This window comes from Roseateles sp. GW835-FHT13E02 (assembly GCF_058794035.1).
On sequence record NZ_JBXAGJ010000008.1, the window covers coordinates 111,731 to 225,149 of the forward strand.

Annotated in this window: 97 protein-coding genes and 2 pseudogenes (2 of these 99 cut by a window edge); 49 read left to right on the forward strand and 50 right to left on the reverse strand. The window is 63.6% G+C overall.

Annotated features, from left to right (window positions below):
- From gspD to gspG, 9 genes are all read right to left on the reverse strand, one after another.
- Nucleotides 1–2,016, reverse strand: the 5' portion of a protein-coding gene (gene gspD / locus AC1Q6P_RS09900; protein WP_492663754.1) for a type II secretion system secretin GspD. It extends 252 nt beyond the left edge of the window; the window shows 2,016 of its 2,268 coding nt (coding positions 1–2,016); it begins with the start codon at nucleotides 2,014–2,016; the stop codon falls past the left edge of the window.
- A gap of 2 nt (nucleotides 2,017–2,018) precedes the next feature.
- Nucleotides 2,019–2,951, reverse strand: coding sequence for a type II secretion system protein N (locus AC1Q6P_RS09905; protein ID WP_492663755.1), 933 nt, complete (start codon nucleotides 2,949–2,951; stop codon nucleotides 2,019–2,021).
- Nucleotides 2,948–3,463 carry a type II secretion system protein M gene (locus AC1Q6P_RS09910; RefSeq protein ID WP_102766139.1) on the reverse strand — a complete coding sequence of 172 codons (516 nt, stop codon included), beginning with the start codon at nucleotides 3,461–3,463 and terminating at the stop codon, nucleotides 2,948–2,950. Before AC1Q6P_RS09910 ends, AC1Q6P_RS09905 begins: the two co-directional genes overlap by 4 nt.
- The gene (gene gspL, locus AC1Q6P_RS09915; RefSeq protein ID WP_492663756.1) at nucleotides 3,460–4,794 is read right to left on the reverse strand and encodes a type II secretion system protein GspL; all 1,335 of its coding nucleotides are present in this window, start codon (nucleotides 4,792–4,794) and stop codon (nucleotides 3,460–3,462) included. Before gspL ends, AC1Q6P_RS09910 begins: the two co-directional genes overlap by 4 nt.
- A 163-nt stretch (nucleotides 4,795–4,957) precedes the next feature.
- Entirely contained in the window at nucleotides 4,958–5,959 is a 1,002-nt protein-coding gene (gene gspK / locus AC1Q6P_RS09920) for a type II secretion system minor pseudopilin GspK (protein WP_492663757.1), read from the reverse strand.
- Entirely contained in the window at nucleotides 5,956–6,681 is a 726-nt protein-coding gene (locus AC1Q6P_RS09925; protein WP_492663758.1) for a type II secretion system protein GspJ, read from the reverse strand. Before AC1Q6P_RS09925 ends, gspK begins: the two co-directional genes overlap by 4 nt.
- Complete coding sequence (gspI, locus tag AC1Q6P_RS09930) at nucleotides 6,681–7,067, reverse strand: type II secretion system minor pseudopilin GspI (RefSeq protein WP_171827692.1); 387 nt, start codon at nucleotides 7,065–7,067, stop codon at nucleotides 6,681–6,683. Before gspI ends, AC1Q6P_RS09925 begins: the two co-directional genes overlap by 1 nt.
- Nucleotides 7,064–7,510, reverse strand: a complete 447-nt coding sequence (locus AC1Q6P_RS09935) for a pilus assembly FimT family protein (protein ID WP_243392659.1) — start codon at nucleotides 7,508–7,510, stop codon at nucleotides 7,064–7,066. Before AC1Q6P_RS09935 ends, gspI begins: the two co-directional genes overlap by 4 nt.
- A 10-nt stretch (nucleotides 7,511–7,520) precedes the next feature.
- A complete protein-coding gene (gspG, locus tag AC1Q6P_RS09940) occupies nucleotides 7,521–7,952 on the reverse strand; it encodes a type II secretion system major pseudopilin GspG (protein WP_492663759.1) in 432 nt (143 codons plus the stop codon).
- Between the two features lie 92 nt (nucleotides 7,953–8,044).
- Here gspG and AC1Q6P_RS09945 point away from each other — a divergent pair, with 92 nt between their 5' ends.
- Nucleotides 8,045–8,656 (forward strand): hypothetical protein, encoded by a 612-nt coding sequence (locus AC1Q6P_RS09945; protein WP_492663760.1) that lies wholly within the window; start codon nucleotides 8,045–8,047, stop codon nucleotides 8,654–8,656.
- A 24-nt stretch (nucleotides 8,657–8,680) separates the two neighbouring features.
- Here the strand turns inward: AC1Q6P_RS09945 and AC1Q6P_RS09950 are convergent, their stop codons facing one another.
- Complete coding sequence (locus tag AC1Q6P_RS09950; RefSeq protein ID WP_102766147.1) at nucleotides 8,681–9,784, reverse strand: nicotinate-nucleotide--dimethylbenzimidazole phosphoribosyltransferase; 1,104 nt, start codon at nucleotides 9,782–9,784, stop codon at nucleotides 8,681–8,683.
- 126 nt (nucleotides 9,785–9,910) lie between these two features.
- A complete protein-coding gene (ilvA, locus tag AC1Q6P_RS09955) occupies nucleotides 9,911–11,440 on the reverse strand; it encodes a threonine ammonia-lyase, biosynthetic (RefSeq protein WP_394341017.1) in 1,530 nt (509 codons plus the stop codon).
- A gap of 454 nt (nucleotides 11,441–11,894) precedes the next feature.
- Between ilvA and AC1Q6P_RS09960 the strand changes: the two genes are divergently transcribed.
- A complete protein-coding gene (locus tag AC1Q6P_RS09960; RefSeq protein WP_102766149.1) occupies nucleotides 11,895–12,317 on the forward strand; it encodes an OsmC family protein in 423 nt (140 codons plus the stop codon).
- 93 nt (nucleotides 12,318–12,410) lie between these two features.
- Here AC1Q6P_RS09960 and coq7 read toward each other — a convergent pair whose 3' ends face one another.
- On the reverse strand, nucleotides 12,411–13,028 hold the full coding sequence (gene coq7, locus AC1Q6P_RS09965; RefSeq protein ID WP_492663813.1) for a 2-polyprenyl-3-methyl-6-methoxy-1,4-benzoquinone monooxygenase: 618 nt from the start codon (nucleotides 13,026–13,028) through the stop codon (nucleotides 12,411–12,413).
- A 404-nt stretch (nucleotides 13,029–13,432) separates the two neighbouring features.
- Between coq7 and AC1Q6P_RS09970 the strand changes: the two genes are divergently transcribed.
- The 7 genes from AC1Q6P_RS09970 to AC1Q6P_RS10000 all read left to right on the forward strand — a co-directional run bounded on the left by AC1Q6P_RS09970 (nucleotide 13,433) and on the right by AC1Q6P_RS10000 (nucleotide 20,873).
- Complete coding sequence (locus AC1Q6P_RS09970; RefSeq protein WP_492663761.1) at nucleotides 13,433–14,437, forward strand: porin; 1,005 nt, start codon at nucleotides 13,433–13,435, stop codon at nucleotides 14,435–14,437.
- A 203-nt stretch (nucleotides 14,438–14,640) separates the two neighbouring features.
- Nucleotides 14,641–15,726: a porin gene (locus AC1Q6P_RS09975; RefSeq protein WP_492703165.1), complete on the forward strand. Its 1,086-nt coding sequence runs from the start codon at nucleotides 14,641–14,643 to the stop codon at nucleotides 15,724–15,726.
- A gap of 238 nt (nucleotides 15,727–15,964) precedes the next feature.
- Nucleotides 15,965–16,621, forward strand: coding sequence for a DUF3047 domain-containing protein (locus AC1Q6P_RS09980; RefSeq protein ID WP_492663763.1), 657 nt, complete (start codon nucleotides 15,965–15,967; stop codon nucleotides 16,619–16,621).
- Between the two features lie 279 nt (nucleotides 16,622–16,900).
- Complete coding sequence (locus AC1Q6P_RS09985) at nucleotides 16,901–17,878, forward strand: ABC transporter permease (RefSeq protein WP_102766153.1); 978 nt, start codon at nucleotides 16,901–16,903, stop codon at nucleotides 17,876–17,878.
- Between the two features lie 51 nt (nucleotides 17,879–17,929).
- Entirely contained in the window at nucleotides 17,930–18,874 is a 945-nt protein-coding gene (locus tag AC1Q6P_RS09990; protein WP_171827684.1) for an ABC transporter permease, read from the forward strand.
- 20 nt (nucleotides 18,875–18,894) lie between these two features.
- Nucleotides 18,895–19,881: an ABC transporter ATP-binding protein gene (locus AC1Q6P_RS09995; RefSeq protein WP_492663764.1), complete on the forward strand. Its 987-nt coding sequence runs from the start codon at nucleotides 18,895–18,897 to the stop codon at nucleotides 19,879–19,881.
- Nucleotides 19,878–20,873, forward strand: coding sequence for an ABC transporter ATP-binding protein (locus AC1Q6P_RS10000; RefSeq protein WP_492663765.1), 996 nt, complete (start codon nucleotides 19,878–19,880; stop codon nucleotides 20,871–20,873). Before AC1Q6P_RS09995 ends, AC1Q6P_RS10000 begins: the two co-directional genes overlap by 4 nt.
- Before the next feature lie 43 nt (nucleotides 20,874–20,916).
- Here the strand turns inward: AC1Q6P_RS10000 and lptM are convergent, their stop codons facing one another.
- Nucleotides 20,917–21,171, reverse strand: coding sequence for an LPS translocon maturation chaperone LptM (gene lptM, locus AC1Q6P_RS10005; RefSeq protein WP_492663766.1), 255 nt, complete (start codon nucleotides 21,169–21,171; stop codon nucleotides 20,917–20,919).
- Between the two features lie 51 nt (nucleotides 21,172–21,222).
- Between lptM and cyaY the strand changes: the two genes are divergently transcribed.
- The gene (gene cyaY / locus AC1Q6P_RS10010; protein ID WP_492663767.1) at nucleotides 21,223–21,609 is read left to right on the forward strand and encodes an iron donor protein CyaY; all 387 of its coding nucleotides are present in this window, start codon (nucleotides 21,223–21,225) and stop codon (nucleotides 21,607–21,609) included.
- 41 nt (nucleotides 21,610–21,650) lie between these two features.
- Here the strand turns inward: cyaY and AC1Q6P_RS10015 are convergent, their stop codons facing one another.
- Nucleotides 21,651–23,972, reverse strand: coding sequence for a penicillin-binding protein 1A (locus AC1Q6P_RS10015; RefSeq protein ID WP_492663768.1), 2,322 nt, complete (start codon nucleotides 23,970–23,972; stop codon nucleotides 21,651–21,653).
- A gap of 454 nt (nucleotides 23,973–24,426) precedes the next feature.
- Here AC1Q6P_RS10015 and AC1Q6P_RS10020 point away from each other — a divergent pair, with 454 nt between their 5' ends.
- The 12 genes from AC1Q6P_RS10020 (at nucleotide 24,427) to AC1Q6P_RS10075 (ending at nucleotide 42,528) form a co-directional block, all read left to right on the forward strand.
- Nucleotides 24,427–25,506 carry a pilus assembly protein PilM gene (locus AC1Q6P_RS10020; protein ID WP_102766160.1) on the forward strand — a complete coding sequence of 360 codons (1,080 nt, stop codon included), beginning with the start codon at nucleotides 24,427–24,429 and terminating at the stop codon, nucleotides 25,504–25,506.
- Complete coding sequence (locus AC1Q6P_RS10025; RefSeq protein WP_492663769.1) at nucleotides 25,503–26,117, forward strand: PilN domain-containing protein; 615 nt, start codon at nucleotides 25,503–25,505, stop codon at nucleotides 26,115–26,117. Before AC1Q6P_RS10020 ends, AC1Q6P_RS10025 begins: the two co-directional genes overlap by 4 nt.
- 11 nt (nucleotides 26,118–26,128) lie before the next feature.
- Nucleotides 26,129–26,830: a type IV pilus inner membrane component PilO gene (locus tag AC1Q6P_RS10030; RefSeq protein WP_492663770.1), complete on the forward strand. Its 702-nt coding sequence runs from the start codon at nucleotides 26,129–26,131 to the stop codon at nucleotides 26,828–26,830.
- Nucleotides 26,827–27,378, forward strand: coding sequence for a pilus assembly protein PilP (locus tag AC1Q6P_RS10035; RefSeq protein WP_223696754.1), 552 nt, complete (start codon nucleotides 26,827–26,829; stop codon nucleotides 27,376–27,378). Before AC1Q6P_RS10030 ends, AC1Q6P_RS10035 begins: the two co-directional genes overlap by 4 nt.
- A gap of 23 nt (nucleotides 27,379–27,401) precedes the next feature.
- Entirely contained in the window at nucleotides 27,402–29,591 is a 2,190-nt protein-coding gene (locus AC1Q6P_RS10040; protein WP_223696753.1) for a type IV pilus secretin PilQ, read from the forward strand.
- An 81-nt stretch (nucleotides 29,592–29,672) separates the two neighbouring features.
- Nucleotides 29,673–32,096, forward strand: coding sequence for an Ig-like domain-containing protein (locus AC1Q6P_RS10045; RefSeq protein ID WP_492663771.1), 2,424 nt, complete (start codon nucleotides 29,673–29,675; stop codon nucleotides 32,094–32,096).
- Nucleotides 32,097–32,112: 16 nt separating this feature from the next.
- Nucleotides 32,113–32,694: a shikimate kinase gene (locus AC1Q6P_RS10050; protein WP_171827677.1), complete on the forward strand. Its 582-nt coding sequence runs from the start codon at nucleotides 32,113–32,115 to the stop codon at nucleotides 32,692–32,694.
- Between the two features lie 77 nt (nucleotides 32,695–32,771).
- A complete protein-coding gene (gene aroB, locus AC1Q6P_RS10055; protein ID WP_492663772.1) occupies nucleotides 32,772–33,914 on the forward strand; it encodes a 3-dehydroquinate synthase in 1,143 nt (380 codons plus the stop codon).
- Nucleotides 33,915–34,017: 103 nt separating this feature from the next.
- Nucleotides 34,018–35,190: a deoxyguanosinetriphosphate triphosphohydrolase gene (locus AC1Q6P_RS10060; protein WP_492663773.1), complete on the forward strand. Its 1,173-nt coding sequence runs from the start codon at nucleotides 34,018–34,020 to the stop codon at nucleotides 35,188–35,190.
- A 111-nt stretch (nucleotides 35,191–35,301) separates the two neighbouring features.
- Nucleotides 35,302–36,018 carry an REP-associated tyrosine transposase gene (locus AC1Q6P_RS10065; RefSeq protein WP_492663774.1) on the forward strand — a complete coding sequence of 239 codons (717 nt, stop codon included), beginning with the start codon at nucleotides 35,302–35,304 and terminating at the stop codon, nucleotides 36,016–36,018.
- A 154-nt stretch (nucleotides 36,019–36,172) separates the two neighbouring features.
- Nucleotides 36,173–40,930: a glutamate synthase-related protein gene (locus AC1Q6P_RS10070; protein ID WP_492663775.1), complete on the forward strand. Its 4,758-nt coding sequence runs from the start codon at nucleotides 36,173–36,175 to the stop codon at nucleotides 40,928–40,930.
- A 131-nt stretch (nucleotides 40,931–41,061) separates the two neighbouring features.
- Entirely contained in the window at nucleotides 41,062–42,528 is a 1,467-nt protein-coding gene (locus tag AC1Q6P_RS10075; protein ID WP_492663776.1) for a glutamate synthase subunit beta, read from the forward strand.
- On the opposite strand, the gene AC1Q6P_RS10080 is transcribed toward AC1Q6P_RS10075, so the two are convergent.
- The 7 genes from AC1Q6P_RS10080 to AC1Q6P_RS10110 form a co-directional block, all read right to left on the reverse strand.
- Nucleotides 42,517–43,149: a hypothetical protein gene (locus AC1Q6P_RS10080; RefSeq protein ID WP_492663777.1), complete on the reverse strand. Its 633-nt coding sequence runs from the start codon at nucleotides 43,147–43,149 to the stop codon at nucleotides 42,517–42,519. The two genes, AC1Q6P_RS10075 and AC1Q6P_RS10080, sit on opposite strands and share 12 nt — an antisense overlap.
- 175 nt (nucleotides 43,150–43,324) lie before the next feature.
- Complete coding sequence (locus AC1Q6P_RS10085; protein WP_492663778.1) at nucleotides 43,325–47,614, reverse strand: pilus assembly protein; 4,290 nt, start codon at nucleotides 47,612–47,614, stop codon at nucleotides 43,325–43,327.
- Nucleotides 47,615–47,667: 53 nt separating this feature from the next.
- On the reverse strand, nucleotides 47,668–48,312 hold the full coding sequence (locus AC1Q6P_RS10090) for a pilus assembly PilX N-terminal domain-containing protein (protein ID WP_263299982.1): 645 nt from the start codon (nucleotides 48,310–48,312) through the stop codon (nucleotides 47,668–47,670).
- Nucleotides 48,306–49,355 carry a PilW family protein gene (locus tag AC1Q6P_RS10095; protein ID WP_492663779.1) on the reverse strand — a complete coding sequence of 350 codons (1,050 nt, stop codon included), beginning with the start codon at nucleotides 49,353–49,355 and terminating at the stop codon, nucleotides 48,306–48,308. The genes AC1Q6P_RS10090 and AC1Q6P_RS10095 overlap by 7 nt, the downstream gene beginning before the upstream one ends.
- An 11-nt stretch (nucleotides 49,356–49,366) precedes the next feature.
- Nucleotides 49,367–49,813, reverse strand: coding sequence for a PilV family protein (locus AC1Q6P_RS10100; protein WP_171827667.1), 447 nt, complete (start codon nucleotides 49,811–49,813; stop codon nucleotides 49,367–49,369).
- An 88-nt stretch (nucleotides 49,814–49,901) separates the two neighbouring features.
- Nucleotides 49,902–50,534 (reverse strand): GspH/FimT family pseudopilin, encoded by a 633-nt coding sequence (locus tag AC1Q6P_RS10105; RefSeq protein ID WP_171827666.1) that lies wholly within the window; start codon nucleotides 50,532–50,534, stop codon nucleotides 49,902–49,904.
- On the reverse strand, nucleotides 50,528–50,977 hold the full coding sequence (locus tag AC1Q6P_RS10110; RefSeq protein ID WP_102766178.1) for a type IV pilin protein: 450 nt from the start codon (nucleotides 50,975–50,977) through the stop codon (nucleotides 50,528–50,530). Before AC1Q6P_RS10110 ends, AC1Q6P_RS10105 begins: the two co-directional genes overlap by 7 nt.
- A gap of 207 nt (nucleotides 50,978–51,184) precedes the next feature.
- Between AC1Q6P_RS10110 and AC1Q6P_RS10115 the strand changes: the two genes are divergently transcribed.
- The 6 genes from AC1Q6P_RS10115 (at nucleotide 51,185) to AC1Q6P_RS10140 (ending at nucleotide 55,187) form a co-directional block, all read left to right on the forward strand.
- Nucleotides 51,185–52,024 (forward strand): ABC transporter ATP-binding protein, encoded by an 840-nt coding sequence (locus AC1Q6P_RS10115; RefSeq protein ID WP_492663780.1) that lies wholly within the window; start codon nucleotides 51,185–51,187, stop codon nucleotides 52,022–52,024.
- Nucleotides 52,021–52,812, forward strand: a complete 792-nt coding sequence (gene mlaE / locus AC1Q6P_RS10120; RefSeq protein WP_223696752.1) for a lipid asymmetry maintenance ABC transporter permease subunit MlaE — start codon at nucleotides 52,021–52,023, stop codon at nucleotides 52,810–52,812. The genes AC1Q6P_RS10115 and mlaE overlap by 4 nt, the downstream gene beginning before the upstream one ends.
- Nucleotides 52,813–52,828: 16 nt before the next feature.
- On the forward strand, nucleotides 52,829–53,314 hold the full coding sequence (gene mlaD / locus AC1Q6P_RS10125) for an outer membrane lipid asymmetry maintenance protein MlaD (protein WP_102766180.1): 486 nt from the start codon (nucleotides 52,829–52,831) through the stop codon (nucleotides 53,312–53,314).
- 8 nt (nucleotides 53,315–53,322) lie between these two features.
- Nucleotides 53,323–54,081, forward strand: coding sequence for an MlaA family lipoprotein (locus AC1Q6P_RS10130; RefSeq protein ID WP_243392663.1), 759 nt, complete (start codon nucleotides 53,323–53,325; stop codon nucleotides 54,079–54,081).
- Nucleotides 54,082–54,195: 114 nt separating this feature from the next.
- Nucleotides 54,196–54,846 (forward strand): MlaC/ttg2D family ABC transporter substrate-binding protein, encoded by a 651-nt coding sequence (locus tag AC1Q6P_RS10135; RefSeq protein ID WP_271010382.1) that lies wholly within the window; start codon nucleotides 54,196–54,198, stop codon nucleotides 54,844–54,846.
- A gap of 11 nt (nucleotides 54,847–54,857) precedes the next feature.
- Nucleotides 54,858–55,187 carry an STAS domain-containing protein gene (locus tag AC1Q6P_RS10140; protein ID WP_171827662.1) on the forward strand — a complete coding sequence of 110 codons (330 nt, stop codon included), beginning with the start codon at nucleotides 54,858–54,860 and terminating at the stop codon, nucleotides 55,185–55,187.
- Nucleotides 55,188–55,232: 45 nt separating this feature from the next.
- Here AC1Q6P_RS10140 and AC1Q6P_RS10145 read toward each other — a convergent pair whose 3' ends face one another.
- Both AC1Q6P_RS10145 and zwf read right to left on the reverse strand, forming a co-directional pair.
- Nucleotides 55,233–56,093 carry a MurR/RpiR family transcriptional regulator gene (locus AC1Q6P_RS10145; RefSeq protein ID WP_102766586.1) on the reverse strand — a complete coding sequence of 287 codons (861 nt, stop codon included), beginning with the start codon at nucleotides 56,091–56,093 and terminating at the stop codon, nucleotides 55,233–55,235.
- Nucleotides 56,094–56,095: 2 nt separating this feature from the next.
- The gene (gene zwf / locus AC1Q6P_RS10150) at nucleotides 56,096–57,541 is read right to left on the reverse strand and encodes a glucose-6-phosphate dehydrogenase (protein WP_492663781.1); all 1,446 of its coding nucleotides are present in this window, start codon (nucleotides 57,539–57,541) and stop codon (nucleotides 56,096–56,098) included.
- A gap of 228 nt (nucleotides 57,542–57,769) precedes the next feature.
- Here zwf and tal point away from each other — a divergent pair, with 228 nt between their 5' ends.
- The 3 genes from tal to AC1Q6P_RS10165 are packed head-to-tail and all read left to right on the forward strand — an operon-like array spanning nucleotide 57,770 to nucleotide 61,000.
- Nucleotides 57,770–58,714, forward strand: coding sequence for a transaldolase (tal, locus tag AC1Q6P_RS10155; RefSeq protein ID WP_102766184.1), 945 nt, complete (start codon nucleotides 57,770–57,772; stop codon nucleotides 58,712–58,714).
- Between the two features lie 2 nt (nucleotides 58,715–58,716).
- Nucleotides 58,717–60,354, forward strand: coding sequence for a glucose-6-phosphate isomerase (gene pgi, locus AC1Q6P_RS10160; RefSeq protein ID WP_492663782.1), 1,638 nt, complete (start codon nucleotides 58,717–58,719; stop codon nucleotides 60,352–60,354).
- A gap of 4 nt (nucleotides 60,355–60,358) precedes the next feature.
- Entirely contained in the window at nucleotides 60,359–61,000 is a 642-nt protein-coding gene (locus AC1Q6P_RS10165) for an HAD family hydrolase (RefSeq protein WP_492663783.1), read from the forward strand.
- Here the strand turns inward: AC1Q6P_RS10165 and AC1Q6P_RS10170 are convergent.
- The 9 genes from AC1Q6P_RS10170 to AC1Q6P_RS10210 all read right to left on the reverse strand — a co-directional run bounded on the left by AC1Q6P_RS10170 (nucleotide 60,986) and on the right by AC1Q6P_RS10210 (nucleotide 71,570).
- Complete coding sequence (locus tag AC1Q6P_RS10170; RefSeq protein ID WP_171827658.1) at nucleotides 60,986–61,177, reverse strand: DNA gyrase inhibitor YacG; 192 nt, start codon at nucleotides 61,175–61,177, stop codon at nucleotides 60,986–60,988. The genes AC1Q6P_RS10165 and AC1Q6P_RS10170 overlap by 15 nt on opposite strands.
- Before the next feature lie 40 nt (nucleotides 61,178–61,217).
- On the reverse strand, nucleotides 61,218–61,973 hold the full coding sequence (zapD, locus tag AC1Q6P_RS10175) for a cell division protein ZapD (RefSeq protein ID WP_102766589.1): 756 nt from the start codon (nucleotides 61,971–61,973) through the stop codon (nucleotides 61,218–61,220).
- 115 nt (nucleotides 61,974–62,088) lie between these two features.
- Nucleotides 62,089–62,709, reverse strand: a complete 621-nt coding sequence (gene coaE / locus AC1Q6P_RS10180; protein WP_492663814.1) for a dephospho-CoA kinase — start codon at nucleotides 62,707–62,709, stop codon at nucleotides 62,089–62,091.
- Complete coding sequence (locus tag AC1Q6P_RS10185; RefSeq protein ID WP_492663784.1) at nucleotides 62,700–63,632, reverse strand: prepilin peptidase; 933 nt, start codon at nucleotides 63,630–63,632, stop codon at nucleotides 62,700–62,702. Before AC1Q6P_RS10185 ends, coaE begins: the two co-directional genes overlap by 10 nt.
- A 12-nt stretch (nucleotides 63,633–63,644) precedes the next feature.
- Entirely contained in the window at nucleotides 63,645–64,865 is a 1,221-nt protein-coding gene (locus AC1Q6P_RS10190) for a type II secretion system F family protein (RefSeq protein ID WP_492663785.1), read from the reverse strand.
- A 56-nt stretch (nucleotides 64,866–64,921) separates the two neighbouring features.
- Nucleotides 64,922–66,589 (reverse strand): type IV-A pilus assembly ATPase PilB, encoded by a 1,668-nt coding sequence (gene pilB, locus AC1Q6P_RS10195; RefSeq protein WP_102766590.1) that lies wholly within the window; start codon nucleotides 66,587–66,589, stop codon nucleotides 64,922–64,924.
- 422 nt (nucleotides 66,590–67,011) lie between these two features.
- On the reverse strand, nucleotides 67,012–69,240 hold the full coding sequence (locus AC1Q6P_RS10200) for a PAS domain-containing sensor histidine kinase (protein WP_492663786.1): 2,229 nt from the start codon (nucleotides 69,238–69,240) through the stop codon (nucleotides 67,012–67,014).
- Between the two features lie 97 nt (nucleotides 69,241–69,337).
- The gene (locus AC1Q6P_RS10205; protein ID WP_492663787.1) at nucleotides 69,338–70,207 is read right to left on the reverse strand and encodes a phosphate/phosphite/phosphonate ABC transporter substrate-binding protein; all 870 of its coding nucleotides are present in this window, start codon (nucleotides 70,205–70,207) and stop codon (nucleotides 69,338–69,340) included.
- A gap of 34 nt (nucleotides 70,208–70,241) precedes the next feature.
- Nucleotides 70,242–71,570 (reverse strand): methyl-accepting chemotaxis protein, encoded by a 1,329-nt coding sequence (locus AC1Q6P_RS10210; RefSeq protein ID WP_492663788.1) that lies wholly within the window; start codon nucleotides 71,568–71,570, stop codon nucleotides 70,242–70,244.
- Nucleotides 71,571–71,963: 393 nt separating this feature from the next.
- Between AC1Q6P_RS10210 and AC1Q6P_RS10215 the strand changes: the two genes are divergently transcribed.
- Nucleotides 71,964–72,329: a response regulator transcription factor gene (locus AC1Q6P_RS10215; protein WP_271010372.1), complete on the forward strand. Its 366-nt coding sequence runs from the start codon at nucleotides 71,964–71,966 to the stop codon at nucleotides 72,327–72,329.
- Between the two features lie 135 nt (nucleotides 72,330–72,464).
- On the opposite strand, the gene AC1Q6P_RS10220 is transcribed toward AC1Q6P_RS10215, so the two are convergent.
- From AC1Q6P_RS10220 to AC1Q6P_RS10280, 13 genes and pseudogenes are all read right to left on the reverse strand, one after another.
- A complete protein-coding gene (locus AC1Q6P_RS10220) occupies nucleotides 72,465–73,625 on the reverse strand; it encodes a protein-glutamate methylesterase/protein-glutamine glutaminase (RefSeq protein ID WP_171827653.1) in 1,161 nt (386 codons plus the stop codon).
- Complete coding sequence (locus AC1Q6P_RS10225) at nucleotides 73,622–74,239, reverse strand: chemotaxis protein CheD (RefSeq protein WP_492703168.1); 618 nt, start codon at nucleotides 74,237–74,239, stop codon at nucleotides 73,622–73,624. Before AC1Q6P_RS10225 ends, AC1Q6P_RS10220 begins: the two co-directional genes overlap by 4 nt.
- Nucleotides 74,169–74,981 carry a CheR family methyltransferase gene (locus tag AC1Q6P_RS10230; RefSeq protein WP_492663789.1) on the reverse strand — a complete coding sequence of 271 codons (813 nt, stop codon included), beginning with the start codon at nucleotides 74,979–74,981 and terminating at the stop codon, nucleotides 74,169–74,171. The genes AC1Q6P_RS10225 and AC1Q6P_RS10230 overlap by 71 nt, the downstream gene beginning before the upstream one ends.
- A gap of 28 nt (nucleotides 74,982–75,009) precedes the next feature.
- Nucleotides 75,010–75,555: a chemotaxis protein CheW gene (locus AC1Q6P_RS10235; protein ID WP_102766197.1), complete on the reverse strand. Its 546-nt coding sequence runs from the start codon at nucleotides 75,553–75,555 to the stop codon at nucleotides 75,010–75,012.
- Nucleotides 75,556–75,831: 276 nt separating this feature from the next.
- Nucleotides 75,832–76,518, reverse strand: a pseudogene (locus tag AC1Q6P_RS10240) (methyl-accepting chemotaxis protein); the annotation flags it as partial.
- 759 nt (nucleotides 76,519–77,277) lie between these two features.
- Nucleotides 77,278–78,261 (reverse strand): annotated as a pseudogene (locus AC1Q6P_RS10245) (PAS domain-containing protein); the annotation flags it as partial.
- Between the two features lie 65 nt (nucleotides 78,262–78,326).
- Nucleotides 78,327–80,792, reverse strand: a complete 2,466-nt coding sequence (locus AC1Q6P_RS10250) for a methyl-accepting chemotaxis protein (RefSeq protein WP_492663790.1) — start codon at nucleotides 80,790–80,792, stop codon at nucleotides 78,327–78,329.
- A 54-nt stretch (nucleotides 80,793–80,846) separates the two neighbouring features.
- Nucleotides 80,847–83,513, reverse strand: a complete 2,667-nt coding sequence (locus AC1Q6P_RS10255) for a methyl-accepting chemotaxis protein (RefSeq protein WP_492663791.1) — start codon at nucleotides 83,511–83,513, stop codon at nucleotides 80,847–80,849.
- A gap of 251 nt (nucleotides 83,514–83,764) precedes the next feature.
- The gene (locus AC1Q6P_RS10260) at nucleotides 83,765–86,044 is read right to left on the reverse strand and encodes a chemotaxis protein CheA (RefSeq protein ID WP_492663792.1); all 2,280 of its coding nucleotides are present in this window, start codon (nucleotides 86,042–86,044) and stop codon (nucleotides 83,765–83,767) included.
- 19 nt (nucleotides 86,045–86,063) lie between these two features.
- A complete protein-coding gene (locus AC1Q6P_RS10265) occupies nucleotides 86,064–86,432 on the reverse strand; it encodes an STAS domain-containing protein (protein ID WP_492663793.1) in 369 nt (122 codons plus the stop codon).
- 65 nt (nucleotides 86,433–86,497) lie between these two features.
- The gene (locus tag AC1Q6P_RS10270; RefSeq protein ID WP_102766202.1) at nucleotides 86,498–86,863 is read right to left on the reverse strand and encodes a response regulator; all 366 of its coding nucleotides are present in this window, start codon (nucleotides 86,861–86,863) and stop codon (nucleotides 86,498–86,500) included.
- A gap of 51 nt (nucleotides 86,864–86,914) precedes the next feature.
- Entirely contained in the window at nucleotides 86,915–87,649 is a 735-nt protein-coding gene (locus tag AC1Q6P_RS10275; RefSeq protein ID WP_492663794.1) for a hypothetical protein, read from the reverse strand.
- Nucleotides 87,650–87,969: 320 nt separating this feature from the next.
- Nucleotides 87,970–88,452 carry an outer membrane lipoprotein gene (locus AC1Q6P_RS10280; RefSeq protein WP_102766204.1) on the reverse strand — a complete coding sequence of 161 codons (483 nt, stop codon included), beginning with the start codon at nucleotides 88,450–88,452 and terminating at the stop codon, nucleotides 87,970–87,972.
- Nucleotides 88,453–88,863: 411 nt separating this feature from the next.
- Here AC1Q6P_RS10280 and imuA point away from each other — a divergent pair, with 411 nt between their 5' ends.
- From imuA to AC1Q6P_RS10295, 3 genes are read left to right on the forward strand one after another with little or no spacing between them, the layout of a single operon-like run.
- Complete coding sequence (gene imuA / locus AC1Q6P_RS10285) at nucleotides 88,864–89,592, forward strand: translesion DNA synthesis-associated protein ImuA (RefSeq protein ID WP_171827646.1); 729 nt, start codon at nucleotides 88,864–88,866, stop codon at nucleotides 89,590–89,592.
- Nucleotides 89,567–90,841: a Y-family DNA polymerase gene (locus AC1Q6P_RS10290; protein ID WP_223696745.1), complete on the forward strand. Its 1,275-nt coding sequence runs from the start codon at nucleotides 89,567–89,569 to the stop codon at nucleotides 90,839–90,841. The genes imuA and AC1Q6P_RS10290 overlap by 26 nt, the downstream gene beginning before the upstream one ends.
- 9 nt (nucleotides 90,842–90,850) lie before the next feature.
- Nucleotides 90,851–93,967 (forward strand): error-prone DNA polymerase, encoded by a 3,117-nt coding sequence (locus tag AC1Q6P_RS10295; protein ID WP_271010367.1) that lies wholly within the window; start codon nucleotides 90,851–90,853, stop codon nucleotides 93,965–93,967.
- A 98-nt stretch (nucleotides 93,968–94,065) separates the two neighbouring features.
- On the opposite strand, the gene AC1Q6P_RS10300 is transcribed toward AC1Q6P_RS10295, so the two are convergent.
- Nucleotides 94,066–94,635, reverse strand: coding sequence for an HNH endonuclease (locus AC1Q6P_RS10300; protein ID WP_271010366.1), 570 nt, complete (start codon nucleotides 94,633–94,635; stop codon nucleotides 94,066–94,068).
- Between the two features lie 386 nt (nucleotides 94,636–95,021).
- On the opposite strand from AC1Q6P_RS10300, the gene AC1Q6P_RS10305 reads away from it, so the two are divergent.
- The 8 genes from AC1Q6P_RS10305 to AC1Q6P_RS10340 all read left to right on the forward strand — a co-directional run bounded on the left by AC1Q6P_RS10305 (nucleotide 95,022) and on the right by AC1Q6P_RS10340 (nucleotide 103,878).
- The gene (locus AC1Q6P_RS10305; protein ID WP_102766205.1) at nucleotides 95,022–95,771 is read left to right on the forward strand and encodes a TetR/AcrR family transcriptional regulator; all 750 of its coding nucleotides are present in this window, start codon (nucleotides 95,022–95,024) and stop codon (nucleotides 95,769–95,771) included.
- 41 nt (nucleotides 95,772–95,812) lie between these two features.
- Nucleotides 95,813–97,603 carry an acyl-CoA dehydrogenase C-terminal domain-containing protein gene (locus AC1Q6P_RS10310; protein WP_171827643.1) on the forward strand — a complete coding sequence of 597 codons (1,791 nt, stop codon included), beginning with the start codon at nucleotides 95,813–95,815 and terminating at the stop codon, nucleotides 97,601–97,603.
- A gap of 72 nt (nucleotides 97,604–97,675) precedes the next feature.
- Nucleotides 97,676–98,110 (forward strand): DUF2147 domain-containing protein, encoded by a 435-nt coding sequence (locus tag AC1Q6P_RS10315; RefSeq protein ID WP_492663795.1) that lies wholly within the window; start codon nucleotides 97,676–97,678, stop codon nucleotides 98,108–98,110.
- A gap of 132 nt (nucleotides 98,111–98,242) precedes the next feature.
- Complete coding sequence (locus tag AC1Q6P_RS10320) at nucleotides 98,243–100,639, forward strand: 3-hydroxyacyl-CoA dehydrogenase/enoyl-CoA hydratase family protein (protein ID WP_492663796.1); 2,397 nt, start codon at nucleotides 98,243–98,245, stop codon at nucleotides 100,637–100,639.
- Between the two features lie 136 nt (nucleotides 100,640–100,775).
- Nucleotides 100,776–101,276: a DUF4442 domain-containing protein gene (locus tag AC1Q6P_RS10325; RefSeq protein ID WP_492663797.1), complete on the forward strand. Its 501-nt coding sequence runs from the start codon at nucleotides 100,776–100,778 to the stop codon at nucleotides 101,274–101,276.
- Nucleotides 101,277–101,293: 17 nt separating this feature from the next.
- Nucleotides 101,294–102,508: an acetyl-CoA C-acyltransferase gene (locus tag AC1Q6P_RS10330; protein ID WP_171827639.1), complete on the forward strand. Its 1,215-nt coding sequence runs from the start codon at nucleotides 101,294–101,296 to the stop codon at nucleotides 102,506–102,508.
- Nucleotides 102,508–103,053 carry a DUF1569 domain-containing protein gene (locus tag AC1Q6P_RS10335; RefSeq protein WP_492663798.1) on the forward strand — a complete coding sequence of 182 codons (546 nt, stop codon included), beginning with the start codon at nucleotides 102,508–102,510 and terminating at the stop codon, nucleotides 103,051–103,053. Before AC1Q6P_RS10330 ends, AC1Q6P_RS10335 begins: the two co-directional genes overlap by 1 nt.
- Nucleotides 103,054–103,113: 60 nt before the next feature.
- The gene (locus AC1Q6P_RS10340) at nucleotides 103,114–103,878 is read left to right on the forward strand and encodes an enoyl-CoA hydratase (protein ID WP_102766211.1); all 765 of its coding nucleotides are present in this window, start codon (nucleotides 103,114–103,116) and stop codon (nucleotides 103,876–103,878) included.
- A gap of 17 nt (nucleotides 103,879–103,895) precedes the next feature.
- On the opposite strand, the gene AC1Q6P_RS10345 is transcribed toward AC1Q6P_RS10340, so the two are convergent.
- Both AC1Q6P_RS10345 and AC1Q6P_RS10350 read right to left on the reverse strand, forming a co-directional pair.
- Complete coding sequence (locus AC1Q6P_RS10345) at nucleotides 103,896–105,038, reverse strand: NAD(P)/FAD-dependent oxidoreductase (protein WP_492663799.1); 1,143 nt, start codon at nucleotides 105,036–105,038, stop codon at nucleotides 103,896–103,898.
- 25 nt (nucleotides 105,039–105,063) lie between these two features.
- On the reverse strand, nucleotides 105,064–105,504 hold the full coding sequence (locus AC1Q6P_RS10350; protein WP_492663800.1) for an acyl-CoA thioesterase: 441 nt from the start codon (nucleotides 105,502–105,504) through the stop codon (nucleotides 105,064–105,066).
- A gap of 210 nt (nucleotides 105,505–105,714) precedes the next feature.
- On the opposite strand from AC1Q6P_RS10350, the gene AC1Q6P_RS10355 reads away from it, so the two are divergent.
- Nucleotides 105,715–107,538 (forward strand): ABCB family ABC transporter ATP-binding protein/permease, encoded by a 1,824-nt coding sequence (locus tag AC1Q6P_RS10355; protein ID WP_492663801.1) that lies wholly within the window; start codon nucleotides 105,715–105,717, stop codon nucleotides 107,536–107,538.
- A 105-nt stretch (nucleotides 107,539–107,643) separates the two neighbouring features.
- Here the strand turns inward: AC1Q6P_RS10355 and AC1Q6P_RS10360 are convergent, their stop codons facing one another.
- Complete coding sequence (locus AC1Q6P_RS10360) at nucleotides 107,644–108,363, reverse strand: PEP-CTERM sorting domain-containing protein (protein WP_492663802.1); 720 nt, start codon at nucleotides 108,361–108,363, stop codon at nucleotides 107,644–107,646.
- Between the two features lie 242 nt (nucleotides 108,364–108,605).
- Between AC1Q6P_RS10360 and AC1Q6P_RS10365 the strand changes: the two genes are divergently transcribed.
- The 5 genes from AC1Q6P_RS10365 to AC1Q6P_RS10385 all read left to right on the forward strand — a co-directional run bounded on the left by AC1Q6P_RS10365 (nucleotide 108,606) and on the right by AC1Q6P_RS10385 (nucleotide 113,055).
- Nucleotides 108,606–109,532: a LysR family transcriptional regulator gene (locus AC1Q6P_RS10365; protein ID WP_102766594.1), complete on the forward strand. Its 927-nt coding sequence runs from the start codon at nucleotides 108,606–108,608 to the stop codon at nucleotides 109,530–109,532.
- 246 nt (nucleotides 109,533–109,778) lie between these two features.
- Nucleotides 109,779–110,681, forward strand: coding sequence for an amino acid ABC transporter substrate-binding protein (locus tag AC1Q6P_RS10370; protein ID WP_492663803.1), 903 nt, complete (start codon nucleotides 109,779–109,781; stop codon nucleotides 110,679–110,681).
- Between the two features lie 169 nt (nucleotides 110,682–110,850).
- Nucleotides 110,851–111,540, forward strand: coding sequence for an amino acid ABC transporter permease (locus AC1Q6P_RS10375; protein WP_171827785.1), 690 nt, complete (start codon nucleotides 110,851–110,853; stop codon nucleotides 111,538–111,540).
- Nucleotides 111,537–112,202, forward strand: coding sequence for an amino acid ABC transporter permease (locus AC1Q6P_RS10380; protein ID WP_171827631.1), 666 nt, complete (start codon nucleotides 111,537–111,539; stop codon nucleotides 112,200–112,202). The genes AC1Q6P_RS10375 and AC1Q6P_RS10380 overlap by 4 nt, the downstream gene beginning before the upstream one ends.
- A gap of 118 nt (nucleotides 112,203–112,320) precedes the next feature.
- Nucleotides 112,321–113,055, forward strand: coding sequence for an amino acid ABC transporter ATP-binding protein (locus AC1Q6P_RS10385; protein ID WP_171827630.1), 735 nt, complete (start codon nucleotides 112,321–112,323; stop codon nucleotides 113,053–113,055).
- Between the two features lie 185 nt (nucleotides 113,056–113,240).
- Here AC1Q6P_RS10385 and AC1Q6P_RS10390 read toward each other — a convergent pair whose 3' ends face one another.
- Nucleotides 113,241–113,419, reverse strand: the 3' end of a protein-coding gene (locus AC1Q6P_RS10390; protein ID WP_492663804.1) for a DUF4394 domain-containing protein. The gene runs 724 nt beyond the window's last position; the window shows 179 of its 903 coding nt (coding positions 725–903); the start codon falls outside the window, past its right edge; the stop codon is at nucleotides 113,241–113,243.

A 113,419-nucleotide genomic window follows, 5' to 3' on the forward strand; every position in this document is an offset into this window, starting at 1 on the left:
CTTGACGCGGCTGCGGCCGGTGTTCTTGAACAGATTGCCAATCAGGGGGATGCTGCCCAGGCCGGGCACGCGGCCCTCGCTGTCGGCGAACTCGTCCTTCAGCAGGCCACCCAGAACCAGGATCTGACCATCGTCCACCGAGACCGTGGTTTCAATCGAGCTCTTCTCGGTCGAGGGGCCGCTGGTGTCGGCCTTGGTGGTCGGGTCCACCGAGGAGTTTTCCTGGTAGACCGTCATGCGCACCGTGCCGCCCTCGCCAATCTGGCTGCGGATGCGCAAGGTGATGCCCACGTCCTTGCGGTCGTAGGTCTGGAAGGGGTTGACCGCGCCGGTGCTGCTGCCGCTGCCGGTGTTGGTGTAGGAGCCGGTCACGAAGGGTACCGAGCGGCCGACCACGATCTTGGCTTCCTCGTTGTCCAGGGCCACCAGATTCGGCGTCGACAGCACATTGGCGCCGGCCTCGGCTTCCAGGAAGTTGGCGATGGCGCCCAGGGTGTAGCGTTCGCCGAACTTCTTCAGCACGCCGACGTTGAGGCCGGTGGGCACATCCTTGACCACGCTGGCGATGGCATTGGTGCCACCGAAGAGGGCGGCCGTGCCCTGGATGATGTTGCCCGGGCCGCTGCCGAAGTTGGTGCCGGCGCCGGTGATGTTGCTGTCGCCCTTGTTGCCGAACAGGTTCTGCCACTGCACGCCGAAGTTGCCGCTCTTGCTGGCGTCGACCTTGACGATCAGGGTCTCGACATAGACCTGAGCACGGCGGCCGTCGAGCTGGTCGATGACCTGACGGATCTGGCGGTAGAGCGGATCGGGTGCGGTGATGATCAGCGCATTGGTGGACGGGTCGGCCTGCACAAAGCCGCCGGTCGAGGGGCCGGCCGAGGCGCTGACCGGCGTGGTGGCCGCAGCCGACGCGGTGTTGCCGCTGCTGTTGCCCATGCCAGCCTGCTGCGCACCGCTGAGGTTGCCAGCGCCCAGGCCACCGGCGCCACCGAGGCCGCTCAAGCCACCGCTGGCGCCGCTGCTGCCGCTGGCATTGCCGCTCGCTCCGCCGCCATTGGCTGCAAAGGCGGCGCGCAGCACGGTGGCCAGCTTGGTGGCATCGGCATTTTTCAGGTAGACGACGCGGATATTGCCGGCCGGGTTGTTGTCCAGCGAGGGCTGATCCAGCTTGGCGATGATGCCCTTGGTGTAGGCCAGGCGGGCCGGGTTGGCAGCGCGCACGATCAGGGCATTGCTGCGCGGGTCCACCACCACATTGACGTTGCCGCTGCCGCCCTGTCCCGGGGCGCCGGCGGCAGCATTGCCGCCCTCGGTCAGACGCAGCACCAGGGGCGCCAGATCGGCGGCCACGGCATGCTTGAGCGGCACCAGCTCGATGTCGGTGGCGCCGGCCGTGTCCATGGCCGCAATGATGCGGCCCAGGCGCTGCAGGTTGTCGGCGTAGTCGGTGATGACCAGGCTGTTGTTGCCCGGGTTGGCATTGATGGTGTTGTTGGGGCTGATCAGCGGGCGCAGCACCGCCACCAGGTTGTTGGCGTTCTCGAAGTTGAGGCGGTAGACCTGGGTCAGGATCTGGTCGCCGCGCTCCTTGCTGCTGTCCACGGCCACCGAGCCGGCTTGCAGCTTGGCATCGGCCTCGGGCACCACCTTCCACAGCCCGGCGCTTTCCACCACGGTGAAGCCCAGGCCGCGCAGTGCGGCCAGGTAGTTGAGGTAGGCCTCGCGCGGCGTCACCGGCTGCTCGCTGTAGACCGTGATCTGGCCCTTGACGCGCGGGTCGATGATGAACTGGCGGTTCATCATCACGCCCATGGCCCGGGTCACGGCCTCGATGTCGGCGTTGACGAAGTTCAGGGTCACCGGCGTCGGCGCCTTGACGGCCGGGCCGCTGCCGCGCGGCTTCTGGGTCGCTGCGGGGCTCAGGGTCGGTGTGCTCAGCAGGGCCAGGGTCAGAAGGGAGACGCCAGCTTGCCGTCCCCGGGACGCGATGCGCGCTCGCTTGTCGTCGTTCATGCTCATCCGATCGAAAAGACGGACCGTGCGCCTTGGCGCCGGCCGATGATGTTCAGGAGGTTGTTCAGTGCCGCTTCGCGGCCCGGGGCGGCGGTCGCCTCCAGGGTGAAGCGCGGCTTGCCGGCCGTCAGCGTGCCCTGGCCGTTCAGCATCAGCGCGCCTTCCAGCGTGCTCAAGCTCATCTGGCTGGTGCCGCCGCCGGTTTCACCGGACGCCACCGGCTGGGCGCTGAGCGAAAAGCGGTAGCTGCCCAGCGGCGCCAGGGTCGAGACGCGGGAGGACAGGTTCAGCAGATCCAGGTCCAGCTGGCCGAACTGGCGCCAGCGCCCGCTCACCCATTCCAGGCGCAGATCGCGTGCGCTCAGGCGCAGCGAGCCGCCCAGCTGCAAGGTGTTCCAGGGCGTGCCCAGGCCCGAGAGCAGGCCGGCCGGCAGGCGCGCCAGCCAGTCGCCGCCGCTGGCCACGGCCAGCTCGAAGCGGCCCCAACCCGGGCGCAGCAGCAGCTGCAGCTCGCCGTTGAGACAGCAGTCCTGGCGCGCATTCAGGGCCAGGCCCAGGCCTTTGAAGCCCATGGTCCAGCGCAGGCGGCCGGGCAGGATGGCGGCGTCGCGGCTGCCCGCGCCACCGCTGAGCACCAGCACGCCGCTGCCGTTCCAGATGCTGCCGCGGCTGTCGGTGATCAGCACATGGTCGTTGCTCGCCGCGGCCAGGCCGCGCGCCAACCAGCTGGCCGGCGCGAAGGCCACCAGGGCCAGGCTGGCGCCGAGCAGGGCGCCGGCCATGCTCCAGCGCCGGGGCAGGCCTTGGCGGCTGCGCTTGTTCTGCAAGTCCTGGCTGGGGCTGTCCTGCCAGTGGCTCAGCGGGCCGCTGGCGGAAGCGCCCTCGCTGTTCGCAGCGCTGGCCTTGTTGCGGCCGAATTTCAGCGAAAGGCTCATGGCGCCGAGCCTCCTTGCAGGCTCAGCACGATGCTGCCGTTGAAGCCCTGCGGGCCGCGTTGCAGCTTGGCCTCCAGCGGCCGGGCGCGGGCGGCGCTGCGCGCCTCACCGAGCCAGGCTTGCAGGGCTTCGCTGCTGACACCGTTGAGCATCAGCACGGCGCGGTCGCCGTTGATCTGCAGGCGGGCGGCCGGGCCCAGGTGCTCGCTGGCGGCTTGCAAGGCTTGTGTGGCCTGGGCGGCGGGCACGGCCGGGGCAGCGCGCAGCTCTTGCGCTTCCTGGGCCAGGGCTTGCATCTCCTGCAGCTGGCGCTCCAGGCTCTCGGCCTGGGCCGGCGCCTGGCTGAGGGTGCGCCAGGCGGGCTGCACCGCCACAAACCAGAGCAGGGCCAGGCCCAGCAGCAGGGCGATCAGCTGCGCGGCATGGCGCTCGCGCTCGCCCATCTGCTGCCACTGCGCCTGGGCCTGGGCTTGCAGGCCGGCGAGGGCGGAGGGTTTCTTGTCGAAGCTCATGTCTTGGGCCCGGGCACGGCCTGGGTGGAGAGGGCGTTGCGAACCGCCGCCGGGTTGCTGGGAGCATCGGCAGGCAGGCGGCTCAGGGTCAGCTGGCCTTCACCGCTTTCCAGCTGCCAGCCTTCGCTGCGCAGCTGGCTGCGGAATTGCTGGATCTGGGCCTCGCTCCAGCCAGCGCTGGACAGCTGCAGGCGGCCGGCTTCAAAGCTCAGGCTGTCCAGCGGGCCGCGGTCTTGCGGCCAGGCGGTCGCGGCGGCGGCCAGCAGGGTTTCGAAATCCTTGTCGCCGCTGCGGCCGGCCAGGGCGCGCAGGCCGTCGATCTCCCGCTGCATCTGCGCCGGCGCGTCGAGTACCGCGCGCACATGCGGGAAGGTCTGGGTCAGGGTCTGGGTGATGGCGGCGCGCCGGGCCTTGAGCTGGGCGTTCTGCTGCCAGGCCACCAGGTTCAGGCCCAGCAGCTGCACGGCCACCAGGCCGGCCAGGCCGATGCGCACCGGCCGCCACTGACGCCGCATCAGGCCGCGCGAGAACTGGCGCAGGGCACGGATGCCGCGGGTGCGCGGCGCCAGCTCGAACTGGCGCAGGTTCCAGGGGCAGTCGATCACGGCCAGGGCGCGTTGCGCCGGGCTCAGCGGGGTGACGGCCGTGCCCAGCCAATGCTCGGCGGCGGCGGCCACCTCGGGCGCGGCGCTCCACTGCGAGCTTTGCACCAGGGTGGCGGGGAAGAGCTGGCGCGACAGGCTGCCTTCCAGCGGCAGATTGGTCACGCCCTCGGGGTGGCTCCAGCGCAGGGCCACGGGGCTGAACTCCTGGCCGGTGCTGTAGAAATGGCCGCGCGGCGGGCTGTCGGGCCAGCTCAGCGGGCAGATGCGGTCGACCACGATCTGTGCCGCGTCCAGAACGGCCAGTTGTTGCTGCAACCAGGCGCGCGAGCACACGGCCACCCAGGCGAGGTCACCGCCCTGGGCGTCGGCCTCGATGGCGAAATGCAGGCTCTCGGCCTCGTCCAGCAGGCTTTCTTCCAGCAGGCCGGCCAGGGCGCTGCGCATCTGCCGGCCGGCGCGCGGCAGGGTGACGCGCTGCCAGGAGACATCCGATTCGGCCGGGATGGCGATCACGGTGTCGGCATGGGGCAGCTGTGCCGCCGGCAGGCTGCCTTGTTCGCTGAGCTCGCGGCCATCGCTGCTGAGCACATAGTCGAAGTCGCGGCCGGCGGCGCTGGCGCCATGGCCGAGGGTGGCCGCGCGGCCCAAACCGTCCACGGTCGTGGCCGGGCGGCCTTGGGCATGCAAGCGGCTGCGCGGGGGCAGAAACAGGAGCAGGGTACTCATGGAGTCAGGGTGGCCTGGCGCATTCTAGGTGGCGTATTTTGCGGGATCATGTGGAATCAATCAGTTAGCGCTTATCTCTATAAAACCTGAGGTTCTGAGGCTTGCGTCTATCGGGCCAGGAATGCGGGCTTTGACAGATTCCAAGCGCGGTGTTTGGGCGCCTTCAGGAGCGGCGGCCCGGCTGTGTGGCGGCCGAGGTCACCTGGTTGACGCGCTGCCGCTCGACCACCAGCATGTCCAGATTGCGCCGCTGCACCAGGGCGCGTTCCTCCAGCACCCGCTCGTCCAGGCGCAGCCGGCCCTTGACCAGAAAGTAGGACGACTTCACATCGACCCGCTCCGAGCTCAGCGTGACGGTGCCGGGGAAGAAGCTGCTGGCGTCCTGCACCTTCTTCAGCGGCTGGTTCTGGCGGCTGCGCACCAGGCGCTCGGCCGAGGCCAGGTCCATGCCGTCGAACAGGGCGGCGATCACCTCGCGCGGCGCGGTGTTCAGATTGACCGGGGTGTTCTGGGGCAGCAGGGTCAGCACCGGGCGCAGGCGCTCGATGGTTTCCGGCGTCAGGCCGAACCAGGCCAGCTGCTCGAGGTTGCGCGGTGGCAGCGGCGGGTTCTTGCTGTCGGCGCTGGCGGTCTTGCTGGCATCCTTGTTGCTCGCATCGGCCGCCAGTCGCAGTTTGCGAATCAGGGTCTGCGCGGTGCCGGGCGGGGCGCCGACGTTGTCGCACAAGCGTTCCAGCACGCGTTGCTCCTGCGCCGGCACCTCCGTGCCACCGAGCAGGTGGCGCAGGTTGTACTGGGCCTGGGCATCGTGCAGGCTGCCGGACAGAAAGGCCTCGGGGCCGCTGTCTTCGGCATTGTTGGCATCGGCCGCGAGGAAGGTGGACAGGCGGGCTTCGGCCAGGGGCACGGCCCAGACCTCGCCCAGGTGGTCAACCGGCTCGTTGAGGTTGGCGCGTGCATCCTCGCGCAGGATCAGGCGGGCCCAGTCGAGTACGCCTTGCAGAATCCAGGCCGATTGCGCGCGTGCGCGCTCGGCCGCCTCGATCTGCACCGCGCGGTACTGGCGCCAGACCATGGCCGAGGCCAGGCTGGCCACCAGGGTCACGATCAACATGGCGGTCAGCAAGGCGGCACCGCCTTGCCGTGTCGTGCGGGGGCGACTCATGACTGCGGCCCCAGGATGATTTGCCGGGTCAGCTTGCCGTTGAAGCCGCTGTCGGGCGCGAAGTCCAGCACCATGCGCACGCCGCTGGGCAGAATTTGTCGTTTGGGGCCGCTGTCGTCCTTGTTGGCCCCGTCACCCTTTCCGTCAGCTTTGCCCTCGCCCTTGCCATTGCCGTTCCCCGATGCCGGCGGGGCGATGGGGGGCGCAGCTTCGCTGCTGAAGTCATCGCTGGACTGGGCATTGCTCCAGCCATTGCCGCGGTAGAAATACAGCTGCCAGCCGCCGACGCCTTCCAGGGTGCGCAACTGGCCGCGGTCTTGCGGCTGCAGGCGTGCGCTGCGCTCGAAGCTGTCGCCCAGCTCGGTGCTGCTCTGCACCACCGGGCCTTCCCAGCGCAGCAGGCGGCCCTCGCGCAAGCTCCACACCACCACCTGCATGCCCAGGGGCTGCTGGCGGGTCATGCGCAGGGCGGCGCCATCGAAGGTCAGGGCCGGGGCAGCGCCGCTGTCCTGTACGGCGCGCAGATCGGCCTCCCACTGTGCCATCACGGTTTGCAGGCGGGCACTGTGGTCGAGATGGGCTTGGGCGATTTCGCGGCTTTTGAGCAGGCCGTTGATGCCGCTCCAGGCCATCACCGACATCAGGCTCATGATCAGAAGTGCGACCATGACCTCGATGAGGGTGAAGCCGCGTCCGCTCAGGCTTGGCGTCAGGCGCGGCATCAGAAGCGCCCCATGATGGTGGAGATGGTCAGCAGGTTGTGCTCGCCATCGGCGCTGACCAGGGCATCGACGCGCCGGAAGTTGGGGTTGGGCGTAGGCCGCACGACCAGGCGGCCGCGGTAGCTCTGGCCGAACTGTTCGCAAGCAAACTCGCTGTCGCCGATGCCGGGGAATTGCTTGCCCAGGCGCAGCTCGGTCAGCTGGTTCTCGGCACACCACTGGGCGGCGCTCATCTCGCGCAGTCGGCTGGCGTTGTCGGTCAGCGCGCCGGCAGCTTTGACGCCCGCTGCCAGGGTGATGGCGACGATGACCAGGGCCACCATCACCTCGATCAGGGTGAAGCCGGCGTTGCGGCCGAATTGGCTACGCTGGAGGCGCTGCTTCATGGCGCTGGCGCTGGGCTGACGGTGAAGGGCGCCAGGCCGTCGGTGCTCAGCAGCAGACGTTTGGAGCCCAGGGTCAGCAGCAACTGCTGCGGCCCGATCATGGGCTCAGGGCCCAGGCGCACGCTGCGGGCATTGGCGATCTGCACCGCCACGCCTTCGCCCAGCCAGCGGCGCGGCAGCTGGATGGTGGGGGGCAGGCCGGCGAAGCGGAAATGGTCGCGGGCGTCCTGCTGCAAGGGCGCCCATTGCACGTCGATGCCGGCAGTGCGGCTTTCGGCCCGCGCGGTTTCAAACAGGGCGACCAGGCGCTCGGCTTCGCGCTCGAGCTGGGCCTCGGCCGGGTCGCGCACGGCCATGCTGACGGCGGCCGAGGCGATGGCCACCATGGCCACCACCACCAGCAACTCGATCAGCGTGAAGCCGTGCTGCAGCCGGGTGCGCAACGAGGGCTGCTTATTGCCAGGAGCCGATGTCGGCATCATTGCCTTCGCCACCCGTGCGGCCGTCGGCGCCGAAGCTGTAGATGTCGATCTCGTTCTTCACGCCGGGGTTGGCGTACTGGTAGGGGTTCTTCCAGGGATCGAGCGGCAGCTTGTCGATGTAGGGCTTCCAGTTGGCCGGCGGCGTGCCGGTGGTGGGCTTGCGCACCAGGGATTCCAGGCCTTGCTCGCCGCTGGGGTAGCGACCGTTGTCGATCTTGTAGAGCTTGAGTTGCTGCATCAGATCGTTGATGGTGGCGCGGGCGGCCGTGACCTTGGCTTCATGCAGGCGGTCCATCACATTGGGCACGATCAGGGCACCCATCAGCCCGATGATGAGGAACACGACCATGATCTCGATCAGGGTGAAGCCCCGGGCGAGGCGGCGAGAGTTCGTTGTATTCATGTGTGAACGTGACGGGCTGCGTGGTGAAGAGAAGGGTTAGCACCGGGGCGCGGGGCCTCGGCTCGTTAAAGCGCTTGAATCATAATCGCCTCATGCTTGCACGAATGATGGCTTTTCTGGTCTGGGGTTTGCTGGCTTGCGCCGCGGTCTATTGGCTGATCCAGCTGATGGCAAAACCCTTGTCGGCGCCGGCGCACGCTCTGGCGGTGGTCGAGCAGCGCAGCGCTGGTGCGGACCTGACCCGTTTGCTTGGTGCCGCGCCGGTGGCGGCGGCCGAAGCGCCGCCGGTGGCCGAGAGCCGCTTCAGCCTGCTCGGCGTGGTGGCACCGAAGAGCCTGCAAGCCAGCCAGGCCGGTGAGGGCGTGGCCCTGATCGCCGTGGACGGTGTGCCGCGCACGGTGCGCATCGGTGCGGTGCTGGAGGGTGAATTGCGCTTGCTCGCAGTCGACGCGCGCTCGGCCCAGCTGGGGCAGGGAGGGGCGGTCACCTTGACCTTGAATCTCGCCCCGCCTCTGCCGGCTGCCACCGGCAGCCTGCCAACCGCCCAGGTGTCGCCCACCGTCATCGGGGGGCAGCCACATGTCCTGGGCGAGAACAGCCAGCCCGGTCAGCCGCCTTACCGACCGACACCGCCTCCGCCGGGCTCTCCGCAGCCATTGCAGCAGCACAATGGCGTGGACGCGAACGGTCTGCCGACGCGCTGAGCGCCGGCCACTGGCCGTTTCACATCATGCGCTGAGGCGCGGATCGCCGCCGCTGTCGCGGTAGACACCGCCGCTCAAGGAATCGACGCCGCTGCCGGTGTTTGGCGGGCGCGCTTCGGCCAGATCGTGCAGATCGGTCAGCAAGGCCGCCGCGGCGCGGATCATGGGCCAAGCCAGGGTGGCGCCGGTGCCATCGGCGCTGTCCATGCCCAGCTCGAGCAGGGCCGAGGCATGGAAGGTGGCCAAGGCTTCGTCCAGGCCGCGGTGCACATGGCTGCGGCAGAACACGGCGTAATCGGTCACCGGTGCGGCGATGCGCGCGGCCAGTTTGAGCGCGGCGCAGGCGGTGATGCCGTCGACGATGATCAGGTGGCGCTTGGACGCGGCCACCAGCATGGCGCCCATCATCACCGCCAGCTCGAAGCCGCCGAAGGCCGCCAGCACCTCCATCGGATCGCTGACCTCGCGGTGCCGCGCCTGCGCGGCATGCAGCACGCCGAGGATGTGGTTGAGCTCGTCCTGGCGCATGTCGGGGCCGGAGACCACGAACTCGCGCACGGGCAGGTCCATCAGCCGCGACAGCACCAGGGCGGCGCTTTCCGCCGAGCCCTGGCCCATGCTGGCGCAGGCCAGCACATTGCCGGGCAGGTTGTCTGAGATCTCCATGCCCACGCGCACGCCAGCATGGGCTTGCTCCAGCGTCATGGCCGGGCCGGTGCGGGTGTTGCGGGTGCCGTGGGCGATCTTGCGTGCCATCAGCCGGGCGTGCGGCGGCAGCGATTCGGCAATGCCGCAGTCGACCACGGCCAGTTGCAGGCCCTGCAGGCGGGCGAACACCGAAACCGGCAGGCGGTTCTGCAGGGCCAGCTGTGCTTGCTCCCGGGTGCTGCGGCCCCATTGCTGGCCGATGCGGTCCACCACCAGGCCATGGTCGGCGGCGAACAAGGCCAGCACCGGGTCACGGAAACGCGGGGTCAGGGAGTTCTGCACCAGGCCCAAGCGCACCGCCAAAGGTTCCAGCTCGCCCAGGCCGCCGGCAATGGCGGCATGCCGGTCGACGCGGTCGCGCAAGGCCTTTTCCAGCTCGGGATTGGCGGTGGGCGAGATCAGGGACTGGTTCAGGGACATGGGCAGTGTTCAGCTCACCCTGGGCGGGTGCGGGCGCTGGATTGTCGGGCCTGCGGGCCGGCCGGGGCATCCGCACTTGCCCTGCGCCTTTTTGGGGCGCCAGGGCCGGGGTGGGGCGGCCCCGCGTCAGCGCAGGAAGAGCTGGTAGACCGGGTTGTTGCTCTCGTCTTCGAAAGGGTAGTTCAGCGAGGCCAGGAAGTCGCGCAGCGCCGCATTGTCGCCGCGCGGCACCTGGATGCCGACCAGGATGCGGCCGTAGTCGGCGCCCTGGTTGCGGTAGTGGAAGAGGCTGATGTTCCAGTCCGGGTGCATGGTGGACAGAAAGCGCATCAGGGCGCCCGGTCGCTCGGGGAAGATGAAGCGGTAGAGCCGCTCGTTGCGGGCCAGCTCGGAGCGGCCGCCGACCATATGGCGCACATGCTGCTTGGCCAGCTCGTTGTCGGTCAGGTCCAGGGCGTCGAAGCCTCCCTTGGCGAAGGCGCGTGCCAGCTTGGCCGCTTCCTCGCGCTTTTGCGTGGCCACGCCGACCAGGATGTGAGCCTGGGCCGAATCCGAGATGCGGTAATTGAACTCGGTCACGCTGCGCGGCCCCAGCAGCTCGCAAAAGCGCTTGAAGCTGCCGCGTTCCTCAGGGATGGTGACGGCAAACAGGGCCTCGCGGTGCTCGCCCACCTCGGCCCGCTCGGCGACAAAGCGCAGGCGGTCGAAGTTCATATTGGCGCCGCAGGTGATGGCGATGAAGGTCTGGCCCTTGCAGCCATGGCTGGCCGTGTACTGCTTGACGGCGGCCACGCCCAGGGCACCGGCGGGCTCCAGGATGCTGCGGGTGTCTTCGAACACATCCTTGATGGCGGCGCAGACCGCATCGGTGTCCACCAGCACGAAGTCGTCAACCAGGGCGCGGGTGATGCGAAAGGTCTCTTCGCCGACCAGCTTCACGGCCGTGCCATCCGAGAACAGGCCGACATCGCTGAGCTGCACCCGCTTGCCGGCGCGCACCGAGCGCACCATGGCGTCGGAATCTTTGGTTTGCACGCCGATGACCTTGATCTCCGGGCGCACCGCCTTGATGTAGGCCGCCACGCCGGAGATCAGGCCTCCGCCGCCGATGGCGACAAAGATGGCGTCGATCGGGCCGGGGTGCTGGCGCAGCAACTCCATGGCGATGGTGCCCTGGCCGGCGATCACATCGGGGTCGTCGAAGGGGTGAACAAAGGTCAGGCCCTGGGCCTGCTCCAGCTCCAGGGCGTGGCCGTAGGCGTCGCTGAAGCTGTCGCCGAACAGCACCACCTCGCCGCCATGGCCTTGCACCGCGTCGATCTTGACCTTGGGCGTGGTGACCGGCATCACGATCACGGCGCGGCAGCCCAGCTTCTTGGCCGACAGCGCCACGCCCTGGGCATGGTTGCCGGCCGAGGCGCAGATCACGCCTTGCGCCAGTTGCTCGGCGCTCAGGTGCGCCATCTTGTTGTAGGCGCCGCGCAGCTTGAAGCTGAACACCGGCTGCTCGTCCTCGCGCTTGAGGTAGACCTTGTTGCCCAGGCGCTTGCTCAGGTTCTTGGCCGGGGTGAGCGAGGTTTCCTTGGCAATCTCGTAGACCCGCGCATTGAGAATGCGCTGCAAATAGCTGTTGTCGGAGGGAATCAGGTCGGGCATGCCGGCCGCGGCCATGGTCTTGGCGGCGGGTTTGCGGGCGTGGCGGGTGCCACTTTTGAGCGTGCGGGCGGGGCCGGCCATGAGGTCTCCGATACAAATCTGTTGCGGCGCAACATGATAAGCGAGGGTCAGCCCCAGCCCGGTTCAGGCGGGTTTCAGCATCATTTCGGCGCTGTTTGGCTCGCAAGAGGCCAAAAAAAACCCGAGCTTTTGCAAGCTCGGGTTGAATCCACCATGGAGGCGGTGGAGGAGACAAACGGTGCGAGAGCCCGAGGCTTGAATCTGCAGCAGGCCAGGGTTTTGACGCCGGGCGGCTGCGCGCAAGGGGATCGCGTGGCTAGAATTTTAGCTGCAGCAATTGCTGCGGTGCAATATTTCTGGCGCCTTTAATTAGTCCAAGAGCTCTAGTGCAAAGTCGGCTGGGCTCGCCACTTTCGTTTGGAGCACACACAAGATGGAATGCACGATCAACTGGATGGGCGCCGATGGCATGGCCTTTGTGGCACAGACCGGCAGCGGTCACATGCTGACCATGGACGGCGCGCCGCAAGGCGGTGGTCACAACCTGGCGCCGCGCCCGATGGAAACCGTGCTGGCCGGCACCGGCGGTTGCACGGCCTACGATGTGGTGCTGATCCTCAAGCGCGGCCGCCACGATGTGCGGGGCTGCCAGGTGCAGCTCAAGGCCGAGCGGGCTGAAGAGGACCCCAAGGTCTTCACCGCCATCCACATGCACTTCGTGGTCAGCGGCCGGGGTTTGAAGCAGGAGGCGGTAGAGCGGGCTGTCGCCCTGTCGCACGAAAAGTACTGCTCGGCCAGCATCATGCTGGGCAAGACGGCGGCCATGACCACCTCGGTCGAGCTCGTCGAGGTCTGAGCCGGCACGGGAGCTCTGGAACGACATCCTGGCGTCGCCTTGGCTCCCGAACCTGGGCGGGGCCGATTTCAGAGCCTCACGGATCCGAATGGATCAGATGTGGTGGGCCGTGCGGGTCATGACGCGCGCGGCCAGGCGCATCAGCTGCTGAACCGGCGCCGGCAAGGGCAGCGCGCCTGCGGCCTGGGCTTCATCGGCATGGCGGGCCTCTTCCAGCTTCATTTGCGCGACGATGGCGCGAGAAGCGTGATCCGCCTCCGGCAGATCTTCCAGATGTGAGGCCAGGTGCTGCTCGACCTGGCGTTCGGTCTCGACCACGAATCCCAGGCTGACGCGATCGCCGATCAGGCCGGCAAGACTGCCGATGGCAAAAGCACCGCCGTACCAGAGCGGGTTGAGGTGGCTGCGGTGGCTGCCCAACTCGTCCAGGCGCTGCTGGGTCCAGGCCAGGTGATCGACTTCCTCCTGAGCGGCGGCCTTGAAGTGCTCGCGCAGCGCCGGGTCGCGGCTGAACAGGGCTTGCGATTGGTACAGCGCCTGGGCGCAGACCTCGCCGACATGGTTGACCCGCATCAGGGCGCCCGCGAGCCGGGTATCTTCGGGGCTCAGTGCCCTTGGTTCGCAGTCACGGGCGGGCGATGGGCGACCGGCGCGCGCCTGGGCAAACACTGTGCGCATGCCATGGTCGACGCTGACCAGCAAGCGGTCCAGCGGCGAGAGGCGGTCGGCGGCGGATGAAGAGCGTGACGAAGCGGACATGGAACCTCTGGGGAGCGGACCCGCAGTTTAATGAGGAGTGGCGCAGACTGATCCTTCGGGGCTTGTCAGAAAGCATTTATGAATAGTTTGTGAACAGCCTTTCTCGTTGTGTGTCAACAACGCAAACCCTGAATATGACAGTCCGAGGTGTTCCGGGGATCTCAAGGTCTTGTGTAATACGGCAACTTCCGCTGCAGGGGGTTGGCGCAGCGGGCTTTTTCGGAGCGCACGACTTGAATATGGAGTCGGAAGCTCCAGATCCCACGCGAGGAGGTTGGCAGGTCCAACCTGGAGGCGTCTTTTTAGCGAGGCCGAGCTCTCAAGCAAGGCCTGACTTATTTTTTGTGGAGTATCGAATGAAGAAATCTATCGTTGCACTGGCAGTCCTGGGTTCGTTCGCGAGCGTGGCATCGGCCCAATCGTCGGTGACCCTGTTCGGCGTGATCGACGTGGCCGCTCGCTACACCAAGGCCAACGGCCAAACCCTGAAGAGCCTGGCCACCGATGGCAACACCAGCAGCCGCCTGGGCGTGCGCGGTGAAGAGGCCCTGGGCGGCGGCCTGAAGGCTGGTTTCTGGCTGGAAGGCGCCGTGAACGCTGACGCTGGCACCGCTGACAAGGATCGCTTCTGGGGCCGCCGTGCCACCGTGAGCCTGGCCGGCGAGTTCGGTGAAGTGCGTCTGGGTCGCAACAAGTCGGTCGCTCAACTGCACATCGAAGCCTTCGACCCGACCTCGACCACCGGCCTGGGCAAGGCCAACCAGCTGTACAGCACCCTGGGCAGCGGCGTGAGCGTGGCTCGTTTCGACAATATGGTGTCGTACTCGCTGCCTGGCAATCTGGGTGGCTTCTACGGCGCTGCTGATGTGGCTGCTGGTGAAGGCAACAACGCTGGTAAGGCATTCAGCGGCCGTGCTGGTTATGCCGCTGGCCCTCTGCATGTCAGCGCTGCATTCCTGCAAGCTGGCGTGGGCACCAAGTACAAGCTGAGCTCGTTTGGTGGTTCGTACGACCTGGGCGTCGCCAAGCCTTCGCTGACCTTCTCGACCAACAAGTTCGGCGCCGCCAAGCAGACCATCATCACTGCTGCTGTGACCGCTCCTCTGGGTGCCGGCAATGTCTGGGCTTCGTGGACCAAGGCTGATGCCAACGGCGCTGCTGAAACACTGAAGGCTGCATACGATGCAACCCATCTGTCGGCGGGCTACATCCACAACCTGTCCAAGCGCACTGCGCTGTACACCACGGTGTCCAAGATTGAGAACAAGGGTGCTGGCAAGATTGGCGTGCTGAACACCCCGACCGTGGCTGCTGGCGGTGGCTCGGGTGGCTTCGACGTCGGCGTGCGTCACAGCTTCTGATCCCAGCGTGCGAAAGCAAGCTTGATCTGAAAGCCGCCTTCGGGCGGCTTTTTTGTTTTCGGACGCTGCAAGCTTGCGCATGCCTGACGCAGGATGGGAGGGTTTGCGCTTGTAGGAGGGTCGCAACAGCAGGCTCGCTTGGTGGGTGTCATTCGCACAGAATGGTTTTGTCGTCACATGACGTTCACTACAAGGAGACAACGATGATGAAGAAGAAGACTGCGGTGGTCCTGGGCCTGCTGGCCGCTTTCTCGTCCTCTGGCTGGGCTCAATCCAGCGTGAGCCTGTATGGCATCCTCGATGTGGGTGTTCGTTACACGACCAACTCAGGGACCACGGCTGCCAGCAAGGGGGATTCCCTGTCGCAAGTAATTCCCGGCGGTATGTCCAACAGCCGACTTGGCATCAACGTCACCGAAGACATGGGTGGCGGCCTGAAGGCCATTGCCAATTTGGAGCATCGTCTCAATTCCGACACCGGCACGCAGACGGCTGCTGAATTCTGGCGTCAGTCCTGGGTGGGCTTGGAGTCCAAGGACTATGGTCGCTTGACCGTGGGGCGTCAGTACAACGTGCTGTTCGATGTCTACACCAGCACGTATTCCTCATTCAAGTACTCGCCCTATATTGAAATCTTCCGCCCTGAGACCGTGATGGCCATGGCTGGACGCCAGAGCAATATGGTCAAGTACCTGGCGGAGGCGGGCCCGTTCCGAGGCGAACTTCAGATCGGCGCCGGGGAAGGTGCCTCGCCGGACAAGACCCTGGGCGGCATGTTGCGCTATGCCAAGGATGAGTTGGCTTTGGGCGCCGGTGTGCTGGAGGTCAAGGACACGGCTGGGCGCAAGGTGCGTGGCTTGACGGTGGGCGGCGCCTACACCGCCGGGCCCTTGTACTTCAATCTGTCCTTCGGACAGAACAAGTTCGACTTCGGGACCGACGCTTTGCAGGCGGCCTACACCGCCAACTACACCGTCAGCCCGAGCAGCCGCCTGAATGCGGCAGGCCTGGATGTGAAGAAGCGCGACATGATGGCCGCCGGCTTTACCTACCAGATGAGCAAGGAGCTGAATCTGGGCTTGCAAGCCTGGTACGCCAAGCAAAGCCACCATCGCCTGAGTGGCGAGAGCAAGGCTGGCTTTGTGGCAGCCGTGGCGGATTACGCCTTCTCCAAGCGTACCGATGTGTACTTCGAGGCGGATTACTCAAAGCTGGGCGGCGCTGTGGCCTTTGACAACACGGCCAAGACACGCGTGGGCCTCAGCAGTGGCATCCGTCACCGTTTCTGAGCCCGATCTGTGTTTGAATCCAGGCCGCCTCGTGCGGCCTTTTTTCTTTTTCAGCGGCCGCGGGTGGCAGGATCGTTGAGAAAGAGGTGCGGTGATGGCGACGGAAATCATGGGTGAGCGATCGACCTGGCAGTTGCGGGCATGCGGTGCTGCATTGGCTTTGGTGATGGCTGGCTGTGCCCACAGTCCGTCGATGGAGTCGGAGCGGTCAGAAGCGGTGGAGGCCGCAGCCCCCGCCATGCCCGAGCTGCTTGCCGACTGGTCGCCGCGCCCCCTGCCGGGCAAGCGGTCCACGGCCTACTCCTTTGTTCAACGTGATGGTCGTGATTGCGTGCTGGCCCAGGCTCGCCAGTCGGTCAGCCTCTGGCGTCGAAGTCTCGACCTGGCGCCAGAACATGTGGAGCAGTTGAAGTTCGATGTCTGGATTGGTGAACATTCGCCCAAGGCCACGGTCCAGGCTCCCGAAACCGATGACGCACCGGCGCGCCTCTTGCTCGGGTTTGCGGGGGACGAGTCTCGGCTCTCGCTGGCGAACCGCATGCAATTCGAGTTGGTTCGCACCCTGACCGGCGAGGCTCCGCCCTACGCCACCTTGATGTATGTCTGGGATGCCAGCGCCGCACCGGAGACCGTGGTTGTCAGTGCGCGCAGCGACCGCATTCGCAAGATCGTGGTGGGCTCGGGTGGCTTCAAGCGCACGCCCGCCTGGCAGCACTTGCGCCGGGATCTGCGCGCTGATTTTCAGCGCGCCTTTGGCGAGGCCCCCGGCCGTTTGGTGTCCATGGCCATGATGACCGACGCCGACAACACGCGCAGCCGTTCCGAGGCCTGCTACGGCGATATCTTGCTTCTGGGGGCTGAGCAACAGCCATTGGCGGGCAGCTTGCAGTTCTGAGCGCCTCTACAAAGCGCAATGCGGCGGGACGCCGCATGCACGGCGCATCGGGACTTTCCCCTTTGTGGTCTGATGCGCTCTTCGCCATGATGGCGCGACCTTGAGGCCGCAACTGCCCCGGTGGCGGGTGGTGGCTTCATCGGTATTCATTCCAATCACAGACCGAACCGGGGCAGGGTGTGCCCGGAAGAGGCCGATTCATGCATGGGGGAGCGCCAAGCTCTTGACAGACCGTGTCGGGGTCCGCCTTTGCCAAGGCCGCCAACCGAACCTACCGACATGCTAGTTTTCATCCTCCGCCGCCTGGTCCAGTCTCTCATCGTGATGCTCACGGTGGCCTGCGTGTCCTTCATGCTGTTCCAGTATGTGGGCGATCCCGTCACCAACCTGCTGGGCCAGGATGCCACGCAAGAGCAACGCGAGGCCTTGCGCCGCGACCTGGGCCTGGATGCGCCGTTTCCCGTGCAGTTCGCCCGCTTTGTGGGCAATGCGGTGCAGGGCGAGTTTGGCTTGAGCCTGCGCCAGGGCCGCAAGGTCTCGGACCTGATTGCCGAGCGCCTGCCGGCCACGCTGGAGCTGGCCCTGGTGGCCGGCTTGATTGCGCTGTCGGTGGGCATCCCGCTCGGGGTCTATGCCGCCTTGCGGCGCGGCAAGGCCAGCTCTCAGCTGCTGATGATGCTGTCCTTGCTGGGGGTGTCCCTGCCGACTTTTCTCATCGGCATCCTGCTGATCCTGGTGTTCGCGGTCTGGCTCAAATGGCTGCCCAGCTTTGGGCGCGGCGATGTGCTTGCGATCGGCAGCTGGACCACGGGCTTGTTGACGGCCGACGGCCTGCGACATGTGCTGCTGCCAGCCATCACCTTGTCGGTGTTCCAGCTGACCCTGATCATGCGCCTGGTGCGGGCCGAGATGCTCGAGGTGCTGCGCACCGACTACATCAAGTTCGCCCGCGCCCGCGGCCTGAGCAACCAGGCCGTGTATTTCGGCCATGCGCTCAAGAACACCTTGGTGCCGGTGATCACCATCACCGGCCTGCAGCTGGGCCAGCTGATTGCTTTCGCCATCATCACCGAGACGGTGTTCCAGTGGCCGGGCATGGGCTTGCTCTTCATCCAGGCCGTGCAGTTCGCCGACATCCCGGTCATGGCTGCCTATCTGTGCCTGATCTCCTTCATCTTCGTCAGCATCAATCTGCTGGTGGATCTGCTGTACTTCGCCGTCGACCCGCGCCTGCGCACCCAGGGCAAAGCACATTGAACCGGCCCTGCCGCCCTGCTTGACCTTTGATTTCAGAGAAGACTCGACCCGATGAGCCAAGCTTCCATCCCGCCCGTGCCTGCCGCGCCGAATGCGCTGCAGCGCTTTTTTGATGGCGATGTCTGGTACTCCTTCCGCAGCTCGCCGGTGGCGATGGCTGCGGCCGTGATCGCCTTGATCTGCGTGTTCTGCGCCGTCTTTGCCGAGTTCGTCGCGCCGCACAACCCCTTCGATCTGGCCACGCTGGAGCTGATGGATTCACGCCTGCCACCGGCCTGGATGGAAGGCGGCAGCAGCAAGTACCTGCTCGGTACCGACGACCAGGGCCGCGACATCCTCTCGGCCCTGATGTACGGCGCCCGGATCTCTCTCTTCGTCGGCCTGGCCTCGGTGCTGCTGAGCATGGTGATGGGCGTGGGCCTGGGCCTGCTGGCGGGCTTTGTCGGCGGCAAGGTCGATGCGCTGATCATGCGTGTGTGCGACGTCATGCTGTCCTTCCCCTCCATCCTGATCGCGCTGCTGATTGACGGAGTCGGCCGGGCCATGTTCCCGAATGCCCACGACACCCTGGCCTTTTTGGTGCTGATCCTGGCGATCTCGCTGACCGGCTGGGTGCAGTACGCACGCACCGTGCGCGGCACCACCATGGTCGAGCGCAACAAGGAGTATGTGCAGGCGGCCCGCGTCATCGGCGTCACGCCGCTGCGCATCATGCGCCGCCATGTGCTGCCCAATGTGCTGGGCCCGGTGTTGGTGCTGGCCACCATCCAGGTGGCTTCGGCCATCATCACCGAAGCGACCCTGTCCTTCCTGGGCGTCGGCGTGCCGCCGACCAGCCCCTCGCTGGGCACCTTGATCCGTGTGGGCAACGACTTTTTGTTCTCCGGCGAATGGTGGATCACCATCTGGCCCGGCGCCATGCTGGTGCTGATCGCCCTGTCGGTGAACCTGCTGGGGGACTGGTTGCGCGATGCGCTCAATCCCCGCCTGCGTTGAATTGCAAACCTCTCCTGCCCATGAGCACACCCTTGCTTGAGGTCCGCCATCTGCGGGTCGAATTCCCCACCCGGCGCGGCACCTTGCTGGCGCTGGACGACATCAATTTCGACATCGCGCCGGGAGAGATCCTGGGCGTGGTGGGCGAGTCCGGTGCCGGCAAATCCCTGACCGGCGCGGCCATCATCGGCCTGCTGGACCCACCGGGGCGCATTGCCTCGGGCGAGATCCTGCTCGAAGGCCAGCGCATCGACAACCTGCCCTACGAGCAGATGCGCAAGATCCGCGGCCGCCAGATCGGTGCGATCTTTCAGGACCCGCTGACCTCGCTGAACCCGCTCTACACCGTGGGCCAGCAGCTGATCGAAACCATCACCACCCACCTGGATCTGAGCCAGGCGCAGGCGCGTGCGCGGGCCATCGATCTGCTCGAGCAGACCGGCATCCCCGCGGCGGCCGAGCGCATCGATCAGTACCCTCACCAGTTCTCGGGCGGCATGCGCCAGCGTGTGGTGATCGCCCTGGCCCTGGCGGCCAGCCCGAAGCTGATCGTGGCGGATGAACCGACCACGGCGCTCGATGTCTCCATCCAGGCTCAGATCATTTCCCTGCTCAAGCGCGTCTGCAAGGAGCAGGGCGCGGCGGTGATGCTGGTCACCCACGACATGGGCGTGATCGCCGAAACCTGCGACCGCGTGGCCGTGCTGTATGCCGGCCGCGTGGCCGAGATCGGGCCGGTGCACGATGTGATCCACAAGCCCGCCCATCCCTATACCGCCGGTCTGATGGGATCCATTCCGGCCATGGACGAAGACCGTGAGCGCCTGCTGCAGATCGACGGCGCCATGCCGCGCCTGAACGCCATTCCCAAGGGCTGCGCCTTCAACCCGCGCTGCACGCAGGTGTTTGACCGTTGCCGCAGCGAGCGACCGGAGTTGGTGCCGGTGGGCGCCGGTCGTGCGGCCTGCTGGCTGCATGCCGCAACTCAAGCGGAGGTCACACGATGAGCCGCCCCTTGGTGGAGGTGAAAGACCTCGCAAAAATCTTCGACGTGTCCCCGCCCTGGCTGAACCGGGTGGTGGAGCGCAAGCCGCGCCAGTTCGTCCATGCGGTGGACGGCGTCAGCTTCTCGATCGAGCGCGGCAAGACCCTGGCTCTGGTGGGCGAGTCGGGCTGCGGAAAAAGCACGGTGGCACGCCTGCTGGTGGGCTTGTACGAGCCCACCCGCGGCAGCGTGGAATTCGACGGTGCCGACACGGCCAAGACCCTGGCGTCCAGCGGCGCCCTGGCGCTGCGCCGGCGCATGCAGATGATTTTCCAGGACCCGTATGCCTCGCTGAACCCGCGCTGGAAGGTGCAGGACATCATTGCTGAGCCGCTGCGCGAGCACGGGTTGATTGATGGCGTCGATGCCCAGCGCGCGCGCGTGGCCGAGTTGCTGCAATCGGTGGGCCTGACGGCGGCGGACCGCGAAAAGTTCCCGCACCAGTTCTCGGGCGGCCAGCGGCAGCGCATCTCGATCGCGCGCGCCTTGGCCACGCAGCCGGAGTTTCTGGTCTGCGACGAGCCGACCTCGGCCCTGGACGTCTCGGTCCAGGCCCAGGTGCTCAACATCATGAAGGAGCTGCAGCGCGAGCGCGGCCTGACCTACCTTTTCATCTCCCACAACCTGGCGGTGGTACGCCATGTCTCGGACCAGGTGGGGGTGATGTATCTGGGGCGCCTGGTCGAGCTGGCCGACAAGGCCGAGCTCTTCGCCCGGCCGCGCCATCCCTACACGCGCATGTTGCTGGATGCGATTCCCGACATCCACATGACGGGCCGTTCACGCACCCCGGTGCAGGGCGAGGTGCCGAATCCGCTCAACCCGCCCAGCGGCTGCAGCTTCCATCCGCGCTGCTCGCATGCCAGTGCGCGTTGCAAGAGCGAGCGCCCGGCCATGCTGGAGTTCAAGGGGGTTCGCGTGGCCTGCCACGCGGTGGAGGAAGGCCGGATCTGAGGCCTCGGCTGGCGAGCCTCGGCAGGGCTCGCGGGGTTCGGCTTCAGGGCCGGGCGGCGCTGGCAGTCGGGCTGGGCGCCTTGGCCGCTTGGCCTTGGCTGGAAGGAGCGGGCGCCTGGGACTGAGCTTGGGCTTGTGGCTGGGGCAAGTAGAGCGGCCCCTTCTGGCCGCAGGCGCCGAGCAAACTCAGGCTCAGGCAGAGCGTGAAGCTTGCACCCGTGCGGCGCAAAGACCCTGGCATCTGCGGGCCCGCGGCCCGCGGGCCTACACTGCGAAGCTGTTCGTTGTTTGCTTTCATGGCCGCAGTTTATCGCTGCCTGCCTGGAGCGCTTTTCCCTTCCGCATCACCATGTCCCAGCCTGCCGAATCCTCCAGCCCGTCTGCCGTTCCTGCCGCCACGCCGCTCAGCGATGTCGACTACCAGGCGCGCACCCGCGCCGTGTTGGACCGGATCGAGGCGACGGTGGACGCCTGGCTCGACGGCGATGTGATCGACATCGACAGCCGCCGCAGTGGCGGGTTGCTGGAGCTGAGCTTTCCCGGTGGCAGCAAGATCATCCTGAACACGCAGGCGCCGCTGCAAGAGATCTGGCTGGCGGCGCGCGCCGGCGGCTACCACTTTCGGTTTGTGAATGGCCACTGGCTGGACACGCGCAGCGGTGTCGAGTTGCACCAGCTGCTGTCCGAGCAGGCCAGTGCTCAGGGCGGCAAGGCCTTGCAGTTCACGCCAGCTTGATCCGTCGGCCCGCGCTGGTGTGACCAGGCCGTTCAAGCGCCTCAGCGCTTGAACAGGTCGAGGATGCTCTTCTTCTCGTCCTCGCTGGCAGCGCCCGGCAGCTTGCCTTCGGACTGACTCAGCTCGCGCACGCCGGCGGTGCCGGTGTATTCGTCGTAGTACCACTCGCCGTTGCGATTGACCACGCCCTCCGGCACCGGCATTTCACTGACCGGCACGCCCTTGAGGGCCTGGCTCATGTACTCGATCCAGATCGGCAGCGACAGCCCGCCGCCGGTTTCACGGTCGCCCAGCTTCTTGGGCTGGTCGTAACCCATCCAGACCACGGCCACCACCTCCTGCTGGTAGCCCGCAAACCAGGCGTCCATCGAGTCGTTGGTGGTGCCGGTCTTGCCGTATATGTCGGGTCGCTTGAGCTGGGCTTGAGCCCGTGCGGCCGTGCCGCTGCGCGTCACCTCTTGCAAGAGGCTGGTCATCAGGAAGGCATTGCGCGCTTCGATCACACGGCTGTCTTCGCCCACTTCCAGCTGCGGCGCTTCGTACAGCAGGCGGCCCTTGTTGTCGGTCAGCTTGGCGATCAGCTGGGGCGTGATGCGGTGACCGCCGTTGGCGAAGACGGCATAGCCCTGGGCCATCTGCATCGGCGTCACCGAGCCGGCGCCGAGCGCCATGGTCAGGTAGGCCGGGTGCTTCTCGGCCTCGAAGCCAAAGCGGGTGATCCACTCCTGTGCGTAATGGACGCCGATGGAGTTGAGCACGCGGATGGACACCATGTTCTTGGACTTGGCCAGCGCCTTGCGCAGGGGCAGGGGGCCGTCGAAGGTGCCGTCGTAGTTCTTGGGCTCCCAGGGCTGGCTGCCGGTGGTGGAGGCGTCGAAGAACAGTGGCGCGTCGTTGACGATGGTGCTGGGTGTGAAGCCTTTTTCCAGCGCCGCCGAATAGATGAAGGGCTTGAAGCTGGATCCGGGCTGACGCCAGGCCTGGGTCACATGATTGAACTTGCTCTTGGCGTAGTCAAAGCCGCCCACCATGGCGCGCACGCGGCCATTGCGCGGGTCGAGCGAGACGAACGCGCCTTCCACCACGGGCAGTTGGGTGATGGTCCATTCTTCCTGGCTGGGCTTGGCGGCCAGCGGCGCCTTCACCACGCGGATGATGGCGCCGCGGCGCACGCGGGTCTTGGGGTTGCCGTTTTCGGCCAGGCCCGAGGTGGCTGGCTTCAGGCCTTCGCCGGTGATGGTCACCGTCTCACCGCTCTGCAGGGCGGCCACCACTTTCTTGGGGCTGGCTTCCAGCACCACGGCGGCCAGCAGTTCGTCGTTGGCGGGGTGGTCGTTCAGCGCCTCGGCGATGCGGCTGTCCAGGTCGGCAGGGTTGCCCGGCAGGTCGGCATAGGCCTCGGGGCCGCGGTAGACCTGGCGACGCTCGAAGTTGAGGATGCCGCGGCGCAGGGCGCGGTAAGCCACGTTCTGTTCTTCGGCCTTGAGGGTCAGGTAGACATTCAGGCCGCGGGTGTAGGCCTCATCGCCGTACTGGTTGTAGATCAGCTGGCGGGCCGCCTCGGTCACGAACTCGGCGTGGCTTGGCGTTTCATTCACCGGGCGCAGACGCAGCTTTTGGGCCTTGGCCGCGTCGCGCTGTTCCTCGGTGATGTAGCCGTTTTCCAACATGCGCTCGATGATGTACTGCTGGCGGATGGTGGCCCGGCGCGGGTTGTTGATCGGGTTGTAAGCGGAAGGCGCCTTCGGCAGACCGGCCAACATGGCCGCCTCGGCGATGGTGATTTCCTGGATAGGCTTGCCGAAATACACCTCGCAGGCAGCGGCAAATCCATAGGCCCGGTGGCCCAGGAAAATCTGGTTCATATAGATCTCGAGAATCTGCTCCTTGCTCAGCGCGTTCTCGATCTTCAGGGCGAGCAGGATCTCGTAGATCTTGCGGGTCAGAGTCTTCTCGGTCGAGAGGTAGAAGTTGCGCGCCACTTGCATGGTGATGGTGGAGGCGCCCTGGCTGCGGGACTCGCTCACATTCGCCAGGCCGGCGCGGATCACGCCCAGATAGTCCACGCCGCCATGCTGGTAGAAGCGGGCGTCTTCGATCGCCAGCACCGCGTCCTGCATGACCTTCGGAATTTCCCTAATCGGCAGAAAATTTCGTCTTTCATCGCCAAATTCAGCCAAAAGCTGGCCTTCGGCCGACAAGACGCGCAAAGGTAGCTTGGGGCGGTAGTCGGTCAAGCCGCTGATGTCCGGCAAGTTTGGGTAGGCCATGGCCAGCGCCAAGGCCACCAGCATGAGTATGGCAACGCCACCCGCTGCGGCCAGGCCCAACAGCCAAGCCAGCATCCGAACGAGGCCTTGCATGGCGCCGGAGGGAGGGGCGTTTCGGGACTCAGACGCTGCGGACTGAGAGGTGTTCTTTTTGGCGTCGCTCATGGGCCTCCGGATGGGTCGGCGCATTATAGGAATGGCTTTTTGGCCGTGAAGCCTGCTCCAAGACGGGCGCTAACGCGCGCCAGAAGAGAGGCGCACCGGGCTTCGCCGATGCCGGATGGTTTAACTCGCCTTGTTTCGGCTTTGCCCCGTTCCGTATTTCGGGAAAATTAGGTCTGGCTTTGAATCAAAGGCCTCAGCGATGATTTGAATGCGACGTCTTCTCGGTGTTTTTCGGGGCATCCGCGGCCTTCTTGCTCGTGTATGTTACGCAACGAGCTGTTACCAGCTGTGACCGCTTTTCCTTGGGCGGTCAAGGCCTTTGCTGCTAGCATTCAAGTAACTTATTAACAGTCCGGCGCAAAAACGTTGGGGGATTCGCGTCATGGGCATACTTGACGTTTTGTTGGGGCGCAAGCACCCGCCGATGATTGGGCTTGATATCAGTTCTTCGAGCGTCAAGCTGGTCGAGCTGGGTCAGACCGCCAGTGGTGAATTCGTGTTGGAGCGTTTTGCCACCGAGTCTTTCGAAAAGGGCTGGATCACCGACGGCCAAATCGAGAAATTCGACGAAGTGGCCGACGCCGTGCGCCGTGTGGTGGCGCGCAGCGGCAGCCGCACCCGCGACGCCGTGCTGGCCATGCCGCAATCGGCCGTCATCACCAAAAAGATCATGCTGCCCGCCGGGCTGCGCGAGGAAGAGCTGGAGATTCAGGTCGAAGCCGAGGCCAACCAGTACATCCCCTTCTCGCTGGACGAGGTGAGCCTGGATTTCTGCGTGATCGGCCCCAGCCCGACTTCGGTCGGCGATGTGGAAGTGCTGATCGCCGCCTCGCGCAAGGACCGCGTTCAAGACCGTCAAGGTCTGGCTGAAGCGGCCGGCTTGCGGCCAGTGGTGCTGGACATTGAATCGCATGCCTCGCGCATGGCCATGGGCCGCCTGATTGCCAACCTGCCCAATGCGGGCAAGGATGCGCTGGTCGCGCTGTTTGAGATCGGGGCCGACACCACCAGCCTCAAGGTGCTGCGCGACGACGAGATGCTTTACGACCGCGACCAGGCGTTTGGCGGTTCGCAACTGACCCAGTTGATTTCGCGCCAATACGGCTTCTCTTTCGAAGAGGCGGAGCAGAAGAAGCTCTCCAATGACCTGCCCGAAGATTTCGAAGTGGCGGTGCTGAACCCCTTTGTGGACAGCCTGTCCCAGGAGATCGGCCGCGCGCTGCAGTACTTCTTCACCAGCACACCCCACCACAAGGTGCACTACGTGATGCTGGCCGGGGGGACGGCCACTTTGCCGGGACTGAAGGAGCGCGTGACCGAGCTGACGGGCTTTGCCTGCATGGTGGTGAACCCCTTCGAGAACATGGAGCTGGGTTCGGCCGTGCGTGAGCAGAAGCTGCGCCGCGAAGCTCCGGCCTACCTGACCGCTTGCGGCCTGGCGATGCGGAGGTTCTACCAGTGATTTTGATCAATCTGCTTCCCCACCGGGAAGAGAAGCGCAAGCGCCGCAAGAACGCGTTCTTCGCCGGCCTGGGCTTGGCAGCCCTGATTGGGGTGGGCGCCGTCATGGCAGGCTACGCCTTGATCCAGCACATGACCAACGATCAGCGGACGCGCAACCAATTTTTGAGCGACCAGATCGCCAAGCTGGATGAGCAGATCAAGGACATTGCCAACCTCAAGGCTGAGATTGAGTCCTTGAAATCGCGCCAGCGTGCGGTGGAAGACCTGCAAAGCGATCGCAACACGCCTGTGCAACTGCTCAACGAGCTGGCACGTCACACGCCGGAAGGGGTTTACCTGACCGCCATCCGCCAGGCCGACAAGGTGGTGACCATCAGCGGCATTGCACAGACCAACGAGCGGGTGTCGGAGTTCATCCGCAACACCTCGCGCAGCTCGGATTGGCTGGAGCGGCCCGATCTGGTGGAAATCAAGGTGGCCAATCTGACCACCAGCAGCCGTGACCAGAAGCGTTTGTTCGACTTCTCCATGCGGGTGTCGATCAAGGAGCCGGTGCGGGAAGCGGCGCCTGGCGCAGCGGCGAAGCCGGCATCGGCCCCCAAGTCTTGAAGTAGGCAAGCATGGCGAGCACCTCTTTGAATCTCAAATTTGACCTGAATGCCTGGGGCGCCAATGTGGCGGACCAGTTCCGGGACCTTAATTTTCAGGAGCCAGGCCAGTGGCCAGCGCTCCCAAAGATCTCCGCCTCACTGGCGATGATTGCTCTCGTGGTCTTGGTTGGTTGGTTTTTTGTCTTGGCGGACGAGCAAGCCCTGCTCGACGCCGAAGTGGCACGCGAACCCAATCTGCGCCAGGACTACACCGCCAAGTTGGCGCAGGCGGTCAACCTGCCTGAACTGCGCAAGCAAAAGAGCCAGGTCGAGGAATACGTGACCCAGCTGGAAAAGCAACTGCCGGGCAAGGCTGAGATGGACGCCCTGCTGTCCGACATCACCCAAGCCGGCGTGGGTCGCAGCCTGCAGTTCGAGCTGTTCCGCCCCGGCCAGGTGGTCGTCAAGGACTATTACGCCGAGTTGCCGATTTCATTGCGGGTGTCAGGGCGCTACCACGACATCGGCTCGTTTGCGGCGGATGTGTCCAACCTGTCCCGCATCGTGACATTGCATAACCTCAATGTGCTGGCATCGACTGGCAAAGACGCGGGCAGCGGCACCCTGAGCATGGAAGCCACCGCCCGCACCTACCGCTATCTGGATGCCATCGAAGTGGCCGAACAGAAAAAGGCTGCGGCCAAGGCGGCTGCAGGAGCGAAGAAGCCATGAACGCGGCGATGAATCTGAACCCGTGGTTGCTGCGTACTGCGGCACTGGCCGTCTGCGCCAGCTTGGCGGCATGCTCAACCGATATGGATGAGCTGCAGCAGTGGATGGAGCAGCAGCGCAAGGAAGCGCGGGCGACCATTGCGCCCCTGGTGCCGCCCAAGAAATTTCAGCCTCAGCCCTATGAGGCGAGCTTGGGTGTCGAGCCTTTCAGTCCTCAGAAGTTGAGCGTGGCCGTCAAGCAGGAAGCGTCCCTGCCCAATTCCTTGCTGGCCAAGGAAATGAGCCGGCGTCGCGAGCCGTTGGAGGCTTACCCGCTGGACAGCATGACCATGGTCGGCAGTCTGACCCGGCAGAACCAGCGGTATGCCTTGCTGCGGGTGGACAACCTGCTCTATCAGGTCAAGAGCGGGGACTACCTCGGTTTGAACTTTGGACGGGTGATGAAGATCAGCGAAACCGAAATCGGATTGCGAGAAGTCGTCCAGGACGCTGCGGGCGAGTGGATTGAACGCACCAGTACCCTCCAGCTGCAGGAGAAGGGACGATGAAAAATTTCCAGGAGACATCGAGGATGACGAGCCAATGGCGCAAGTGGGCGACGGCCTCGGCCCTAGTTCTGGCCACGGCGGCCGCGGCCGCGCCGGCCTGGGCGCAGACCGCCATCCGTTCCATCAACAGCACGCAGCAAGCGGGCGTGGAAGTGGTGCGCATCGAGTTGAGCCAGCCGCTGACGGAGATCCCGCGTGGCTTCACCGTGCAGACGCCGCCGCGCATCGCTATCGACTTGCCCGGCGTGGTGAACGGCATCGGCCGCTCGATGGTGGAGATCAACCAGGGCAATCTGCGCTCGGCCAATGTGGCCCAGGCGGGTGAACGTTCGCGCGTGGTGCTGAACCTGCGCACGCCCTCGGGTTACCGGGCCGAGCTGCAAGACAGCGCGCTGCTCTTGATTCTTGAGTCCACTTCCGCGCAGGCACCGGCGCCCAATGAACCGGTGCACTTTGCCCAGAGTCTCAACGCCGAGGCACAGTCCATTCGTGATATTGACTTCCGCCGCGGACAGGACAACTCCGGCCGCGTGATCGTCAACCTGCCGAGCAACCAGGTCGGCGTTGACATTCAGCAGCAGGGCCAGAACCTGGTGGTGGAGTTCCTGCGCTCGACCGTGCCCGAGGGCCTGCGTCGCAAGCTCGACGTGGCTGACTTTGGCAGCCCGGTGCAGTCGGTGGTGACCACACAGAACGGCGACCGTGTGCGCATGGTCATCGAGCCCAAGGGTGCTTGGGAGCACAGCGCCTACCAGAGCGACAACCAGTTTGTGCTGGAAGTGCGCCACCAGAAGCAGGATCCCAACAAGCTGACCACAGGCCCCGGCTATGCGGGCGACAAACTGTCGCTGAACTTCCAGAACATCGAAGTTCGTGCGCTGCTGCAGGTGATTGCCGATTTCACCAACTTCAATGTGGTGACCAGCGATACCGTGACCGGCAATGTGACCTTGCGCCTCAAGGATGTGCCTTGGGACCAAGCCCTGGACATCATCATGCAGGCCAAGGGCCTGGGCCTGAAGAAGTCCGGCAATGTGCTCTGGATCGCACCCAAGGATGAACTCTCGGCCAAGGAGAAGCTGGATCTCGAGTCCAAGGCGCAAATCGCCAACCTGGAGCCCCTGCGCACACAGTCTTTTCAGCTCAATTACACCAAGGCCGAAGAAGTCTTCAAAGGCTTGACGGGGCAGAACAACTCCGGTGGTAGCGGTGGCTCCGGCGGTCAGAACGCTTCTCGCATCTTGACCCCGCGAGGCAGTGCGATCTCGGAAAGCCGTACCAACCAGCTCTTCGTCACCGACATTCCTTCCAAGCTGGAAGAAATTCAAGCGTTGATCGCCAAGATCGACGTTCCGGTGCGCCAGGTCCTGATCGAAGCCCGCATTGTGGAAGCGGACGACAAGTTCGGCCGCGCGCTCGGTGTGAAGCTGGGCAGTGCCGATTTGCGCGGCACCCGCGGTGGCATTCCGGGCTACTCGGTCGGTGGCAACAACTACCTGACCCTGGGCGGCAACCTCAACGGCATCGCAGGCCAGACCTTGCAGCCCGGCGGCAGCGTTGGCGCTGGTGGCACCGGCCCGGATGGCAAGCCCGTCTTCAATACGCAGTTTGTCAATCTGCCGGCCAATGTGTCTTCGGACAGCTTCGGTGGATCCAATGTGGCGAACTTCGCGCTGTCCTTGTTCAATGCCACGGCCAACCGATTCCTGAACCTGGAACTTTCGGCCCTGGAAGCCGATGGCAAGGGCAAGATCGTGTCCAGCCCGCGTGTCATCACGGCCGACCAGGTCAAGGCCTTGATCGAGCAAGGTGAAGAACTGCCTTACCAGGTTGCCACCTCCAGCGGCGCCACGTCCATCCAGTTCAAGAAGGCCGTTCTGAAGCTGGAAGTGACGCCGCAAATCACGCCCGAGGGCAATGTGATCCTGGACGTGGATGTCAACAAGGACAGCCGTGGCACGCTGACGCCCCAGGGCTACGCCATCAACAACAAGCATGTGAAAACCATGGTCTTGGTGGAGAACGGTGGCACCGTGGTGATCGGCGGCATCTTCACTCAGGATGAACGTGAAGACGAATCCAAGGTCCCGGTGCTGGGTGACATTCCCTACCTGGGCAATCTGTTCAAGAACAAGAGCCGCACCACGAGCAAGACCGAACTCTTGATCTTCCTGACCCCCAAAGTGGTCAGCGAGCGTGCGCCGGTCCGGTGATGGACATGTTGGTGGGAACTTAATCAATCGGGAGAAGGTAGCGACCGCCACGGCGGCGCTGCCATGCAGGAGTTTGCAGAGATGAGTACATCCATGGTGTGGGCGCGACCTTCCTGGCGCCAAGCGTGGCGAGCGGCGGGTGCGATGGTGCTGGGCTTGGCCTTGGCTGCCTGCGGCGGCGGCGGCGGTGGTGCCGGCACGTCGGTTTTCGATCCGGGCACGGGCACCAACCCGAATACACCCAGCACCTTGGCTGATCTGGCCGTGGTGGCGGACAAGCCCTCGGTGCCCAATTCAGGCGCGGAAGTCGTCACCTTCACGGTCACGGCCTTGACGAGCGGCAATGCCGCCTTGACTGGGGTGGAAACACCCGTGACCGTGGAAGTCGAAAGTGGTGCCATCGTCACGCCCTCGGCCAAGGTGACCAGCAAGGACACCGGCAAGATCACGGCGGTGGTGCAGATCACCGACAAGACCAGCCGCACCGTGAAGCTGAATGTCAGTTCGGGTTCAGTCAAGAAAACGGCCAGCTTCGAAGTGGTGGACAGCGTGAACGGCAGCAAGGTGGCTGATTTGCGCCTGGTTGTGGACAAGGTCACGCTGCCCAATGACGGCACTCAAGTCGCCAAGTTGAGCGTGACTTCGGTGGATGCGTTCAACAGCGCCATCGGCGGTTCGCCGGTTTCTCTGGCGCTGATCGATCCGGTCGCCGGCGGCTCCGTCGTCAATGCCTTCGGTAAGACGGCGACGGATACCACCTCAGGCGTGCTGGCTGCTGACATCAGCCTGGTGACCAGCAAGGGCAAGACCAATCGTTCCATCACGGTTCAGGCCACCAGCGGCACGGTGGTGCGCACCATCAGCTTTGACGTGGTCGAGGCGGTGTCCATCGTGCCCAAGGCCAGCGATCTGACCATGACCTTGAGCGCGAGCTCGGTAGGTAATTCTGGCAGCGAGTCAGTTGATGTCAGCTTGCGGGCAGTTGACGCGCTCAGAAATGCAGTTCCCGGCATCAAGGTGACCTTTGCCGTTGACAGCAGCGCTGTGTTGGTCCCTGGAAATTTGGTGACGGACTCTGAAGGTCTGGCAAAGGCCAAGGTGTTTGTGGGCTCTGATCGTTCCAATCGTACGGTCACGGTTACCGCGACAAGCGATTCGATTGTTTTGCGGAAGACTTTTAAGGTGACCGGCGCCAAGTTGCAGGCCCAATTGCTTCCGGCAACGTTGCGAAACGGAGATATCGGTGCGGTGGAGTACACGTTGACCGATGTGAACGTCAACCCGATGGACAAGGTTGCGGTTTCGGTTGGGGGGAGTCAGGGTGCTGCCGTCGCCTGCCCGGGGCAGGCCGCACCGAGCGAAGCCCTGACGGATAACAAAGGCAAGTACACGTATTGCTACCGCGCTTCGGGAAATGGGCCCAGTCAAATTGCAGCAACGGCTGGCGGCGCATCAGTGACAAGCACTGTGCAGATCGATGCAACAGTGTCTGATGTGCCTGCGGCTACCACGATTGGTTCTGCCACATTCACGGCTGCCCCGGCTGTCGTAGCGGTCAATTTGGTGGGTAGCAGCGAGAACCGTTCTGAGTTGCGCCTGCTGTTTCGCAGCGACAAGAATGAGCCCGTTCCAAATGTTCGCGCGCGAATTGGGTTTGGCGCAAACAACTCAGGCACGGACGGCGTGATCAGCTCCGGCAATGACAAGGTCATCATCTCGGATGCAACCGGTGTGGCGGTGACCAGTTTTGTGGCGGGACAGCGGCCGAGCCCGACGGACCAGGTCAAGGTGTATGCCTGCTTCTCCAAGACCGACACGGTGGAGACCATTGCTGCCTGCCCTGCAGACCGCCTGCGCGCGGTGTCTTTGACGGTCGTGGAACAACCTGTGTCGGTGTCGATCGGTACCAATGCCTTGATCGGCACGGGGACGAACAAGCTGACTTACTTCCTGGAGTTCACCGTTCTGGTGGTCGACTCCGCGGGTAATCCCAAATCGGATGTGCAAGTGGCTCCGTTGATCGATCTGCCGAGCTATCAGAAGGGCTTTTACCTCTATGACTCTGGACTGAAGAGGTGGATCCAGTACGTGACCCAAAAGTGTCTTTCTGAGGACAGCTCGGCTGGTAAGGGTTTCCGAAATGGAACCATTGAGACCGGTGAGGATCTGAACGGCAATGGGCAGTTGGATCCGCGGAAGTCGGATGTGTCCATCACCATGGTCGGAAGCACCCGGACCGACTCCAGTGGCTTGGCTGTGATGCGAATCGAGTATCCGCAGAGCTACGGCAGCTGGACGGAGTTTGCGATCCGCGTCAGCGCGTCAGGTGTGGTCAGCCCGCCGGCTTTCTTCGGTCGGATTGCGTCCGAGGGTGATACCTTGTTCACGCTCAAAGGTACCGAGCAGTACACCGGTGTGCCTGTCGAGGTGATCAAGGCGGAAGGAACCCCTCCGTTTGTCATCAGCCCCTACGGTCAGGCTGCAAGCTGCTCCAGCCCGAACTGATGCGCGACTTGTTGGCATGAGCGCAGCTCGCCTTGTGATCTCCCTCGTCGGCATGCCCGGCGGTGGCAAATCCACCGTCGGCCGTCAGCTGGCGCGGCAGCTGGGCGTGCGCTTTGTTGACAGCGACACGGAAATCGAAGCGCGAATCGGGGAGCCGATTCGCGCTTTTTTTGATCGCTCGGGTGAAGCGGCTTTTCGAGACATCGAGTCGCAGGTGCTGAACGAGTTGCTGGCACGTGAGGGAGAGTTCGTGCTGGCCACCGGCGGTGGCATCGTGCTGCGAGAGGCCAATCGTCAGCTTTTGCATCAAGCCAGCACCGTGCTCTACCTCCGCTCCACGCCGGAAGAGCTGTTCCGACGTTTGCGGCACGACACGCAGCGCCCGCTGCTCCAGGTGCGAGATCCTCTGCAAAAGCTGCGCGAGCTGTATTTGCAGCGCAATCCGCTGTATCGAAGTGTGGCGCACTACGTGCTCGAGACAGGTCGGCCGTCTGTGCACGGCCTGGTCAATATGGCGCTGATGCAGCTGGAGCTGGCGGGCATCATCGATCCGGCCCGGGTTGCGGCCACCGTTGGTGCTGAGCCCGCCGCCTGTTGACCCGGTGCGGATCGTCTCGGCGGCTCAAGCCCTTGCGTGATGCTGAGCCGGGCGCGAGCGGCCTTTACACTTGACTCATGACTTCCTCGACGGCCCCGACTTCCGCCTCCATCGCCTCGTCTGCCACTGCCGCACCGGCCTTGCATTGCGTGCCGATCGCCCTCGATCAGCGCAGCTACGACATCCACATCGGTCCCGGTCTGCTGGACTCGGCCCAGAGCTGGCAGGGGTTGCCCAAGGCTGCGTGCGCACTGATCGTCAGCAACGAGGTGGTGGCGCCGCTCTATCTCGAACGCCTGCGTTCGCAACTGGCCGCGCATTACCGACGGGTCGAGTTCGTTCAGCTTCCCGATGGCGAGAGCCACAAGGATTGGGCCAGTCTCAACCTCGTGTTTGATCACCTGCTGGCCCATGCGGCCGATCGCAAGACCGTGCTGTTCGCGCTGGGCGGCGGTGTCATTGGTGACATGACAGGTTTTGCAGCGGCGATCTATATGCGCGGTGTGCCCTTTGTCCAGGTGCCGACGACCTTGTTGGCCCAGGTCGACTCCTCCGTGGGTGGCAAGACGGCCATCAACCACCCTCTGGGCAAGAACATGATCGGCGCGTTCTACCAGCCCGAGCGGGTGGTTGCCGACCTCGACACGCTGGATACCTTGCCGCAGCGCGAGCTGGCGGCCGGTTTGGCCGAGGTCATCAAATACGGCCCGATCGCGGACGCTGAATTTCTGGCCTGGATCGAGGCCAATTTGGACGCTTTGCTCGCCCGCGACAAGCAGGCTTTGGCCTATGCCGTCAAGCGCTGCTGCGAGATCAAGGCCTGGGTGGTGGGCCAGGATGAGCGTGAACAGGGCTTGCGTGCCATCCTGAATTTTGGCCACACCTTCGGACACGCCATCGAAACCGGCATGGGCTATGGCGCCTGGCTTCACGGCGAAGCGGTGGGCTGCGGCATGGTATTGGCAGCCGATTTGTCGGTCCGCAAGGGCTTGATGCCGCCCGAGTTCTTGCCGCGCCTGCGCCGTCTGATTGAGCGTGCAGGCCTGCCCGTGCAAGCGCCGCGTTTGGGTGCCGAGCGTTATCTGGAATTGATGCGGGTGGACAAAAAGGCCGAGGCAGGCGAGATTCGCTTCGTGCTGATCGAAAGCCTGGGCCGCGCCGGCATGCACGGGGCCCCCGATGAATTGGTCGCCGCTGTGCTGAGCGATCACTGGGACTGAGCCGCAATAGCTGAGTCCCAATAGCTGAGTCGCAATAACTCGGTCACGGCCTCCTCAGTGCAGCAGCCCCAGCTTTTCTTCTGAACCCGGACGGTGTCGCGATATGGCTGTTGAGTTTTTGGCAGGGCTGCCCCCGGTGACCTCTTCGGGGCTGGCACCTTACGCCTGCCACCCGAATCAAACGCGGGGCCGGCGTTTCCCCGAGCCATCAGCGCCCACGCGAAGCGAGTACCAACGCGACCGCGACCGCATCATCCACAGCAGCGCCTTTCGCCGCCTGGTCTACAAGACCCAGGTCTTCATGAACCATGAAGGCGATCTGTTTCGAACCCGGCTGACGCACTCGCTGGAGGTGGCCCAGCTGGGCCGTTCCATCGGCCGCAGCCTCGGCTTGAACGAGGACTTGATCGAGGCCGTCGCACTGGCTCATGACCTCGGTCACACGCCCTTCGGTCATGCGGGGCAGGATGTGCTTGATGAATGCATGAAGCCCCACGGCGGCTTCGAGCACAACTTGCAGTCCTTGCGGGTGGTCGACAAGTTGGAGCTGCGCTACCCCGCGTTCGACGGCCTCAATCTGTGCTTCGAAACCCGCGAGGGCATCCTCAAGCACTGTGCGCGCCGCAATGCCGAGTTGCTGGAGGCGGCTGAACCCGATGGCGTGGCGCGCCGCTTTCTTCATGGCGGTCAGCCCAGCCTGGAAGCGCAGCTCTGCAATCTGGCGGACGAGGTGGCCTACAACGCCCATGACATCGACGATGGCGTGCGCTCGGGGCTGCTCGCCCTGGAGCAGTTGGAAGAGGTGCCCCTGGTGCACCGCTATTTGCGAGAAGCGCTGAGCGAGTTTCCCCAGCTGGACAGCAAACGGCTCTTGTTCGAGACCATCCGGCGCATGCTTTCAGCCCAGGTCTACGACATCATCGACGCGACCCGCGCTGCCTTGCAGCAGGGGCAGGGCGTGCAGGACCTGGCCGCCGTGCGGGCGGCGCCGGCCCTGGTGCGTTTCAGCCCCGAGATGCGCGCGGCCAGCACGGAGCTCAAACGCTTTCTGTTCGCCAAACTCTACCGTCACCCGCAGGTCCAGCAGACCCGCCAGCGCGCCGAGCAGGTGCTTCGCGACCTGTTCCGGATCTACACCAGCGAGCCGGCTCAACTTCCGCCTGATTTCGCCGGCGCTGCCGATGCGCCGCGTGCGTGCGCCGATTACATCGCCGGCATGACCGACCGATTTGCCTTGCGCGAGCATCAGCGACTGACAGGCCTCAGCTTGTTCTGAGAATCACGCGCGGCTCGGCAGTTCCGTGGGCGATCTGGCGCTCCCGGACTTGCCTCGCGCCTGAATCACTCTCAAACTAGGGTCAGTGTCATTTTGAGAGTGGATTCCTGTATGGCTCGCCTTCCTCGCTTGGTTCTGCCAGGCCAAGCCCACCACCTGATGTTGCGCGGCAACAACCGCCAACCCATCGTCCATGAGGATGCGGACCGTCGCCAGTTCTTGGATCTGCTGCGTGACTGCGCCCGCACCCACCGCGTTGCCGTGCATGCCTACGTCTTGATGGACAACCACCTCCATGTGCTGGCCACGCCCGAGGACGAGCCCGGCCTCGGCAAACTGGTGCAGTCCCTCGGGCGGCGCTACGTGGCCTGGTTCAATCACAAGTACGGCCGCAGCGGCACGCTCTGGGAAGGTCGCTATCGCGCGACCGTGATCGACAGCGAGCGCTACTTCCTGGCCTGCATGCGCTATATCGAGCTGAATCCGGTCCGTGCCGGGCTGTGCAGCTCGCCCGAGGAGTTCCCTTGGTCCAGCTGCGCCAGTCACTTGGGCCGCCGAAGCGACAGCCTTCTCAGCGAACACCTGCTGTACTGGACCCTGGGCAACACACCCTTCGAGCGCGAGGCGGCGTACCGCGAGTTGTTGGCGGAAGGTTGTGCAGATGCGGAGCGCCAACGCTTCACCGAAGCCACTTTGAAGGGCTGGCCGCTGGGCTCCGAGGGCTTTTTGCGGGCCTTGGCAGACCAGACCCAGCGCAGGCTGGAGCCATTGCCGCGAGGGCGTCCGCGCAGAAAGCCGGAGGCGGCCGATCTTTCAGGTGACTCTTGATTTTGTAAGTAAAATATCACTCTGACCCTATTTAAATGATATTGTGGCTGCAAATGCCTAGTTAAAGGACACTGACCCCATTTAGTTTTTCTTGAGCGTTTTGCTGCGCCGCAGTAACCTCCGTCTCCGTAACTGAATTACGTCGGAGAGCGCCATGAGCCACAACGCAGCAGAACATCAGGCCGAGATCCAGGACTTGGCCGCCCACGGGCTCTACCGTCCGCAAAACGAGAAGGACGCCTGCGGCCTGGGATTTGTGGCGCACATCAAGGGTCAGAAGGCGCATTCCATCGTTCAGCAGGGTCTGAAGATCCTTGAGAACCTCGATCATCGCGGTGCCGTCGGTGCTGACAAGCTGATGGGCGACGGCGCCGGCATCCTGATCCAGATCCCCGACGAGTACTTCCGGGCCGAGATGGCCAAGCAGGGCGTGGAACTGCCCCCGCCTGGCGAGTACGGCGTGGGCATGATCTTCATGCCCAAGGAACATGCCTCGCGTCTGGCTTGCGAGCAGGAGCTGGCCCGTGCGATCAAGGCCGAGGGCCAGGTCTTGCTGGGTTGGCGCGATGTGCCGGTGGATTCGGAGATGCCCATGTCGCCCACGGTGCGCGACAAAGAGCCCATCATTCGCCAGATCTTCATCGGTCGCGGCCCGGACATCATCGTGCCCGATGCCCTGGAGCGAAAGCTCTACGTCATCCGCAAGACCGCGTCGAGCGCCATCCAGGCGCTCAAGCTGACCCACAGCCGCGAGTACTACGTGCCCAGCATGAGCTGCCGCACCATCATCTACAAAGGCCTGCTGCTGGCCGACCAGGTGGGCAGCTACTACAAGGATCTGGCCGATCCGCGTGTGGTGTCCGCCATCGCCCTGGTGCACCAGCGTTTCTCGACCAACACCTTCCCCGAATGGCCGCTGGCCCACCCCTACCGCATGGTCGCCCACAACGGCGAGATCAACACGGTCAAGGGCAACTTCAACTGGATGCGTGCCCGCGAAGGCGTGATGAAGTCGCCGGTGCTGGGCGATGACCTGAACAAGCTCTATCCGATCAGCTTCGAGCACCAGTCCGACACGGCCACCTTCGATAACGCCATCGAGCTGCTGACCATGGCCGGCTATCCCTTGGCGCACGCCGCCATGATGATGATCCCGGAAGCCTGGGAGCAGCACGAGCAGATGGACACGCGTCGCCGGGCGTTCTACGAGTACCACGCTGCCATGATGGAGCCCTGGGATGGCCCGGCCGCCATGGTCTTCACCGACGGTCGCCAGGTCTGTGCCGCGCTGGACCGCAACGGTCTGCGCCCGGCGCGCTACTGCGTCACCGACGATGACCTCGTCATCCTCGCCTCCGAGTCCGGCGTGCTGCCGGTGCCCGAGAACAAAATCGTCAAGAAGTGGCGCCTGCAGCCCGGCAAGATGTTCCTGATCGACCTGGAGCAGGGCCGCATCATCGATGACGAAGAGCTCAAGAACCAGTACGCCAACGCCCGCCCTTATCGCCAGTGGATCGAGAACGTGCGCGTCAAGCTCGACGACATCGAGGTGGCCGACACCCCGGCTGCCAGCTTCAGCGCCAGCCTGCTCGATCGCCAGCAAGCTTTTGGCTTCACCCAGGAAGACATCAAGTTCCTGATGGCGCCCATGGCCGCCACCGGCGAGGAAGCCCTGGGTTCCATGGGCAATGACTCGCCCCTGGCCGTGCTGTCCAGCAAGGACAAGCCGCTGTTCAACTATTTCAAGCAGCTGTTCGCCCAGGTGACCAACCCGCCGATTGACCCGATCCGCGAGGCCATCGTGATGTCGCTCAACAGCTTCATCGGCCCCAAGCCCAATCTGCTGGACATCAACGCGGTCAATCCGCCGATGCGTTTGGAAGTGTCGCAGCCGGTGCTTGACTTCAAGGACATGGCCCGTCTGCGCCAGATCGAGGCTCACACCCACGGCAAGTTCAAACCCTACGAGCTGGACATCACCTACCCGCTTGCCTGGGGTCATGAAGGTGTGGAGGCGCAGCTGGCCTCGCTGTGCGCCGAATCGGTGGACGCGATCAAGAGCGGCCACAACATCCTCATCATCACAGACCGCGGCCTGAGCGAGAGCCGCGTGGCCATCCCTGCCTTGCTGGCCCTGTCCGCCATCCACCACCATCTGGTGCGTGAAGGCCGCCGCACCACCGCCGGTCTGGTGGTGGAAACCGGCAGTGCCCGTGAGGTGCACCACTTCGCGGTGCTGGCCGGCTTTGGCGCCGAGGCGGTTCACCCCTACCTGGCCCTGGAAACCCTGACGGACATCGCGGCCGGCCTGCCCGGCGAGCTGTCTGCCGACAAGGCCATCTACAACTACATCAAGGGCATCGGCAAGGGCCTGTCCAAGATCATGTCCAAGATGGGCATCTCCACCTATATGTCCTACTGCGGCGCGCAGATCTTCGAGGCCATCGGCCTGAAGACGGACTTTGTGGAGAAGTACTTCCGCGGCACGCCCACGCAGGTCGGTGGCATCGGCGTGTTCGAGGTGGCCGAAGAGGCCATCCGCCTGCACCGCGCGGCTTTCGGCGACGATCCAGTGCTGCACACCATGCTGGATGCCGGCGGCGAGTACGCCTGGCGCGCCCGCGGTGAAGAGCATATGTGGACGCCGGATGCCATCGCCAAGCTGCAGCACAGCGCGCGCAGCGGCAAGTTCGACAGCTATAAGGAATACGCGCAAATCATCAATGACCAGAGCAAGCGCCATATGACGCTGCGTGGTCTGTTCGAGTTCAAGTTCGATCCCAGCAAGGCGATCCCGCTCGATGAGGTCGAGCCCGCGGCAGAGATCGTCAAGCGGTTCGCCACCGGCGCCATGTCGCTCGGCTCCATCTCGACCGAGGCCCATGCCACCCTGGCCGTGGCTATGAACCGCATCGGCGGCAAGAGCAACACCGGCGAAGGTGGCGAGGATCCCGCGCGTTATCGCAACGAGCTCAAGGGCATCAAGATCACGGCAGGCACCAAGGTGTCTGATGTGATCGGCAACAAGGTCATCGCCGTCGACTACGAGCTCAAGGAAGGCGATTCCCTGCGCTCCAAGATCAAGCAGGTGGCATCGGGCCGCTTCGGTGTCACCACCGAGTACCTGGTCAGCGCCGATCAGATCCAGATCAAGATGGCCCAGGGTGCCAAGCCCGGTGAAGGCGGTCAGCTGCCCGGCGGCAAGGTCAGCGAGTACATCGGTTTCCTGCGTTACTCGGTGCCGGGTGTGGGCTTGATCTCGCCGCCGCCGCACCATGACATCTACTCCATCGAGGACCTGGCCCAGCTGATTCACGATCTCAAGAACGTGAATCCCAAGGCCGATGTTTCGGTCAAGCTGGTCTCGGAAGTCGGCGTGGGCACCATCGCCGCCGGTGTCACCAAGGCCAAGGCCGACCACCTGGTCATCGCCGGCCATGACGGTGGCACGGGCGCTTCGCCCTGGAGCTCGATCAAGCATGCTGGCACACCCTGGGAGCTGGGCCTGGCCGAGGCGCAGCAGACCTTGGTGCTGAACCGCCTGCGTGGCCGTGTGCGGGTGCAGGCCGACGGCCAGATGAAGACCGGCCGCGATGTGGTCATCGGTGCGCTGCTGGGCGCGGATGAATTCGGCTTCGCCACCGCGCCGCTGGTGGCCGAGGGCTGCATCATGATGCGCAAGTGCCACCTCAACACCTGCCCGGTGGGCGTGGCCACGCAAGACCCGCTACTCCGCGCCAAGTTCACCGGCAAGCCCGAGCATGTGGTGAACTACTTCTTCTTCGTGGCCGAGGAGGCGCGCCAGATCATGGCCCAGCTGGGCATTCGCAAGTTCGAGGATCTGGTCGGCCGCAGCGATCTGCTGGACACCAAGAAGGGCATCACCCACTGGAAGGCCAAGGGCCTGGATTTCAGTCGTGTCTTCCACCGCCCGGCCTTGCCCGCCGAAGTGGCCCGCACCCATGTCGATGTGCAAGACCATGGCCTGGACCGCGCACTCGATGTGAAGCTGATCGAGAAGTGCCTGCCCGCTTTTGAGAAGGGCGAGAAGGTGCAGTTCATGCAGGAAGTCAGCAATGTGCGCCGCACCGTGGGCGCCATGCTGTCCGGTGAGCTGATCCGCCGCCGCCCCGAGGGCTTGCCCGACCACACCATCTTCATCCAGATGGAGGGCACGGGCGGCCAGAGCTTCGGTGCCTTTCTGGCCCAGGGCATCACTTTCTACCTGATCGGAGACGCCAACGACTACACCGGCAAGGGCCTGTCCGGCGGCCGCGTGGTGGTGCGCCCCAGCATCGATTTCCGTGGCGACGCGACGCAGAACATCATCGTCGGCAACACCGTGCTTTACGGTGCCACGCGCGGTGAGGCCTTCTTCCGCGGGGTGGCGGGTGAGCGCTTTGCAGTCCGGCTTTCTGGCGCCTCGGCCGTGGTCGAGGGCACGGGTGACCATGGTTGCGAATACATGACCGGCGGCACCGTGGCCGTGCTCGGCAAGACTGGCCGCAATTTCGCGGCCGGCATGAGCGGCGGCATCGCCTACGTCTACGACGAGGACGGACAGTTCGCCAAGCGCTGCAACACCAGCATGGTCGCGCTGGACAAGCTGCTGCCCGCGCACGAGCAGGAAGCCACCGTGGACCGCGCCATCTGGCACCACCTCGGTGACGCCGAGGCGCAGACCGACGAAGCCATCCTCAAGAAGATGCTGGAAGACCACCACCGCTGGACTGGCAGTGCCCGGGCCCGCCACATCCTGGACCACTGGGCCGATTCGCGCGCCAAGTTCGTCAAGGTCTTCCCGCACGAATACCGCCGCGCACTCGGCGAGATCCATGCGGCCAAGGAAGCGGCCTCGACCATCGAGCAGGCCAAGGCTCCCGCTGCGCCCAAAGCGGCGCTCAAGGCCTGAGCGGCACGAGCACGGAAACCGTGATCACCGGGTCAGAAGAATGAATTCGAATCTGACCCTATTAAATGAATTTCTTCGGGTTGAGTTTGCAAAATGACTCTGACCCCAATAAAGAGTTTTAGGAGCGAAGCATGGGCAAGGTAACGGGCTTCATGGAGTACCAGCGGCTGGAAGAGGGCTACGAGCCCGTGGGCACGCGGGTCAAGAATTACAAGGAATTCGTGATCGGTTTGAGCGCCGAACAGTCCAAGCAGCAGGCCGCACGCTGCATGGACTGCGGCACGCCGTTCTGCAACAACGGCTGCCCGGTCAACAACATCATTCCGGATTTCAACGATCTGGTGTACCGCGGGGATTGGGCCAATGCCATCACCATCCTGCACAGCACCAACAACTTCCCGGAATTCACCGGCCGCATCTGCCCCGCGCCTTGCGAGGCGGCCTGCACGCTGAACGTGAACGATGACGCCGTGGGCATCAAGTCCATCGAGCACGCCATCATCGATCGCGCCTGGTCCGAGGGCTGGGTTCAGCCGCAAGTCGCCAAGCGCAAGACCGGCAAGACCGTGGCCATCGTCGGCTCCGGCCCGGCCGGTCTGGCGGCTGCACAGCAACTCGCCCGCGCGGGCCACAGCGTGACCGTGTTCGAAAAGAACGACCGTGTTGGCGGCCTGCTGCGTTACGGCATCCCCGACTTCAAGATGGAGAAGTCGCACATCGACCGCCGCGTGGCGCAGATGGAAGCCGAGGGCGTGGTCTTCCGCACCGGCCTGCTGGTCGCCTCCATGCCGGAAGGCTCTAAGGTCACCAACTGGGCCAAGGACAGCATCAGCCCGGACGAGCTCAAGGCACAGTTCGACGCCGTCTTGCTCAGCGGTGGCGCCGAATCCAGCCGCGACCTGCCGGTGCCGGGCCGTGATCTGGCCGGCATCCATTTCGCGATGGAGTTCCTGCCGCAACAGAACAAGGTCAATGCAGGGGACAAACTCAAGGGCCAGATCCGTGCCGACGGCAAGCATGTGGTCGTCATCGGTGGCGGCGACACCGGCAGTGATTGCGTCGGTACCAGCAACCGCCACGGCGCCAAGAGCGTCACCCAGTTCGAGCTCATGCCCCAGCCGCCCGAGGTGGAAGACCGCCCGCTGACCTGGCCTTACTGGCCGCTCAAGCTGCGCACCTCCAGCAGCCATGAGGAAGGCTGCGAGCGCGAGTTCGCCATCTCGACCAAGGAATTCCTCGGCGAAAAGGGCAAGCTGACCGGTGTGAAAACCGTGCGCGTGGAATGGCAGGGCGGCAAGATGGTCGAGGTGCCGGGTTCCGAGCAGATCATCAAGGCCGATCTGGTCTTCCTGGCCATGGGCTTTGTGGCGCCCGTCGCCACCGTGCTCGACGCTTTCGGTGTAGCCAAGGATGCGCGCGGCAACGCCAAGGCCAGCACCGATTTCAACGGTGGTTACAAGACCAATGTCGACAAGGTCTTCGCCGCCGGTGACATGCGCCGCGGCCAGTCGCTCGTCGTCTGGGCCATCCGTGAAGGCCGCCAGGCCGCTCGCGCGGTGGATGAATTCCTGATGGGCAGCAGCGACCTACCGCGCTGAAGCTGAGGGGGTGCAGCTGGCCAGGGCGTTCTCCGCAGTCACGACCCGGTCCGCCCAGCCGGCTGGGCTGGGGCGAAACTCCCAACGGGGCGGCTCGCCTTCCTGAAACTGAACCGCAAGGCACAGCCGTGCGGCCTGTTCCTGCCCGCCCATCCGTCCCGGCTGGAAGCTCTGGGCCTCAAACGCCTTCTGGATCGCCCGAACAAAACGGCGAGGCAGTTGCTCGGCCGAAACCAGCACGGCATCCACGTTTCCTTGTGCATTGATCAGCAAGGCTGCTGTCGCTTGGCCTTGCCCATCCGGCAGGCTGTCATCGGGGTGGTGGATGACGGCGCTGCTGGTGGTTCGGAAGCTGGGTGCTTCATCCAACGGTTCGTTCGGAGCGTAACGCCCAGGTCCGGTGAAATCGTGGGCCAGGCCCTCAGCCGGCGCGGCCTCCTTTGCAATCGGCTTGGCGAGCTCCCGTGTTTCATGTGCTGCATCTGGCCTCACCACCTGCGGGTGATCTGGCTGCGAGCTCGGCCCGTTGAGCGGTCCCGACTCGGGCCTTGCTTCCGTTTGCACGGGCTGGGACGGGCTTGCTGGTTCGAGAAGAGGCGCCGCGATGACGCGAACGATCAAAGCCTGTCCAGGAGTTGGCGGCCCCGAGGGGCGATCGGGGCTGAAACGGTACATCAATCCCAATGCATGCAGGCCTAGCGCCGACACCAGGCACAGGGTCAAGCGCCGAGCGTCGCGCGAGATGCGGCGAGGCCAGTCCGGACGTGGCCAGCGTGATACCGGCGTCGGCAGTGTTTCAGTCACTCAGCTCGCGCCAGGACAGGCGACGGGTGTTGGTGTTGCTTGTGCCTTGAGGACGTTCTTGGTTCGCCATGGAGCCGTCCGTCTTCTGGATCAGGTCGATCACCTTGTTGTTGGGCAATTGGATGGTTTCCGGTGTGGTGGCCAAGGCATTGCCGAGCGAGATGCTGACAATGTTCTGTGCGCTATTGACCGGGCCGCCCGTGCGGTAGTCGAAATAGTTGATCCAGCTCGAGCCACCGACGGAGCAAATGCCAGAGGAATTGATGACGTTGGAAGTCACACCCAGCACGCCGCCTACCAGCACGGCGCCGGTGGTGACCCGTTCGCGTGTGCCCGGCAGATCAACATACCAGCCGTTCTTGTCGTTGAGGTCAACCGCCACAGGGTTGCCATTCGTTCGAATGGGTGTGCCGGGCGTGCAGATGGTGGATCCATCTGGGCAGGTGCCATTGCTCAAGGTCTGTTGCACGAAGTTGTTGGTTTGCAGGCGAGGATTGCCAAAGTCTGCATCCGACAGCCGGTCCTTGATCGCATAGATGGTTTGCTGAGTCGCGTCGCTGAGATCGCTGACGCCCAGATAGCGACCGGTGCCCAGGTACACCATCACATGGCTGCCGACCTGACCCAATTCGGGGCGTGAGGTGATGGGCTGGGCCACGCCGAGCGAGGTCTTGAGCGTGGCCAGGCGCTGCGCTTCATAGCCTGCGGCGCCGACATTGTTGTTGATGTCAAAGCGCCAAAGATTGCCCAGGTTGTCGCCACCGTAGATGCGCAAGGCGGTGTTGTCCTTGTCGGAGTTGTCGGTCCAGGCGCTGATGTGGCCGAGGCCGCTTGGCGTGCTGCTGCTGCCCACGGCCAGGCCACCGACCAGGGTCGGAATGCCGTTGGGCAGAGTGGACACGGGCTGGCCCGTGGCGATGTCCAATACGAAGAGGCGGCCGTTGCCATCACCGGGCGAGATGTTGTTGTAGCCCGAGGGCAGGATGGCCACCCAAGTGCCGTCGGCCAGCTTGCTGATCTCGGCTTTGCCAAAGGTGTAGCCCAGGTTGTCGTGGGTGAACTCCCACAGGGGCTTGGGATCGCTGGGCGAAGTGATGTCGATGGCGAAGTAGGCGCGGCCGCCGGCACCGAGGCCGCTGATCAGCACGGTGCGCCACTCGCTGCCGATCTTGACTTCCTGAACAACGGGGCTGCCGTCGACGTAGTACTCGTGCTTGTTGCCGTAGCTCTTGTCAGCCAGTTTGTGCAGGCGCGGGATCACGGCGGTCGGTACATAGGCCCAGACTTCAGCGCCACTGCTGGCGTTGAACGCGTGCAGCATGCCGTCGTTCGCGCCGACGTAGACCATGCCGACCCGTGTGGCCGTCGTGGCCTTGTGGTCGTTGAAGCCTGCATCGTTGTAGTTGGCGAGCGGTTTCTTCACGTAGACCGCTTCAGAGTTGACGATATCGCCCAGCAAGAGCGTACGTTGCCGGAAGAACTTGCTCGGATCGGACAAGGGCCCCTCGTCGCTTCGGACGCCGCGCACATAGTCAACCAGGCGCTGGCCCGCTGCAGTGCTTTGATCGCTGGCGCTGAGGCAATAGTCACCCGAGGTGCAGAACTGAATCAGGTTGTTGCCGGAGGCGGTCAGTGTCGCCAGGTTGAAGTAGGCCTTCTGGCTGGCGCTGAGGTTGCTCCAGTTGAACTCGGCGCGGCGATTGTCATTGCTTGCGCTGTACATGTAGATACTGCGGCTGCTGTTGCTGTCGAGCAGGGTGCCGGCAGACCAGTCGGTGCTGGACAGGGAACCGCCGCTCAAGTCGATGCGCTTGGATTTGAGCTGTCCCGTCCATTCCCCGGACATGAAGTTGGAAACAAACACCTGGTTGTCACCTGAGGTGACATTGGGGTTGCTGGCGGTTGCGGCGGCCGAAGCGCCTTCTTGGGCTGCAATATTGTTGAGTGCTGATTGCAAGCCGCTGTATAGGCTTTGTGGGTTGCTTGCGCTGAAGTAGGTACCGCCTCCATTGACTGCGGCGTGCCAGAGGTCATCGATGGTGGTCAGGGTGTTGCTGACCGGGGTCGGCCATGTGCATTCACCACTGGACTGCCAAGTGCACACGCCACCGGCGGCATTGGGGCTGCTGCCTTGGGCCACCGAGAAATAGTCGCCACTGGTGGCGCGCAGATAGTCGGGCTGGTACTGCATATAGCCCGAAGCACCTAGGCCGAGGGTGAATGTCACCATGCGTTGCAGTGCGCTGACGGTGCCATTGCCACAGACATCGGCGTTCGTGCCCGAGCCGCTGGTGCACTCGCTCGAGCCGTCGGTTCCTGTGCGAAGGTCGGTCTTGTAATAGTAGGACGCGACATCGGCCAAGGTGTTGGAGACGGCGTTGCCATCCCTCTGTGGGCGCGACAGGCTGCCGTCCTGGTCGCCCAGCGCTGTACCGTCCAACTGTGTCAGGCTGACAGATTCGTTCCAGAAGCCATCGGTGGATAGCACTGTGTAGTTGCGTTGGCAGGAGTACTGAATGGGGTCCACCACCGTGGTGCCGTTCAAGCTGCCCGTTTGCTTGCCGGCATAAAGGCGCCCGACCGTGTTCAGGGCTCGACGCAGCGGTGTGGAGTAGTAGGGGTACGCATTGAACAGGCGTGAGTACCAGTCGGACTTGGCTGTGCCGCTGAACGTGGCTTGGTTCAGATAGGCATTGCCCTGGCTGTTGTTGATGCTCAGATAGCCAACGCGGAAATTGCTTGACACAGCAGAGAAGGCTTGGCTTGTCGAGGACTTCATCATTTGCATGCGGGTGCGGTAGTAGGTCCACCAGTTGGCGAAGTTGGTCATCTCTTCGGCATAGCTGCAGCTCGTGGCACCCGCGCAATCGCTGCGACTGTTGGACAGCTTGGGATAGCTGGTACGCCCTGACACGATGTCTACGCGCTCGAAGCTCCCGGGGTAGCCGCCAGGCACGCCGGGAGAGCCCTCTACTGCAGCCTGATAGCCCGAGAATGTCGGTGTGCTCGGGTTGATGGTCAGATTGCAGGTGCTCGGTGTCTTGCTCCAGCTGAGGGCACCGGGGGCAGCGACACCGGCCGGTGCCGTGATGGTGACGGTGCGGTTGGTTTGGCTGGCATAGAAGCCGGAGCTGCCCGCGTTGATGCGCGCAGTCAGGGATGCTGCAAGGTTGCCACGGTTGGATTCAGAGCTGGTGGCTGCAGACAAGAGCTGGGTCGTTCCCGAGCGCAAGGAAGTGATCGACACAAAACAACCGTTGCCTCGGTTGTCCGAGATGGAGCTGATGGTCAGGCTGGTGCTTGCGCGCACTTCAGGCGTGGCTGGAATGCCGTTGGTGCCTGCGGTGAAGTATTTGGTCGGGTATCGAGCTTCAGAGTAGATGTTGCTTCGTACAGCTTGGCAGGAGCCGCTATCGGGCGTCGCCGCGCGCGCGTTGGCATCGCTGTTGCACCAGCGAACCGGAGCTGGGTACTTGAACACGGCACTCGCTGTGCTTTGGCAGTTGCGCAAATTGATGTTGTCGCAATATTCCGCGGCGTTGATCAAATAGTAGTGCGGCCCCCAGGTCTGTGCAGTCGTGCCGGCGTTGTCCGGCGCGCCGGTGGCTTTGTAGCCGTTTCCTGAGGCTGTGGTGGCGTTGAAAACGGTATAGCTCTTGTTGTTGACAGTGCCCGGCAGCACGTAGTTGCCATTGCGCAAGCAGTCGGAATAGCTGGTGTCTGTGCACCACTCCGTGTCGGGGAACTGCGTGAGCAGATTGATGTTGTAGCTGTTCTGGATGCCAAAACCATCGTTGGCCACTGATGTCCAACCTGATGTGTTGGCCGAGGTCATGCTGGCCCAGCTGACGCCGTTGGCGCCCATGGGCGGCGTGTAGCGTATCGCCGGGTTGTAGGCCATGCTGTTGAAGCTGGCGCTCAGAAAGGGAGGATGCCCGCGGCGAGATCCAAAAGGCGGGGCATCCCGCCAGCAGGCTTCACCGCTGTCGCCATTGTGGCAACAGGTGTTGGTGAATTCGCCGCTGTTGGCGGGCAGGGCTCCGCTGGAACGACACAGTTGCGGATTGGAGCTGCCATCGCCGTTGACGTGGTCGGGCATGAAGTCAAAGCCCATGGAGCCCGAATCATCAAGCACAAACATGAGGTTGGGCTGCACCGCGTTGGGCGAAGCCACGACCAAGGGCGTGCTGGAAATGTCGGTCACTCCAGCCTGGGCGGCGGAAGACAGCTGCAGTGCGGCCATGCCGAGGCAAAGGGCGAGAAGGCGTTGCTTGCTGTTCATGGGGAACTCCAGATCTGATCTCAGGTGAGGTGCCGGCGCAGGCCGGATCAGCCTCAAAGGGCCACAACGGCCTGGACGAAGCCAATGGTGTTGCGAGGGCCGACAACGCGGGCTGTGATGCGGTAATAACGTTGATTTGGGATGCCGATGGGCGTGCCGCTGTTGGCGCGTTTGCTGCTGTCAGCCCCGGGGTTGGTGGTCGGCGGAGCTTCGCAACCAATGCCCGATGTTGGTGAGCCCTGGCCGTTGCACAGTCGCTGGATCACAAAGGACACGGTGTTGCCGGCAGCGTCCGGGGCCAAGGTGGTGACCGTGTTGCTCGGGACGAGCACGGCATTCCAGAAGATCTCCCAGCTCTGGTTGGCGGCCGGGTCCTGGCGCAGAGCCAGATAGCCGACGGGGCGGCCCGCAGCGATGGTGATGTTGTTGTGCAGATTGGTGCCGAAGTTGTTTTGCTCCAACCAGGCCACGGCGCTTTCGATGCCGATGTCTGCCGATTGGATGGCTGACTGTTGAAAAGCCAGGTTGCCGGCGACCTTGTTGCTGCTCAGCATGGAGCGCATCAAGCCGACCGCTGCCAGGGACATGATGACCAGGACCACGATGGCCAGCATCAGGACAATGCCTTGCTGGTGCCTGCCGCACCCTGGCGCGTAGCGCGGGGCAGGGGCAGCAAAGAGGCGGTGAGGCTTCAACATGTTGCGACCGCTCCTTGCCAGGCCAGGTTGCGCAGCGGAACGATGGCCTCGAACACCTTGTAGCGGTAGTACTGCCACAGGTTCTCGGCGGAAAGGTCGATGGGCGCCTCTTCAGTTCCCGCCCAGCGGGGAGCGTTGCCACTGTCGGTCACGATGGACTTTTCACGTTGACCGCTGACCGTGGTGATGGCCAGGCGGACCGCTGACATCCGGGCCCATTGGCACGCCGTGGCTGGTGTGGTTTGATCGAAAAGATCCACGATCCCGTCCATGGGCGCCGCGGAAGTGTCGCGACCATACTGGGCGCGCAGATTGACCACGTTGTCGATGATCTCCACCCAGGCTTGGGCGGCCTCGCTGCTGCAGTCGTTGACCATGTAGTCGCACTGGGTCAGCCGGCCGTTGCGCACGGCATAGGCCAATACCTTGGGCGCCAAGCCCCAGTTGAACAAGGTGTCTTGCAAGCCGACGGCGCCTGCGGCGACGCTGACGTTGGCGCCAACCGGCGCAGCATTGACCCGGTCGAGCAGCAGATTGCAAGGAGCGGGGCGAACCTGGTTCGCCGCGATGACATAGTCGTTGGTGTTGAAGGCCGTGGCTGTGGTCATGGTGTACGTCACGGCACTGGGCTCTGCGATGATGCGGTCGCCTTCAGGTGCCCCGTTGCCATTGCTGAACACCACGAGCAGGGTGTCACTGCCACTGTCGCCCGCAGGGATGCTGGCGTGGTTGATGGTGACCGGGCCCAGTCCAGAGAGCACTCGTCCGCCCGGCAAGGTCAGGCTGCAGCCGGCCAGCAACAGATTGGCGGCGCCGTGCCCGCTCTGGCGAATATTGCGTTGAAGTTCGGTGGCCGCGATGGCGCCATTGGTCTGCGCTTCGTCGCCGCTGGTGGCGCTGCGCTGGCCCCGCTCGGACAGGGAGAACACTTGCATCACCACGATCACGGCGATCATGCCCAGCACCACGCCCACCAAGAGCTCGATGAGGCTGAAGCCGTTCTGCGGATGGCCCACCGGGCGCTGAAGGTTTGTCGATTTCATAAGGGTTCCGATCACTTCAGCTGGCTGATCATGACCAGGTTGTGGGGGGTGCTGCCCAGGTTCTCGCCGGGCGCCGCCCACTTGACGGTGATGGTGACCCGCAGGCTGGGTGTCAGGACCGGGCCACCGGCCGGCCGGCCGGCCAAGGCCGGCAGAGGATTGACTTGCGTGAAGGTGACGGTCGGCGGGTGGTCAGCCACACCGGGCAGGGTGGCGCTGACCTTTTCCAGCCAGAGCTTGTAGCCGGCGCCTTCGTCGGCGCTGCTGTACTCGGCCTGCAGCTCGGCCAAATTGCGATTGCCCACCCACATGCTGCCGATCAGCTGATTGGCCAGCAGGGCGGCATCCGAGCGGTACTTGGCCTGCCCGGCCTGTTTGACCGCCGTGGCTTGCAGGCCGACCAAGCCCAGGACTCCGAGCGCGAACACGAGCAAGGCAACCAGCACCTCCAGCATCATGAAGCCTCGGAGCCCATGAGGGCGGCCCGGACTGCGTGCTCTGGACTTTGGGCTCGGGGTCTGGAGGACAGTCATGGGGGACTCCCGTTCAGCAGGCCTGAACATCGCTGCTGGGAAGACTGGGGTTGCACATGCGTACCTGTCCCGAAGGCGTGATCACGATGCGCAGGCAAACGGCGTCACCGTCGGTGCCGCAGGAGCCCGCAGCGCTGTTGCTGACGTCCAGAACGATGGCAGCGTTGGGCGTGGGGGTGGGCTTGCCCAGGCTGTTGAAGGTGACCGAACTCGCGTTGGCGGCAATCTGAACGGTGCCATTGCCATCGTTGCTCGGCTTGGTGTGCAGGATGCGGGGCTGGACCGTGTCCGAAGGCGCTGAAGCGCAGCGGTTGGCCACCGAGTCGGCCGCCGTGTTGGCGCCGATCACGTTGATCACCCAGTTGGTGCCGCTGGTGCTCAGGGCGCAGGTATTGGTCAAGCTGGTGGTGAGCTGGAAGCGCACCGCCGTGTTGCGTGCCACCGCTTCGGCTTTGGCCAGTTGAATGCCTGCGCTCAAGGAGGTGGCGGTGTTGCGAATCCGACTGTTCTGCAGCCAGGTGGAGAAGCTCGGCGCTGCCACGGCCAGAAAGATACCGACCAAGACCAAGCTCACGATCAGTTCGATCAGCGTCACGCCGGCCTGCAGCGAGGCTCGGTCGCCGAGCGCCGAAGGCTTTGTCAGCATGATCCGTCCTTCTTGGTCGCCCAGCAGGTGTTGGGGCTGGGTGTGGTCCAGCCTGTGGGCAGGGCCGCACTGGTCTTCACTCCGGCTTCGTTGATGGTGTAGGTGAAGCCGGCCATGCTGTCTTTGCCCACGGCGCGCAGAGTGAAGGCCGTGGCACTGGACGCAGAGCAAGAGAAGGTGAAGTACTTGCTGCTGGTGGCGTCGGAGTTGCAATCCGGTGCGCCCACATAGGTGCGGCGGTCCAGAAAGAACTGTTCCAGGCGCACCTGCCGCGTGGCCAGGCCGGCGGTGGCTTCGGGGATCTTGCCGCGCACCACATAGGCCTGGTAGGACGGCAGGGCCACGGCCGCAAGGATGCCGATGATGGCCACGGTCACCATCACTTCAATCAGGGTGAAGCCCTGAGCTGGACGTGATTGGGAAGGGGTGACGCGTGCTGGCATGGTGGGGTGCTCCTGGTTGGATTGAATTCTCGGCCGCTGGTTTTCGCTTGTGTAGCCGCCTATCAGACTGTCCCTCGCGCTGGTCGGGCTCAGGCCCGGAAATGTGAAGTATTTGGGGCTCTTCTCGGCGGCTCGGTGCGCGATCGGTGTTTCCCCTATGATGTGATCTTTGTCAAAAACGGGCCCTGGCCCGCCCTGCCAAGGCTCATGGCCCCTTATTCATCCACTTCCATTGCCGCGTCCGAAACGCCTCTGATTGAATTGCGCGATGTCAGCTGCGGTTATGGCGACCGGGTGATCCTGGAGCGCGTGAATCTGCGCATCCCGCGCGGCAAGGTGTTGGCCCTGATCGGCACCAGCGGCGGAGGCAAGACCACGGTCTTGCGCCTGCTGGGCCGGCAGATCAAGCCGATTTCGGGCCAGGTGCTGTTTGACGGCGTTGATCTCGCCGGCCTGGATCTCGATGGGCTCTACGCCGTGCGGCGTCGCATGGGCATGCTCTTCCAGTTCGGCGCCTTGTTCACCGATCTGAGTGTGTTCGAGAACGTGGCCTTCCCGCTGCGCGAGCACACGAAACTGCCCGAAGCCATGATCCGCGATCTAGTGCTGATGAAGCTCAATGCGGTGGGCCTGCGTGGCGCACGCGACCTGCTGCCCTCCGAGATCTCTGGCGGCATGGCGCGCCGGGTGGCCCTGGCGCGCGCCATCGCGCTGGACCCGGACCTGGTTTTGTACGACGAGCCCTTTGCCGGCCTGGACCCCATTTCGCTCGGTGTGGCGGCGCGCTTGATCCGCGACCTGAACGATGCGCTCGGATTGAGCAGCATCATCGTGTCCCATGATCTGCATGAAACCTTTGCCATCGCCGACGAGGTGGCCATGATTGCCAATGGCCGCGTGGTCGCCCAGGGCACGCCGGACGACTTGCGCCACAGCAGCGACCCGCTGGTGCAGCAGTTCGTCGGTGCCCATGCGGATGGTCCCGTGCGTTTCCATCAGCCTGCCTGCCCGGTGAGCCAGGATTTCGGTCTGGGGGTGTCGGCATGATGGCGACCCTGACGCAGTTCTCCGCCCGACTGGGCCGCACATTGCGGCAGCAGTTGGTGGATTTGGGTTCCAGCACCCGGCTGTTTTTCCAGCTTCTGGCCCGCACGCCGGCCGCCCTGCTGCGTTTCTCGCTGGTGCGCGAGCAAATCTATTTCCTGGGTAATCGATCCTTGTCGCTGATCGGCGTCTCGGGCTTGTTCGTTGGCTTTGTGCTGGCGCTCCAGGGCTATTACACATTGCAACGCTATGGCTCGGCCGAGGCCGTGGGCTTGCTGGTGGCGCTGAGCCTGGTGCGCGAGTTGGGTCCGGTGGTTTCCGCCCTCTTGTTTGCGGGCCGTGCCGGTACCTCTTTGACGGCAGAGATCGGCCTGATGAAGGCCGGCGAGCAACTGACCGCGATGGAAATGATGGCGGTCGATCCGCTGACCCGGGTGCTGGCGCCGCGTTTCTGGGGTGGCTTCATCGCCATGCCGCTGCTGGCGGCGCTGTTCTCGGCCATCGGCATCATTGGTGGCTGGCTGGTGGCCGTGCCCCTGATCGGCATTGATGCGGGCGCTTTCTGGTCGCAGATGCAGGGCGGCGTGGACGTCTGGGCCGATGTCGGCAATGGCGTCATCAAGAGTTTGGTCTTTGGTATCACCGTGACCTTTGTGGCTTTGCTGCAAGGCTATGCCTGCAAGCCCACGCCCGATGGCGTGGCGCAGGCGACCACGCGCACGGTGGTGATGTCGTCGTTGGCGGTGCTGGCACTGGACTTTGTGCTGACCGCGATGATGTTCTCGATTTGATTTGTAGGGGTAGAGGATGCAAGCCTCAAGGCATGACGCATGGGTGGGTTTCTTTGTGCTGCTGGGCGGCGCCGCGCTGCTGTTCCTGGCCCTCAAAGCCGGCAACCTGCTGAGCCTGAACTTTGACGAGACCTACCAGGTCACGGCCAAGTTCGACAATATCGGCGGCCTCAAGGCCCGCGCCGCGGTCAAGAGTGCGGGCGTGGTGATCGGCCGGGTGGAATCCATCACCTTCGATGACAAGAGCTTCCAGGCCAAGGTGGTGATGAAGCTCTACAAGAACGTGGCCTTTCCCAAGGACAGCTCCGCCAAGATTCTGACCGCCGGCCTGCTGGGTGAGCAGTACATCGGTCTCGAGGCCGGTGCGGACGAGAAGAACCTGGCTGCAGGCGACAACATCAGCCAGACGCAATCGGCCGTGGTGCTGGAAAACCTGATCGGTCAGTTCCTCTACAACAAGGCCGCCGATTCCGGCACGCCGGCCGGCGGGGCCAAACCATGAGTGCCCGAATGGACCGCTCCTGGCGGCGTGTCGCGCTGGTGCTGAGCATCCTCGTGCTGAGCGGATGCGCCAGCCTGCGTGGCCCGGGTGCACCGGGCCAGAAACTCGACCCCTGGGAAAACTGGAACCGCAAGGTCTTCAACTTCAACGAGTCCTTGGACACCCATGTGCTCAAGCCCGTGGCCACCGTGTACAGCGACATCGTGCCCGCACCGGTGCGCCTGGCCGCGGACAATTTTTTTAGCAATGTGGCGGACGCCTGGTCGGCGGTGAATCTCTTGCTGCAGGGCCGCTTCAAGGCCAGCGTGGAGCAGGGCATGCGCTTTGCGGTGAACTCCACCCTGGGTTTCGGTGGCTTGATCGACATCTCCACCGAAGTGGGCCTGGAGCGCAAGAGCGAAGACCTGGGCAAGACCTTTGGTGTCTGGGGCACGGGTACGGGCGCCTACATCGTTTGGCCCCTGTTTGGCCCATCGTCCGTGCGTGACACCTTGGCGCTGCCCTTCGACCGCATCGCCACATCGCCTTCGCTCGTTGTCAAGGATGGCTACAGCAAGACGGCGCTGTCGGCCTTGCAACTGGTCAACGCTCGAGCCAACTTCTTGCGTGCAGGGGAGATGCTGGATGGCATTGCACTGGACAAGTACACCTTCATCCGTGATGCCTATCTGCAGCGCCGCGGCAGCTTTGGCAGCGATGACGAGTACGAAGTTCTGACGCCCGAGGCGCCTGCCGTTCCCGCGTCCAGCCCGCAAGCCGGGCCCTGAACGGGCTTGCGCTTGCTCGCCCCGAACGTTGACGCGCCTTGGGGTGGTGAACCGAATTTCGGCTCGCGCGTTGTGTATGACTGAGCCCCTCCGAGATTGAAAGGAACCGCAAGAATGATCGCCACCAAACGCCTGGTTCTGCGCAGCCTGCTGGCTGCCGTTTGTGCTTTTTCCGCCGCCCTGCCGCTGCAAACCGCCTGGGCGGCCGATGCCAGCGCGCCGGACACCTTGATCCGCCAGCTCTCGCTGGAGACTCTGGAGACGGTCAAGAGCGACAAGGCCATCCAGGCCGGCGATCTGCAGAAGATCATCAATCTGGTCGACGGCAAGGTCATGCCGCATGTCAATTTCCAGCGCATGACCTCGTCGGCCGTGGGCCGCTTCTGGCGCCAGGCCACGCCCGAGCAGCAGCAGCGCCTGCAGGATGAATTCAAGACTTTGCTGGTGCGCACCTACGCCGGCGCGCTGACCCAGGTCAAGGACCAGACCATCGCCCTGCGTCCGCTGCGCGCTTCGCCCAGCGACACCGAGGTGGTGGTCAAGACCGAGATCCGCGGCAAGGGCGATCCGATCCAGCTCGACTACCGCCTGGAAAAATCCGGCGCCGTCTGGAAGATCTACGACGTCAACGTGCTCGGCATCTGGCTGGCCGATCAATACCGCAACAGCTTCTCGCAAGAGATTGGCGCCAACGGCATCGACGGTCTGATCAAGGCCTTGACCGAGCGCAACCAGAAGGCTGCGGCCGCTGGCGGCAAGGCCTGAGGCGCGGAACGGTGAGTTCCACGCCCTCCATGCTCAAGCTGCCCGCTTCGGTGGGTTTGAGCGAAGCGGGTTCGCTGTGGCCCGGCCTGCAGCAGAGCCTGCGCGCCGAGTGCGCGCAGCTGCGCAGCGCGGCGGCCCGCGAGCTGAACCTCAGCCTCGCCGACTTGCAACATTTCGATTCGGCCGTGCTGACTCTGCTGATCAGCGCCGCACGCCTGTGCCAGGCTGAAGGCCTGAAGCTGCGTCTGCATGAGGTGCCGGCCAAGCTGCAGGAGCTGGCCCGGGTCTACGGCGTGGCCGAGCTGCTCTGGCCTGAATTGGTGCCCGCCACCGCCGCTTGACGATGCTCAACGATGCGCCGGGCTCCCGTCCGGCGTCGCTGCCGTTCAGCTGATGTAGCGTTTGCCGCGCAGATTGCGCTTGATCTCCTGCAGCATGGGCCGCAGGTCGGCGCCCAGGCGCAGGGCCACGCCGGTGGTCAGAATGTCCACCGCCGTCAGGTGCAGCAGGCGCGACACCATGGGGCTGTAGCGGTCATAGTCCTCGGGGTGGTCCACCGCCAGCAAGACCTGGCCCGGGCTCAGGCCCAGCTGTGCCAGGGGCGAGCCACTGGCGGTGATGATGATGGTAGTCGCGCCCTTTTTGCGCGCGATCTCGGCCGCATCGAGCAGGTCACGGCTGCGGCCGGAATTGCTGATGATGACGGCGCAATCGCCGGGCTGCAGCATGGTGGCACTCATCAGCTGCACATGGCCGTCGCTGCAGGCGGCGGTGTTGATGCCCAGGCGGAAGAACTTGTGCTGGGCATCCTGGGCCACGATGCCGGAGTTGCCCACGCCGTAGAACTCGATGCGGCGCTGGTTCCGCGCCGCTTCGGCCAAGGCATTGATGGCGCATTCAAACGCATGGCTGGCCGCGTCGTTGCGGTAGTGCAGCAAGGCAGCGACCGCGTTGTCCACCACCTTGACGATCAGGTCGCCGGGCTTCTCGTCCTCGTCCACCGCGCGGTGCACAAAGGGCACGCCTTCGTTGACGCTGCCGGCCAGCTTGCGCTTGAAATCGGTCAGGCCGTCATAGCCCACGCTGCGGCAAAAGCGCACCACGGTGGGCTTGGACACATGGGCCCGATCGGCCAGTTCGCTGACGGGCAGATTGGCAAAAGCCCGCGCATCGCCGAGCAAGAGCTTGGCCACCCGCTGCTCGGCCGGCGGCAGGGCCGGTAGCGCGGCCTTGACGCGTTCAAGAATGCTCATGTTTCTTCTGACCAGGCAAAGCCATCGCGCGCCACCAATGCGCTGGCGGCGGCCGGGCCCCAGGAGCCTGCGGTGTAGGGGCGGGGGCCGGCGCTGTCTTGCTTCCAGGCGTCGAGGATGGGCTCGACCCAGCGCCAAGCCTGCTCTTGCTCATCGCTGCGCACGAACAGGTTCAGGCGGCCGGCGATGGCGTCCAGCAGCAGGCGTTCGTAGGCGCCGACGCGGTTGCTGGCGAAGGCCTTGTCAAAGTCCAGGTCCAGCGACACGGGCGACAGGGCCTCGCCATGGGCGCCGCCCTTGGCGGCCAGCAGTTGCAGCTCCAGGCCGTCTTCCGGTTGTAGCTTGATCACCAGGCGGTTGGCCTGGTTGGTGCCCGGGAAAATCGGGTGCGGCACGGGGCGGAAGTTGATGACGATTTGCGCGTCACGGGCCGCCAGCCGTTTGCCGGTGCGCAGGTAGAAGGGCACGCCGGCCCAGCGCCAGTTCTGCACCTCGGTGCGCAGGGCGACAAAGGTTTCGCAGGGGCTGTCGGCCGGCACCTTGGCTTCGTCCAGATAACCCGGTACGGCCACGCCGCCCACCGTGCCGGCGCGGTACTGGCCGCGCACCACATCGCGGGCCACGCTCTCCGGCGTGAAGGGCTTGAGCGAGCGCAGCACCTTGAGCTTTTCGTCGCGGATGGCATCGGCGTCGTTGGTCGAGGGCGGCTCCATGGCGATCATGGTCAGCAGCTGCAGGGCATGGTTCTGGATCATGTCGCGCAGCGCGCCGGTGCCGTCGTAGAAGGCGCCCCGTGTGCCCACGCCCAGCTCTTCGGCCAGGGTGATCTGGATGTTGGCGATGCTCTCGCGGCGCCACAGCGGTTCGAACAAGGCGTTGCCAAAGCGCAGGGCCGAGAGGTTCTGCACCGAGGGCTTGCCGAGGTAGTGGTCGATGCGGAAGGCCTGGCTTTCCTTGAAGACCGAGCGCACCACGGTGTTGATCTCTTGGGCGCTGGCCAAGTCGTGGCCCAGGGGTTTCTCCAGCACCACGCGCACGCGCTCGTGGTTCAGGCCAGCTTCGCCGAGCTGTTGGCAGATCTGGGTGAAGAGATGCGGGCTGGTGGCCAGGTAGAGCACCACGGTGTCGGCGCTGCGCTCGTCCAGCCAGTCCTTGAGGCGCTGGTAATGCTCGGGCTGGGACAGGTCCATGCGGCGGTAGTGCAGCAGGGCGGCGAAGCGTTCGAACTCTTCATCGCTCGGGCGCTTGGAGCCGTCCACCTCACGGAAGCGCTCCTTGAGCCATTCGCGGTAACGCTCGTCACTCATCTCGTCACGGGCCACGGCCAGAATGCGGCCGCCGGCCGGCAGCTTGCCGTGGCGGAAGGCCTGGAACAGGGCGGGCATGAGCTTGCGCCAGGTCAGGTCGCCAGTGCCGCCGAAGAAAACGAGATCGAAAGACATGAGATGGGCCCTGTTGCGGTTCATCGAAAAAATGAACCCTTGATGTAACAAAGTTTCTGGAATTATGATGCATGAGTTTCGTAATTCGGTCAATGCGGCCGGCCTTTTTTACGGCGCTCATGGGGGTTTGCTCTCAAGTGCGGCTGTAACCGAGGCTCAGGCTTGCTGCGACAGGGACTGCGCAAGAGCGGTTCTAATGGAGGTTTGAACCGCTTTTTGGAGTGCCCCGTGAACCAGCTCGATCAACTCAAGTCCCTGACCACCGTCGTCGCCGACACCGGCAACTTTCTGCAGCTGGCCCAGTTCGCACCGCGCGACGCGACCACCAACCCCTCGCTGATCCTGAAAGCGGTGCAGTCGGCCGATTACGCGCCCCTGCTCAAGGACACCGTGGCCGCCCATCAAGGCAAGCCGCTGGACGAGATCGTCGACCAGGTGCTTGTGCGTTTCGGTCTGGAGATCCTCAAGGTCGTGCCGGGCCGCGTGTCGACCGAAGTCGATGCCCGCCTGAGCTTTGACCGCGCCGCCACCGTGGCCCGCGCGCGCCGCATCATGGCTTTGTACGAAGCCGCCGGCATCGGCCGTGAGCGCGTGCTGATCAAGATCGCCGCCACCTGGGAAGGCATCCAGGCCGCCGCTGAACTTGAGCGCGAAGGCATCCACTGCAATCTGACGCTGCTGTTCTCCTTCTGCCAGGCCGTGGCCTGCGGCGCCGCTGGCATCCAGCTGATCTCGCCCTTCGTCGGCCGCATTTACGACTGGTACAAGAAGAGCGCCGGTGCCGCCTGGGACGAAGCCGCCCAGGCCGGTGCCAACGATCCGGGCGTCAAGTCGGTCGCCCAGATCTACAACTACTTCAAGAAGCACGGCATCCAGACCGAGGTTATGGGTGCGAGCTTCCGCAATGTGGGCCAGATCCAGGCCCTGGCCGGCTGCGATCTGCTGACCATCAGCCCCGATCTGTTGAGCCAGCTCCAGGCTCTGGACGCGCCGCTGCCGCGCGCCCTGGATGCCGAGGCCGCGCGCGCCGCCGACATTGCTGCTGTTTCCTACGACGAAGCGGGTTTCCGCTTTGCCCTCAACCAGGATGCCATGGCCACCGAGAAGCTGGCCGAAGGCATCCGCCTGTTTGCCATTGACTCGGCCAAACTGGATCAGATGATCGCGAGTTGAAGATGTCCCCAGCACCGCATCTGCGTTGTGACCAAAGCCCGGCCTGGGCCGCTCTGACTGAGCGCTATCAGGCGAGCGGCCAGCATTTCGATCTGCGCCAGGCCTTTGCGGCCGAGCCGGCGCGTTTCGAGACCTGGTCGCTGCAAGCACCCGAGGTGTTTGCCGATCTGTCCAAGAACCGCATCGACACGCCGACTCTGCAATTGCTGCTGCAGCTGGCGCGTGATTGCGGCCTGGAAGTCCAACGCGATGCGCTGCTGGCCGGCGCTCCGGTCAATCTGACCGAAGGCCGAGCGGTGCTGCACACGGCCCTGCGCGCGCCTGCGGGCCAGGGCTTGCACAGCGAGGACGTGCAGTCCTCGCTGAACCGCATGCTGGCTTTTGCCGAAGGCGTGCGTGACACGGCCACCAGCGGCATCCGCGATGTGGTGCACATCGGCATCGGCGGCAGCGACCTCGGCCCGGCCATGGTGGTGGGCGCCTTGCAGGCCTACACCCAGCCGGGGCTGAAGCTGCATTTCGTCTCCAATGTCGACGGCCATGATCTCGCGCCGCTGCTGCCCCAGCTGAACCCGGCGACCACGCTGTTTGTGATTGCCTCCAAGACCTTCACCACCCAAGAGACTCTGGCCAATGCCCTGGCGGCGCGGACCTGGTTCCTGGCCGCCGGCGGCACGGATGTGGCGCGCCACTTCGTTGCCACCAGCAGCAACACCGCGGCCGCTGCGGCTTTCGGCATCACCACGGCCTTCGGCTTCTGGGATTGGGTTGGCGGCCGCTACTCGCTGTGGTCGGTGATCGGCTTGCCGATCGCCATCGCCATCGGCGCGGAGAACTTCCGCGCCCTGCTGGCCGGCGCCCATGCCATGGACCGCCACTTCGCCGAGGCGCCGCTGGAGCGCAATCTGCCGGTACTGCTCGGTGTGCTGGATCTTTGGTACCGCAACTTCCACGGCTTCAGCAGCCGCAGCGTGGCGCCCTATCACCAGGGCCTGCGCCGCCTGCCGGCGTACTTGCAGCAGCTGGAGATGGAAAGCAATGGCAAGGGCGTGGACCTGCAGGGTCAGGCCTTGCCCTACGGCACCAGCCCGGTGGTTTGGGGCGAGGCGGGCACCAATGGCCAGCACGCCTACTTCCAGATGCTGCACCAGGGCACGGATGTGATTCCGGTCGAGTTCATTGCGGTGAAGCACCCGAACTTCGGCGCCCATGTGGCGGGTGATCTGGAGGCCTGCCTGCAAGACCAGCACCGCAAGCTGCTGGCCAATTGCCTGGCCCAGTCCCAGGCCCTGATGCAGGGCAAGCGCTTTGAGGAAGCCCTGGGCGAGAAAGCCCCGACCGCCTCCGCCGAGCTTGACCCGGCCACCGTGGCCCGCCACCGCAGCTTCCCCGGCAACCGTCCCAGCACCACCCTGCTGTTGGATCGCCTGACGCCGTCATCGCTGGGCGCCTTGATCGCTCTCTACGAGCACCGTGTCTTCGTCAGCGGTGCGCTCTGGGGCATCAACAGCTTCGATCAGTGGGGCGTGGAGCTGGGCAAGGCTCTGTGCAACAGCCTGCTGCCGCGCCTGAGCAGCGGCGATGCGGCCGGTCTGGATGGCTCGACCGCCGGCTTGCTGAACCATCTCTTGTCTGAGTGAACGCGTGAATATTGTTTTTGACTTCGGCGGTGTCCTGTTCCGCTGGCACCCGCCGAGCCTGCTGGCCCGCGTCTGGCCCCACCGCGTGGCCGACGCGGCCCAAGGCGAGGCCCTGGCGGCCGAGTTTTTTGAGAACTACGCTGGCGCCTGGGGCGCCTTCGACCAGGGCCTGATCGACGCGGCGACCGTGATCGAGCGCATTTCGGAGCGCACCGGCTGGCCGCCTGAAGAGGTGGCCCAGGTCGTGGCCGCCGTGCCCGATGAGTTGCAGCTTCAGCCCGGTACCGTGGCCTTGATCGAAGGCTTGAAGCAGGCGGGCCACCGCCTGTTCTTTCTCTCGAACATGCCCGCACCACTGGCCGATCATCTGGAGCGCAGCCACCCGCTGCATCAATGGTTCGAGCAGGGCGTGTTTTCGGGGCGGGTCCAGGTGGTCAAGCCTGGGGTGGAGATTTTTGAGCTGGCCTGCCGTCAGTTTGGGGTCGAGCCCGAGAGCTGCCTGTTCCTCGATGACCATCCGGCCAATATCGCCGCGGCCCAGGCCCTGGGTTGGCAAACCTTGTTGTTCCGCTCGGCCGAGCAGGCCGGTCAGGAATTGCGGGCGCGAGGCCTGCTGAGCGCGGCGCCTCAGTCAGTGAGGCAGTGAGTCGTCCTCGACCGGCGGGCTGGCTTCGACCCTGAAGTCTTCATTGGCCCAGGCCCCCAGGTCGATCTGTCGGCAGCGCTGGCTGCAAAACGGCCGCCAGTTGTTGCTGGGGGCGAAGATCGAATCGCCGCCACAAGTAGGGCAGGGCACGATGCGGGGCTGAGCGGGGGAGTCCATGGCGGATCAATCAGAAAACAAGTGGGGTGTCGCGGCCTGATCAGGCGCAGAGCGTCAGCTCGAAGCTGGCGTCCTGGTGGGCGGGCTTGAGCCGGCCTTCTTCGTCTTGGCGCATCAGGCGGATGGACACCATCAGGCGGTGACCGGTGATCTCGGGCACCAGGCCCAGGCTGGGGTCCAGGCGCATGCGCAGCAGCTGGTAGCTGCGGCCGGCGCCCAGGCTTTGCTGGAACTGGCCGGCCACGGCCGCCACCTTGTGCGGCGAGCCGCTGTCGCGCAGCAGACCCAGCAGCACCTGCAAGGCCTCGGCCAGCGGCATCAGGCTTTGCGTCCACTGCATCAGGTCGTTACGGCGCCGGGCCGGCAGGAACTGCTGCCAGGTGTAGTAGGCGGGCAGATCGAACTCGCAGGTGCCGCCCGGGATGCTGATACGGCTGCGGATGCTCATCAGCCATTCATTGCTGGTCAGCACATGGCCGGCCTTGCCGGAGAGCTTGTTGAGGCCGTCGAAGGCATGGTCGATGCGGGCAATGACTTCATCGAGCACGCTCTCGGCAATCGCCGGGTTGCCGCGGTAGCTGTTGAGCTGCACCTTGTGGCGTTCCAGCTCCTTGAGCAGGTCGGATTTGAGATCGGCCCGAGAGGCCACATCCATGATCTCGAAAATGGTGACCAGGGCGAAATGGTGATCGAGCGGGGTTTCGCGCGCCATCAGCTGTCCGAGCCGGTCGAACAGATGCTCCAGGCGCAGCATCGTGCGGATGCTCTCGTTGAATGGGTACTCGTAAAGGACCAAGGCGGCCATCCCTGTCGGTCAGCGTTGCTCGCAAGCGGGGCGCGGCTGCGCACCCGAGGCCGTGATTGTTTCACAGCCCATCGCTGCTCGACGCTTCATCGCGCCTGCAAGCGTCCTATTTTGTGCGGCGCCAGCGGGCCGCGAGGGTCAGGACTTGCGCCCGCAGCTCGCTCAAGCCGAGATCCTGGTTGTGGATCACGGCATCAGCACAGGCGCGGCGCTGGGCCCGGCTGGCCTGGGCGTTCAGCACGGCCTGCACGGCCTCGCGGCTCAAGCCCGAGCGCTGCATGACACGCTCGATTTGCAGAGCCTCGGCGCAATCCACCACCAGCACCCGGTCGACGCGTTGACGCCAGCGGCCCGATTCCACCAGCAGGGGCACATCGAAAACGATCAGATCACTGGCGGCGGCTGCCGCGGCGCGCGCGGTCTCGGTGCCGATCATGGGGTGAAGGATGGCCTCCAGGCGCTGGCGCGCGGCCGGGTCGGCGAACACCAGCTCGCGCATGGCGCTGCGCACCAGGCCTTCATCGGCATTCACCACATGCGGGCCAAAGGCGGCGGCAATGGCGGGCAGGGCCGCGCCACCGGGCGCAGTCAAGGCGCGCGAGATGGCGTCGGTGTCAATCAGTGCGGCACCGGCCTCAACCCAGAAGCCTGCCACCGTGCTCTTGCCGCTGCCGATGCCACCGGTCAGGCCGATGCGCACAGGCGGCTGCGGCGGCTTCACGCCCAGCCCAGCCAGCCCAGCACGCGCTCCTGGCCCGCAAACAGCACGACCAGGCCGCCGCCGGCCAGGAAGGGGCCGAAGGGCACGTAGCGGCCTTCACGCAGCTGGGCATTGAGCTTCATGGCAATGCCGACGATGGCGCCGATCAGCGAGGCGCCCAGCACGATGGGCAGAATCATCTGCCAACCCAGCCAGGCACCGAGGGCGGCCAGCAGCTTGAAGTCGCCATAGCCCATGCCCTCCTTGCCTGTGGCCAGCTTGAACAGCCAGTAGATGGACCAGAGCGAGAGATAGCCCACCAAGGCGCCGGTCAAGGCCGAGCTCAAGGGCAGGGCGGTCAAGCCCAGCAGCGAGGCCGCCAGGCCGGCCCAGAGCAGGGGCTGGTTCAGCGAATCGGGCAGCAGGGTGGTGTCCCAGTCGATGGCTGCCAGGGCCAGCAAGGTGGCACCGAAACCGCACCAGAGCAGGGTCTCGGGCCGGGCGCCGAAGCGCCAGGACAGGGCGGCGAACAGCAGGCCGGTGGCCAGCTCGATCAGCGGGTAGCGCTTGGAGATGGCCGCCTTGCAGGCCGCGCATTTGCCGCCCAGACGCAGCCAGCCGATCAGCGGCAGGTTCTCATGCCAGGCCAGCTGATGGCCGCAATGCGGGCAGCGCGAGCGCGGCGTGGCGATGCCCAGGTGAGGCAGCTTGTCGAGCTGCTGACTCAGGGCCTGAGCGGAGCGGGCCAGCGTGTCGGCCTCGACGGACTTCCAGGTGGCGGCCTTTTTCAGCTCGGCGGCATCGCTGAGCTGGGCGGCCGAATCCATCAGCCATTGGCGCTCCATCATCAGGGGCAGGCGGTGGATCACCACGTTCAAAAAGCTGCCGATGCACAGGCCCAGCAGGCCCAGCATGGCCGGGCTCAACAACCATTCGTAATCAGGAGTCATGTCGTAGGCTGGTCAGACCACTTGGCCGAGCTTGAAGATGGGCAGGTACATGGACACGACGATGCCGCCGATGATGCCGCCCAGGATCACGATGATGAAGGGCTCCATCAGGCTGGACAGAGCGGCCACCGCCTCGTCGACTTCGTCCTCGAAGAACTCGGCGGCCTTGCCCAGCATATGGTCCAGCGAGCCGGACTCTTCGCCGATGGCGGCCATCTGGATCACCATGGTCGGGAAGATGCCGGTGGTCTGCATCGAGGTGGTCAGGGCCGTGCCGGTGGAGACATCGCGCTGGATTTTCTCGGTCGCCTCAGCAAACACGGCATTGCCGGCCGCGCCACCGACCGAATCCAAGGCTTCCACCAAGGGCACGCCAGCGGCAAACATGGTGGACAGGGTGCGTGTCCAGCGGGCCACGGCCGATTTGTAGAGCAGCTCACCGAAGACCGGGATCTTCAGCAGCAGCCGGTCCATGGTGTGCTGCATCTTGACCGAGCGTTTCCAGCTCTGGAAGAAGAAGTACAGCCCGCCACCGATGCTGCCAAAGATCAGCCACCAATAGGACACAAAAAACTCGGACATCGCGATCACGGCCAGCGTCGGTGCGGGCAGATCAGCGCCGAAGCTCTGGAACACGTCCTTGAAGGCTGGTACGACGAAGATCATGATCACGGCCACCACGACAAAGGCGACCACAAACACGGCGATCGGGTAGGTCAGGGCGGACTTGATCTTGTTCTTGATGGCGACCGTTTTCTCCTGGTAGATGGCCAGGCGGTCGAGCAGGGATTCCAGGATACCGGCGGCTTCGCCGGCTTCAACCAGGTTGCAGTAGAGCGCGTCGAAGTAAAGCGGCTGCTTGCGCAGGGCATTGGACAGGCTGGTACCCGTCTCAACGTCCTGCTTGATGTCGTTGAGCAAGCGGGTCAGGCGCGGGTTGGTGCTGCCGCGGCCGACGATCTCGAAGGACTGCAGCAGGGGCACGCCGGCCCGCATCATGGTGGCCAGCTGGCGGGTGAAGATGGCGATGTCTTTTTGCTTGATGGCCTTGCCGCCGCTCATGCGGCGCTTCTTGACCTTGCTGACCAGGATGCCCTGGCGGCGCAGGGTGGCGCTGACCATGGCCTCGCCCCCGGCGCGCAACTCACCTCGCACGATCTTGCCGTTGCGGTCCTTGCCTTCCCACTCGAACACGAACTCCGCCGTGTTCTTGGCTGCCGCACTAGTCGCCATACCACCTCCTGGCCTCAGGCCCTTGTCCTTGTTCCTGCCCTGCGGCAAACGGTTCTTTATTCATTGGTCGCCGCCAGCACTTCTTCGAGCGTGGTCACGCCCGAGCGGACCTTGACCAGGCCGAACTGACGCAGATCGCGCACTCCCTCGGCCTGGGCCTGGGCAGCGATGTCCATGGCCGTGCCTTCGGCCAGGATGATGCGCTGGATGGCCTCGGTGATGGGCATCACCTGGTACAGGCCCACCCGGCCGCGGTAGCCGCTGTTGCAGCTGTTGCAGCCCACGGCGCGGTACTGTTTCCAGCTGCCGTCCAGTTCTTCTTCCTTGAAGCCGGCACGCAGCAGGGCTTCGCGCGGGTACTCGGCCGGTGCCTTGCAGTTTTCGCACAGGCGCCGCACCAGGCGCTGGGCCGTGATGAGCAGCACGCTGGACGCGATGTTGAACGGGGCCACGCCCATGTTCAAGAGCCGGGTCAGGGTCTTGGGCGCGTCATTGGTGTGCAGGGTGGACATCACCATATGGCCGGTCTGGGCGGCCTTGATGGCGATGTCGGCGGTTTCCAGGTCGCGGATTTCGCCGACCATGATGATGTCGGGATCCTGGCGCAGGAAAGACTTCAGCGCGGCCGAGAAGCTCAGGCCCGCCTTGTCATTGACATTGACCTGGTTGATGCCGGGCAGGTTGATTTCGGCCGGGTCTTCCACGGTCGAAATGTTGACGCCCGGCTGGTTCAGGATGTTCAGGCAGGTGTAGAGCGACACCGTCTTGCCCGAGCCGGTCGGGCCGGTCACCAGCACCATGCCGTAGGGGCGTGAGATGGCAGCCAGCAGGCGCTCTTTCTCGATCTTTTCGTAGCCCAGGGCGTCGATGCCCAGCTTGGCCGAGGACGGGTCCAGGATACGGATCACGATCTTCTCGCCGAACAGGGTCGGCAAGGTGCTGATCCGGAAGTCGATGGCCTTGGCGCCGAACTTCAGCTTCATGCGGCCGTCTTGCGGCACGCGACGTTCGGCAATGTCCAGGCGCGACAGCACCTTGATGCGCGAAGCCAGCTTGTCCTTGATCGCGATCGGCGGCTGGGTGATTTCGCGCAGCTCGCCGTCCACGCGAAAGCGCACGCGGTAATGGAACTCGTAGGGCTCGAAATGCAGGTCGGACGCGCGCAGATTGATGGCGTCGACCAGCATCTTCTGGAGAAAACGCACCACGGGCGCGTCTTCCACATCGGCCAGTTCGGCGGCAGTCTCCTGCGGCGCGCTTTCTTCTTCGGCAATGTCGAAATCGAAATCACCGCCAGTGATGGTTTCCAGGGCCTCGCTGGCGCTGGAGCTGGCGCCCGCCAGCAGCTTGGTCAGCTTGTCATGCTCGACGATCACCCATTCCGGCGTCAGCTGGGTGGCGAACTTGATGCGCTCGACCACGTCCTGGTCGGTCGGGTCGGCGCCGCCGATGAAGAGCCGGCTGCCGCGCCGCCCCAGCACCACCACCTGGTACTGCTGGGCCAGCTTGTTGTCGATGATGTTCTGCGGCATGCGCTGAACATCCATGGCATTCAGGTCCAGCAGCGGCACGGCCAGGGCTGTGGACAGGGTGTGGGCCAGATCCACCGGACTCACCAGCCCCGCCGCGATCACCGAATTGACGAAGCTGGTCTTCTTCTCGCGCGCCTGGCGCATCAGGTCTTCGGCCGCTTTGGGCTGCAGCTTGCCGGCATGCACCAGCATGCGCGCCACGCCCGAAAGGGCGGACTGAGGCGGCTCGGCCAGGGTGGGTTCCACGGTGTAGATCAGGCTCGCAGGTCGATGAGTGGGGCGTCCATCCCACAGAGGCAGGATGGACAAGGCGTATCAATCAGGACTGTAAACCGAGCGAGGCCGCAGAGCGCGCGGGCCGATGTGCCGGAGCACACGATTTCACCCCGGGGAAGCCCTTGGTGAAGCCCTGAAAAGCCGGGCGAAGCCCTGGCCGCCGTGGGCTTGTGAGGATGCGTGCGGTCGACGCGGAGCCCCTTGGCTATCGAAGCCTGCGTCTTTCAAACCGAGACCGGCGTCAGACGTCGGGCAGGCCGGGCCCGGACCCTGGCCTGCAGTCAACGGGTTTGGTGAGGATTTGTAAAAGTTCGCAAGCAAAACCTACCGGGCTGGGTTCACAGGGATTCGGCGGGTTCCGCTGCGAGCAAGGGCAGGCGCACCGTGGCCGTGGTTCCGACCCCCGGGGCGCTGGCCAGCAGCAGCTGGCCGCCGTGCAGTTCGACAATTTCCTTGACGATGCTCATGCCCAGGCCGGTGCCGAGGATGGCGCCCGACTTGTCGGCTCGATAGAAGCGCTCGGTGACGTGCGAGAGCTGCTCCTCGGTCATGCCGATGCCGTGGTCCTGCACCGCCAGCACGGCCATGGCCGATCCATCGCTGCTGGCGCCGGCCATGCTCAGGCTCAGCTCGACCGGGCCACCGGCCGGCGAGTATTTGTAGGCGTTGGACAGCAGATTGCGCAGCACCTGCTGCAGCTTCTGCCGATCGGCATGGATGCGGCAGCCTTGGCTGGGCAGGCTCAGTGCGGGCAGGGCGCGTGCGTCAGGCGGGCTGAAGTCGTCGACCACTTCCTGAACCAAGGCCTGGAGGTCCAGCACTTCGAGCTCGAAGTCCTGGCCGCGTCGGGCCTCGATGCGAGCCAGGTCCAGCAGCTGGTTGAGGATGGCGATCATGGACTGGCATTGCCGGTGGATGCGGCCCAGCATCTCCTTCTGTCGCTCGGGGGGCTGTTCACGCATCAGCAGCAGCTCGGTGAAACCGTAGATGCTGGCCATGGGGGTGCGCAGCTCGTGGGCGGCGGTGCTCAGGAACTCGCTCTTCATCTGCTCCACCTCGACCTGGTGGGTCACATCGCTGAGGTGCAGCAGCTGCGCGGCAGCGGCGCCGTCGCTGCTCACGCCTTCGTGCAAGGCCAGCTCCAGCACACGGCGTGTCGGTCGCTCCAGCTCGATACGCAGCTTGCCGCTGCGCAGCTCCTGGAAGCTGATGGCGCGCGCGTCGGCGGCACGCAGGCTCAGCACGGCCTCCAACAGCTCGTCCTCATGCCGGCCCAGTGCCCGCTCGGGCGGCAAGGCGGCCAGCCGTGCAAAGGCCGGGCTGACATAACGGCAGATGTGCTGGGCGTCGAAGGACACAAAGCCGTCCGGGCTGAGGGCGAAGATGGCGGCCAGTTGCTCGCCCCGTTCGCGCAGCCTTTGGATCAGCTCCTGAACCAGCTGCAAGAGGGCGGCGCTTTCCTCGCTGCTGCCACTGCCAATCAGGGCGCGGCTGGCGCCGGTCTGGTCTTGCGCCGGTGTCGCCGCAAAGTCCTGCAGCATACGGCGCATGGTCTGCATGGCCTGGGCGCGGGCCTGCAGCTCTTCCTGCAAGCGGTCGTCCAGGGCCTGTTGCTGGCTGATGTCGCGGAAGGCGTAGACCCAGCCGCCGCCACCGGCGATTGGCGTGCGGCTCAGGTCCAACACCACGGCGTCGCGGCCTTCCGGGTTCAGGCGCAGCCGCGCCTTCCAATGACCTTCGCGCGCGGCATCGAGGGCTGGATCGAGGTCGCGGCCCAGATCGGGCAGCAGCTCCTGGATGCGCTCGCCCAGCAGGCGCTCGGGCGCCCGTTCCAGCAAATGGCCGAGCACCGGGTTGGCCAGCAGGATGCGGCCCTCGGCGTCGGTGCTGGCAATGCCATCACCAATGGCCGACAAGGTCACGGCGGCACGCTCACGCTCGAGCTGCAGCGAACTGGCGGCCTGGTTCAAGACTTCGAAGGTCTGGCGAAATTCCAGCGGCGCGTCTTCCGTTTGCATGGGGCTGAGCGCCCCGCCCGAAACCTGCAACTGCTCGCCGAAGGCACGGATCTGGCCCAGATTGCCCAACCAACGGTTGAGCGGCCACCAGACCAGACCGAGGCCGGCCAGCAAGCTCAGCAGCCCCAGACCCACCGCCACCAGGCTTTGCTGCCAGAAGCTGTTGGCAATGTGGGCGGTGTTGAAGCGCAGGCGCAGGACGCCGTAGTCCTTGCCGCCGGCCGTCACGGCCATATTGAGTTCGGGCAGTTGCTCGGCGATCGCCTTGCTGAGCCAACTGGGCGCACGCAGTTCCGGGTCCTGGTGAGCATGACGCTCAATGCGACCTCCTTTGAGATCGATGAACAGAGCGGCACTGATATCGCTGTGCTTGGAGGCGCGGGCCAGGGCGCGTTCGATGGTGTCGTAGTCGCCGATCACGGCCGATTCACTGACCACTGGGCCCAGCAGGCTGATCAAGGTGTCTGCCGAATCTTGTGCACCGTTGATGCTGTCGACATAGCTGCGCGATGCGAACCAACCGATCGCACCGCTCAAAGCCAGGAGCAAGGATGTCAGATAGAGGAGAAACACGCGCCCTATCAGGCTGGAGGGCAAAAAGCGCGAGGCGGTCATGGCAAGCATTGGGCCGCCTTAGCTTGCCAGTTCAACGCAATTGAGCCGGGGCGCTTTGATAAAAGCGTCGGTAGGGCTCGTACTCGCTTCCATCCGAGAGAATGAAATAGGCCTCCTCGGAGAGCCCGATATGCTTGGAGACCTCGGACAGAATGGCTCGACCCTTGGAATCTTTGTGCATGCCGGCGAAAGCCTTGGCCACAGCCTGTACGTCCTTGGCTGGAACTTTGGCTGAGGCCATCAGAGCAAGATCGTGCATGGGCTCCGAGCTCCAAAGCACTCGGAATTTCTTGCTTTCACGCCGACCATAGTTCTCTGCCAACTGCGAATTCACACCGGCGGCGCTGGCCTTTCCGCTGAAAAGCTGAGCCAAGGCGCCATCAGCATTGCCGGCGAACACCACCTTGGTGTCGATTTTCTTGCTCAACAAGAAGGCATACGGCAGTTTGTAGGACACCAGTGCCTCCGGGCCCGGATAGACCACATCCTTGCCGGCCAATTGACTCAGATCGGTCACTGTGGAGTCGGCAGGAACAATGATCTGCCCGTGGATGGGGGGCGTAAGTCGTCGGCCAATGACTTTCCATCCGAGCTTCTCGCGCTCCGGGCTGAACAAATGGTTGCTGAAGACGAACTCGACCTCCTGGGCCAGAACATAACTTGTCGTGTCGGCGGATGTTCGGCCGATTTTCAGGGTCAGCTTCACACCGCTGCGTTCCGAGACGTAGGCCATGATCGGGTTCCAATAGTCCGCGGTCAACGCGATATTGGCCTGGTTGACCGGTGAGAAGCGGTACAGCGGCTCCTCCGCCTGCGCTCTGGCCGCCTGCAGACCCAGGGCCATCGTGAGAGCGACGAGGACCTGAAGGCCCTGCCTGATGAGGGCGATTGTTCGGAACATGGTGAAGGCTCCTATCTTTCTGAAAACGCGGCCATCAGAAAAAGTCAATATTGGAGTTGCCGTCGGGGTTGTTGCTTGCTTGGCTCTGAACTTGGCTGCGGCGTTGAATCAGCGAGGCTTGGGCTTGGCTGGAGAGCAAGGCAGATTGCTGAGCTGTTTTCAAGAGCTCCGCCACGGCCTTGTCATCGCCGAGCCGGAACGTACTCAGCACTTCGGCCAAGCTCACTGCCTGCTGCAGCAGTTCGTCGGCAATCTGCCCAGATCGTTCGGCCACATGAACGTTCTGTCGGGTGATGGCATCAAGCTCCTTGACCGAAGCCGCCACGACCTCAATGCCCTGGGCATGTTCAGCGTTGTCGGCGGTCAGGCTGTCGAACACCGTGCTGACGCTTTTGACCGAACTGACCAAGTCCATCATCGTGCTGCTGGCGAGGCTGGCTTGTTGGGTGCCGCGCGCCACGGTTTCGGTGGAGGCTGTGATCAGCTGCTTGATCTCCTTGGCTGCTTCGGCGGAGCGGCCCGCCAGCATGCGCACCTCGCTGGCGACGACGGCAAAGCCACGCCCTTGCTCGCCTGCCCGTGCTGCTTCCACGGCCGCATTGAGTGCCAAGATATTGGTCTGGAAAGCGATGGCATCAATCACCGCAATGATGTCGGTGATGCGGCGTGAGGACTGATCGATTTCCTGCATGGTGCTGACCATCTGCTGCACCACTTCACCGCCTTTGCTTGCCATGGCCGACGAGGCTTGCGAATGTGCCAAAGCCTCCTTCGAGGCGCGGGCACTTTCTTTCACGATCACCGTGATCTGTTCCAAGGACATGGCTGCGTCGTTCAGGCCTGTTGCAGTGCGATTGGTGCGGTCCATCAGCTCGGAGCTGCTCTCGCCGACTTCGTGTGCCGCGGCATGAACCTTGAAAATGGCGTCGCGCACCAGTCGAAGTGCCGCGGCCATGCGTTGCTGGACATGCTTGAGGCGGGAGCCGACGTTGGAGTCGGTACGCACCGCGTCCAGATTCAATCGGATCGGCCCGTCCTGTCCCATGGCCTTGACCAGGAACTCCATTTCAAAGCGCTCATTGGCTTGTTGGCGCATCTGTCGCGCCGAGAAAATCAAGAAGGCGCTGAGGACCAGCAGGAAGCCCCAGTCTGCAACCAGTGACCACGGTCCGGTGGTCTCGTGCACATACAGCGGCATGCTGCTCGAGTTGAAGAAATGGAAGGCCAGGCTATGGACGCAGAACAAGCCGGTCATGTAGGCGATAACCACCCAGTCGCCATAGGGCAGTAGCAAACACAGGGAGATGTAAACATTGGCGTGGATGCTGTTGGCCCCCTGAGTCAGCTGCAACTGCAAGGCCACGAGAATCATCAGCAGGGTGGCGAAACCCAGGCGGCCCAATTCGGTTCCGCCTCGGAAGCGGTAGATCAAGCCCGCCAGCACCAGGCAGGGCAGCGTCCATTGCAGCGCCATGCCCGAGGATTCACGGCCGAAGCCCAGGGCCACGGCAAGCAAGGCGTTGCTGGCGATGATGGCCAGCATGGTTCGATCATGGCTTGAATTCGGGTTCATGCAGTCTCCAACGCCGGCGCAGGCTCAAGCCGTGCTTTCGGCCAGGTGCAGCGTAATCTTGAGGGGCCAAGCAACGCCACTGTGGGGCCGTGAAGTAGTGCCAGCAATTCCCGGGTTCTTGCACGATGGCTGCGGGTTTGAGGCATCATTCCAGAATACTCGTCATCGACCCGGAGCCGGTTCATGAAGAAGATACTGATTGTTGAAGATCAGGAAGAGATCCGTGAGTTGATTCGTGTCACGCTGGAGTTTGACGACTACGAGATTGACGAAGCCGCTGATGGCCATGAAGGACTGAGCAAGCTCAGTAGTTTCAAGCCCGATTTGATACTGCTGGACGTGATGATGCCCGGCGGAATGAGCGGTTTGGAGGTTTGCCGCCGCGTCAAAGCGGATCCTGTTTTGAAGCGCATCCGAGTGATTCTCTTGACTGCGCGAGGTCAGGAAGCCGACAAGCAAGAAGGGTTGCGGGTCGGGGCGGACGAGTATCTGATCAAGCCCTTCAGCCCGATGGAGTTGATGAAAGTCATCGACAAGGTCTTGCGCTGAGAGCCCCGGTCATTAGGCGCGTCTGCAAGCTGTCAATGAGGCGCTTCTGAGGAAGTGGCGTGGGCGTGCGTTGCTGCGACCAGCAGCCGGGCAGCGCCTTTGGGGCCGCCTGGGATCGTGTGGTCGCCATGCGGATCAGTCAGCTTGGCGATTCAGTCCGGCAACAACACCATTGAGCCGCAGCAGGGTGGGTGCAATGTCCGAGAGCGGCAGGACTTGCTGTGCCGCACCCAACTCAGCAGCCGCCTTCGGCATGCCGTACACGACACAGCTGGCTTCGTCCTGAGCCAGGGTGGCCGCGCCAGACTTGCGCATTTCCAGCAGGCCGCGCGCACCGTCGTCGCCCATGCCCGTGAAGATGACGCCAATCGCATTGCGTCCCGCGCAATGTGCAACCGACTTGAACAAGACGTCGACCGATGGTTTGTGATGATTGACCAAGGGGCCATCACGCACCTCGACCACGTACTGGGCCCCACTTCGTTTGAGCTGCATATGGCGCCCGCCCGGTGCCACCAGGACACGTCCATTGATGACCCGGTCGCCGTCCTTGGCCTCCAACACTTCCAGTTCCGTGATGCTGTTGAGGCGGGACGCAAAGGGATGGGTGAATCGTTCGGGCATGTGCTGAACCAGAACGATGCCGGGCGTGGTGCGCGGCAGTTGTTTGAGCACGGTTTCAATGGTTTGAACGCCCCCGGTGGAACTGCCGAAGGCGATCACCCGGTCGGTGGTCTCGGACATGGCGGAGGTGCTCGCGAGTGCCCCGGGCGCGAGCCGATCGCGCGGTGCAGAAGCACCCAGGGGAACTGCTGAGTTGACCCGAGTCATGGGCTGGCTTGCGCCGGAACTCAAATTGGACTGCGCCGCGATCTGGCTGGGAAGCGCGTGGACGTTTGCCCGCGCAGCTGCGCGTACCGCGCCCACCAGGCCGTTGCCTGGCCCCTCCAGAAAATCCCGCAAGCCGAGCTTGGGTTTGGTCACGAAACCGATGGCTCCGGCAGCCAGCGCTTGCATGGTGGTCTCGCAGCCGGCTTCGGTCAGGGTTGAGCACATCACCACCGGTGTCGGGTGTTCGGCCATCAAACGCTTGAGGAAGCTGATGCCGTCCATGCGTGGCATTTCTACATCGAGCACGATGACGTCAGGCCAGTTGGCTTCCAGCTTGGGCCAGGCAAACAGAGGATCGCTGGCGGTGATCGTGACTTGAATGCCTGCCGCCTCAAGCACTTGGCTGAGGTGCTTGCGCACGATGGCCGAGTCATCAATGATGGCCACACGCAAACGCGCATTCACTTCTTGGCTCCGATCAAGGCATGTCCGGTGCTGCGTTTGACCTCGACTCGGCCGCTGGGCAAATCGAGTGAGACCGTGCGTGGAACGCTGTCGCCGACATCGACGTCCTGCATTTGAAAGCCATACTTGTCGATCAAGCTCCACCCCATTTCGATATTGCGCTCGCCGACGTTGAACTTGATGTTGACGCCGTCGGGCATGGTGTCGGCGCCGCCATAGAGATGCGCCAGGTACTCCGAAGGCGCGGTGCCACTGCGTTTGATCGCTTGCAGCAACAGTTCCACGGCTTCATCCCCATAGCGCCCATCCAAGGGGGCTGTGCCTCGTGTGGTTCTGCTGGGCAGTAGAAAGTGACACATGCCGCCGATTTTCTTGACGGGGTGCCACAAGGTGATGGCCACGCAGGACCCCAGAAGCGTTCTCAACAACGCCCCCTGGCCAAAATGCCACTGACCAGGCATCAAGGTGATGGTGCTTGGGCTGCCCGGCGCGACTGGCTTGCTGGCCGGACTGCGCGGGGGCGGGATTCGGCTGGGATCTTGCTTATGCATGTTGGTAGATCGCCGGAGCAATCGCCTTGAGAGGAAGACCCAAAGAAGCCAGGGACTCGGCATGTCCAGGGTACAACACGCCGCCGGGCTTCAGGCGTTCCATCACGCGGCTGACGATCGCGGTTTTCGCCGGGCCATCGAAGTAAATCAAGACATTGCGAAGGAAGATCACATCAAACATCGGCAGCGGTGGTAGCGGCTGCATCAAATTGGCGCACTGGAACTGCACGCGCGAGCGGAGCTCACGATTGATCAGCAATTGACCCTCGTAGGGGCCGAAGCCTTGCAGGCAAAAACGTCTCAGATAGTCTGCCGGCACATTGCGCGCGCGGTCCATGGGGTACAAGCCTTGGCGGGCGCTCTCCACCACTGCCGTGGAGAGATCGGTGCCACGAATGAACCACGGGCGGCTCGAAGGATTCATGCCCAGCTTGTCGGCCAGAACCATGGCGATGCTGTAGGCCTCTTCCCCGGAGGACGAGGCACCACTCCAGACCAGGAACTCGCCGCCATCTCCTTGCCCCTGCGCACGTCGAACCAAGTCTTCGAAATGCAGCGGTTCACGGAAGAAGTAGGTTTCATTGGTGGTGAGTTTGTCCACCACGCTGACCAAGAGCTCCTCTGGCATCTGGCCGCGCACCATCTTTTGAACAAAGACGTTGATGTCTGTCTCGCCCGCTTCAAGGCTGAGCTTCTGCAAACGGCTTTGCACCAGCGCATGCTTGCTCTCCACCAACTTGATGCCGGAGATGCGATGAAACAATTCGGTGATGGCCTTGAAGGAGTCTGTGGTCAGTTGGCTCATGGGGCGGTGCGATCGAGGATGGAGCCACTCAATGGTGCTGTGCCGCAGCGATCAACTGGGACAAGGCCACCGGAGAAAGCACTTGGTCCAGATTCAGCAGGGCGGCATAGCCGTCGCGCACATTGACCATGCCTGCCAAGAACTCAGCGGCAATGGCGACGCCCAAGGTCGGGACCGGTTCGATGCGATGGGTGTCCACGTCCAGCACTTCGTAGACCGCGTCGACCAGAACCCCGGCGATCAGGCGTTCGAAATCGTCGTCGCCTTTGGCCTCCACCACAATGACGGCGGTACGTCGGCCGATGTGCGTGGGGCCAAAGCCAAAACGTGCACTCAGGTCAATCACCGGCACCACTGCACCGCGAAGATTCATCACGCCGTGGACAAAGTCGGGGGTTTGCGGCAGCGGCGTCATGCGACCCACTTCCAAGATCTCACGCACCACTTCGATAGGCACGAGCAGCGTTTCTCGAGCAACGGCCAAACGTAGAAGTTGGCGTATCGGACCCGCACCAGCCATCTCGGAGATCGCACCTCGGAGCAGATCGGCCGGAGCGTCTTTGGCTTTGTTCATCAGGGATCCTCAAAAGCGTTTGAAATAGGACTCGTCCACTTCGCCTCCACGCGAGGGCTTGGCGGCACGGCCGTCTCGTGCAGACCCTGGCGCTGCCGAAGCTTCGCCGCCATATGAGGCTGTGTGGGCATTGGCGGAGGCGCTGGAAGGCGGTTCAGCCGTAACGCTGCGCATTTCATTGAGCCTGGCGCTTTGTTTGAATTGCTGCTGCCTTTGCATGGATGGACGGGGCCGCGTTGCTTTCCCGTGTTCTGGGCTGGGTGAAACGGCGTCGTCTGCCAGTTTGAAGAAGGCCATCTGCTCCTGCAACTGCGCAGCCTGCGCCGAGAGCTCCTCGGCCGTGGCTGACAACTGCTCTGAGGCCGAGGCGGTCTGCTGCGTGGTGTTGGAGAGGTGGTTCATGGCCTTGGTGATCTGCCCCACACCCGCAGACTGTTCACCAGAAGCCGCAGAAATCTCCTGCACCAACTCGGAGGTCTTCTGAATCGAAGGCACCATATCGCTGAGCAAAGAGCCTGCCTTCTCGGCCAGGCTGACGCTGGTGCTGGCCAGACTGCCGATCTCTTGGGCCGCCACCTGACTGCGCTCGGCCAATTTGCGCACTTCGGCCGCGACCACGGCGAAGCCTTTGCCGTGCTCCCCGGCGCGAGCCGCTTCGATGGCTGCGTTCAGTGCAAGCAGATTGGTCTGGTAGGCAATGTCATCAATGATCGAAATCTTCTTTGCGATCTGCTTCATCGCGTCGACCGTCATGCTGACGGCTTGTCCGCCATCCATGGCCTCGCTGGCAGCTTTTGTCGCCATGCCGTCGGTGAGATTGGCGCTGTCGGCGTTCTGCTGCACCGAGGCGGCCATTTGATGCAGCGATGCAGTGGTTTGCTCCACGCTGGCGGCTTGCTCAGAGGCGGAGTGAGACAAGGACTGCGAGGTTTGCGAAACCTGTTCCGAGGCGCTGGAGAGTTGGTCGGCGGCGCTGCGCACTTCGCGGATCGTGCCGCTGACGGTTTCGACCAGCGAATTGAACTTGTCGCCGAGCATGCGGAAGAAGGGTTCCTTGCCTTCGAGGGGAACACGCTGTGTGAAGTCGCCCTGGGTCGCTCCGTCCACCATGCCGCCGATTTCGTTCTCAACACCGACTTCAAGCGTGCGATCCTTCCACTCCACCACGGTACCCAGGCGAACGCCCTTGGCATCGGTGATCGGGTTGGCGGTCAGGGCAAACCTCAAGCCACTGACGGTAATTTCGGTCTTGTACTCGCCCTTCAAGCCACCGAGCAGATTGCGTTGATGGCCGGGGTTGCGATGGAACTGGTCGAAATTGGAGCCCACGATGGTGCGGGCATTGAAGGTCGGCAAAACCTTGCGAAGCTCGGCCTCATTGCGAAGCATCATCTGCGCTACCGATTGGTTGTTGTAGATGATCTTGCCTTCCGTGTCGGCAATCATCACATTGGTCGAGCAGATGTCGAGAGCTTGCTTGACGCGTGCGTTCTCCGCTGCCAACTCGGCCTCGCGTTCCGCAGCCGCCAGCTCCGCGGTCATGTCCTTCCATTCCACCACGGTGCCGAGACGCTTGCCGGCAGCGATGACCGGATTGACGATCAGATCAAAGCGCCTGCCTCCGATATGAAGTCGGGTTTTGTGGGGGCTGTTCAGGCGGTCCAGCATGCCGCGCTGGTGTGCCGGGTTCTTGTGAAAAACGTCGATGTTGGTGCCAACCACCGTGGCTGCGCTGAAGCGAGGAAGGTCTTTGCGTATGTCCGATTCGGCCGCGGCCAACATGGCTCGTAACGATGCATTGCCATACACAATGTTGTAGCCCGGGTCAGCCACCATCATGTTGGTGGCCGCAACATCGAGTGCCTGACGAATGCGTTCCGCGTCCTCAGCTCGTTTTCGGGTGTCGGCAAATTCGAAGCCCAACCGGGTTTGAACGCGTTTGAGCGCCAGCATCATGGAGGCAAGCTCGTCGCTTCCCTGCACTTGAACGACGCCATCAAAACGACCTTGGCCAAACTGCTCAAATTGAGCGCCTGCCTGCCGCAGGGTCCGGCTCAGGCGCCGAGCGATGGCCCACAGGGTCCACAAGCCCAGGAAGGTCGGAAGCAGTGCCAGGCTGGCGGGCAGCCACCGGGAGGACAGCAGTTCGTGACCGAGTCCCACACCACCTGCCAGCAGCAGCACGGCGCTTGTCAGAAGCTTGGTGGGTAGACCCAGGGCATTCATTCCTTGGAGGGCTCGATCCTTCAGGCCGGTGCGCACACCGCGGCCGTCGCGTATCACCCATCCCTTGGCGCTCCCTTCCTTGAACTTGCGATACAGGGCATCGGCCGCCTCGATCTGTTCCCGGCTGGGTCGCGTGCGAACTGACATATAGCCGACCACGCTCTCGCCTTCTTTGACAGGCGTGGCATTGGCAACCACCCAGTAGAAGTCACCGTTCTTGCAGCGATTCTTGACCATGCCGGTCCACGGGCGACCGGATTTCAAGCTGTTCCACATGTCTTGGAATGCTTCTTCCGGCATGTCGGGATGGCGCACCAAGTTATGCGGCTGGCCAATCAGCTCGGTCTCGGCAAAGCCGCTCGCTTCGACGAAGTCGTCATTGATGTAGGTGATGCGCCCCTTGAGGTCGGTGCGCGACACGATGGTCATGCCGTCGCGCAAGCGGTACTCAGTCTGTGTCACCGGGAGGTTGCTTCGCATCGTGGGCCTTTCGATTGCGGCTTGTGTTGTGATCGTGTTTCCAGCGCAGCGTGGATGCTGCGTGCTCAGCGCTGCTGTCTGGCTTGACCCCGGGAGCTTTTCTCTTCGGCGAGGCGGAAGAAGGCCATTTGTTCCTGGAGCTGATTGGCCTGGGCAGACAACTCCTCGGCCGTCGCGGAAAGCTCTTCTGAAGCCGAGGCCGTTTGTTGCGTGGTGTTCGACAGGTGGTTCATCGCACCCGTGATCTGGGTCACGCCTTGAGACTGCTCACCGGATGCTGCTGAAATCTCCTGCACCAGTTCACTGGTCTTTTGAATCGAAGGCACCATATTGCTGAGCAGACTGCCGGCTCGTTCGGCCAGTTGGACGCTGTTGCTGGCCAGGTTGCCGATCTCTTGCGCTGCCACTTGGCTGCGTTCGGCCAATTTGCGGACCTCGGCGGCAACCACAGCGAAGCCCTTGCCGTGTTCGCCGGCCCGAGCGGCTTCGATGGCGGCGTTCAAGGCCAGGAGATTGGTTTGATAGGCGATGTCATCGATGATGGAAATCTTGGTGGCGATTTGCTTCATGGCGTCCACCGTCATTCCCACGGCTTGACCGCCCTCCATGGCTTCTCGAGCAGCCTTGGTGGCCATGCCGTCGGTGACGTTGGCACTCTCGGCGTTCTGTTTCACCGACGCCGCCATTTCTTGCAAAGAGGCGGTGGTCTCTTCGACGCTGGCGGCCTGCTGCGAAGCGGAATGTGACAGGCTCTGCGAGGTTTGTGAGACTTGGTCGGAAGCGCCGCTGAGTTGATCGGCAGCGACCCGGACCTCACGGATGGTGTCGCTGATGGTGTCGATCAGGCCATTGAATTTTTCGCCGATCTGGCGAAAGAATCCATGCTTGCCGTCCAGGCCAATGCGCTGACTGAGATCTCCGCTGGTGGCTGCGCTGGTCAGCGAATCAAATTCGCGCTCGGCGGCCAGTTGCTCGGTGCGATCCAGCCATTGGCCGACAGTTCCGATGTTCTTTCCGTTCGGGTCGCGAATCGGAGTGGTTGTGACGTCGTAAGTGCGGCCGCCCAGCACCATGGTGGAGTGGGCGGTGTCGCTCAAGTTCTTCAGGCGTTCGACGGCTGCGGCCGCGTCGCGATAGAACATGCCGATGGAGCCGCCCAGCACTTTGCTGGGATCAAAGCCTGGCAGTTCGCTGCGGAAGGCCGCCTCATCACGGCGCAAGACCGTCATCAAAGCCTCGTTGACGTAAACGATGGTGCCGTCCGCCGCTGAGATTCGAACCGGCATGGCCGCCACATCCAAGGCTTGCTTGATGCGGGCATTGGCGGCGGCCAGGGTTTGTTCGCGCTCGCGAGCGATCAGCTCCTGAGTCATGTCACGCCACTCCACCACAGTGCCAAGGCGTTGGCCGGTCGCATCGGTGATGGGGTTGGCGATCAGAGAAAAGTGCAGCTCCGCCACCTGGATCTGGGTCTTGTATTCGCTCCTCAAGTTGCCCAGCAGATTGCGTTGGTGCGCGGGGTTGCGGTGGAAGCTGTCGAAGTTGCTGCCGACGACTTGCTTGGCGTCGAAGTTGGGCAGTGACTGTCGCAGCGCTGCTTCGTTGCCCTGCAGCATGGCAGTCACGGAGCGGTTTGCGTAGACGATCTGCCCTTCAGGGTCGGCGATCATCACATTGGTCGAGCAACTGTCCAGCGCTTGCTTGACACGGGCGTTCTCGGAGGCAATTCGTCCGTCGCGCTCATTGCGTTCGCGCAAGTTGGATTGCATTTGCACCAAGCTCTTCAGTAGCTGGCTGGTTTCATCGGTGCCTTGAACTTGCACTTCATTGTCCAGTCGGCCATCGCCGATCTCTCTGGACAGCGCCACGGCCCTGGCCAAGGGCAGGGTGACGCTTCGCGTCAGCATCCAAGCCATGGCGATCACCAGCAGGACGGCGAAACCGGTCACGCCGATCAACCAGAGGCGAGCAGAGACGTAGTTTGATGAGGCCGCAGTCACATCCTGTTCTGCGTCCTGGAGCTGCATGGCCACCGCTTTGTCTATCGTGGTTTGCAGCGCTTTGGCCGCAGGGCTGGCCGAGCTCAGAAGCAGTTTGGTGGCTTCTTCGTCTTTGTTGAGGTTCGCAAGTTCCATGACCTGATCATTCAGGGCGCGGGATTTTTTCGCTTGTTCCCGGGCTTGCTCGAGATCTCGCTGATCTTCCTCACGCGCCGTGTTCTTGCTGATGGACGCGAAGGACTTGTCAAACGCCTCTCGAGCCTCTGCGATCTTGCGGCGTTCGCCTTCGATGGCGTCGTTGGTGTTGATCAGAATGAGGCTTCGTATGACCCGTTGTTCAACGTGCGTCTGCTCCGACAACTCGTTCAAGTCGACCATGCGACTGAAGTTCTCATGCACCACATGTTCAAGCGCATGGTTGACGTTGGCTAGATCCTTGAGTGCCAGTACGACCACAGCGATCAACATGGCCAGAAGCAGGGCAAAGCCCAACCCCAAACGCTGCCCAACTTTCATATTCGCGAGTGTCATGGAGAAGCCTCGTCTTTCTTCGATGGAAGGTGCGGTATCGGCCCCCTGCGGCCATTAACGCCTTCGAGAACCTTTGTGATGCGATGAGGTCGTGTGCTTGTCTTCGGCCAGCTTGAAGAAGGCCATCTGGTCCTGCAGTTGCGAGGCTTGCGCCGACAGCTGTTCGGCCGTTGCCGAAAGCTCTTCCGACGCCGAGGCCGTCTGTTGGGTCGCCGTGGACAAGTGATTCATGGCACCGGTGATCTGGGTCACGCCCTGGGACTGTTCTCCCGATGCCGCGGCAATCTCCTGCACCAGCTCGCTGGTCTTCTGGATGGAAGGCACCATATTGCCCAGCAGGCTCCCGGCCTTTTCAGCCAGCTGAACGCTGTTGCTTGCCAGATTGCCGATTTCTTGTGCGGCGACCTGGCTTCTTTCGGCCAGCTTCCGTACCTCGGCAGCGACCACTGCAAAGCCCTTGCCGTGTTCGCCGGCGCGAGCGGCTTCGATGGCAGCGTTCAAGGCCAGGAGATTGGTTTGATAGGCGATGTCATCGATGATGGAAATCTTGGTGGCGATTTGCTTCATGGCGTCCACGGTCATGCCCACGGCTTGTCCACCTTCCATGGCTTCGCGCGCGGCCTTGGTGGCCATGCCGTCAGTGAGATTGGCGCTGTCTGCGTTTTGCTTGACCGAGGACGCCATTTCTTGCAGGGACGCGGTGGTTTCTTCCACGCTGGCGGCTTGCTGGCTCGCTGAGTGCGAGAGCGACTGTGAGGTTTGCGACACCTGTTCCGAGGCGCCGCTCAATTGATCTGCAGCGACGCGCACTTCACGAATGGTGCCGCTGACCGTTTCAACCAGTGAATTGAACTTCTCGCCCAACATGCGGAAGAAGGGCTCTTTGCCCTCCAGGCCAATGCGATTGGCAAAGTCGCCTTGATTGGCGGCTTCCACCATGCCGCTGACCTCAAGCTCCGCGGCCACTTCCGCAGTACGGTCCTTCCACTCGACCACCGTGCCCAGGCGGTGTCCATCGGCCGCGTGGATGGGGTTGGCGGTCAGCGCGAAAGTCAGCTGGCCTACCTTGATTTCGGTCTTGTACTCGCTCTTCAAACCGCCCAGCAGATTGCGCTGATGGCTTGGATTGCGATGGAACTGATCAAAATTGCTGCCGACGATCCGTCGTGCATCGAACTGCGGCAAGACCTTGCGCAACTCGTTTTCGTTGCGCTGCATCATCTGCGAGACCGACTGGTTGTTGTAAATGATCAGACCGTCGCTGTCGGCGATCATCACATTGGTCGAGCAGATGTCCAGCGCTTGCTTGACGCGGGCGTTTTCCGCGGCCAGTTTGAGCTCACGCTCGCGGGCGGCCAGCTCCTGGGTGATGTCCTTCCACTCCACCACGGTGCCCTGGCGTTGGCCTGCGGCGTCGAAGATGGGGTTGGCGATCAGGGAGAAATTCAGCGCAGCCACCTGGATTTGCGTCTTGTACTCGCCCTGCAACTGTCCCAATAGATTGCGCTGATGGGCCGGGTTCTTGTGAAAGCTGTCGAAGTTGCTGCCCACCACGCGCTTGGCTTCAAAATTGGGCAGAACCTTGCGCAGCTCGGCTTCATTGCCCTGCAGCATCGCCTGGACAGATTGGTTGGTGTAGATGATCTGTCCATCGACGTCGGCAATCATCACATTGGTGGAGCATTGGTCGAGCGCTGCCTTGACCCGGCCCGTCTCCTCGGCCAGGCGCGTGTCGCGATCACGACGCTCGCGCAGATTGCTCTGCATCGTTCCCAGCGTGGTGAGCAAGGTGCCGGCTTCGTCCTTGTGCTTGTCCTGGGTGTCGAAGTCCAGGTCCCCTTTGGCCACCGCATCGGCCGCGGCCACCGCCCTTTGCAAAGGTTGCGTGATGGTGCGAACAATGGCGACACCTGTCAGCAAAGCCAGGAGCGCGAGCCCACCGAGCGCACTGGCGCCGATGTTTCTCTGCAGGCTGAGCTTGTGAATGCGCTCATCGAGAAGCCGCTCCAGGTTGTCGGTGGCAGCATTGAACAAGCCATATTGAGCTTCGGTCGCCAAAGTGCCTTGGCTGAACATGTCCGCCGCACTCAGGCTGGGCTTGCCGTTGAACAGCTGTTGATCGACCAGCTTGAGAAAGCTGTCCGCGCTCTTTTGCGCCTCCTGCGCACTGAGATTCAGTGCTTGGGCGAGCTGGGTGTCGCTTTGGAGTGCTTTGTTCAACTGGCGTTGGCCGCGCTGCCGCCAGAAGTCTGACTTTTCCCGCATGTCGTGCAAGGTCGCCAAGTCCGCCGCACTCAGGTCTTTGCCATTGCCTGCTTGCTTGACCATGGCTGAGCTTTTGCCACGCACCAGGGCAATGGATTCCGTGAGCTGCGGAACATATTCCGCCACCGCGGTCACCAGGTAGTAGGTCGATTCTTCCGGGTCGAGTGAAAGACCGGACGCATCCGCAATGTTCTCGACCAGCAGCAAGGCTTCGTTCACCAATTCGCTGTGGGCGGTAAAGCTCTTCGAGGCGTCTATCGTCTTGCCACTGACCTGGTCTTGAAGCTTCTGTACCGCAGCACTCATGGCGTTGGTTCGTGTCAGGGCATCCCGGTATCGAGGGTTGTCCTTGGGCAGGATTTGCAACAGCTTCTTGAGCTGCAGGGCGATCTCGGCTTCGCTCTCGGCCAATTTGGATTGAACCTGTGTGTCGCCATTGAGAGCAAGACTGGACAAGCCACGATGGACTTGCAGCGCTCGCATGATTTGGATGGTCGGCCTCAATGGGGCGATGCCGTCCTTTTCGGATATGGCGGCGTCCACTTGTTGACCCATATTCCGCAAGACCAGGGTCAGAGGGATGGCGCACGCCAAAGTTGAAATCAGTGCCAGCAATACAAATCTTTGCCAGAGCTGCAGTCTGCGTAGAAGCTGTTGCATTTTTTTCTCCCTTGGAACTCATTCAGGAACTCATGACAGGGTGAGATTCAGGCTGATGACTTGCCTTGAACGGACGAGGTGAGGTGGGCGGATTGATGTGTGGTTTGGGAGCCCGGCCGTGCGATGAGCCGGGCGCGCTGGCCGCCTTCGATGGCAGCGGCAAACAGGCCCGAGACATCCAGCAACAGGGCCACTTCGCCCGAGCCCAAGATGGTGGATCCCGCCAAGGCTTTGAGGTGCTGAAAGATGCTGGAGAGCGGTTTGATCACGGTTTGATGCTCGCCCATCAAACGATCCACGATCAGGCCAACACGTGTCGGGCCGTCGCGTACCACCACCACGCTGCGGCGTCGACTGAGGTCTGGCTTGACGCCATAGAAGCGTGCCAGATCCAGCCAGGGCAGCACCTCGCCGCGCAGGTTGAATGTGCCGCTGACGCGGGCTTCGTCTTGGCTGCTGCATTCGCCCGGAACATCGATGCACTCGGCCACCGCTGCGAGGGGCAGAACATAGTTGACGCCGCCCACCATGGTGAGAAATCCGTCAATCATGGCCAGCGTGAGCGGCAGGCGAATCTGGGTCAGCGTGCCCTGTCCGACTTGACTGCTCAGACTGATGGTGCCGCGCAGCGATTCGATGCTGCGCTTGACCACGTCCATCCCGACACCTCGACCCGACAGATCGGTGATCTGCTCGGCGGTTGAAAATCCCGGCTGAAAGATCAACTGCCAGACCTCGTGGTCTGACAGGATCTGGCCCTCGGCCACCAGTTCACGCTCCACGGCCTTGCGAAGGATTCGCTCGCGTGCCAAGCCTCGACCATCGTCACTGACTTCGATCACGACCGCACCAGCTTCGTGGAATGCGTTCAGAGCCAGTCGACCGCTCGGCGACTTTCCGGTCGCAAGGCGCTCCTCGCAGGTCTCAAGACCGTGGTCCATGCTGTTGCGTACCAAATGCATCAGCGGGTCGGCGATGGCGTCGACCATGGATTTGTCCAACTCGGTGTCGCCGCCGGTGACGATCAACTCAACTTCCTTGCCCAGTTGCTTGGACACGTCGCGCACCACGCGCTGGAACCGGGCAAAGGTTTCACCGATGGGCACCATGCGGAGCGCCAGGGTGCCGTCGCGTGTTTCTTGCACCAGGTCCATCACACGCTGGGTCGCTTCTAGCAGCACTTCAGCGCCCTCTTGATGGGCAATCATCTGTGCGCCGGAGCCGGCAATCACCAACTCACCGATCAGGTCGATCAACTTGTCCAGCTTGTCGGCTCGCACCCGGACAAACCGGGTTTCGTCGCCAGCGCGGCGATCACGCCCGCCTTCGCGGCGCTCGCCGACTCCGCTGCGGCGGTCCCCGCCGCGTTTGACCTCGCCCTCTGCAGCAGGCGCGCGGCGCTCAATATGGGGAATCACGGGCGGGGCTTCGTCAGCCTTGTTCGCTTCGGGCGTTCTGAGCGGCTCCAAGCGCACCTCAAACTGAATGCCCATGGCGCGCCAACAGTCGAAAAGCGCGGTTCGGGCTTCCGCATCGCTGCCGCAACGCTGGGTTGCGAGGTCTTCAAATGCAGCGGGCGGGGACCCGGGTGGCAGGATCACGATGTCGCTGTCGTCAGCCGCAAACTCGAAGACCTGCTCAATCTCGGCGTGACTGGCTGCGCTCTCGAAGCGAATTTCAAAGCCGAGATAGCAGGCTTCTGCGTCCAGGGCATCCAAGGCCGGTACGGCGGCGGTCTGGGTGCGAATCGCGGTGACTTTTCCCAAAGTACGCAGGTAGCGAATGAAGGACAAGGGGTCCAGGCCGTTGCGCAGCGCATCGGCCAGGAAGCGCAGGGACAGATGCCAGCCGTGATCGGCCGCCGTTTCGGCCTTCGTCTCGATGGCGGCCTGCGTTGCCGGGGGCGGCTCGGCCAGGGCGGGTTTACCCAAGAGCGCGCGGAGCCGGCCGGCCAGAGCGGCGCTGCTGGCAGCGACCTGCGGGTCGCTTTCGCCGCTGCGCACTTCGCCAAGCAGCATCTCGATCTGGTCGCGGCTTTCCAGCAAGGCGCCCATCACATCGTCGTCAAGCTGGCGTTGATTGGCGCGCAAAGCTTCCAGCAGGGTTTCAGCTTCGTGGGTGAAGCTGACCACCGCATCACAGCCAAACATGCCAGCCGTGCCTTTGATGGTGTGTGCCGCCCGGAACGCCGAGTTCAGGCTTTCTGAATCTGCAGGGTCACTTTCCAGTACCAGCAGCCCTTGCTCGAACTGGCGCAGCATTTCCTGGGCTTCGTCGAGAAATCCGGCCCGTGCAACGGCCAGGATTTCGGCGTCGTCATCGCTCATAGACATAGGCTTCTTCCTGTCAGCGGGTGGCGGCGACTTGCGCAAGGGGCGTGGGTCCCGCGGCACCGAGCGTGGGCTCCAGTCCATAGCAGCGCAGAACCTCCAGAACGACGTCGCTGGCTTGGACAATCAGCACTTCCGCGTTCATCTCCTGGACACTGCGCTGGGTGGACAGCAGCAGCTGCACGCCCGCGCTGTCAAAGTCGCTGACGCCGCTCAAGTCCAGGCGAAGCGGGCCAGCCCCCATGCTTTGAACAGCGTCCAACAACCTTTGCCGTTGGGCTGCGGCTTGAGCGATCGTGAACTCGGGCCCCACCGTCAAGGTCGGGGGCTCAAGGGTTGAAGCGCTGCTCGCCAGTGTGGCTGGGGCATCTTCGGCATCCGGCATGGCTCACTCCCAGGGGTTGGCGGACCCCAGTCAATCGGGTTTTGTTCTGTGCAGCGGCAGCGCGCTCAAACACACAGTCGGTTGACGGCGTCCACCAGTTGCGAGGGTTGGAAGGGCTTGGTGATCCATGCCTTGGCGCCGGCGGCGCGGCCCTCTGCCTTCTTTTCTTCTTGTGACTCGGTGGTCAGCATGATGACCGGAGTGAACTTGTATGCCGCCAAGGTTTTGACATGCTTGAGAAAACTCAGGCCATCCATGTTCGGCATGTTGACGTCGCATACGATCAGATTGATCTTGGCCCCATCGAGCTTGCCGATGGCATCTTTCCCATCGACTGCTTCGATAACGCTGTAGCCCGCTTTTTGCAGCGCCAGCTTGACCACAGTGCGGAAGCTGCCCGAATCATCGACGACCAGAATTGTTTTGCTCATGTGTGCCTCTTTGTGGAAGGTTTGGACCGGTTGAAGAAAGGGAGATGGACCCTAAAAGAAGTCGACCTTGCTTGGCTGTGGCGTGTGCGCTTGGTCGTGATGGATGAAACGTTGCTCATCGGTGGTGTAGCGGACTTCTAGTGCGGCCAGCCAAGCATTGGCATCGGCTGGCGCAGCCTGTGCCATGTGGGGCAGCTGACGGGCAAATCGTTCCGTGTCTTGGCGCAGCACATCCACCATTTGCGACACACGGTCGCCAAACTGCAGTCGCTCCAGAACCTTGTCGTATTCGATCCGGGTCTGGGCGCTGATGAGTGAGAGCTGGTCTAGATGCTGACGGGTGTGGGCGTTATGGTCGTTCTGCGCAGACAGGGCTTGCAGTTGACTCGCCCATTGGTCTTGCAGCTCCAGCATGCTGGAAAAGCTGCTCAGCAGTTCGGACGTCGCAGACTGCACGCTGCTTTGGATGATCGTCAGCTGGCGGCTCCATACCGGCAACACGGTTGCGGCCATCAATGACGTCCCTTCTGCGAGCGGGGGAGCAGCGGGCGTGGATGGATTCGCCTCGTCAGCGTTGAGTGGGTCGGCCGTAGAAGGGATGGGCCACCAAAGCACGCAGGCGCCGAGCGCGCAGGCCACCAGGCCTAGCCATTGCTGCTGCACGACCAAAGCGGCGGCAAGGCCGCAAAACACCAGCAAAAGAAGCAGCTTCGAAGGCTGCTCTGCCGGCCTCAGGCGTTTCGTTCTAGGACGATTGCCCAAGTCACCCCCCGTTCGACGACTCATTCACAGCCTTTCTGAGTTCTGCCGTATGGGCGTGAACTTCAAGATGCGACTTCAGCGATGCGTGAGTGCTAGTTTTCGCATGCCTTGCGCATGGGAAAACAGAGATAAGCGGCTAATTTAGCAAGTTAGCGCGGGGAATGGTGGAGCTTTATGGCGCTTTGTGAGGTCGATCGGGGATGGTCGGCCTTGTGTTCGCCGAATTCGATCATGGGTTGTGGCGCTGAGGCGCCAAGCCGCCTAGGGAGGGGCAGGTAGTAGGGCGCGAGCAATTTCAAGGCGCACCGCGTGCCATCCGCGGCAGACGGTGCGCCGATTCAGGGTCAATTCGTGGTGTCGACGCGCACGGCAGGGGCGCGGGTCACGCGGGTCTTGCCGCCGGTGGTGGTCAGGATCACGGCTTCGCCCGGGTTCAGGTTCTCATTGCCCTTGGCCTGGACGATGGAGCGGCGCTCGCCGTTGCGCAGCTGCACCAACACTTCGATCGCTTCTTCGCGGGTGGCGCTGCGCTCGATGGCATTGCCGATCACCGCGCCGGCCACGGCCCCCAGCACGCCAACGATCTGGCCTTCGCGGCGGCCGCCCACCGAAGAGCCGGCCACGGCACCGACCACGCCGCCGGTGACGGCGCCGGCACCGCTTTGCGAGCCGTCCACGGTGACGCTGCGCACGCTCAGCACGGTGGCGTCCTGCACCACGGCCATGCGCTGGGCTTCATTGCGTTGAATCACATCGGGACTGGTGGTGGAGCAGGCGCTCAGAGTGGCAAGGGCCACGAGGCTGGCGGTGATGAGGGTCTTGTTCATGGGGTGTTTCTCCTAGACGCAGCACAAGGCGTGCTGCTGCAACGAGATCCATTGTGCAGCCGTTGACTGCGCCCCATGTTGCTGGATTGTGCGGCCGTGCGGGTATCGGGCCGTGCACCTTGCGGTGCAGCTTGGCTGTGGGCGAATCAAGCATGACGGCCCTTGTTGTGGATGAGGGGGGCTTTCGGGCACCGCAATGGGGGCGTGAATCTAGGCACGGGCGACTCTGCTTTGTGCCATGAGTTTTTCAAAAATTGAGTGTGATGGGTGAGATGATCAATATACTGTATAAAAATACAGTACCAAAAAGGTTCTCACACCATCATGCGTTCTCTACCATCCGTCGAGGCAGGGCCACCCACCCCTTCCTTCGCATTCGATTGCCGGCCGCCACTCCCGGCTTTCCGCGCCTTGCCGTCGAAGGTGGAAGCGGCGGTTTGGCGTGGCGATCAGCTGGGCCAAACTGCGGAGCTCACCCTGTCTACAGGGTTCGCGGCCCTGGATGCCGAGCTTCCAGGGCATGGTTGGCCCTGCCGCGGCTTGACTGAGGTCTTGATCAATCGGGCTGCCTTGCTGGAGTGGCGTCTGGCATCTGCTGCGCTGCGCGCTGTGAGTGAAAGAGGGCGTGATATTGCCGTCATCGGCCCTCCGTACCGTCCGCACCCTCCTGGCTTGTGTTGCGATGGCATCGATTCGAATCGGTTGCTTTGGGTGGATGTTGAAAAGCCTCATGAACGCCTGTGGGCAACGGAGCAAGCTATCAAGAGCAATGCTTGCGGAGCGGTCTTGACTTGGCTGCCGCAGGTGCGTGCCGAGCAAGTTCGGCGCTTGCAGGTGTTGGCCTCGGGGTGTGATGCACCTGTTTTCGTGTTTCGCCCGGCCCTTGTGGCGGGCGAGTCTTCAGCGGCGCCGCTTCGTTTGCAGGTTCGTGTGTCGGAGGACTGGGAACTCTGTGTACGAATTTTCAAACGTCGCGGTCCGAGTTTCGATGCCGAACTGCGCTTGATGTCTGTTCCTGGCGGTCTCATGGACATCATGACCCAGCGCTTGCGTTATCCAAGCCGTCTTACCTTGCGAGTGCCTGATGTTGTGGTGCGTACTTCGACGACCGGATTTGAGCGCGACGTCGTCCCCCATTGACGCATCTCTTCAAGCGCTGGCTTTTTGGGCTTTGCAGTTCACGCCCAGAGTCAGCTTGGTCGAGGAGGCTGTGGCAATGGAGGTGGAGGCCAGTACGAGGCTGTTCAAAGGGCGGCGCGCCTTGCGTGACCGTGTTCTTGCGGAGTGTGCAGGGTTTGGTGTGAAGGCTTTGGCATGGGGGCCCAACAGTCTGGCCGCATTGGCCTTTGCTCGCGCTGGCGTCGAGAACGGATTGAAGCGTGATCTTGAAGCCATGTTGGATCCATTGCCGATGCATGTTCTGAGCGCCGTGCGACCGCATTTGCCTGTGCTGATGCGCATTGGGGCTCGCTCTCTGGGGGATGTGCGCCGCTTGCCTCGAGCAGGCATCAGTCGACGCTTTGACAAGGAGTTGCTTGGGGCGCTGGATCAGATCTACGGTCGGCAGCCCGAGGCTCACGCCTGGGTTCAATTGCCGGAGCGTTTTCAAACCAAGTTGGAGCTGCCGTTTCGGGTCGAGCATGCGTCAGCGCTTTTGGTCGGCGCTCGTCAACTCTTGCTTCAGCTCGGGGGGTGGTTGAGCGCGCGTCACGCGGGCGTGCTTGCTTTCACATTGAAGTGGGGGCACGACAGCATGCGCGCCAAAGACGCAGGCGCAGGGGGGAGTCTGGTCGTTCGCACCGCGGTGGCGACGCGAGACATCGAGCATTTGTTTCGCTTGCTTGCAGAGAACCTGGCCCAAGTGAAATTGCTGGCTCCCGTTGGTGACTTGGAATTGCAAGCCACCGAAGTTGAGCCCTTATTGGAGCGCAGTGCGTCCTTGTTGCCCGATGTGGTTTTGGCGCGAGAGAGTGTGTCGATGTTGCAAGAACGACTGGCTGCAAGGTTGGGGGCCGAACGTGTTTGTCGCCCGGTGCTTGGTGACGACAATCGTTTGGAATGGTCCTGCACTTGGCAGCCTGCGGCTGAGCCTTTGCCGCGCAGGAAAGCTCAGCCGTCACGCTACCCTGCGCCCTCTTTCATTTTGGAGCAACCGCTGAAATTGGCGGTTCGAAATGGGCGGCCGGAGTATCAGGGCGCGCTCAAGCTGCTTGCGGGCCCCCATGCTGTCGAAGATGGGTGGTGGCATCGTGACGAGGTTGCACAGCACATGTGCAATGTGGTGCGCGACTATTGGCTCGCTTGGAGTGAGCAGGCTGGCTTGTTGTGGATTTTTCAGACGCGCCTTTCTGATGATGCCGCTTGGTGGCTTCATGGTTTTTTTTCATGAGGCCGTGCAATGGACGAAGGCTTGCAGATTGCGTATGCCGAACTGCGTTGCATCAGCAATTTTTCTTTCCTGACCGGGGCAAGTCGACCCTGTGAGCTGGTTGAGCGTGCTGCTGCTCTGGGTTACACGGCAATTGCGCTGACGGACTATTGCAGTTTGGCAGGGGTGGTTCGCGCTCATGTGGCCGCGAAAGAGGCGGGTATCAAACTTCTCATTGGCAGTCAGTTTCAAGTCGAAGGTGCGACGCCGTTCGTGTTGGTGGTGCTGGCTTGCAATCTGCAAGGCTACGGAAACCTTTGCGAATTCATCACCGGGCTTCGTTGCGAAGCGACCAAGGGCAGCTATCGCTTGCTGCAAGAAGCCATCATTCCGTCACAGCTTGAGGATTGCGTGCTTATCGCTGTCCCAGCACGCCACAGTTCTCAAACCCATTGCAACGAAATTGCCCGCTGGTTGCTGAAGAACTTCATGGGGCGTGTCTGGTTGGGTGTCGAGCAACTGAAGCTCCTGGATGACGAGATCGTGATGGAGCGACTGTCGCAAGCCAGCGAGCTGACGGCGATCCCCCTCGTGGCCACGGGTGATGTGCAGATGCATGTGCGCTCCCGCAAACCGCTCTTGGATGTCATGACAGCCATTCGTTTGCGAAAGCCCTTGACAGATTGCGGGACGGAGTTGGCAGGGAATGCGGAGCGCCGTTTGCGCTCTCGCTTGAGCTTGGCCAATCGCTACGCAGGACAACCGGGTTTGCTGCGCGAATCGCTCAAGATCGCTGCGCGTTGCAATTTTTCACTCGATGAGCTCCGCTACGAATATCCCGCCGAACTGGTTCCGGAGGGGGAATCAGCGAGCTGCTATTTGCGCCGTCTGGCCTACGAGGGGGCCATTCGACGATGGCCCAGCGGTACTCCGGCGAAGGTGCGAGCTCAGATCGAGCACGAATTGAATCTCATTGGCGAGCTTGGCTATGAGCATTACTTCCTCACCGTGTACGACATCGTGGCCTTTGCGCGCAGTCGACGCATTCTCTGCCAAGGACGTGGGAGTGCCGCGAACAGCGCCGTTTGCTACTGCTTAGGAATCACCGAGGTCGATCCCGCGCGTGCCGTGGTTCTGGTCGAGCGATTCATCAGTCGTGAACGCAAAGAGCCTCCTGACATTGATGTTGATTTCGAGCATGAGCGGCGAGAAGAGGTGATTCAGTATCTCTATCGAAAGTATGGGCGTACACGAGCTGCACTGACGGCGGCGGTGGCGACCTATCGCACTCGTGGTGCCATACAAGATGTAGGTAAAGCGCTGGGCTTTTCGCTCGAACAGGTCAGGGTGATGGCGCGTACTTGTCAATGGTTCGACGGGCAAGGGTTGGATGCCCAGCGTTTGGCAGAGGTGGGAGTGGATGCCAATTCCCTGGCGATACAGCAACTGATCAAACTGAGTGCTCAGCTCATAGGCATGCCTCGCCACTTAAGCCAGCACACGGGCGGTTTTGTGCTGACGCGAGGTCCGCTCAGCCGCATTGTTCCCATCGAGAACGCGTCGATGAAGAATCGCACCGTCATCGAGTGGGACAAGGATGACATCGATGCCTTGGGCTTGCTCAAGGTCGATGTGCTGGCCCTGGGCATGCTCACGGCCATTCGAAAGACGCTGGATCTGATTGGCGCGCGACAGGGTCTTGCGATGGAGATGCAGGATATTCCGGCGGAAGATCCCGCCACGTACGACATGATTTGCAAGGCTGATACGGTGGGGGTCTTCCAGATTGAATCACGTGCCCAGCGTCAGATGCTCCCTCGCTTGCAGCCGCGTTGCTTCTATGACCTCGTCGTCGAGGTGGCCTTGGTACGCCCCGGCCCTATTCAAGGGGGTGCTGTTCATCCCTATCTCAATCGTCGCCAAGGCAAAGCGCCAATCACCTACCCCAGTGAAGCCTTGAGGGAGGCCTTGGGACGCACTTTGGGCGTCCCTGTCTTTCAGGAGCAGTGCATGCAAATCGCGGTGCTGGCGGCTGGCTTCAGCCCTGATGAAGCCGATGGCTTGCGGCGAGCGATGGCGGCCTGGAAGCGCAAAGGGGGGCTGGGAAAGTATGAGGGGCGGCTCATTGGTGGGCTGCTCGCAAATGGCTACACCCTCGAGTTCGCGCAAGGGATCATCGAGCAAGTGAAGGGCTTCAGTTCCTACGGATTTCCGGAGTCGCATGCTGCATCGTTTGCTCTGTTGGTTTATGCCAGTTGCTGGTTGAAGTGCCGACATCCAGCCGAGTTTCTCTGCGCCATGCTGAACTCGCAGCCTTTGGGGTTCTATACCCCGCGCCAATTGGTTCGTGACGCAGTCGCGCATGGCGTCCAAGTCAGGCCCGTGGATGTGCTGGTGAGCTTTGGCGACTGCTCCCTGGAGGAGATTGAGGGGGCTGATCGGCCTGCGGTGCGGCTCGGCTTGCGGTTCGTGGCAGGGCTGCCCGGGGACGCTATCGAACGAATTGTTGCGGCGCGAGCTCTCGCGCCTTTCGTCAACACCGAAGACTTGGCTCGACGAGCAGGGCTGGCTCCGCATCACATGGGCCAGCTTGCGGCTGCTGACGCGTTGATGGCTTTGTCCGGCCATCGTCGCCAACAGGTCTGGGATGCAGCGGGCTGGACCGGCGCGCCGGAGCTTTTGCAGCAGGCGTGCATTGATGAGGCCACCCTCGAACTTGAGGCAGCACCTGAAGAAGAGGAGGTGCTTTGGGATCATGCAGCGCTGGGATTGTCCCTGCGTCGCCATCCGCTGGCCTTTGTGCGTCGACGGTTGTCCGAAATGCGATTCAGCACGGCAGCGGAGCTTCACGACCTGTCTGATGGCCGGCCGGTTCGTTACGCGGGCCTTGTGACGGTGAGGCAGCAGCCGGAAACAGCCAGCGGTGTGACGTTCATGTCCCTTGAAGATGAGACCGGTGATGTGCAGCTGGTGGTTTGGCGTGATGTGCTGAAGCAGCAGCGTCAAGCCATCCTGAATGCAAAGCTGCTGGGGGTGAAAGGGCGATGGCAACGCGAGGGAGAGGTGCGAAACATCATCGTGGGTCAGGTAACAGATCTGACTTCTTTGCTGGGCAGCCTGAGTCTGTCGAGCCGTGACTTTCACTAGCGGGCTATCGAGAATTACCGCAAGCGGATCGCCAGCTGGTGCTTTGGCCGCTCATCCCGGCGCTGATGTGGCGCTAGCACGCCACACCGCCCGTGAGGTTAGTGGTGGTGTTCTCGCCAGAGGCGAGAGGTCTTGGGCAGACACTGACACAGAAAATCCATCTGATCGGCCAGGATGCGGCGGCCGCGCAGGATCATGTCTTCGTGCAGATTGGGCACATAGGGCAGGTAGAGCAGGCTCATATGGGCCTCCTCGGGCAGGCGGCTGCCTTTGCGGCCGTTGCAGCTGCGGCAGGCGGTGATGCAATTCATCCAGCTGTCCGGGCCGCCGCGCGAGCTGGGCTGGATGTGCTCGCGTGTCAGATCGTCGGGATGAAAGCGATGGCCGCAGTAGGCGCAGGTGTAGCGGTCGCGCACGAACAGCTTGTTGTTCGTCAGGGCAGGGGCCTGGCGCCAGGCACGACTCGGCACGGCGCCGCGCACGGCGATGATGGGGTGGACCTCGATGCGCGACTGCAGGCCGGTACGCCGCTGCAGACCGCCGCGCAGCACCTGGCAGGGCTGGCCCAGGGTCCAGGCAATGCCGTCGCTGGCGTAGATGACTGCGGCATCGCGCGTGGTGATCCAGGCCTGCGGCCGACCAGAGACATCCAGTTGAAGCACATCCACGGGGCTGACCTCCTGCTTGAAGCGTACTGCAAGAACGGTGCCGGACTCAAGCATGCCATGGGGGCTGACGCCTTGCTTGGGCGGCAGTCAAGGTGGGTTGTGGGCGCGGCGCGACCCGTTCATGTGTTTGTCATGGTGGTGCGCGTCCAATGCAAAGTTTGGCCTCCGGCGCGAGCAGGTGTGCCGTGTGCTCTGCGTTGAGCTGTCTCCCTCTGTCAGGCGCCGGCAGCAGGGGCTTGCTAGATGCCTGCCTCTAAAAATCCGTGACAAATCCTTGCCTGGAAGGCCGTGCTTTCTGCAAAATAGAACGACCGTTCGTTTTATTATGTCCGGCATGGTCCAGGTCGCATGACGGGGCCGTCCACCGAACCCGCAGGATTTCACCCGTGTCACTCAACCCCAGCACCCGCTCCAGCACTGGCCCGGCCGCCGAGCCCGCGGCCAAGCCTGCGCGGGTGGCGCGCTCGCTGCAAAAAGGCCAGCACACCCGGGCGGTGATTCTGGAGGCCGCCCTGGGCCTGGCCTCGCACATGGGCCTGGAGGGCCTGTCGATCGGTGCGCTGGCCGATGTGACCAAGATGAGCAAGTCGGGCGTATTCGCCCATTTCGGGTCGCGCGAAGAGTTGCAGATCGCCGTGGTGATGGAGTACCACGCCAAGTTCGAGGAAGAGGTCTTCTACACCGCCATCCGCGAGCCGCGCGGCCTGCCGCGCCTGCGCGCCCTGTTCGAGCGCTGGGTGCGCCGGGTGTCGGTGGAAATCGACTCGGGCTGCATCTACATCAGCGGTGCGGTCGAGTTTGACGACCGGCCCGGCCCGGTGCGCGATGCCCTCGTGGCCATGGTCAAGGCCTGGCATGCCGCCCTGCACAAAGCCATTGTGCTGGCGCAGCAGGAAGGGCATCTGCATGCCGACGCCGATGTCGAGCAGATCCTGTTCGAGCTGCACGGCCTGATTTTGTCTCTGCACCACGATGCCCGTTTCATGCGCAAGCCTGGTGCGCTCGACCGCGCCGGCGTGGGCTTTGAGCGAACCATCCAGTTCTACGCCACCGAGGCCGGCCTGCAGGCCGAGGCAGCGTTGAACGCCCCGAAATCCACACCTCCCAAGTCGGCGGCCAAGAGCCGCCGAAGCTGAGCCGATTCATTTCCCTTTCCGTTCGAAACCAGGAGCACACCATGCCCCAGTACAACCCGCCGCTGCGCGACATGCAGTTTGTGATGCACGAAGTGCTGAACATCGTCGACGAGCTCAAGCAGTGCCCCAAGCACGCTGACATCGATGCCGACACCATCAATGCCGTGCTGGAAGAAGGCGGCAAGTTTGCGGCCGAAGTGTTGGCGCCTCTGAATCTGAGCGGTGATGCCGAAGGTTGCGCCCTGGACAAGACCACGCACGAGGTCACGCCGCCCAAGGGCTTCAAGGAAGCCTATGCCAAGTATGTGGAAGGCGGCTGGCCGGCCCTGGGCTGCGACCCCGAGTACGGCGGTCAAGGCCTGCCTCTGGTGGTCAACCAGAGCTTCTACGAGATGATGAATTCGGCCAACCAGGCCTGGACCATGTATCCGGGCCTGAGCCATGGCGCCTACGAGTGCCTGCATGCCCACGGCACGCCCGAGCAGCAAGCCACCTACCTGCCCAAGCTGACCAGCGGCGAGTGGACCGGCACCATGTGCCTGACCGAACCCCATTGCGGTACTGACCTGGGCATGCTGCGCACCAAGGCTGTGCCGCAAGCCGATGGCACTTACAAGATCACCGGTGCCAAGATCTTCATCTCGGCGGGTGAACACAATATGGTGGAGAACATCATCCACCTGGTGCTGGCCCGCCTGCCGGACGCACCCGAAGGCTCCAAGGGCATCTCGCTCTTCGTGGTGCCCAAGTTCCTGGTCAATGCCGATGGCAGCCTGGGTGCACGCAACGGCATCTTCTGCGCCGGCCTCGAGCACAAGATGGGCATCCATGCCAACTCGACCTGCCAGATGGTGCTGGAAGACGCGGTCGGCACCCTCGTCGGCCAGCCGAACAAGGGCCTGGCCGCCATGTTCGTGATGATGAACGCCGCCCGCCTGGGCGTGGGCAACCAGTCCCTGGGCCTGACCGAAGTGGCCTACCAGAACGCCGCCGCCTACGCCAAGGACCGCATCCAGATGCGCGCGCTGAGCGGCCCCAAGGCGCCCGAGAAGGCGGCCGACCCCATCATCGTCCACCCCGATGTGCGCAAGATGCTGCTGACCGCGCGTGCCTATGCCGAAGGCGGCCGCGCCCTGTCGACCTATGTGGCCATGACCCTGGACAAGGCCCTGAGCTCGGACGACGAAGACGAGCGCAAGGCCGCCGACGACGAAGTCGCGCTGCTGACGCCCATCATCAAGGCCTTCATCACTGACAACGGCTGGATCGCCACCTCGCACTGCATGCAGGTCTTCGGCGGCCATGGCTTCATCCACGAGTGGGGCATGGAGCAGTTCGTGCGCGACGCGCGCATCAACATGATCTACGAAGGTACCAACACCATCCAGTCGCTGGACTTGTTGGGCCGCAAGATCCTCGGCGACAACGGCGCCAAGCTGAAGAAATTCGGCAAGAAGATCGCTGCCTTCGTCGAGGAAGAGGGCACCAACGAGGCCATGCAGGAGTTCATCAACCCGCTGGCCGACCTGGGCGACAAGGTCACCAAGCTGACCACCGAGATCGGCATGAAGGCCTTCCAGAACCCCGATGAAGTGGGCGCGGCGGCGGTCGACTACCTGCGTGTGGTGGGTCACCTGACCTTCGCCTACTTCTGGGCCCGCATGGCCAAGGTGGCGCTGGAGAAGCAAGCCAGCGGCGACAAGTTCTACACCGCCAAGCTCTCGACAGCCCGCTTCTATTTTGCGAAGCTGCTGCCGGAGACGGCCACCCTGATCCGCACCGCCCGTGCCGGTCTGCAGCCGCTGATGGAAATGGACGAGGCGCTGTTCTAAGCACCCGCCGTTCAAGCTTCGCCCCAGCCCGGCCGCCAGAGCCGGGCTTTTCACACGAAACCAGGAGACGCCATGAAGAACGTGTTCGCCGCTGCCGTACTCAGCCTTGTTGCCGCAATGGCCTCGGCCCAGACCACCCCGGTGGGCCTGTGGAAGACCATCGACGACGACGGCAAGACCGAGAAGTCCCTGGTCCGCATCACCGAAAGCGGTGGCGTACTGACCGGCACGATCGAGAAGGTCTTCGATCCGGCCAAGCAGGACGCCAAGTGTGAGAAATGCGCCGACGACCGCAAGGACAAGCCGGTGCTCGGCCTGACCATCCTGCGCAACGTCAAGCAAGACGCCAGCGACAAAGAGCACTGGACCGGTGGCGAAATCCTGGACCCCAACAGCGGCAAGACCTACAAGGCGCGCCTGACACCGATTGAAGGTGGCAAGAAGATGGAGATGCGTGGTTACATCGCCTTCTTTTACCGCACCCAGGTCTGGCAACGCGTGGAATGAACTGAAGCTGTGCCGTGGCCAGCCTGGCTGCGCCGCGGGCATTGAATCCGAGCCCAGCGCCCACGATCGGCGCTGCGCCGCGAGAACAGAAAACAAACAAACAAGTCAACAAGCTCTTCCAAGGAGAAGTACGTGAGTCGATTCCAAGTTCGCAAAGTCGCCGTGCTCGGCGCTGGCGTGATGGGCGCGCAGATCGCTGCGCATCTGGTCAACGTCAAGGTGCCGGTGGTGCTGTTCGACCTGCCGGCCAAGGAAGGCCCGAAGAACGGCATCGTGTCCAAGGCCATCGACGGCCTGAAGAAGCTCAAGCCCGCACCCCTGGGCGATGTGGCCGACGCCGCGCTGATCCAGCAGGCCAATTACGAAGAGCACCTCGAGCTGCTCAAGGACTGCGACCTCATCATCGAGGCGATTGCCGAGCGCATGGACTGGAAGCTCGATCTGTACACCAAGATCGCGCCCTTCATCGCCCCGCAAGCCATCGTCGCCTCCAACACCTCGGGCTTGAGCATCACCAAGCTCAGCGAAGTGCTGCCGGAAGAAATCAAGCCGCGTTTCTGCGGCATCCATTTCTTCAACCCGCCGCGTTATATGTACCTGGTGGAGCTGATCAACACCCCGTCGACCCGTCCGGAAGTGATCGATCAGCTGGAAGGCTTCGTCACCACCGCCGTCGGCAAGGGTGTGGTGCGCGCCAATGACACGCCTAACTTCGTGGCCAACCGGGTTGGCATCGCCGGCATGATGGCCACCATGATCGAGGCCGAAAAGTTCGGTTTGTCGGTGGATCTGGTCGACGACCTGACCGGCAAGAAGCTGGGCCGCGCCTCCAGCGGCACCTTCCGCACCGCGGACGTGGTCGGCCTGGACACCATGGCCCATGTGGTCAAGACCATGCAGGACAACCTGAAGGATGATCCTTTCTTCAGCACCTACGCCACGCCCAAGGTGCTGGCCGGTCTGATCGAGAAGGGCGCCCTGGGCCAGAAGGCCGGCGCGGGCTTCTACAAAAAGGTCGGCAAGGAGATCCAGCGTCTGGACTTCGCCACGGGCGAGTACGTTGCTGGCGGCAAGAAGGCCGACGAGATCGTCGCCCGCATGCTCAAGAAGCCGGCGGCCGATCGCATCAAGCTGCTGCGTGAATCGAGCAACCCGCAGGCCCAGTTCCTCTGGTCCATCCTGCGTGACAGCTTCCACTACGTGGCTGTGCATCTGGCGACCGTGGCCGACACCGCTCGAGAAATCGACTTCGCCATGCGCTGGGGCTTCGGCTCGCAACAAGGTCCTTTCGAGCTGTGGCAAGCCGCCGGCTGGAAGCAAGTGGCCGAGTGGATCCAGGAAGACATCGCCGCCGGCAAGACCCTGGCCAGCGCGCCGCTGCCCGCTTGGGTGTTCGAAGGCCCGGTGGCCGAGAACGGTGGCGTGCACAGCGTCAACGGTTCCTGGAGCGCCGCGGAAGGTAAGTTCAAGGCCCGTGCCGAGCTGCCGGTCTACGCCCGCCAGGCTTTCCCGGAACGCCTGGTCGGCGAAGGCGCCGTCGAGCCGCTGAAGGCCGGCACCGAGCTGTTCAAGAACGAGGAAGTGCGCGTCTGGACGCTGGACAAGGAAGTCGTCATCGCCTCCATCACCGCCAAGCTGCACCTGATCAGCCCGACCGTGACCGAAGGCCTGCTCAAGGCTGTCGAGATCGCGGAAAGCGGCTACAAGGGCCTGGTGATCTGGAGCCCGGACGATGTCTTCTCGGCCGGCGCCAATCTGGAAGCGCTGATGCCGGTCTTCATGAAGTCGGGAGCCAAGGGCATCGCGCCGGAAGAGAAGAAGCTGCAGGACATGATGCTGCGCATCCGCTATGCCCAGGTGCCGGTGGTGGCCGCCATGCGTGGCCTGGCCCTGGGCGGCGGCGCCGAGCTGGCTGTGCATTGCGCACGCCGTGTCGCGCACATGGAAAGTTATGTCGGCCTGGTGGAAGTGGGCGTGGGCCTGATCCCCGGTGGCGGCGGCCTGACTTATATCGCCCGCCGTGCGGCCGAAATGGCCGCAGCCGGCAATTCCGGCGTCGACCTGTTCGCCTTCCTGAAGGACGGTTTCACCACCGCGGCCACCGCCAAGGTGGCGACCTCGGCCCTGGAAGCCAAGAAGAACGGCTTCCTGCTCGACAGCGATGTGATCGTGCCCAACAAGGACGAGCTGTTGCACGTCGCCAGCGCCCAGGTCAAGGGCTTGTTCGAGTCGGGCTACCGCCCGCCGCTCAAGGCCAAGTTCCCGGTCGCCGGTCGCTCGGGCATCGCCACCATCAAGGGCCAGCTGGCCAATATGCGTGACGGTGGCTTCATCAGCCAGCACGATTTCCATCTGGCCGCCTTGATCGCCGATGTGGTCTGTGGTGGTGCGGTGGAAGCCGGCTCTCTGGTCGACGAGGAGTACCTGATGTCGCTGGAGCGCAAGCACTTCTGCAGCCTGCTGGAGCATCCCAAGACTCAAGAACGCATCATGGGCATGCTCCAAACCGGCAAACCGGTTCGGAACTGAGGCTACTGCGCGAACCCATGGCGTCGTTGCAGCCCACGAACAATCCTCACGACCCTCAAGGTCGCTCCGGTTGTTCGCGGGCACCCGCGCCTAGCCCTGGGTCCGCTCGCTACGCCTCCCAAACACTGAAGACACGATGAGCTCCGCACCCAATCGCCTCGCACGCACCTTGGCCAAGCTCGATGCCTGGCCGGCGGCTGTGCGGCCGATGGCGCGCAATCTGGCGCTGCGGCGTGCCGTGCCTTTCACAGGCACGGCGAAGCTGGACTTTGTGTACCTGGATACGGAGGTGGCGGAGATCGCCATCGCCAACCGGCGGGCGGTGCAAAACCATATTGGCGGCGTTCATGCCGCGGCGATGGGCTTGCTGGCTGAGACGGCGACGGGCATGGTGGTCGGCATGAATGTGCGCGACGACTGCCTGCCGCTGTGCAAATCCATGCATGTGGATTTCAAGAAGCGTGCCAGCGGTGCGATGCGGGCACGCGCCACGCTGAGCGCTGCCCAGCGCGAGCTGATGGTGGCGGAGCCCAAAGGTGAAGTCACCGTGTCGGTGGTGGTGACGGATGAGGCCGGTGTGAACCCGGTTGAATGTGAATTTGTCTGGGCTTGGATACCCAAGACCCCCAAGAACTGAAAGGTTGGTTGAACATCATGGCAAAGCAAGTGCAAGAAGCGTTTATCTGCGCCGCCACCCGTTTGCCCATCGGCAAGTCGGGCCGTGGTTACTACAAGAACACCCGCCCCGACGAGATGCTGGTGCGCGCCATCCAGGCCGCGTTGGCTCAAGCCCCAGGTCTGGACCCGGCGGCGATTGAAGACGCCATCGTCGGCTGCTCCTTCCCCGAAGGCGAGCAGGGCATGAACATCGCCCGGGTTGGCGCCGTGCTGGCCGGCCTGCCCAACAGCGTCGGCGGCGTGACCGTCAACCGCTACTGCGCCTCGGGCATCACCGCCCTGCAAATGGCGGCGGACCGCATCCGTGTCGGGGAGGCCGAGGTGATGATCGCCGCCGGTGTCGAGTCCATGAGCATGGTGCCCATGGGTGGCAACAAGCCCTCGCTGTCGCCGCTGATTTTTGAGCGTGACGAGAACATCGGCATCGCCTACGGCATGGGCCTGACCGCCGAGAAGGTGGCGGCGCAATGGAAGATCAGCCGCGAAGACCAGGACGCCTTCGCCCTGGAATCGCACCGCCGCGCTCTGGCCGCCATCGAGGCCGGCCACTTCGCAGCCGAGACCACGCCATTCGAGATCATCGAGCGTCTGCCCAATCTGGCCGATGGCTCGATCAGCGAGCGCCGCCGTACCGTCAGCGTCGACGAAGGCCCGCGCAAGGACACCTCGATCGAAGGCCTGGCCAAGCTCAAGCCGGTGTTCGCCGCCAAGGGCAGCGTCACCGCCGGTAACAGCTCGCAGACCTCGGACGGCGCCGGCGCCCTGATCGTGGCTTCGGAAGCCGCCGTCAAGCGCTTTGGCCTGACGCCGCTGGCCCGCTTCGTCAGCTTCGCCGTGCGTGGCGTGCCGCCGGAAATCATGGGCATCGGCCCGATCGAGGCCATCCCCGCCGCGCTCAAGCTGGCTGGCATTAGCGCCGCCGACCTGGGCTGGATTGAGCTGAACGAAGCCTTCGCGGCCCAGTCGCTGGCCGTGCTGAACGATCTGGACAGCAAGGGCATCGTGCTGGATCGCAGCAAGGTGAACCCGAACGGCGGCGCCATCGCCCTGGGTCACCCGCTGGGCGCCACCGGCGCCATCCGCGCCGCCAGCGTGATCCACGGTCTGCGTCGCACCGGTGCCAAGTACGGCATGGTGACCATGTGCGTGGGCGCAGGTCAGGGCGCCGCCGGCATCCTCGAGCGCCTCTGATGGCTCGGCCGCACGGCGCCGCAAGGCGCCGTTTTCTGCGCGCCAGCGCGCTGCTGCTGGCGCCCACAGTCTTGGCGGGCTGCAGCGGCGAGTTGCAGTCCTTCAAGACTTGGCGTTATGCCCGTGAGGCGGTGTTGGAACTGCTGTTCGGCGAACCACGCCTGCACGGCAATGCGCAGTGGAATCTGGTGCAGATGCTGCAGCACACGGCGCAGAGCATCGAGTTTTCGGTGCGCGGCTTTCCCGAGCTCAAGCCCGCTTGGTTCCGCGCCACGGCGGGCGCCGTTGCATGGAGCTGGTTCGATGCGCGCGGCGCCATGTCGCACAGCCTGGATGAGCCGATTCCCGGCGCGGCCGCGCTGGACCCGGCGCTGGCCTTGAAGACGGCGGTGCAGCGCCTGCTCGACGCGATGGAGTCCTTCAGCAGCCACCAGGGCGCCTATGCCCCGCATTTCGCCTATGGCGAGCTGACACGGGCGCAGTACGAGCGTGCCCACCTGATGCACCTGGCCAACCATTGGCAGCAGCTCAAGCCGCCGGCCTGAGCGCGGCCGCCCGCATGAGATCCAGCCTGCACAATGGCGGGCTTGCAAGGAGAGTTTGAGATGAGCATCAAGACGGCAGTGGTCAATGGCGTGGCGACGATCGAGATCGCCCGCCCCGAAAGAAAAAATGCGCTGACCGGCGCCATGTACGAAGCCATGGCCGAGGCTCTGATCGCCGTCAACAGCGACAAGACGGTGCGTGCCGTGCTGATCCAGGGTCAGCCCAATATCTTCACCTCGGGCAATGACATCGACGACTTCATGAGCCGCCCGCCGCGCGATGAAGACGCGCCGGTGTTCCAGTTCATGCGCGCCCTGCTGGGCTGCGAGAAACCGGTGATTGCCGCCGTCAACGGCGCCGCCATCGGCATCGGCACCACCTTGCTGCTGCACTGTGATTTCGTCTTCGTGGCCGATGACGCCCGCCTGGCCATGCCGTTTGTGGGCCTGGGCCTGGTGCCCGAGTTCGGCTCCAGCCTGGTCGTGCCGCGCCTGATGGGCCATGTCAAGGCGGCCGAGAAGCTGCTGCTGGGCGACCCCTTCACCGGCCCCGATGCGGTGGAATGCGGCATTGCCAACGCGGTGCTGCCGGGCAGCGAGGTGGTGGCCCATGCCCGCCGCGTGGCCGAGCGCTTCAACACTTTGGCGCCCGGCGCCGTGCGCGAGAGCAAGCGCCTGATGCGCCGCCACAGCCAGGAGCAGCTGAACGAGGTGATCAAGGTCGAGGCCGAGATCTTTGCCGCCAAGCTGCGCTCGCCTGAGGCGATGGAGGCCTTCCAGGCTTTCTTCCAAAAGCGCGCCCCGGATTTTTCAAAGTTTGATTGAGCACCGGCCCCGCGGGCTCAGATCACATTGAGCTCGCGATAGGGCTGATTCGCCGCCAGCCGAGCGGGGCTCAAGGGCCTGAGGTCCAGAGTCTCGAAGCGGCCCGTTCGAATCCACTCGGCCAGGCCGCGGCCCACGCCTGGCGCGTGCTGCAGGCCATGGCCCGAGAAGCCGCAGGCCAGCAGCAGATTGGCGCAGCCAGGCAGGGCGCCGACCAGGCCGTTGTGGTCGAAGTCGTTCATCTCGTAGTAGCCGGCCCAGGCTCGTTCCAGGCGCAGGCTCTCGAAGCCCGGCACGCGCTGGGCCGTGGCGGGCCAGAGCGATGCTTCAAACAGATCGGCCTCCGGGTCCAGCGGCAGGCCGGGCGCGTCGTTCAGCGGCGTGCCGCCGCAGATGAACTGGTTCGGCCCCTCTGGCCGCAGCCACAGGCCAGTCGGGTCGATCAGCAGCGGGCAGGCCGGCGCGGGCTCGGGGCTGCGGAAGACGTAAACGCTGCGCCGCCTGGCGCTGATGGGCAGGTCCAGGCCCGCCGTGGCCGCCAGCGTGCCCGACCAGGCGCCGGTGGCCAGCACATAGAGGTCGGCATGCAAGACCTGACCCTTTCGGGTGCGCACACCGCTGAGCGCGCCGTGGCTGTCGCGCTGCAGCTCCACCGCTTCATCGGCCAGGTAGCGCACGCCTTGGTTCAAGGCTTGCGCACGCAAGGTCTGCAGCAAGGCCCAGCCGTCGAACCAGCCTTCACCGCTGCGGCCCCAGCTGCCCAGGTGCAGGTCCTCGCAGGCCAGCCAAGGCCAACGCTGCTTCAGTTCGGCGGGCGGCATCAGCGCGATATCGGCGCCGGCCGCGGTTTGGATGGCATGAAGGGCCCGCAGTCCATCGGCGCGCTCGGCCGTGTCGGCCAAGTAGAGGTAGCCCTGCTCACTGAGGCCGCATTCGGGATGGGCGCGCAGCCATTGCAGGCCGAACTGCGACAGGGCGATGTTCAGCGGCGTTGAGAACTGCTGGCGGATCGAGGCGGCCGACAGGGCCGATGAGGCCTGGGCGTAACTCGGGTCGCGCTCCAGCACGCGGATCTCGCCGTGCCATCCGCCTGCGGACAGATACGCCGCCACGGCGCTGCCGATGGCACCGCCGCCGAGGATCAGAACCGATGAAGCCATGGTCGGCCGGATGCGGTCCTGGTGCTCAGGCTTGCTCAGCGAAGGGGCGGGGCTTGCCTTGGTCGTCGATGGCCACATAGGTCAGATTGGCCTCGGTGACCTTGACCACCTCTGGATTCATGGGGTTGCGCTCAGCCACCACTTCGACTCGCACAGTGATGGAGGTGCGGCCGATGCGCGTGATCTGCGAGTAGAACGAGAGCAAATCACCGACCGAGACGCGCTGCTTGAAGATGAACTCGTTGACGGCCACCGTGGTGACCCGGCCGCGCGACAAACGCGCCGGCTGCACGGAGCCGGCCAGATCCACCTGGGCCATGATCCAGCCACCGAAGATATCGCCATTGGCATTGGCATCCGCTGGCATGGGCATCACGCGCAGCACCAGCTCACGCGGCAGCGCTGGGGCACCGGTGCTGGCGGATGCGGCTGGGGTGCTGTTGGTTGGGCTACTGCTGCTGCTCATGGAGTTTCCTGGTTCGAGAAGGCATGAATTGTCCGCCAATCGAATCGGCCTCGGAGGGTCAAGTCTCTGGCCACGCTGAACTGCCGTGCCTATTTGGCGACGGCTCGGCCTCTGGCGAGCAAAGCACCGAGAATCCAGCCCTGATGACACCCGATGCTGCAGAGCCGTCTCCCCTGGGGCGAGGCCTGCGCTTTTGAGCGACGACAAGCCATGCGTGATAGAACTGCTGCTTTGACAGCCCCCCCGGCTTCCGCACCCGCGGCGGCCCCCGCGCGATCGGATTGGGCCACCATCCGCAAGCTGCTGCCCTATCTGTGGCGCTACCGCTGGCGTGTGGGCCTGGCCCTGGGCTTCATGCTGGCGGCCAAGTTCAGCAATGTGGGCGTGCCGCTCTTGCTCAAGTCCTTGGTCGACAGCCTGGCGATCAAGCCCGGCTCCACGGAGAGCATGCTGGTGCTGCCCCTGGGCCTCTTGCTCGCCTACGGCGGCCTGCGCCTGTCGACCTCGCTGTTCACCGAGCTGCGCGAGCTGATCTTCGCCAAGGCCACCGAGGGCACGGCACGCAGCATCTCGCTGCAGGTGTTCCGCCATCTGCACGACCTCAGCCTGCGTTTCCATCTCGAGCGCCAGACCGGCGGCATGACCCGGGACATCGAGCGTGGCACGCGCGCCGTGCATTCGCTGATCTCGTACTCGCTCTACAGCATCGTGCCCACGCTGATCGAGGTGGCCTTGGTGCTGGGTCTGCTGGCCTTCAAGTTCGACGCATCCTTTGCCTGGATCACGCTGGGCGCCCTGGTGCTCTACATCGGCTTCACCATCACGGTGACCGAGTGGCGCACCAAGTTCCGCAAGCAGCTTAATGAGCTCGATTCGGTGGCGCACAGCAAGGCCATCGACTCGTTGCTGAACTACGAGACGGTCAAGTACTTCAACAACGAAGACTTCGAGGCGCGCCGCTACGACGAAAGCCTGGAGAAGCTGCGCCGCGCCCAGCTGAAGTCGCAGTCCACGCTGTCACTGCTGAACACCGGCCAGCAGCTGATCATCGCCAGCGCACTGGTGCTGATGCTCTGGCGTGCCACGGCCGGCGTGGTGGCGGGCACCATGAGCCTGGGCGACCTGGTCATGGTCAATGCCTTCATGATCCAGCTCTACATCCCGCTGAATTTTCTCGGCGTGATCTACCGCGAGATCAAGCAAAGCCTGACCGACCTGGACAAGATGTTTGGCCTGCTGGAGCGCGAGCGCGAGGTGGCGGACCGGCCGGGTGCCCGTGAGCTGGTGGTGCAGGGCGCTGCGGTGCGCTTCGAGGATGTGCACTTTGCCTACGAGCTGAGCCGGCCGATCTTGCAAGGCCTGAGCTTTGAGATCCCGGCGGGCAAGAAAGTGGCCGTGGTCGGCCCCAGCGGGGCGGGTAAGAGCACGCTGGCTCGGCTGCTCTATCGTTTTTACGACGTCGATTCCGGCCGCATCACCATCGATGGACAGGCGCTGTCCGAGGTGACGCAGTCGAGCCTGCGGCGTGCCATCGGCATCGTGCCGCAGGACACGGTGCTGTTCAACGACACCGTGGCTTACAACATCGCCTACGGCCGCCCCGGCGCCAGCCGCGAGCAGATCGAAGAGGCCGCGCGTGCCGCCCACATCCATGACTTCATCAGCGCCACGCCCAGGGGCTATGAAACCCTGGTGGGCGAGCGTGGGCTCAAGCTCAGCGGCGGTGAAAAACAGCGGGTGGCGATCGCCCGCACCCTGCTCAAGAATCCGCCGCTGCTGATTTTTGACGAGGCCACCTCGGCACTGGACTCGCGCAACGAGCGCGCCATCCAGGCCGAGCTGGAGGCTGCAGCGCAGAACAAGACCGTGCTGGTCATTGCACACCGCTTGTCCACCGTGGTCGATGCCCACGAGATCCTGGTGATGGAAGGGGGCCGCATCGCTGAACGTGGCTCGCACGCGGTCTTGATGGAGCAGGACGGCCTCTACGCCCGCATGTGGCGTTTGCAGCAGAGCGGCGGCGCTGAGACCTGAGCGCAGCAGGAAGATCAGCTGTTTCAGACAAAGAAAAAGTCCGCGCTAGGCGGACTTTTCCGTGGGAACGGCAGCTCAAAGTTGCCGCGGCTTTTGGCGGGTCAATCAGGCCTGTTGCTTGCGCTTGCGCGACAAAGCCAGGGCACCCAGGGCCGCCAGGCTCAAAGCGATGGAGGTCGGCTCGGGAACGTTGCTGCCCGAGGTGCGAGTCAAAGCAATGTCATCAAAATAGTAGGACGCGTTGGCGCCTGTGATCTTGATGGAATGTGCCGAGCCTGTGAAACCCAGCTGAAGCTTCGTCCAGTTGCACAAGACGCCAGAAGGGCCCGGCGTGCCATCTTCCAAAGTGCAGACGCCGGACATCGGGCCGAGCACGCCGCTCACCAATTCCTGGCCTTCGCCGTTGGCGCCGCTGAAAATTTGAACCGTGCCGCTCACGTTCGCGAGGGAGGTATACAACATCGAGAACGCGGTATCAAAACCGTCGGCGACGTTGATGTAGATCGATGGCAGACCAGAAATCGGGTCGTTCGGGGCGCGCAGCATGGCCAGCGCGCCCTTGGTGATCGAGCCGTAAACAGACGCCTCGCGGAAGAAGTTGCCCGTGGCACCACTGGCTTCGCCGTACTCGACCACGCTACCCAGGCTAAAGGCACCGTCAGAGAAGGTGATGTTCTGAGCCTGATACGGATTGACCTCAGTCTTCAGATTGTTCCGTGTCACCGGCACGGTTTCAAAGTCCAGGGTCTGCTTCACGACGCCTGCCATCGATGGAGCAGCCACAGCGATCAAGGTCGATGCCACCAGAGTCTTCAGAGCTTTCATGAGCCGGTCCCGTTGTTTCGGTCGAAAAATGGATTGCAGTTGCTAACAAACGCATTGATGGGTTGGAACGGTGGCTCTTGTCGTCGCGACCGTGGCTTCCCTTCTCCCTGGGGTGGACTGTAAACACAGTCTCCGTCCTTGGGCATGACCTGGCCCCCTCCACTTGAGGGGGCCGCGTGCCCGAAAGTTCAAGCGGCACAGGGTTTCCCAGGGGTGGCTGTGTGCCGGGCTACACTGAAAGCGTGGAAACCAAGTGGTTTGAAGATTTCGTGAGCCTGGCCGAGACGCGCAGCTTTTCGCGCTCGGCCCAGCTTCGGCATGTCACCCAGCCGGCCTTTTCGCGCCGGATCCAGGCGCTGGAAGCCTGGGCGGGGGTGGACCTGGTCGATCGCTCGTCCTACCCGACCCGGCTGACTGGCGCGGGTGAAACCCTGCTGGCGCAAGCGGTCGAGATCCTGGGGCAGCTGCAGGCCACGCGCAATATGCTGCGCAGCCATCAGTCGGCGGGCCAGGACATGATCGAGTTCGCCGTGCCGCATTCGCTGGCCTTCAGCTTTTTCCCGCATTGGCTGATGGACCTGCGCCAGCGCTTCGGAGCCCTGAAGTGCCGGCTCAATGCGCTCAATGTGCACGATGCCATGCTGCAGCTCAGCGAAGGCAATTGCGATCTGCTGATCGTCTATCACCATGCCAGCCAGCCCTTGCAGCTGGATCCGGAGCGTTACCAGATGGCCTCACTCGGCCATGAAACCCTGGCCGCTTACGCCCGCGCCGATGCCCAGGGCGAGCCCATGTTCCGCCTGCCCGGCCATCCTGGGCAGAAGATCCCTTTTCTGAGCTACGCCTCGGGGGCTTATCTCGGTCGGCTGGTCGAACTGATCGTCAAGGCCAGCACGCTGCCCCTGAACTTGGACGCGATTTACGAGACCGATATGGCAGAAGGCCTCAAGGCCATGGCGCTGGAGGGTCATGGCTTGACCTTTCTGCCCGCCAGCTCAGTCAAGAAAGAGCTGCAAGCGCAGCGTCTGGTGCAGGCGGCGCCGCCGGGGCAGTTCGAGCTGACCATGGAATTGCGCATCTATCGTGAGCGGCCCGAGCTGTGCCGTCGCAGCAAGCCGGGTGCCCAGGCCCTCTGGGATTTCCTGACGCAGCACAAGAGCCTGGCCTGAGCGCCAGGCTTGAGAGTCGGTTCCTTGCCGACCGTCCTGCGTAAAAACACGTATTTGGCGCGCGGCCTGGCCGTGGTCTGCTCTGCACATGCTGCGCCGGGCCGCACCGAGCCGCGTTTTAGGAAATTTAATACGGCCCACCCGGGCCCTTGCTTAGACTGTGCGGCTTTGTGTCGCTGACCCGGTCGGTCATTTGTGCCATCCCTTTCGCCTTCCATCCCGCCTTTGAATCTGGAGTGCATGTTCATGAACAAGAAATCTCTGCTCGCCCTCGCTTTGCTGGCCGCCGCCGGCTTGTCCCAGGCGCAAGCCCAGGACACCTTGAAGAAGATCAAGGACAGCGGCAGCGTGACCATGGGTGTGCGTGAGTCCTCGGGCGCGCTGTCCTACACCCTGGGTGACGGCAAGTATGTGGGTTACCACGTCGAGATCTGCCAGAAGGTCCTGGCCGATGTGCAAAAGGCGCTGGGTCTGGCCAAGCTGGACGTGAAGTACCAACCGGTCACCTCGCAGAACCGCATCCCTCTGGTTCAGAACGGCACCGTGGACATCGAGTGCGGCTCCACCACCAACAACGCGGCGCGTCAAAAAGACGTGGCCTTTGCGGTCACCACCTTCGTGGAAGAAGTGCGCATTGCCGTGAAGGGCAGCTCCGGCATCACCAGCATCGCCCAGCTCAACGGCAAGAATGTGGCCACCACCACCGGCACCACCTCGGTGCAACTGCTGCGCAAGCATGAGCGCGCCACCGGCGTGGATTTCAAGGAAGTGTTCGGCAAGGACCACGCCGACAGCTTCCTGCTGCTGGAGTCGGGCCGTGCCGACGCTTTCGTGATGGACGGCGCCATCCTGGCCGGCAATATCGCCAAGGCCAAGACCCCGGCTGATTTCAAGATCGTCGGTGAAGTGCTGTCGGTCGAGCCGATCGCCATCATGATCCGCAAGGACGACCCGGCCTTCAAGAAGGTCGTGGACGACAGCATCATCGCCCAGATGAAGTCCGGCGATATCGCCAAGACCTGGAGCAAGTGGTTCGAGCAGCCCATCCCGCCGACCAACACCAAGGTGGGCATGCCGGCCAACGAGAACACCAAGAACGCCTGGGCCCACCCGAACGACAAGCCGGCCGAGGACTACGCCAAGAAGTGAGCCTGAGCAAGACAGGCTGAAAAATCCAGACGGTTTCGCACTGTCTGCATGAACGAGGCCGCCGGGAAACCTCGCCCGGTGGCCTCGCTGTTTTTCTGATCGGAGAGCTGTAGTGGCGACGACATGGGATTGGCAGGTGTTCTGCAAGAACACCATTGACCAGGAAGTGATGCCGCGTTGCATGGGCAACGCAGGCGAGATCACCTATCTGGATTGGATGATGTCGGCCTGGGGCTGGACGCTGTCGGTGTCTGGCCTGGCCTTGCTTGTGGCGCTGTTCTTTGGTCTGCTGGTGGGTATCTTGCGCACCACGCCGAGCCGTGCCCTGGTGCTGATCGGCGATGCCTGGACCGAGCTGTTTCGCAATATCCCCGTGCTGGTCCAGGTCTTCCTCTGGTACTTCGTGGCGCCCGAGCTGGTGCCCGCGCTCAAGGCCGTGCCCAGCTTCCTGCTGGTGGTGCTGGGTCTGGGTTTCTTCACCTCGGCGCGGATTTCCGAGCAGGTCAAGGCCGGCATCCAGAGCCTGCCGCGTGGTCAGCGCAGTGCCGGCCTGGCCATGGGCCTGACCCTGCCGCAGACCTACCGCTATGTGCTGCTGCCGGTGGCCCTGCGCATCATCATCCCGCCCCTGACCAGCGAGGCGATGGGCATCGTCAAGAACTCGGCCGTGGCCTTTGCCGTCTCTGTGCCCGAGCTCATCATGTTCGCCCGCCAGGCCCAGGAAGAAACCTCCCGCGGCATCGAGGTCTATCTGGCCGTCACTGGCCTCTACTTCGTGTCCTCGATCGCCATCTTTGCCCTGGCCCGTGTCATTGAACTGCGTGCCCGCGTGCCCGGTATGGTGGGGAGCGCCCAATGAATCTTGATTTCAGCTTTCTCAACTGGTCCGTCATCGGCAGCTATGTGCTGCAGGGCTTTTACTTCTCGGTGCAGCTGACCTTGGTTGCCATGGTGGGCGGCATCGCCCTGGGCACGGTGCTGGCCCTGATGCGCCTGTCCGGCAAGCCCTGGTTGGCGCTGCCGGCCGCTGGCTACATCAACACCATGCGCAGCATTCCGCTGGTGATGGTGATTCTGTGGTTCTTCCTGCTGATCCCGTTTGTGATCGGCCGCCCGCTGGGTGCGGAGATCTCGGCGGTGCTGACTTTCACCTTGTTCGAGGCCGCCTACTACGCCGAGATCATGCGTGCCGGCATCCAGAGCGTGCCCAAGGGCCAGACCTACGCCGGCTACGCCATGGGCATGAGCTACGGCCAGACCATGCAGCTGGTGGTGCTGCCTCAGGCCTTCCGCAATATGCTGCCGGTGCTGCTGACCCAGACCATCATCCTGTTCCAGGACACCTCCCTGGTCTATGCCATTGGCGCCTACGACCTGCTCAAGGGTTTTGAAACGGCAGGGCGCAATTTCAACCGTCCGGTGGAAACCTATCTGGTAGCGACCTTGGTCTATTTCGCCATCTGCTTCGGCATGTCCATGCTGGTGCGCCGCCTGCAAAAGAAGATCGCCATCATCCGCTAGTCATGCAGCCCCCGGCGGTGCGTACACCGCCGCCCCCCGAGGGTGGGCTCAAACGGTTTGGGACGGCCCGGCACCGTTTGAGCTCTGCGCGCTCAAACAATCAATCAGGAGTTCATCCATGATCGACATCAAAAACGTCTCCAAGTGGTACGGCAGCTTCCAGGTGCTGACCGACTGTTCCACCAGCATCCAGAAGGGTGAGGTGGTGGTGGTCTGCGGCCCTTCGGGCTCCGGCAAATCCACGCTGATCAAGACCGTCAATGCACTGGAGCCTTTCCAGAAGGGCGACATCGTTGTCGACGGCATCTCCTTGGCCGACCCCAAGACCAATCTGCCCAAGCTGCGTTCGCGCGTGGGCATGGTGTTCCAACACTTCGAGCTGTTTCCGCACCTCAGCGTGACCGAGAACCTGACCCTGGCCCAGATCAAGGTGCTGGGCCGCACGCCCGACGATGCCAAGACCCGCGGCCTCAAGATGCTGGACCGTGTGGGCTTGTCGGCGCACAAGGACAAATTCCCCGGTCAGCTCTCCGGCGGCCAACAGCAGCGCGTGGCCATCGCCCGTGCGCTCAGCATGGACCCCATCGTCATGCTCTTCGACGAGCCCACCTCGGCCCTGGACCCGGAAATGGTCGGTGAGGTGCTCGACGTGATGGTCAAGCTGGCCCAGGAAGGCATGACCATGATGTGCGTGACCCACGAGATGGGCTTCGCCAAAAAGGTCAGCAGCCGCGTCATCTTCATGGACGCCGGCAAGATCATCGAGGACTGCAAACGCGAAGACTTCTTCGGCAAGCCCGAGGAGCGCTCCCCGCGCGCCAAGGACTTCCTGGCCAAGATTCTTCAGCACTGAGCCGGGACCGAGGTGGGTCCCTGCGGACCCACCGACGCCCGGCGAAGGCCAGGCCGCGTCTCGCGCGGCATGGCTGAGCCCGCGAAGCGAGCCGGTCCCTGCGGACCCACCGATGCACGGCGAAGGCCAGGCCGCGTCTCGCGCGGCATGGCTGATTGAAGGATCGATTCAGTCGCGCCCAGCCCTCACGGCTCGATCGCCGCCCCCACCACCGCCGCGCCACCGCCAATCGTGCCGATGCGTGTGGCCCTGCCGGTCTCCAGATCGATGCGGTACCAGGTCGAGCTGTTGCCCCGGCTGATGGCAGAGTAGGCCGCGTTTGACACGTCGGAGATGTCCAGCGTGGCCCGTTCGAAGGGCCCGA

What these genes read in the sequence shown, in the direction of transcription:
- AC1Q6P_RS10315 (WP_492663795.1), top strand. Translation starts at nt 97,676, where the DNA reads ATGAAGAACGTGTTCGCCGCTGCCGTACTCAGCCTTGTTGCCGCAATG.
- AC1Q6P_RS10355 (WP_492663801.1), top strand. Translation starts at nt 105,715, where the DNA reads ATGCGTGATAGAACTGCTGCTTTGACAGCCCCCCCGGCTTCCGCACCC.
- AC1Q6P_RS10340 (WP_102766211.1), top strand. Translation starts at nt 103,114, where the DNA reads ATGAGCATCAAGACGGCAGTGGTCAATGGCGTGGCGACGATCGAGATC.
- AC1Q6P_RS10375 (WP_171827785.1), top strand. Translation starts at nt 110,851, where the DNA reads ATGCCGCGTTGCATGGGCAACGCAGGCGAGATCACCTATCTGGATTGG.
- AC1Q6P_RS10110 (WP_102766178.1), bottom strand. Translation starts at nt 50,977, where the DNA reads ATGCCAGCACGCGTCACCCCTTCCCAATCACGTCCAGCTCAGGGCTTC.
- pgi (WP_492663782.1), top strand. Translation starts at nt 58,717, where the DNA reads ATGTCCCCAGCACCGCATCTGCGTTGTGACCAAAGCCCGGCCTGGGCC.
- AC1Q6P_RS10235 (WP_102766197.1), bottom strand. Translation starts at nt 75,555, where the DNA reads ATGAACAAAGCCAAAGACGCTCCGGCCGATCTGCTCCGAGGTGCGATC.
- AC1Q6P_RS10030 (WP_492663770.1), top strand. Translation starts at nt 26,129, where the DNA reads ATGGCGAGCACCTCTTTGAATCTCAAATTTGACCTGAATGCCTGGGGC.
- AC1Q6P_RS10170 (WP_171827658.1), bottom strand. Translation starts at nt 61,177, where the DNA reads ATGGACTCCCCCGCTCAGCCCCGCATCGTGCCCTGCCCTACTTGTGGC.
- AC1Q6P_RS09905 (WP_492663755.1), bottom strand. Translation starts at nt 2,951, where the DNA reads ATGAGCCTTTCGCTGAAATTCGGCCGCAACAAGGCCAGCGCTGCGAAC.
- AC1Q6P_RS10065 (WP_492663774.1), top strand. Translation starts at nt 35,302, where the DNA reads ATGGCTCGCCTTCCTCGCTTGGTTCTGCCAGGCCAAGCCCACCACCTG.
- AC1Q6P_RS10075 (WP_492663776.1), top strand. Translation starts at nt 41,062, where the DNA reads ATGGGCAAGGTAACGGGCTTCATGGAGTACCAGCGGCTGGAAGAGGGC.
- AC1Q6P_RS10230 (WP_492663789.1), bottom strand. Translation starts at nt 74,981, where the DNA reads ATGAGCCAACTGACCACAGACTCCTTCAAGGCCATCACCGAATTGTTT.
- AC1Q6P_RS09975 (WP_492703165.1), top strand. Translation starts at nt 14,641, where the DNA reads ATGATGAAGAAGAAGACTGCGGTGGTCCTGGGCCTGCTGGCCGCTTTC.
- AC1Q6P_RS10330 (WP_171827639.1), top strand. Translation starts at nt 101,294, where the DNA reads ATGGCAAAGCAAGTGCAAGAAGCGTTTATCTGCGCCGCCACCCGTTTG.
- AC1Q6P_RS09970 (WP_492663761.1), top strand. Translation starts at nt 13,433, where the DNA reads ATGAAGAAATCTATCGTTGCACTGGCAGTCCTGGGTTCGTTCGCGAGC.
- gspI (WP_171827692.1), bottom strand. Translation starts at nt 7,067, where the DNA reads ATGAAGCAGCGCCTCCAGCGTAGCCAATTCGGCCGCAACGCCGGCTTC.
- cyaY (WP_492663767.1), top strand. Translation starts at nt 21,223, where the DNA reads ATGTCCCAGCCTGCCGAATCCTCCAGCCCGTCTGCCGTTCCTGCCGCC.
- AC1Q6P_RS10335 (WP_492663798.1), top strand. Translation starts at nt 102,508, where the DNA reads ATGGCTCGGCCGCACGGCGCCGCAAGGCGCCGTTTTCTGCGCGCCAGC.
- AC1Q6P_RS10085 (WP_492663778.1), bottom strand. Translation starts at nt 47,614, where the DNA reads ATGAACAGCAAGCAACGCCTTCTCGCCCTTTGCCTCGGCATGGCCGCA.
- AC1Q6P_RS10000 (WP_492663765.1), top strand. Translation starts at nt 19,878, where the DNA reads ATGAGCCGCCCCTTGGTGGAGGTGAAAGACCTCGCAAAAATCTTCGAC.
- AC1Q6P_RS10095 (WP_492663779.1), bottom strand. Translation starts at nt 49,355, where the DNA reads ATGAAATCGACAAACCTTCAGCGCCCGGTGGGCCATCCGCAGAACGGC.
- AC1Q6P_RS10225 (WP_492703168.1), bottom strand. Translation starts at nt 74,239, where the DNA reads ATGCCGAGTCCCTGGCTTCTTTGGGTCTTCCTCTCAAGGCGATTGCTC.
- AC1Q6P_RS10050 (WP_171827677.1), top strand. Translation starts at nt 32,113, where the DNA reads ATGAGCGCAGCTCGCCTTGTGATCTCCCTCGTCGGCATGCCCGGCGGT.
- AC1Q6P_RS10380 (WP_171827631.1), top strand. Translation starts at nt 111,537, where the DNA reads ATGAATCTTGATTTCAGCTTTCTCAACTGGTCCGTCATCGGCAGCTAT.
- AC1Q6P_RS10015 (WP_492663768.1), bottom strand. Translation starts at nt 23,972, where the DNA reads ATGCAAGGCCTCGTTCGGATGCTGGCTTGGCTGTTGGGCCTGGCCGCA.
- AC1Q6P_RS10205 (WP_492663787.1), bottom strand. Translation starts at nt 70,207, where the DNA reads ATGTTCCGAACAATCGCCCTCATCAGGCAGGGCCTTCAGGTCCTCGTC.
- AC1Q6P_RS09925 (WP_492663758.1), bottom strand. Translation starts at nt 6,681, where the DNA reads ATGCCGCGCCTGACGCCAAGCCTGAGCGGACGCGGCTTCACCCTCATC.
- AC1Q6P_RS09960 (WP_102766149.1), top strand. Translation starts at nt 11,895, where the DNA reads ATGGAATGCACGATCAACTGGATGGGCGCCGATGGCATGGCCTTTGTG.
- AC1Q6P_RS09980 (WP_492663763.1), top strand. Translation starts at nt 15,965, where the DNA reads ATGCCCGAGCTGCTTGCCGACTGGTCGCCGCGCCCCCTGCCGGGCAAG.
- AC1Q6P_RS10250 (WP_492663790.1), bottom strand. Translation starts at nt 80,792, where the DNA reads ATGACACTCGCGAATATGAAAGTTGGGCAGCGTTTGGGGTTGGGCTTT.
- AC1Q6P_RS10295 (WP_271010367.1), top strand. Translation starts at nt 90,851, where the DNA reads ATGGACGAAGGCTTGCAGATTGCGTATGCCGAACTGCGTTGCATCAGC.
- AC1Q6P_RS10070 (WP_492663775.1), top strand. Translation starts at nt 36,173, where the DNA reads ATGAGCCACAACGCAGCAGAACATCAGGCCGAGATCCAGGACTTGGCC.
- AC1Q6P_RS10190 (WP_492663785.1), bottom strand. Translation starts at nt 64,865, where the DNA reads ATGGCGACTAGTGCGGCAGCCAAGAACACGGCGGAGTTCGTGTTCGAG.
- mlaE (WP_223696752.1), top strand. Translation starts at nt 52,021, where the DNA reads ATGATGGCGACCCTGACGCAGTTCTCCGCCCGACTGGGCCGCACATTG.
- AC1Q6P_RS10045 (WP_492663771.1), top strand. Translation starts at nt 29,673, where the DNA reads ATGAGTACATCCATGGTGTGGGCGCGACCTTCCTGGCGCCAAGCGTGG.
- AC1Q6P_RS10370 (WP_492663803.1), top strand. Translation starts at nt 109,779, where the DNA reads ATGAACAAGAAATCTCTGCTCGCCCTCGCTTTGCTGGCCGCCGCCGGC.
- ilvA (WP_394341017.1), bottom strand. Translation starts at nt 11,440, where the DNA reads ATGCCCGACCTGATTCCCTCCGACAACAGCTATTTGCAGCGCATTCTC.
- AC1Q6P_RS10310 (WP_171827643.1), top strand. Translation starts at nt 95,813, where the DNA reads ATGCCCCAGTACAACCCGCCGCTGCGCGACATGCAGTTTGTGATGCAC.
- AC1Q6P_RS09950 (WP_102766147.1), bottom strand. Translation starts at nt 9,784, where the DNA reads ATGTCCCTGAACCAGTCCCTGATCTCGCCCACCGCCAATCCCGAGCTG.
- AC1Q6P_RS10350 (WP_492663800.1), bottom strand. Translation starts at nt 105,504, where the DNA reads ATGAGCAGCAGCAGTAGCCCAACCAACAGCACCCCAGCCGCATCCGCC.
- AC1Q6P_RS10215 (WP_271010372.1), top strand. Translation starts at nt 71,964, where the DNA reads ATGAAGAAGATACTGATTGTTGAAGATCAGGAAGAGATCCGTGAGTTG.
- AC1Q6P_RS10020 (WP_102766160.1), top strand. Translation starts at nt 24,427, where the DNA reads ATGGGCATACTTGACGTTTTGTTGGGGCGCAAGCACCCGCCGATGATT.
- AC1Q6P_RS09945 (WP_492663760.1), top strand. Translation starts at nt 8,045, where the DNA reads ATGCTTGCACGAATGATGGCTTTTCTGGTCTGGGGTTTGCTGGCTTGC.
- AC1Q6P_RS10265 (WP_492663793.1), bottom strand. Translation starts at nt 86,432, where the DNA reads ATGCCGGATGCCGAAGATGCCCCAGCCACACTGGCGAGCAGCGCTTCA.
- AC1Q6P_RS09995 (WP_492663764.1), top strand. Translation starts at nt 18,895, where the DNA reads ATGAGCACACCCTTGCTTGAGGTCCGCCATCTGCGGGTCGAATTCCCC.
- AC1Q6P_RS10345 (WP_492663799.1), bottom strand. Translation starts at nt 105,038, where the DNA reads ATGGCTTCATCGGTTCTGATCCTCGGCGGCGGTGCCATCGGCAGCGCC.
- AC1Q6P_RS09910 (WP_102766139.1), bottom strand. Translation starts at nt 3,463, where the DNA reads ATGAGCTTCGACAAGAAACCCTCCGCCCTCGCCGGCCTGCAAGCCCAG.
- AC1Q6P_RS10280 (WP_102766204.1), bottom strand. Translation starts at nt 88,452, where the DNA reads ATGAACAAGACCCTCATCACCGCCAGCCTCGTGGCCCTTGCCACTCTG.
- AC1Q6P_RS10325 (WP_492663797.1), top strand. Translation starts at nt 100,776, where the DNA reads ATGAGCTCCGCACCCAATCGCCTCGCACGCACCTTGGCCAAGCTCGAT.
- AC1Q6P_RS10130 (WP_243392663.1), top strand. Translation starts at nt 53,323, where the DNA reads ATGGACCGCTCCTGGCGGCGTGTCGCGCTGGTGCTGAGCATCCTCGTG.
- gspG (WP_492663759.1), bottom strand. Translation starts at nt 7,952, where the DNA reads ATGAATACAACGAACTCTCGCCGCCTCGCCCGGGGCTTCACCCTGATC.
- gspL (WP_492663756.1), bottom strand. Translation starts at nt 4,794, where the DNA reads ATGAGTACCCTGCTCCTGTTTCTGCCCCCGCGCAGCCGCTTGCATGCC.
- AC1Q6P_RS10060 (WP_492663773.1), top strand. Translation starts at nt 34,018, where the DNA reads ATGGCTGTTGAGTTTTTGGCAGGGCTGCCCCCGGTGACCTCTTCGGGG.
- AC1Q6P_RS10260 (WP_492663792.1), bottom strand. Translation starts at nt 86,044, where the DNA reads ATGAGCGATGACGACGCCGAAATCCTGGCCGTTGCACGGGCCGGATTT.
- AC1Q6P_RS10185 (WP_492663784.1), bottom strand. Translation starts at nt 63,632, where the DNA reads ATGACTCCTGATTACGAATGGTTGTTGAGCCCGGCCATGCTGGGCCTG.
- AC1Q6P_RS10100 (WP_171827667.1), bottom strand. Translation starts at nt 49,813, where the DNA reads ATGATGCTGGAGGTGCTGGTTGCCTTGCTCGTGTTCGCGCTCGGAGTC.
- AC1Q6P_RS10385 (WP_171827630.1), top strand. Translation starts at nt 112,321, where the DNA reads ATGATCGACATCAAAAACGTCTCCAAGTGGTACGGCAGCTTCCAGGTG.
- AC1Q6P_RS10270 (WP_102766202.1), bottom strand. Translation starts at nt 86,863, where the DNA reads ATGAGCAAAACAATTCTGGTCGTCGATGATTCGGGCAGCTTCCGCACT.
- AC1Q6P_RS10360 (WP_492663802.1), bottom strand. Translation starts at nt 108,363, where the DNA reads ATGAAAGCTCTGAAGACTCTGGTGGCATCGACCTTGATCGCTGTGGCT.
- AC1Q6P_RS10040 (WP_223696753.1), top strand. Translation starts at nt 27,402, where the DNA reads ATGACGAGCCAATGGCGCAAGTGGGCGACGGCCTCGGCCCTAGTTCTG.
- mlaD (WP_102766180.1), top strand. Translation starts at nt 52,829, where the DNA reads ATGCAAGCCTCAAGGCATGACGCATGGGTGGGTTTCTTTGTGCTGCTG.
- AC1Q6P_RS09990 (WP_171827684.1), top strand. Translation starts at nt 17,930, where the DNA reads ATGAGCCAAGCTTCCATCCCGCCCGTGCCTGCCGCGCCGAATGCGCTG.
- AC1Q6P_RS10035 (WP_223696754.1), top strand. Translation starts at nt 26,827, where the DNA reads ATGAACGCGGCGATGAATCTGAACCCGTGGTTGCTGCGTACTGCGGCA.
- AC1Q6P_RS09985 (WP_102766153.1), top strand. Translation starts at nt 16,901, where the DNA reads ATGCTAGTTTTCATCCTCCGCCGCCTGGTCCAGTCTCTCATCGTGATG.
- AC1Q6P_RS10090 (WP_263299982.1), bottom strand. Translation starts at nt 48,312, where the DNA reads ATGTTGAAGCCTCACCGCCTCTTTGCTGCCCCTGCCCCGCGCTACGCG.
- AC1Q6P_RS10275 (WP_492663794.1), bottom strand. Translation starts at nt 87,649, where the DNA reads ATGAGTCGTCGAACGGGGGGTGACTTGGGCAATCGTCCTAGAACGAAA.
- aroB (WP_492663772.1), top strand. Translation starts at nt 32,772, where the DNA reads ATGACTTCCTCGACGGCCCCGACTTCCGCCTCCATCGCCTCGTCTGCC.
- lptM (WP_492663766.1), bottom strand. Translation starts at nt 21,171, where the DNA reads ATGAAAGCAAACAACGAACAGCTTCGCAGTGTAGGCCCGCGGGCCGCG.
- gspK (WP_492663757.1), bottom strand. Translation starts at nt 5,959, where the DNA reads ATGAGTCGCCCCCGCACGACACGGCAAGGCGGTGCCGCCTTGCTGACC.
- pilB (WP_102766590.1), bottom strand. Translation starts at nt 66,589, where the DNA reads ATGCTGGTGCATGCCGGCAAGCTGCAGCCCAAAGCGGCCGAAGACCTG.
- AC1Q6P_RS10105 (WP_171827666.1), bottom strand. Translation starts at nt 50,534, where the DNA reads ATGCTGACAAAGCCTTCGGCGCTCGGCGACCGAGCCTCGCTGCAGGCC.
- AC1Q6P_RS10115 (WP_492663780.1), top strand. Translation starts at nt 51,185, where the DNA reads ATGGCCCCTTATTCATCCACTTCCATTGCCGCGTCCGAAACGCCTCTG.
- AC1Q6P_RS10135 (WP_271010382.1), top strand. Translation starts at nt 54,196, where the DNA reads ATGATCGCCACCAAACGCCTGGTTCTGCGCAGCCTGCTGGCTGCCGTT.
- zwf (WP_492663781.1), bottom strand. Translation starts at nt 57,541, where the DNA reads ATGTCTTTCGATCTCGTTTTCTTCGGCGGCACTGGCGACCTGACCTGG.